General features: G+C 39.7%; 76 protein-coding genes, 2 tRNA genes, 1 pseudogene and 2 riboswitches. Of the genes and pseudogenes, 19 read left to right on the forward strand and 60 right to left on the reverse strand.

Going from position 1 to position 109,783, the window contains the following annotated elements; all coding sequences use genetic code 11:
* Positions 1 to 44: 44 nt before the first annotated feature.
* The 11 genes from BM146_RS09850 to asnA form a co-directional block, all read right to left on the reverse strand.
* Positions 45 to 284, reverse strand: a complete 240-nt coding sequence (locus BM146_RS09850) for a hypothetical protein (RefSeq protein WP_022774288.1) — start codon at positions 282 to 284, stop codon at positions 45 to 47.
* A 14-nt stretch (positions 285 to 298) separates the two neighbouring features.
* The gene (locus BM146_RS09855) at positions 299 to 1,282 is read right to left on the reverse strand and encodes a GDSL-type esterase/lipase family protein (protein ID WP_074888057.1); all 984 of its coding nucleotides are present in this window, start codon (positions 1,280 to 1,282) and stop codon (positions 299 to 301) included.
* Positions 1,283 to 1,291: 9 nt separating this feature from the next.
* Positions 1,292 to 2,644: an MBOAT family O-acyltransferase gene (locus BM146_RS09860; RefSeq protein ID WP_083413480.1), complete on the reverse strand. Its 1,353-nt coding sequence runs from the start codon at positions 2,642 to 2,644 to the stop codon at positions 1,292 to 1,294.
* 58 nt (positions 2,645 to 2,702) lie between these two features.
* On the reverse strand, positions 2,703 to 4,118 hold the full coding sequence (locus BM146_RS09865; RefSeq protein WP_074888060.1) for a tetratricopeptide repeat protein: 1,416 nt from the start codon (positions 4,116 to 4,118) through the stop codon (positions 2,703 to 2,705).
* A 3-nt stretch (positions 4,119 to 4,121) separates the two neighbouring features.
* On the reverse strand, positions 4,122 to 4,286 hold the full coding sequence (locus BM146_RS19465) for a hypothetical protein (protein ID WP_177201635.1): 165 nt from the start codon (positions 4,284 to 4,286) through the stop codon (positions 4,122 to 4,124).
* A 52-nt stretch (positions 4,287 to 4,338) separates the two neighbouring features.
* Positions 4,339 to 5,718 carry a bifunctional folylpolyglutamate synthase/dihydrofolate synthase gene (locus tag BM146_RS09870; RefSeq protein ID WP_074888064.1) on the reverse strand — a complete coding sequence of 460 codons (1,380 nt, stop codon included), beginning with the start codon at positions 5,716 to 5,718 and terminating at the stop codon, positions 4,339 to 4,341.
* A 35-nt stretch (positions 5,719 to 5,753) separates the two neighbouring features.
* Positions 5,754 to 8,426 carry a valine--tRNA ligase gene (locus BM146_RS09875; protein WP_074888067.1) on the reverse strand — a complete coding sequence of 891 codons (2,673 nt, stop codon included), beginning with the start codon at positions 8,424 to 8,426 and terminating at the stop codon, positions 5,754 to 5,756.
* A 32-nt stretch (positions 8,427 to 8,458) separates the two neighbouring features.
* Positions 8,459 to 10,087 (reverse strand): tetratricopeptide repeat-containing diguanylate cyclase, encoded by a 1,629-nt coding sequence (locus tag BM146_RS09880; RefSeq protein WP_074888070.1) that lies wholly within the window; start codon positions 10,085 to 10,087, stop codon positions 8,459 to 8,461.
* A 426-nt stretch (positions 10,088 to 10,513) separates the two neighbouring features.
* Positions 10,514 to 12,976, reverse strand: coding sequence for an ATP-dependent DNA helicase (locus BM146_RS09885; RefSeq protein WP_074888072.1), 2,463 nt, complete (start codon positions 12,974 to 12,976; stop codon positions 10,514 to 10,516).
* A gap of 144 nt (positions 12,977 to 13,120) precedes the next feature.
* Positions 13,121 to 13,360: an HPr family phosphocarrier protein gene (locus BM146_RS09890; RefSeq protein WP_242949380.1), complete on the reverse strand. Its 240-nt coding sequence runs from the start codon at positions 13,358 to 13,360 to the stop codon at positions 13,121 to 13,123.
* An 84-nt stretch (positions 13,361 to 13,444) separates the two neighbouring features.
* Positions 13,445 to 14,455, reverse strand: a complete 1,011-nt coding sequence (gene asnA / locus BM146_RS09895; protein ID WP_074888075.1) for an aspartate--ammonia ligase — start codon at positions 14,453 to 14,455, stop codon at positions 13,445 to 13,447.
* A gap of 109 nt (positions 14,456 to 14,564) precedes the next feature.
* Here asnA and hflX point away from each other — a divergent pair, with 109 nt between their 5' ends.
* Positions 14,565 to 15,896: a GTPase HflX gene (gene hflX / locus BM146_RS09900; RefSeq protein WP_074888078.1), complete on the forward strand. Its 1,332-nt coding sequence runs from the start codon at positions 14,565 to 14,567 to the stop codon at positions 15,894 to 15,896.
* Here hflX and thiT read toward each other — a convergent pair.
* The 4 genes from thiT to BM146_RS09920 form a co-directional block, all read right to left on the reverse strand.
* The gene (gene thiT / locus BM146_RS09905) at positions 15,886 to 16,578 is read right to left on the reverse strand and encodes an energy-coupled thiamine transporter ThiT (RefSeq protein WP_074888082.1); all 693 of its coding nucleotides are present in this window, start codon (positions 16,576 to 16,578) and stop codon (positions 15,886 to 15,888) included. The two genes, hflX and thiT, sit on opposite strands and share 11 nt — an antisense overlap.
* 72 nt (positions 16,579 to 16,650) lie before the next feature.
* A riboswitch (TPP riboswitch) is annotated at positions 16,651 to 16,753 on the reverse strand.
* 63 nt (positions 16,754 to 16,816) lie between these two features.
* Complete coding sequence (gene addA, locus BM146_RS09910; RefSeq protein WP_074888085.1) at positions 16,817 to 20,512, reverse strand: helicase-exonuclease AddAB subunit AddA; 3,696 nt, start codon at positions 20,510 to 20,512, stop codon at positions 16,817 to 16,819.
* 37 nt (positions 20,513 to 20,549) lie between these two features.
* The gene (locus BM146_RS09915; RefSeq protein ID WP_242949381.1) at positions 20,550 to 24,161 is read right to left on the reverse strand and encodes a PD-(D/E)XK nuclease family protein; all 3,612 of its coding nucleotides are present in this window, start codon (positions 24,159 to 24,161) and stop codon (positions 20,550 to 20,552) included.
* Positions 24,091 to 26,223 (reverse strand): GGDEF domain-containing phosphodiesterase, encoded by a 2,133-nt coding sequence (locus tag BM146_RS09920; RefSeq protein ID WP_074888087.1) that lies wholly within the window; start codon positions 26,221 to 26,223, stop codon positions 24,091 to 24,093. The genes BM146_RS09915 and BM146_RS09920 overlap by 71 nt, the downstream gene beginning before the upstream one ends.
* 178 nt (positions 26,224 to 26,401) lie before the next feature.
* On the opposite strand from BM146_RS09920, the gene BM146_RS09925 reads away from it, so the two are divergent.
* Positions 26,402 to 26,983: a TIGR01440 family protein gene (locus tag BM146_RS09925; protein WP_334292729.1), complete on the forward strand. Its 582-nt coding sequence runs from the start codon at positions 26,402 to 26,404 to the stop codon at positions 26,981 to 26,983.
* A 79-nt stretch (positions 26,984 to 27,062) separates the two neighbouring features.
* On the opposite strand, the gene BM146_RS09930 is transcribed toward BM146_RS09925, so the two are convergent.
* The 10 genes from BM146_RS09930 to BM146_RS09975 form a co-directional block, all read right to left on the reverse strand.
* Positions 27,063 to 28,241, reverse strand: a complete 1,179-nt coding sequence (locus BM146_RS09930) for a phosphoribosylaminoimidazolecarboxamide formyltransferase (RefSeq protein ID WP_026663877.1) — start codon at positions 28,239 to 28,241, stop codon at positions 27,063 to 27,065.
* 65 nt (positions 28,242 to 28,306) lie between these two features.
* The gene (locus BM146_RS09935) at positions 28,307 to 29,014 is read right to left on the reverse strand and encodes an IMP cyclohydrolase (RefSeq protein WP_074888094.1); all 708 of its coding nucleotides are present in this window, start codon (positions 29,012 to 29,014) and stop codon (positions 28,307 to 28,309) included.
* A gap of 72 nt (positions 29,015 to 29,086) precedes the next feature.
* Positions 29,087 to 29,170: riboswitch (ZMP/ZTP riboswitch) on the reverse strand.
* A gap of 213 nt (positions 29,171 to 29,383) precedes the next feature.
* Positions 29,384 to 31,168, reverse strand: a complete 1,785-nt coding sequence (locus BM146_RS09940) for an ABC transporter ATP-binding protein (RefSeq protein WP_074888097.1) — start codon at positions 31,166 to 31,168, stop codon at positions 29,384 to 29,386.
* Between the two features lie 45 nt (positions 31,169 to 31,213).
* The gene (locus BM146_RS09945; RefSeq protein WP_074888100.1) at positions 31,214 to 32,968 is read right to left on the reverse strand and encodes an ABC transporter ATP-binding protein; all 1,755 of its coding nucleotides are present in this window, start codon (positions 32,966 to 32,968) and stop codon (positions 31,214 to 31,216) included.
* A 349-nt stretch (positions 32,969 to 33,317) separates the two neighbouring features.
* Positions 33,318 to 34,406 carry an acyltransferase family protein gene (locus tag BM146_RS09950; protein ID WP_074888245.1) on the reverse strand — a complete coding sequence of 363 codons (1,089 nt, stop codon included), beginning with the start codon at positions 34,404 to 34,406 and terminating at the stop codon, positions 33,318 to 33,320.
* A gap of 81 nt (positions 34,407 to 34,487) precedes the next feature.
* Positions 34,488 to 37,067, reverse strand: a complete 2,580-nt coding sequence (locus BM146_RS09955) for an ABC transporter permease (RefSeq protein ID WP_074888103.1) — start codon at positions 37,065 to 37,067, stop codon at positions 34,488 to 34,490.
* Positions 37,064 to 37,759 carry an ABC transporter ATP-binding protein gene (locus tag BM146_RS09960; protein ID WP_074888106.1) on the reverse strand — a complete coding sequence of 232 codons (696 nt, stop codon included), beginning with the start codon at positions 37,757 to 37,759 and terminating at the stop codon, positions 37,064 to 37,066. Before BM146_RS09960 ends, BM146_RS09955 begins: the two co-directional genes overlap by 4 nt.
* Positions 37,760 to 37,863: 104 nt before the next feature.
* Entirely contained in the window at positions 37,864 to 38,898 is a 1,035-nt protein-coding gene (locus BM146_RS09965) for a sensor histidine kinase (RefSeq protein ID WP_242949382.1), read from the reverse strand.
* A gap of 15 nt (positions 38,899 to 38,913) precedes the next feature.
* On the reverse strand, positions 38,914 to 39,630 hold the full coding sequence (locus tag BM146_RS09970) for a response regulator transcription factor (protein ID WP_330391814.1): 717 nt from the start codon (positions 39,628 to 39,630) through the stop codon (positions 38,914 to 38,916).
* A 51-nt stretch (positions 39,631 to 39,681) separates the two neighbouring features.
* Positions 39,682 to 40,479 carry a DUF4097 family beta strand repeat-containing protein gene (locus tag BM146_RS09975; RefSeq protein ID WP_074888108.1) on the reverse strand — a complete coding sequence of 266 codons (798 nt, stop codon included), beginning with the start codon at positions 40,477 to 40,479 and terminating at the stop codon, positions 39,682 to 39,684.
* A 332-nt stretch (positions 40,480 to 40,811) separates the two neighbouring features.
* On the opposite strand from BM146_RS09975, the gene BM146_RS09980 reads away from it, so the two are divergent.
* The 5 genes from BM146_RS09980 (at position 40,812) to BM146_RS10000 (ending at position 46,147) form a co-directional block, all read left to right on the forward strand.
* Complete coding sequence (locus tag BM146_RS09980; RefSeq protein ID WP_074888111.1) at positions 40,812 to 41,306, forward strand: hypothetical protein; 495 nt, start codon at positions 40,812 to 40,814, stop codon at positions 41,304 to 41,306.
* Positions 41,306 to 42,313, forward strand: coding sequence for a DUF6765 family protein (locus BM146_RS09985; RefSeq protein WP_074888114.1), 1,008 nt, complete (start codon positions 41,306 to 41,308; stop codon positions 42,311 to 42,313). The genes BM146_RS09980 and BM146_RS09985 overlap by 1 nt, the downstream gene beginning before the upstream one ends.
* Positions 42,314 to 42,410: 97 nt before the next feature.
* A complete protein-coding gene (locus tag BM146_RS09990; protein WP_074888116.1) occupies positions 42,411 to 42,944 on the forward strand; it encodes a hypothetical protein in 534 nt (177 codons plus the stop codon).
* Between the two features lie 118 nt (positions 42,945 to 43,062).
* Positions 43,063 to 44,598 (forward strand): alpha-amylase family glycosyl hydrolase, encoded by a 1,536-nt coding sequence (locus tag BM146_RS09995; RefSeq protein ID WP_083413482.1) that lies wholly within the window; start codon positions 43,063 to 43,065, stop codon positions 44,596 to 44,598.
* A gap of 367 nt (positions 44,599 to 44,965) precedes the next feature.
* The gene (locus BM146_RS10000; protein WP_074888122.1) at positions 44,966 to 46,147 is read left to right on the forward strand and encodes an aldo/keto reductase; all 1,182 of its coding nucleotides are present in this window, start codon (positions 44,966 to 44,968) and stop codon (positions 46,145 to 46,147) included.
* A gap of 54 nt (positions 46,148 to 46,201) precedes the next feature.
* Here the strand turns inward: BM146_RS10000 and BM146_RS10005 are convergent, their stop codons facing one another.
* Complete coding sequence (locus BM146_RS10005; RefSeq protein ID WP_074888125.1) at positions 46,202 to 47,491, reverse strand: alpha-amylase family glycosyl hydrolase; 1,290 nt, start codon at positions 47,489 to 47,491, stop codon at positions 46,202 to 46,204.
* Between the two features lie 901 nt (positions 47,492 to 48,392).
* On the opposite strand from BM146_RS10005, the pseudogene BM146_RS10010 reads away from it, so the two are divergent.
* A pseudogene (locus tag BM146_RS10010) lies at positions 48,393 to 48,560 on the forward strand (transposase); the annotation flags it as partial.
* Between the two features lie 1,473 nt (positions 48,561 to 50,033).
* Here BM146_RS10010 and BM146_RS10015 read toward each other — a convergent pair.
* Both BM146_RS10015 and BM146_RS10020 read right to left on the reverse strand, forming a co-directional pair.
* On the reverse strand, positions 50,034 to 53,312 hold the full coding sequence (locus tag BM146_RS10015; protein WP_074888128.1) for a hypothetical protein: 3,279 nt from the start codon (positions 53,310 to 53,312) through the stop codon (positions 50,034 to 50,036).
* 180 nt (positions 53,313 to 53,492) lie between these two features.
* A complete protein-coding gene (locus tag BM146_RS10020) occupies positions 53,493 to 55,610 on the reverse strand; it encodes an efflux RND transporter permease subunit (protein ID WP_083413483.1) in 2,118 nt (705 codons plus the stop codon).
* Between the two features lie 252 nt (positions 55,611 to 55,862).
* Here BM146_RS10020 and BM146_RS10025 point away from each other — a divergent pair, with 252 nt between their 5' ends.
* Positions 55,863 to 56,468, forward strand: a complete 606-nt coding sequence (locus tag BM146_RS10025; protein ID WP_074888134.1) for a TetR/AcrR family transcriptional regulator — start codon at positions 55,863 to 55,865, stop codon at positions 56,466 to 56,468.
* A 223-nt stretch (positions 56,469 to 56,691) separates the two neighbouring features.
* On the opposite strand, the gene BM146_RS10030 is transcribed toward BM146_RS10025, so the two are convergent.
* From BM146_RS10030 to BM146_RS10045, 4 genes are read right to left on the reverse strand one after another with little or no spacing between them, the layout of a single operon-like run.
* On the reverse strand, positions 56,692 to 59,013 hold the full coding sequence (locus BM146_RS10030; RefSeq protein WP_074888137.1) for a glycoside hydrolase family 31 protein: 2,322 nt from the start codon (positions 59,011 to 59,013) through the stop codon (positions 56,692 to 56,694).
* 30 nt (positions 59,014 to 59,043) lie between these two features.
* Positions 59,044 to 60,642, reverse strand: a complete 1,599-nt coding sequence (locus tag BM146_RS10035) for a type 2 periplasmic-binding domain-containing protein (protein WP_074888140.1) — start codon at positions 60,640 to 60,642, stop codon at positions 59,044 to 59,046.
* 35 nt (positions 60,643 to 60,677) lie between these two features.
* A complete protein-coding gene (locus BM146_RS10040) occupies positions 60,678 to 61,565 on the reverse strand; it encodes a carbohydrate ABC transporter permease (RefSeq protein WP_074888141.1) in 888 nt (295 codons plus the stop codon).
* Positions 61,566 to 61,580: 15 nt separating this feature from the next.
* Positions 61,581 to 62,489: an ABC transporter permease gene (locus BM146_RS10045; protein WP_074888144.1), complete on the reverse strand. Its 909-nt coding sequence runs from the start codon at positions 62,487 to 62,489 to the stop codon at positions 61,581 to 61,583.
* A gap of 145 nt (positions 62,490 to 62,634) precedes the next feature.
* On the opposite strand from BM146_RS10045, the gene BM146_RS10050 reads away from it, so the two are divergent.
* Positions 62,635 to 64,326 carry a sensor histidine kinase gene (locus BM146_RS10050; protein ID WP_207649915.1) on the forward strand — a complete coding sequence of 564 codons (1,692 nt, stop codon included), beginning with the start codon at positions 62,635 to 62,637 and terminating at the stop codon, positions 64,324 to 64,326.
* A complete protein-coding gene (locus BM146_RS10055) occupies positions 64,327 to 65,061 on the forward strand; it encodes a response regulator transcription factor (protein WP_074888149.1) in 735 nt (244 codons plus the stop codon).
* 4 nt (positions 65,062 to 65,065) lie between these two features.
* Here the strand turns inward: BM146_RS10055 and feoB are convergent, their stop codons facing one another.
* The 3 genes from feoB to BM146_RS10070 all read right to left on the reverse strand — a co-directional run bounded on the left by feoB (position 65,066) and on the right by BM146_RS10070 (position 71,110).
* Positions 65,066 to 67,423, reverse strand: coding sequence for a ferrous iron transport protein B (gene feoB / locus BM146_RS10060; RefSeq protein ID WP_074888152.1), 2,358 nt, complete (start codon positions 67,421 to 67,423; stop codon positions 65,066 to 65,068).
* A gap of 71 nt (positions 67,424 to 67,494) precedes the next feature.
* On the reverse strand, positions 67,495 to 69,804 hold the full coding sequence (locus BM146_RS10065; RefSeq protein ID WP_177201636.1) for a glycogen/starch/alpha-glucan phosphorylase: 2,310 nt from the start codon (positions 69,802 to 69,804) through the stop codon (positions 67,495 to 67,497).
* 316 nt (positions 69,805 to 70,120) lie between these two features.
* Positions 70,121 to 71,110, reverse strand: coding sequence for a LacI family DNA-binding transcriptional regulator (locus BM146_RS10070; protein ID WP_074888156.1), 990 nt, complete (start codon positions 71,108 to 71,110; stop codon positions 70,121 to 70,123).
* Positions 71,111 to 72,126: 1,016 nt separating this feature from the next.
* Between BM146_RS10070 and BM146_RS10080 the strand changes: the two genes are divergently transcribed.
* A complete protein-coding gene (locus BM146_RS10080) occupies positions 72,127 to 72,921 on the forward strand; it encodes a hypothetical protein (protein WP_074888162.1) in 795 nt (264 codons plus the stop codon).
* Positions 72,922 to 73,115: 194 nt separating this feature from the next.
* Here the strand turns inward: BM146_RS10080 and BM146_RS10085 are convergent, their stop codons facing one another.
* From BM146_RS10085 to BM146_RS10105, 5 genes are all read right to left on the reverse strand, one after another.
* Positions 73,116 to 75,446: a hypothetical protein gene (locus BM146_RS10085; protein ID WP_177201637.1), complete on the reverse strand. Its 2,331-nt coding sequence runs from the start codon at positions 75,444 to 75,446 to the stop codon at positions 73,116 to 73,118.
* A gap of 246 nt (positions 75,447 to 75,692) precedes the next feature.
* Positions 75,693 to 77,036 carry an MATE family efflux transporter gene (locus BM146_RS10090; RefSeq protein WP_074888171.1) on the reverse strand — a complete coding sequence of 448 codons (1,344 nt, stop codon included), beginning with the start codon at positions 77,034 to 77,036 and terminating at the stop codon, positions 75,693 to 75,695.
* Positions 77,037 to 77,040: 4 nt separating this feature from the next.
* Entirely contained in the window at positions 77,041 to 77,949 is a 909-nt protein-coding gene (locus BM146_RS10095) for a S1 RNA-binding domain-containing protein (protein WP_074888174.1), read from the reverse strand.
* Positions 77,950 to 78,488: 539 nt separating this feature from the next.
* Complete coding sequence (locus BM146_RS10100) at positions 78,489 to 80,150, reverse strand: alpha-amylase family glycosyl hydrolase (RefSeq protein ID WP_074888177.1); 1,662 nt, start codon at positions 80,148 to 80,150, stop codon at positions 78,489 to 78,491.
* A gap of 42 nt (positions 80,151 to 80,192) precedes the next feature.
* On the reverse strand, positions 80,193 to 81,167 hold the full coding sequence (locus BM146_RS10105; protein ID WP_177201638.1) for a nucleoside/nucleotide kinase family protein: 975 nt from the start codon (positions 81,165 to 81,167) through the stop codon (positions 80,193 to 80,195).
* Positions 81,168 to 81,371: 204 nt separating this feature from the next.
* On the opposite strand from BM146_RS10105, the gene BM146_RS10110 reads away from it, so the two are divergent.
* The 4 genes from BM146_RS10110 (at position 81,372) to BM146_RS10125 (ending at position 86,172) form a co-directional block, all read left to right on the forward strand.
* A complete protein-coding gene (locus BM146_RS10110) occupies positions 81,372 to 82,382 on the forward strand; it encodes a LacI family DNA-binding transcriptional regulator (RefSeq protein WP_074888179.1) in 1,011 nt (336 codons plus the stop codon).
* A 437-nt stretch (positions 82,383 to 82,819) separates the two neighbouring features.
* Positions 82,820 to 84,169 carry an ABC transporter substrate-binding protein gene (locus BM146_RS10115; RefSeq protein WP_074888182.1) on the forward strand — a complete coding sequence of 450 codons (1,350 nt, stop codon included), beginning with the start codon at positions 82,820 to 82,822 and terminating at the stop codon, positions 84,167 to 84,169.
* Between the two features lie 84 nt (positions 84,170 to 84,253).
* Positions 84,254 to 85,303 (forward strand): carbohydrate ABC transporter permease, encoded by a 1,050-nt coding sequence (locus BM146_RS10120; protein WP_074888186.1) that lies wholly within the window; start codon positions 84,254 to 84,256, stop codon positions 85,301 to 85,303.
* Entirely contained in the window at positions 85,303 to 86,172 is an 870-nt protein-coding gene (locus BM146_RS10125; protein ID WP_074888190.1) for a carbohydrate ABC transporter permease, read from the forward strand. The genes BM146_RS10120 and BM146_RS10125 overlap by 1 nt, the downstream gene beginning before the upstream one ends.
* Positions 86,173 to 86,738: 566 nt before the next feature.
* Here the strand turns inward: BM146_RS10125 and BM146_RS10130 are convergent.
* From BM146_RS10130 to BM146_RS10185, 12 genes are all read right to left on the reverse strand, one after another.
* A complete protein-coding gene (locus BM146_RS10130) occupies positions 86,739 to 87,008 on the reverse strand; it encodes a DUF1858 domain-containing protein (protein WP_022773746.1) in 270 nt (89 codons plus the stop codon).
* 66 nt (positions 87,009 to 87,074) lie between these two features.
* A complete protein-coding gene (locus BM146_RS10135; protein WP_074888193.1) occupies positions 87,075 to 88,109 on the reverse strand; it encodes an aldo/keto reductase in 1,035 nt (344 codons plus the stop codon).
* 102 nt (positions 88,110 to 88,211) lie between these two features.
* A complete protein-coding gene (locus BM146_RS10140; RefSeq protein ID WP_074888197.1) occupies positions 88,212 to 90,584 on the reverse strand; it encodes an alpha-galactosidase in 2,373 nt (790 codons plus the stop codon).
* A complete protein-coding gene (locus tag BM146_RS10145) occupies positions 90,581 to 91,159 on the reverse strand; it encodes a TetR/AcrR family transcriptional regulator (RefSeq protein WP_083413486.1) in 579 nt (192 codons plus the stop codon). The genes BM146_RS10140 and BM146_RS10145 overlap by 4 nt, the downstream gene beginning before the upstream one ends.
* A 24-nt stretch (positions 91,160 to 91,183) precedes the next feature.
* Positions 91,184 to 92,623 (reverse strand): aminoacyl-histidine dipeptidase, encoded by a 1,440-nt coding sequence (locus BM146_RS10150; protein WP_074888200.1) that lies wholly within the window; start codon positions 92,621 to 92,623, stop codon positions 91,184 to 91,186.
* 139 nt (positions 92,624 to 92,762) lie between these two features.
* Positions 92,763 to 93,119, reverse strand: a complete 357-nt coding sequence (gene rplT / locus BM146_RS10155) for a 50S ribosomal protein L20 (RefSeq protein WP_074888203.1) — start codon at positions 93,117 to 93,119, stop codon at positions 92,763 to 92,765.
* Positions 93,120 to 93,268: 149 nt separating this feature from the next.
* The gene (gene rpmI / locus BM146_RS10160) at positions 93,269 to 93,469 is read right to left on the reverse strand and encodes a 50S ribosomal protein L35 (protein WP_013280183.1); all 201 of its coding nucleotides are present in this window, start codon (positions 93,467 to 93,469) and stop codon (positions 93,269 to 93,271) included.
* A 68-nt stretch (positions 93,470 to 93,537) separates the two neighbouring features.
* Positions 93,538 to 94,062 carry a translation initiation factor IF-3 gene (gene infC / locus BM146_RS10165; protein WP_022773738.1) on the reverse strand — a complete coding sequence of 175 codons (525 nt, stop codon included), beginning with the start codon at positions 94,060 to 94,062 and terminating at the stop codon, positions 93,538 to 93,540.
* 171 nt (positions 94,063 to 94,233) lie between these two features.
* A complete protein-coding gene (locus BM146_RS10170; protein WP_074888207.1) occupies positions 94,234 to 94,779 on the reverse strand; it encodes a VanZ family protein in 546 nt (181 codons plus the stop codon).
* The gene (locus BM146_RS10175; protein WP_074888210.1) at positions 94,776 to 95,408 is read right to left on the reverse strand and encodes a flavin reductase family protein; all 633 of its coding nucleotides are present in this window, start codon (positions 95,406 to 95,408) and stop codon (positions 94,776 to 94,778) included. The genes BM146_RS10170 and BM146_RS10175 overlap by 4 nt, the downstream gene beginning before the upstream one ends.
* A gap of 46 nt (positions 95,409 to 95,454) precedes the next feature.
* Entirely contained in the window at positions 95,455 to 97,251 is a 1,797-nt protein-coding gene (gene pepF / locus BM146_RS10180; protein WP_074888213.1) for an oligoendopeptidase F, read from the reverse strand.
* Between the two features lie 14 nt (positions 97,252 to 97,265).
* Positions 97,266 to 97,931, reverse strand: a complete 666-nt coding sequence (locus BM146_RS10185; RefSeq protein WP_074888216.1) for an HAD family hydrolase — start codon at positions 97,929 to 97,931, stop codon at positions 97,266 to 97,268.
* 129 nt (positions 97,932 to 98,060) lie between these two features.
* On the opposite strand from BM146_RS10185, the gene BM146_RS10190 reads away from it, so the two are divergent.
* Positions 98,061 to 98,132, forward strand: a tRNA-Trp gene (locus BM146_RS10190).
* An 807-nt stretch (positions 98,133 to 98,939) separates the two neighbouring features.
* Here the strand turns inward: BM146_RS10190 and BM146_RS10195 are convergent.
* Together BM146_RS10195 and BM146_RS19470 are read right to left on the reverse strand one after the other, a co-directional pair.
* On the reverse strand, positions 98,940 to 99,326 hold the full coding sequence (locus BM146_RS10195; protein ID WP_074888219.1) for a nucleotidyltransferase domain-containing protein: 387 nt from the start codon (positions 99,324 to 99,326) through the stop codon (positions 98,940 to 98,942).
* 162 nt (positions 99,327 to 99,488) lie between these two features.
* Positions 99,489 to 99,546, reverse strand: a tRNA-Arg gene (locus tag BM146_RS19470).
* Between the two features lie 327 nt (positions 99,547 to 99,873).
* Between BM146_RS19470 and BM146_RS10200 the strand changes: the two genes are divergently transcribed.
* Positions 99,874 to 100,719, forward strand: coding sequence for an Abi family protein (locus BM146_RS10200; protein ID WP_083413488.1), 846 nt, complete (start codon positions 99,874 to 99,876; stop codon positions 100,717 to 100,719).
* Between the two features lie 918 nt (positions 100,720 to 101,637).
* On the opposite strand, the gene BM146_RS10210 is transcribed toward BM146_RS10200, so the two are convergent.
* Positions 101,638 to 103,239 carry an alpha-amylase family glycosyl hydrolase gene (locus BM146_RS10210; protein WP_074888225.1) on the reverse strand — a complete coding sequence of 534 codons (1,602 nt, stop codon included), beginning with the start codon at positions 103,237 to 103,239 and terminating at the stop codon, positions 101,638 to 101,640.
* 146 nt (positions 103,240 to 103,385) lie between these two features.
* Between BM146_RS10210 and BM146_RS10215 the strand changes: the two genes are divergently transcribed.
* Positions 103,386 to 103,907, forward strand: a complete 522-nt coding sequence (locus tag BM146_RS10215; RefSeq protein WP_074888228.1) for a peptidylprolyl isomerase — start codon at positions 103,386 to 103,388, stop codon at positions 103,905 to 103,907.
* Between the two features lie 62 nt (positions 103,908 to 103,969).
* Here BM146_RS10215 and BM146_RS10220 read toward each other — a convergent pair whose 3' ends face one another.
* From BM146_RS10220 to BM146_RS19475, 5 genes are all read right to left on the reverse strand, one after another.
* Complete coding sequence (locus BM146_RS10220) at positions 103,970 to 104,581, reverse strand: GTP pyrophosphokinase (RefSeq protein WP_074888260.1); 612 nt, start codon at positions 104,579 to 104,581, stop codon at positions 103,970 to 103,972.
* 291 nt (positions 104,582 to 104,872) lie between these two features.
* A complete protein-coding gene (locus tag BM146_RS10225) occupies positions 104,873 to 106,108 on the reverse strand; it encodes a bacterial transcriptional activator domain-containing protein (RefSeq protein ID WP_083413490.1) in 1,236 nt (411 codons plus the stop codon).
* 9 nt (positions 106,109 to 106,117) lie between these two features.
* Positions 106,118 to 106,333 carry a hypothetical protein gene (locus tag BM146_RS10230; RefSeq protein WP_074888231.1) on the reverse strand — a complete coding sequence of 72 codons (216 nt, stop codon included), beginning with the start codon at positions 106,331 to 106,333 and terminating at the stop codon, positions 106,118 to 106,120.
* A gap of 206 nt (positions 106,334 to 106,539) precedes the next feature.
* Positions 106,540 to 107,577 (reverse strand): acyltransferase, encoded by a 1,038-nt coding sequence (locus BM146_RS10235; protein WP_074888234.1) that lies wholly within the window; start codon positions 107,575 to 107,577, stop codon positions 106,540 to 106,542.
* 117 nt (positions 107,578 to 107,694) lie between these two features.
* Positions 107,695 to 109,783, reverse strand: a 2,089-nt coding sequence (locus tag BM146_RS19475) for an MBG-2 domain-containing protein (RefSeq protein ID WP_177201639.1), incomplete at its 5' end; no start/stop codon positions are given.

A 109,783-nucleotide genomic window follows, 5' to 3' on the forward strand; every position in this document is an offset into this window, starting at 1 on the left:
CCAAGTGTTCACCCATGGCTCGCACTAAATTCGAAACTACCTCATTAAGTGCTCTGCTCAAAAACAGCAGTCACATAGAAGCCCCTGTCGTTCTCCTCAACCTTAGTCACAACTCCTTCCCTTTCAAGCATTCTCTCTCTGAACGGGAAATTACCTGACATAGCAAGTGATGGATCAATTGTGTAATAATAGTTACTTGGAAGAACGCCTTCCGTAACTGTCACATGATCTCCCTCTTTAAGAAGTCCGGGCCTTTCCATTTTAAAAGTCATTTCTCTAGCCATTTTAACACCTACCCTTATTCCTTAACAATAGCATTTGCAAGCAAATACTGATGCCATCTCTCATATGATGAAGCTTTAAGATGAACATCGTCAAAAGAAAGCTCTGATAAAAGATTTCCATTTTCGTCATCAACAGCTTCATTCATATCCAGATAAAAAATAGTTTTATTATCCGCAAGTTCGGATAATGCGCTGTTTCTGATATTTATATTCTCGTTGTTAAAGTAATCATCTGAACTACTCTTTTTCTCTGTTACATGCATAATACCCTGAATATAAATGATCGCATCAGGCTGAAGTTCACGAATTCTGTCAATTACCCCTTTGTACGCTGCGCAAAAAGTTTCAGGAGTACCTGTTCCAATCTCATTAAGACCAAGCATTATATAAATCTTGGAAAACTGATTTTCGGAAAGCGCCTGCTCAACAGTTATTTTGCCATTTTCAGTCTTAATAAATTCTGTGTTCATGGCATTATAAATAGTCAATGATATTTTGGAATAGAATGTTGCTCTGGAAGCCAATTCTTCACAGTACTCAGAAAGGCCAACTGTTCTTGAATCCCCTATAAAAAGAGCATCAGTAAAATAGTCATCATCAACCTGTGTAAATTCATAAACTTCTCCAGAATTACCCGAAATGTCATCTCCTGATACATCATTTCCAGATATTTCCTCAAGAGAAGCTGGATCATCACCAGTTGAAGCACCATCCTGCTGGTCTTCATAACCACTTCCATCCTCTATAGTCGGCTGATCATTCACGCTGTTTTCCACATTTTCTCCAAAATAATCAGATGAATCCACCGATTTTTTTGTCCATGGAAAAACTCCGTCAGCAGCAGCTTTAAAAAAGCATGCAAGGATAGGCGTATCAAAATCTCCAGAACTTCTGTACTCTCTGTACACACTGTCCTTTAATGCAAAAGACAATATCGATATTAAGATAGCTGTGATCGCAACCCCGATCAACAAGGGACAAGTCTTAATCAGTTTCATTTTCATTCCTTAAAATCTAAAATACATAAAAGGATTACCGGCAGCATTGGATAAACTATAAATACAAGCCCAAAAAAGAACAAATAATAACACTGAACAAACCGGACGTTTCCTCTTTACTTCGAAAAATTTATATAATCCCGGCAGCAAGAGAATAATTGACACTGCCAAAAATCCACCATAAATTCCAAGGTTCTTTATATAGTCACTTCCATTTACTGATATTCCCTGACCAAAGAAAGGAAACAGCCTTTTAAAATAATCCGCAAGTCCCTTAAAGTCAGAAATTGCAAAAATTACCCATGTCAACGGAATAAGTACAAGTACATTAAACCTTCCCAGTATTTTTCGTGCAATTTCCGGCATTTTACTAAACATAACAAATCGCTCAAATACAATGATTCCAAACAGAACCAATCCCCATAAAATAAAGTTTGGCGTTACTCCATGCCAAAATCCGGTAATAAGCCAGACAACGAAAAGATTTAAAACAATCCTTCCATCACTTACCCTGCTTCCTCCAAGAGGAATATAGATATAATCTCTAAACCAGGAACCCAGTGAAGCATGCCACCTTCTGTAAAACTCAGAAACACTTGCTGATTTGTATGGCTGATCAAAGTTGATCACAAATGGAAAACCAAGCATAACTCCTATACCCGCAGCCATCAGTGAATATCCCCAAAAATCATAATATAGTTCAAGACTATAAGTAACAGCACCAATCCAGGCGAGAGGTGTAGAAATACTCTCATAGCCTATAGTTCCAATATCATTCCACAACATTGATAAATGATCAGCCAAAAGAACCTTCATTCCAAGACCTACAACAAAGAATCTTAGTCCATCCTCTATCGCAGAAAGAATGTCCTCTTTTTCATGAAAATATGTCTTTTTCTGATAGTCTGAGAAACGCATGATAGGTCCGGAAACAACCTGGGGAAACATGCAAAAATAAGCCGCAACATCTATAAAGCGCGGCTCTTCATCTATTTTTCCCATGTAGAGATCTGCCTGATAAGAAATCAGCTTAAAGGTATAAAAGCTAATACCAATTGGCATAAGAGAATTATCCACAAACTGTGAGAGAAGCTTAAACTCAACAAGCATTAATGCATCCAGACAAAGAATAAAAGCAAGAAGAAACTTTTTCTTCTCCCCCCTGAGCGCTCTCCCAAATAAGTAGTTGACTATCACGGCTACGCACAGAACTGCAAGTCCCTTCATATCTCCCACCGCATAAAATGTTAAGCTACCCACAAGCAGGGTAACACTTCTATATGCTACAGGAGTCAGATAAAATGCAACTAAAAAAACAGGTAAAAACCTGAAAATAAAACCCAAGTCTGAAAAATTTATCATATCCCCACTATATTCCTTCAAAAATAAGGCGATATTTCTATCGCCTCAATCTGCTTTATCAGCCGTCAGAATTATTGATCTCTGCAAGCTTTGTCTTAGCTTCCTGAGCACTCTTTGTCTCAGGGAATCTGGTAATAACTTCATCATAGACCTCTTTGGCCTTTGCGATATCACCACTATTGTAATATGAATTACCAAGATAATACAATGTATTCACGTTGGTATTGTCATATTGATATGCCTTTGAAAGGTTACTGATAGCCGTTTCATAATCACTTTCTTTGTAGGCACTGTATCCGGTATTATAATATGATGTTGCAAGCTGTGGGCCAACAAGTACCATAAGATTATCGTAAAGATCTGTAAATTCGGATGTAACATCATCACCAATCACAGTAAGATCAACATCAGCAAGTGCCCCGGCGATTCCATCCACATCACTTGAATCCTTGATGTAAATTGATGCAGCCTTCATAAGAGAATTCATTGCTGCTGAAGTGGAAGTTGCACCTTCATATCCTGAAACCTGCCCCTCAAGTTCTTCTACCTGACTTTTAAGTGTAGCAATCTGCTGTTCATAGTCATTTATCTGTGCCGACTTTGCATCAGATTCTTCACTGATCTGAGTTATCTTTTCCTGATTATTGGAATTAATACCTGCGATTCTCTGAGGAAGAATAAGGAAACATGACGCTGCAATACCTAAAATCATTCCGAGAACTATCCCCCATATGGATCCGGTTCTTGTAATTGCAGTCTTTTTTACCGGCTGAATTATCATCTCATTGCCGCTGTTATATCTGATAACATCATCAGAATCTGTAGCTATATCAGAAACAAGCTTACCACTCTCACCCGGAAGCAGCATATCGTCAGCTTCCTTAAGGTATCGCTTAGCCATTATATTTCCTGTATCAAGTTTAAGTGCCTTACCGGCTTCTGCCTTGGCCCTGTCCCAGTTGCCACTTTTTAAGTATAAAAGGCACAACAAAAGATGTGCTTTAACAAAATTACTATTGAGTGAAAGCACCTTTTTAAGCTGTATGACAGCAAGATCCAAGCTGTCCTGTTTACAGTAATTCAAAGCGATATTAAATTTCTTTATCATCTGATTTATCTCATCAAGCTTAGCAGGGCTGTTTCTCACTGTATCCATGAAATAATCAGCAGTATTCTCACCGGTTTCAAGATTCTTACTGATAACCCATTCTGAAAGTGCAGCAACAACCTCCCCGGTCTCATAGTAGATAAGTCCAAGAAGGTTTCTGGCATCAATGTTATTCTTGTCAAGCTTAAGACTCTGCCTAAGGGAAACCACAGCTCCTGAAAGGTCTCTGACACTTGCCTTCTCAAGGCCTTCGTTATAAAGCCTGTTTGAAAGGCTGACCATTTTCTTATATGTTCTGACATTTCTTCCGCAACCCGGGCAAATGTCAGTGTTGTTCAATTCAGTGTTGCAATTAGCGCACCTCATCTGTCATCTTGTCCTTCTCTGGTTATCAGCTTCGCTTCTTGCCTCTTTTAAAAGCTTTACAAGTACATCCGACATATCATCAAGATCCTGATTGTAGATAATGTCTTCAGTATCCTCTATTTCAAGGCTTGGTTTGAATTTTTTAAGTTCTTCTTCAAAATTCAGCATAATTGTCCTCGTATCAAATATAAATTGCGAGCTAACTCAACAATTTTTATTTTCACATCATAGATTTGATCTCGCCTATAAGATATAAAGATCCTGCAGCAAAAACAATATCACCCGATTTTCTGTAAGTAATGATATCCGTTAAAGCATCCCTTACATTGGAATAGTACTTTATAGGAAGTCCAAAAATCCCAAACTCTTCCTTGCCATGTTCAAAAGCGCCCTTAAGTTCAGCCACTGAAACAGATCTTGAGGTCTCGAGAGTTGCTACATATATGGCATCAAACTGTTTTCTTAACAGTATCTTATCAACAATGCGTAAATACTGTTTATCGGAAACAACACCAAAAAGCAGTATTTTCTTACCCTGAGCCTCTATTCCTTCTACAGAATCAAGAAACGCCTCTATTCCGTCAATATTATGAGCTCCATCCACATATATTCCCGGACGGATTTCCTCCATTCTGCCTTCCCATTTAGCCGTAATAAGACCTTCTTGAATATCCTGTTTGGATATGTCAGCGCCCTTATCCTTAAGTATTTCTGCGGCTGTCACAGCTATTGCAGCATTCTCTGCCTGATATCTGGCCTGGGTCGACAATTTTAGGTCAACATATTTATCATAAAGGGAATTATACGAAAAAGCAATGAATTTGTTTCCGTTTTCATCGCATATTACCCTAACATTTTCAATGTCCTTTTTTTGAATTACAACAGCTCTGGAATCCAGCTCCAGTGCCTTTTTCTTTATTACTTCCGAGCTTTGTGGCTGCTTGTCAAAAAAGACTGTAGGAACTCCTTGCCTTATTATACCGGCTTTCTCTCCTGCTATCTCTTCAATGGTATTTCCAAGGTATTGCATATGGTCAAAACCAATTTCAGTAATGATGTTTATCTCTGGTACTCCAATTGAATTAGTGGCATCAAGTTTTCCACCAAGCCCTGTTTCAAGAATGAGGTAATCCACAGGATAAACATCATAAAGTATCATAGACATAAAGAATAAGTACTCAAAATATGTAGGAAAATAGCCAACCTTGCCATATTCCATAACTCTTTGAAGGGTTTCCACAAAAACTTCCACAAACAAAGAATCTGAGATCATCCTGCCATTCACAAGAAACCTCTCGTTAACTTTAATAAGGTGAGGCGAAACAAACGTCCCCACCTTGTATCCTGCTTTCATCAATATAGATGTAAGGTAGCTGCAAACCGAGCCTTTTCCGTTAGTCCCGGCAACATGGATGATCTTCATGTTTTTGTCAGGATTTCCTAAATATTCAAGGAACTCCTTTGTATCTTCGATCGTATGCTTATCTGTAAAGCCTGGAATCCGGTTAAGGAACTCTTCACATTCCCTAACCGAAACTCCATTTCCACTTGATGCAGATTCCAATATTCGATTTATACTATCATTTATCTCTTTTGTCATAACCTATCCAAGCTGCACAAACAGATAGTCTTATATTATTTGCTAAGTTGCTTAAGACGCTCTGTAATCTGGTCGTATGTCTGCTGATACTTCTGCTGTTTTTCTTTTTCTTCAGCAATTTTCTCTGCAGGAGCCTTTGAAAGGAACTTCTCATTGCTGAGCATGTTCTGTGATCTCTTAAGTTCTCCTTCAAGCTTTTTCTGTTCTTTTGTAAGTCTTTCAATCTCAGCTGAAATATCTACAAGGTCTGAGAAAGGAATATATACAGTTGCATCAGCAAGTACTACTGATACAGCATCATCAGCAATTCCTGTCTTATCTTTCTGGCATACTGACTCTGAGGCATATGCAAGAGACTCAAAGAAAAGCTTACCAGTTTTAAAGATATCAAGAACTTCACTGCTCTCACTTACAACAAATACCTTAGCCCTGCGGGATGGAGCAACATTCATCTGAGTTCTTACATTACGGATTCCACGAACAGCTTCCTTAATCGTCTCTATAGCCTTCTCGTCATCAGCAAAATTCCACTCATCTTTATATACAGGCCAGTCAGAAATCATGATTGATTCCTCTTCATCCTGCATTGTGCAGAATATTTCCTCTGTGATAAATGGCATATATGGGTGCAGAAGCTTAAGTGCTCCGATAAGTACTGTCTGAAGTGTCCAAAGAGCTGCTTCATGTGACTGTTTGTTGTCTGAATTGTAAAGGCGAGGCTTAACCATCTCAATGTACCAGTCGCAGAACTCATCCCAAATGAAGTCATAAACCTTCTGAACTGCGATTCCAAGTTCAAAATGATCCATGTTATCTGTTACTTCTTTTACAGTCTTATTAAACTTGGAAAGGATCCAGTGATCTACAGGCTCGAGACCTTCAGGAGCCGGCTGATGGATAGCGCTCTTTGCGTCTTCGCCCATATTCATCATGATAAATCTGGAAGCATTCCAAACCTTATTGGCAAAATTACGGCTATTTTCTACTCTCTCATTGTAGAAACGCATATCATTACCAGGAGCATTACCTGTGATAAGTGTAAGTCTCAGAGCATCAGCACCGTAATTATCAATGATATCCAAAGGATCGATACCATTTCCAAGTGACTTACTCATCTTTCTACCCTGAGAATCCCTTACAAGTCCGTGGAAAAGAACTGTCTTGAAAGGATATGTTCCCATATGCTCGTAGCTTGAGAAGATCATTCTGATTACCCAGAAGAAGATAATGTCATAACCTGTTACAAGCACATCTGTAGGGAAGAAGTACTTAAGTTCCTTAGTCTCATGAGGCCAGCCAAGTGTCTCAAATGGCCAAAGAGCTGAAGAGAACCATGTATCAAGTGTATCAGGATCCTGTGTAAAATGTGTTTTTCCACACTTAGGACATACTGTAGGAGCTGTCTTTGCAACAACTACTTCACCGCAGTCATCACAGTAGTAAGCAGGAATTCTGTGTCCCCACCAAAGCTGTCTTGAAATACACCAGTCACGGATATTGTCTGTCCAGTTAAAATATGTCTTATCCATTCTTGAAGGAATAAGCTTGATCTCTCCATCCTTTACGGCTTTAACTGCAGGTTTGATGAGCTCATCCATCTTTACAAACCACTGAGCCTTGATCATAGGCTCAACAGTAGTATGGCAACGATCATGAGTTCCAACGTTGTGAGTATAGTCCTCTATCTTAACAAGAAGTCCCATCTCATCAAGTTCTTTTACAATAGCCTCTCTTGCAGCATATCTGTCCATTCCTGCAAATTTGCCACCGTTTGAATTGATAGTTGCATCATCATTGAGGATGTTTATCTCCTCAAGACCGTGACGCTTTCCAACCTCGAAGTCGTTAGGGTCATGACCAGGAGTAATCTTAACTACACCTGTACCAAATTCCATATCAACATAAGAATCCTCAACGATAGGAAGCTCTCTGTTTACTATAGGTAAAAGAACTTTCTTACCCTTGAAACTCTTGTATCTGTCGTCATCAGGGTTTATAGCAACTGCTGTATCACCAAGCATAGTTTCAGGACGTGTTGTAGCAAACTCAATAAACTCAGTATCTGAAACCTTGCCATTTTCATCAATTACAGGATATTTAATGTGCCATAAATGGCCTGCCTGCTCTTCGTACTCAACTTCTGCATCAGAAATAGAAGTCTTACAAACAGGACACCAGTTAACGATTCGGCTGCCTTTATAGATATAGCCTTTCTCGTGCATCTTGCAAAAGACCTCAGTTACAGCTTCATTACAGCCTTCATCCATTGTGAAACGCTCTCTGTCCCAATCACATGATGAACCAAGCTTTTTAAGCTGCTGAATGATTGTTCCGCCGTATTCTTTTTTCCACTCCCATGCTCTCTCAAGGAATTTCTCTCTTCCAAGGTCTCTCTTATCAATTCCTTCCTTTTTGAGAGTATCGATGATCTTAACCTCTGTAGCAATAGAAGCATGGTCTGTTCCAGGCTGCCAAAGTGCATTATAACCCTGCATTCTCTTGTATCTGATGAGGATATCCTGCATAGTATTATCGAGTGCATGTCCCATGTGAAGCTTACCGGTAATATTTGGCGGTGGGATTACAATAGTAAAAGGTTTTTTGGTCTCATCTACTTCTGCGTGGAAATACTTTTTTTCTTCCCACTTTGAATAAAGACGAGCTTCGATACCCTTTGGATCATAGGTCTTAGCAAGTTCTTTTTTCATAATTATCTCCTTATAAAAGTTCTCTAATTTACTTAAAGGTGTGTCGCATCATCCAGTGACTTCTGTGAGATAACTGCCTTATGAAGCATTATTATCTCGCCTTTGGTATGCTCCTTTACCTGATAAAGAGCATTGTCCGCAGCGTACATATAGTCCCAGAGCTTAGTCGTCTCCTGAGGAACAGAGTTCCTGATTCCCTGAGAGATTGTCACGATTTTCTTATCGGAATAGCGGCTGGATAGCCCAAGATTGAGCACAGCCTGTCTAAGCATTGTAGCATATTCCATGACTTCTTTATCAGTCATGCTTTCATATATAATAACAAATTCATCACCGCCATATCTAAAGGCGTGAATGAGTTCATTTTCTCTGGCCATTTCGTTTATTATGGAGGCTACCTTAGTAAGACACTCATCGCCTGCCTGATGACCATAGGTATCGTTATACTGCTTGAAATTATCTATGTCAAGAAACTCTACCGCCAGCGATCTCTTAAGCTCAAAGGCTTTCTCAAATGCAGCATCCGCAAACTTATTAAGTCCATATCTGTTTCCAAGACCTGTCAGTGGATCTGTTGAAGCCTGCTTCTGAAGAATAACATTTTCTTTTTCAATAGCATGAAGTCTGTTTCTGATATCTGTGAAAAACTTATAGTTGGCAAGTCTTTCCTTTTCTTCATCATTAGATGCCTGAAAAAATTCATTCAGCGCTTCGTTCTTTTTCTTTTTATTGCCAAGACAAGCATATAACTCACATTTTAGCTTGGCAAAGTCTTTTTTCAGATGTGCAATATTAAAATCTGCAAGGGACCTTTCAGTATTATCAACTATACGAACAGCTTCGTCAATCCAGCCAATCTTAATAAAGAAACGACACATGATAAATATGTCTTCAATATTATCAAGCGGATGCTTATTGTTTTGTATTATTTTTAGAAGCATTAAAGCATATCTCTGGAATTTCACCATATCACCAAGGTAATGATAACCTCTGGTTCTTATGTCCGTGGCAGTGATACCATTTGTAAATTCCTTGCTGTCTTTATTCTTTTCTTCCAGCTTATCTATTCCAAGGAGACACTTTTTCACAGAATCCGGCTTTTCCAGTTCCATGTAACAATCTGCTTCAAAACAGTAACAGAACAAAACATTTCTGTAATATAAACTATCTTTTTTATTTTTTCTGATCTGTTTGTAGGCCGAACGAATATATGTCAAAGCCTGCTTCGGATCTCCGGCCGTATAATAAATCTGACCTATATTAAAATCTATAAAGCCTGTGACATTGCTATCAAGATCTTCACATTGTCTTTTTCCTGATAAAAAGAAATCAAGAGCCAGCTCGTAGTTTCCATGATTTAGCGCATCTATGCCCAAAAGATTATAGCATCTTGCCAAATACTCATTTTCACCACATGTCTGCAATATTTCAATTGCTTTCAACAGATTATGATTAAACTTTCTGTAATCTGTTGTTAAAAGATAATATGAATCTGCCAGATAATAATAGGCATAGCCCAAAAGATTTTGATCATCTGCTTCTTTGGCTTTTCTGATAAATCTGTTACAGGCACTAATATAACTACTGGACATACTCGTTCTGGTAGTAAGTACTTCATCATATAAAGCCTGTATTTCGGAATCAAAATTTTTAATATTCATCGTGCTACCTCAAGCCAGCATAAGAACCATAAAAAAACTAGAGTCAGTATACAACATCGTAAGTTTGCTAGCAACATGACACGTATGTCAAATGTGCATCATGGTTTACATATAGTCGTTGACCTTAACGGTCATAAGAGCATTTTTACACACAATCCCATGTGCATTTTACACACTATTCAAAATGCCTATTTTAGCGGCTTTTTTATATCTATTTTTCGACTAATCCCCAGTTTCCACAGAGTTATCCACATGATACACATGTCATTTATCGGTATCTTCTGTATCAGTTTTCTATCGAAGCGTTAAATTGAACATTCAATTGATACAATTTATACGGTACTTTGGATTACATAAATTTTCATATTTATATTTTATGTAAACTATCGTGCTTTCTTTATATTGTTTTCTCCAAAAATCAGAATACTAATTGCCGCTAAGTCCTGTCCAGAAGCGAGATACCGCGTTTTTGACTGTTCCGGTCGTTACAGTTTTATAATTTTTCCACTCTCTTGGGAAAAGAGATCTGTAGCTCCCCTGCATAAACCTATCATCCAAAAGTGCCGCAACGCCCGTATCTTCTTCAGTTCTGATCACTCTTCCTGAAGCCTGAAGGACCTTGTTCATCCCCGGAAATCTATAAGCATAGTCAAAACCATCAAGCCCCTTATCATCAAAATAGCCCCTTAATATCTCTCTTTCGTTACACACAAGAGGTATGCCTGTTCCAACCACAATTACGCCAATAAGGCTGTCATACTTAAGATCAATGCCCTCACTGAATATACCACCCATCACGCAAAATCCCAGTATATTTTTATCCTCAACAATATCGATATCCATGTGGATAACTTTTGAAAGATCAAGATTATTCCCTGCTGAGAACCTGTCCAGAAACATCTCTCTGGCGTCCTCGCTCATAAAGCTCTTTTGAACAAGTACTTCTGTTGTATCCTCATCCAAAAAGTTATCCACATAACAGGCAAGAACATCATCCAAAAACTGATGCGATGGAAAGAAAATCAGGTAATTTCCACTCCTTGCACTGACAATATTGTGGATATAACCTGCAATATTCATGTATTGTGAATCACTTCTTTGCGAATACCTGCTGGTAACATCACTCCCGATAAAAAGCCCTAGTCTGTTCGGATCAAAAACAGATTTAGCATACATTTCAAAATCTTCATCCGTTCCACCGAGAAGCTTCTTGTAATACTGAATAGGTAAAAGAGTTGCAGAAAAAAGTATTGCTGATCTGCCTCTCTCCATACATTCCGATAGATTTCTTGACGGATCAGCGCAGAAAAGTCTTACTAAAAAGCTTCCATCTTCAGAAAACTCACTATACATAACATAGTGATCATCCACCCTGTCATAAATTGTCAAAAACCGCGATATATCAAAGTAAAATTCCAGTATATCCTCTCTACATGGACCTTCAGAATGATTTTCCAAATACTCGGATATTATTCCCGCCAGCCTGTTTAGTGGATTAACCAGCTTTTCTATTGAAGTAAGCTTTGTACACCCATCACATTCTCTCTTCATATCCAGCATTACCTTGTTGCATTTATCCAAATGTCCCGCAATGCTTGGATGATATTCTTTTATTGTATTTTTAAGCTCCAGAAAGTTTTCTTTTCTAAGAACCGCGCTATACATGTCCCTTCCCCTATCCAGAAGGTTATGTGTTTCATCAACAAGAAAAATATAGTCACCCTTTACACCGTCAGCAAAGAATCTGCGAAGATAAACAAAAGGATCAAAAACGTAATTATAATCGCATATTACTGCATCTGCCCAAAGACTCATGTCCAGAGACATCTCAAAAGGACAAACCTCATGTTTTTTGGCATATTCAATGATAACTTCCCTGTTAAAAGAATCCTCGTGAGTCAGGCAGTCAAATATGGCATCGTTTATTCTGTCATAATGCCCTTTTGCATATGGACATACAACCGGATTGCAGTTTCTCTCGGCGTCTTCCAAAAAGCATATCTTATCCCTGGCAGTTATTGTAACCGTCTTAAGACTCATATTCTGTGTTTTTCTCAGGGTATTAAATGCCTCTTCCGGAACCGTCCTTGTTATAGACTTTGCTGTCAGGTAAAAGATCTTACTGGTTTTCCCCTCACCCATAGCCTTAACCGCAGGAAATACAGTGGTTATAGTCTTTCCTGTGCCGGTTGGAGCTTCCAAAAACAGCTTTTTCCCATGTATGATAGTTCTGTAAACACCTGCAGCCAGGTCTTTTTGCCCATCTCTGTAAGTAAAGGGAAAAGCAACCTTCTTAAGAGAAGCGGTTCTTTCTATACTCCAGTTATATTCAAAATCAGACCACTTTAAGTAGCTGCTTACAATATCGTCAAACCACCCTGTTATCTCTTTATAAGAAAACTTATAGTCAAAATACTTCATTTCCTCTGAGTCTATGTTGCAATAACTCATTCTGACCTTGATCTCGGGGCACTTTATCTGCCTTGAATAAATGGCAGCATAGCATTTAGCCTGAGACAAATGTACTAAAACAGGTTCTTTTAAGTGGTTTAGATCTCTGTAGGTGCCCTTAATCTCATCTATCAGGGGCATTGCTACACTCTTTTCGATAAATGACTCCTGAGCATCATATGCTCCGGGCTTCCCAAAAAATTTATCTAAAACGCCATCCGCTCTACCGGATATTACGAGCTCATATCCATTTGCCTCATAGACATACTCAAGAGGCACTTCTGCGTGATAATCCGGTCCCATGCTCTTTTGTATCATTCTGTGTATTCGGCTGCCTTCCTGCATGGCATCTGCTGGAGCCTGGTGTATTCTGTTATCTATGTCGCCGTTTCGAAGTATGAACTCAACAAGTGCGCGTACAGATATCTCTATCCTCATATACTCTCCGGAATCTATAGGTTCTTTTTTTCCAGAAAAACAAAAAACCTATACTTATTTAAATCAGGCTTTTCTTAGAAAAATAAAAAGCTCCATGATATTTTATACCATGAAGCCCTTTTAATCTACAATGAACACGTTTTATCAGCCTGCTACTGCAAGACTATCAAGATACTGTTCAAATTCTGCGTTATGTCCGCTGAACTCTACAGTAAGATTCTGAGTAAAATCAAGGCCAAGAACACCTAAAATTGATTTAGCATCTACTACATATCTGTTGTAATATATATCCACGTCAAAGTTGCACTTCGAAGCTGTTTCCACGAAGTTCTTAACCTGTGAAGGCTGTAAGCTTATGTTCTTTCTAATCATCTGTCTTAACATAAATAGTCACCCCTTTCTTTATGAGACTTTAAAAGTATAACGTTAAAGTGTGACTATTCTGTGAAGAAATTGCGAATAATCCGTTTAAAGAATCTGAATTCCGTTAGAAACTGCCTCTTTTACCATATCTTCTGGCCAAATTGAACACTGAACTTCTCCGATATGTGCCTTTCTTAAGAAAAACATGCAGATTCTGGACTGTCCAATTCCACCGCCGATAGTATATGGAAGCTCTTTATCCAGAATTGCCTTCTGGAATGGAAGCTTAGCTCTCTCCTCGCAGCCTGCTTTCTTAAGCTGTGACTTAAGAGAGTTTTCATCTACGCGGATACCCATGCTTGATAGTTCAAGTGCAATATCAAGAACCGGATAATATACGATAATATCAGCATTGAGTTCCCAGTCATCATAGTCAGGAGCTCTTCCGTCGTGTCTATCGCCTGAAGGTAAAAGATCACCAATCTTCATGATGCATACAGCGCCTTTAGCCTTGGCAATGTAGTACTCACGTTCCTTTGGGGTATATTCAGGGAACATCTCCTCGAGTTCCTGAGTAGTGATAAAGAAAATTTCCTCAGGAAGTATCTCTTCAATATAGTCATACTGAATTGACATAAACTTCTCAGTCTTGCGGAGCACCTTATATACGTTTCTTACTGTTTCCTTGAGGAATTCTTCGTTTCTATCCTCTTTAGTAATAACTTTTTCCCAATCCCACTGATCTACAAAAATGGAGTGAATATTATCAGGAATCTCATCACGTCTTACGGCGTTCATATCAGTATATAAGCCCTCGCCCACATTAAAGCCGTACTTCTTAAGCGCATATCTTTTCCATTTAGCAAGAGAATGTACTATCTCAGCATTGCGACCGTCCTGATGAAGGATATCAAAAGAAACAGGCCTCTCTACACCATTAAGATTGTCATTAAGACCTGACTCAGGTGTAACAAATAAAGGGGCTGTAACTCTCTGAAGATTGAGCCTGGTGGAAAGCATCCCCTGAAAGAAATCTTTAACTGTCTTGATGGCAACCTGTGTATCATGTAAATCAAGCGCAGATACATAGCCACTCGGAATCTTTAAATTTTCCATAATTCTCCTCCAATTTGTGATAGCATATATAAATAAATTAAATTACTTTTTTTATGTTTATGCAAGAAAAATTTCGGATAAATCCGTGAATATAGTAAGGGAATAGAATATGAAACCAGCATTTTATGAATCAAATACTGAAAAAGAATCAGTGCGCGCTATTTTGGTAGGTCTGAATCAGAAAGAAAGCGATTCAGACTTCTGTCGGTCAATGAATGAGTTAAAAGATCTGACAAAGGCCCTGGATATAGAGGTTGCCTGCACAGTGACACAGTCACTTCCAAATCCGGACAGAAGCACTTATATAGGCAGTGGAAAAGTCGAAGAAATACTCAGTTCTTTAGATATTTTTGACGCTGACATCATTATATTTAATGATACTCTCTCACCCATGCAGATAAGAAACCTCGAAAAGGCTCTGGATACAGAAGTTATTGACAGAACCGGCCTCATTCTGCAGATTTTTGCCAAAAGAGCCAGAACAAAAGAGGCAAGACAACAGGTAGAATATGCCCAGCTTCAGTATATGTTACCAAGACTTGCCCATATGAGAACTTCTCTTTCAAGGCAGGGCGGCGGAAGCGGAAGGCTCTCCAATAAAGGGTCAGGAGAAAAGCAGCTTGAGCTTGACAGAAGACGCATTGAGCACAGAATGGCAGAGCTTAGAAGAGACTTAAGTGCCATTGAAAAAGAGCGCGATACCCAGCGCGGTAGGCGTCTTAAATCAGGTCTTCCAAGGATTTCCCTTGTGGGCTATACCAATGCCGGCAAATCCACTATCATGAACAATCTCCTTAGAATGTACGGCGGTGAATCCTTTGATGAGAAACAGGTCCTTGAAAAAGACATGCTCTTCGCCACCCTTGACACCTCAGTAAGAAAGATTTCCGCTCCGGGACACAGACCTTTTCTTTTATCTGATACCGTAGGTTTTATCAGCGAGCTGCCCCACGCCCTTGTTAAAGCTTTCAGATCAACCCTTGAAGAAGCTAAATATGCTGACCTTTTGCTTCAGGTGATAGACTTTTCAGACCCCGAATATCGATATCATATGGATGTGACCAAGGACACTTTAGCAGAGATTGGCGCAGGAGACATTCCGGTAATCTACGTATTTAACAAGTCAGATGTTGTTCAGAATGAGCAGGAAATGGCCGGGCAGCTTGTAATGAATGTTCCAAAGGCTATGGATGACAGGATATATATATCCGCCAAGGCTGACGACAGCCTGAATACACTTATAGAATTAGTAGAGAAAAAACTAGGTGAAGCTGAAAATGAATGTGAGATGCTTATACCCTATTCTGAAGGCGGACTACTTAGTCTTTTAACCGGAAAAGGAGTAGTAAAATCTTCAGAATACCTTGAAGATGGAATAAAAATCGCCGCTACCTTAGGCAGCGACGATTATCAACGATATATTTCTTATATTATAGAGTAGCTTCTCTTCTGACTCCGATATCATTTGCTTCGCATTTGAGGCGGTTAAGTCCTGTCCTTACTACAGGAACCATGAGAATAATCATTGTAAGGATTGCTTCAATACTTAAATATGAAGCATTGTAAAGAAGTGAATAAACTACAGGTGACATTCCTTCAGGTGCATAATCTGCAAAAAATACAATTCCTGATAAAACAGCAAACAGATATCTTCCAAGAACACCTGCTATATATCCTTTGAACATTCCGTATTTGCTATTGTGGAAAAATCCTGCAATACCAAGTGCTGTAAAAGCAAGTACATAATCACAGACAAGCTGTGGAACGCTTACAATATAAGGATCAATCACCATCTGCAGAAGACCATATGAAAAAGCTGCCGCAAGACTTACTCTAGGACCATACATATAACCGATGTAAGTAATAAAGAACATGCTGAATGCTGTTACAGATCCGCCCATTGGCGCTTTAAAAATTTTAACATTTGACAAGACAAACGCCAGCGCGATGCAAAGAGCTGATGTTGTGAGCTGTCTGATGCTCATCCTGCCCTTTCCGTCTTTATTCACGAAATAGCTGACAACCAAAAGTGCAGCAACCATTAACCCAACGAACAAAATATACCCACCAGTTGTGAAACTGTATACTCCTTCACCACTGACGTCCTGTAAAAATAATTCCATAAAAAAATCCTCCCTTTGACAATACCGTATCAAGAGGAGGATTTATCATTATCCAATGCAAATGTAGACAATAATAAATATCTAATGCTTTCCTACGCCGGTATTATCCGGTTCAGGTAATAAGGGTCCGACGGAATCTCCGTTCAATCTCAGCAAAGCTCCCCTAGCGGTAGTATTTTGTTTTGCAATTCATATTTAACGCTTCATGCGTCGTTTTGTCAATAGCATCCTGCCTTTATCAAAGCCTGATTTCTTTTCCCATAGCAAAAGAATAAATAAATACTTCTTTTACCTTCAAATTAGTCGATGCCTCAATAGCTCTTTTATAATAATCAAGCTGCACTTTATATCTTGAAACAAGCTCAGTATCACTCTTGACGTGATCAGTCTTATAATCAAGCAGCACTATCTCACCATCTTCGATAAAGAAAGCATCAATGATTCCCTGAATAAGCACCATTTCCCCATCCGGGAACTTTGCATCAAGCTCTTTTGAAGGAATTCCCATCATAAATGGCTTTTCTCTCATAAGATTGCCATTTCTGAAAGCACCTCCCATTCTCTTTCCAATATCCGTCTTTAGAAAAGCGGCAATATCGCCGGGCTTGATCGTCTTTAAATACTCAGTTGGAATCACTGACAGCTTTTCTTTTTGCAATAGCCATTCTTTTACCTCATCCGCAATCTCATCCTTAGTTTTGGCAAAAAGACCTTCATCCCCATAGATAGGCTCATCTAAAAGCTCCATTACTCTATGGTATGCAGTGCCTCGTTCTGCACCTGAAAGCACGTCTGAAGAACCTTTAATTTCAGGCTTTTCTTCGTGATCTTCATAACTTATCTCTTTTGTGAACACCTCGCCTTCCTCATGAAGCTTTTTACTCTTTAATTCTGTTACTGTGGTTTTTGTGAAAAGACCTCTTAAATCTTCATGAGCATATTTGGCATTAAACTTGTTTTTTAGTTTCTCAGATAACTGCTCATCAAAGCAAGCTTCAATATCACCCTTTAAATTTTCAAGCCTCATAACCCCTTTTAAGTTTTCTTTTCCCAGGGCTTCTGAAAGCTCCGTATCATTCATGCTTTTAAACTCAAAGGCAATATCCGCAGCATCCTTATCCACAAATGGAATCAGATTTTCTTTTGCAATCCCCATTTTATCCAGCAATTTTTCAACACCGGGGTGTCGGATGGCAGATGGCAATATGAGATCAATATAACTATCAGCAGAAGTTCTCATGGAATACGGCAAAAGAACGTTACCTGCTATTACAGGTGCATTTCTTATCACAGCCTCTATCTTGTCATGCAGGCTCTTGGCAGTAGCCGTCATAATAAGTTTTTCCTTGGCTCTTGTAAGCGCTACATACAATACTCTAAGTTCTTCTCCCAGGCTGTCTTTTTCCATCTTGTCTGCGATAACTACACGTTTTAGAGTATCATATCGCACTCTGAGTTCAGTATTTATGCACTTAACGCCTATTCCAAGATCTATATCCGCAATCAGGTCACCCTTTGTATCCATCTTATTAAACTTTTTGGATAGCCCCGCAACAAAAACCACGGGAAATTCCAGTCCCTTACTTTTGTGGATACTCATGATTCTAACTACATCCGCATTTTCATCAATGATTCCGGCCTCACCATAATCCACCATAGCAATTTTGAGGTGCTCAATATATCTGATAAAGTGGAAAAGTCCTTTAAAGCTTGACTTTTCAAAGCTCAGCGCCCTTGAAAGAAGCTGATCAAGATTAGCCTTTCTCTGGCTTCCTGAAGGGAGCGCTGCCACATAAGTCTCATAACCTGTCTTTCTTATGATGTATTGAAGGAGCTCATGAACAGGCGTGTATACGGACATCTCTCTTAGTTCCTGCAGAAAATCCGTAAATCCTGAGAGCTTTTTATATTTTTCCCTGTCCTTATTTACAAGTCCAATAAGTCCATGATAAAAAGAGTCATCAAAAGAGCTGTTTTCATCTGCATCAATAGCTATTCTATACTCCGAAAGTTCTTCATCAGTAAAACCTCCTATAGGAGAGTGCATCACACCTACAAGTGGAATATCCTGAAGTGGATTATCGATTATAGTCAGAACATTCAGCATGGTACTGATTTCACCGGTCTCAAAATACCCGCTTTTAGATTCGATATAAGCAGGTATCCCCTGTTCTTCCAGTATATTCTTAAACACATCATCCCAACCGGCATTACTTCTTAAAAGAATAACTATATCCTTAAACTTTAGACTGGGATCAGCTTTCATAAGCTCTTTGATGCGGATTGAAATAGCAAGGGCCTCTTTTTCCTTAGGATCATATGATTCTATATCAACTTCAGGGTTGGTGGCATCTGCTGTGGGCTCCAGATCTATCATGATAAGTTCCGGAGACATATCAAAAGATGGCAAGTCATACTCCGCGCCGGTCACAAGTTCAGCGTCCTTGTCATATTCTACTCCTCCAAGATCATTTCCCATTATCTTTTTAAAGATATAGTTTGTGATCTCAAGAACTTCTTTTCTGCTTCTAAAGTTTTTGTGAAGGTCAATCCTTCGCTCAATTGAAGAAGGATCTTTAGAATAGGTTCCAAGCTTCTCCATAAAGATCTCAGGTCTGGCAAGTCTGAACTTGTAAATACTCTGCTTTACATCACCAACCATAAAGCGCTCTGATTTTGCAACATCATCACCTGAAATGGATTTCAATATGAGCTCTTGAACATTATTCGAATCCTGATACTCATCAATCAGAACTTCTCTGTAAAAATCTCTGTATTCAAGTGCTACAGCAGATGGCGTATCCCCCGGATGGTCAACTAAAATCTGCAGCGCAAAATGCTCCATATCAGAAAAGTCGATAAGCTGCTTTTCTCTCTTTATGTCATCAAAGCGCTTTTTAAACTCTTTCGTCAGCCTGCACAGTTCTCTGACTGCTCTGTCACAGAGCTTCATCTGCTCAACTATTACATCTGCAGTAAGAGCCAGATAATTCTCTGTCAGTTTCTTTATCTCATCCTTAACACCGTTTCTTAATTTCTGAACATACTCTTTTTTATCAGGAGACACGGAATCGTCCTTTTTCCCTGGAAGTCTGCCAAAAGAAATCCCGCGAACCCTGTCAAACAGCTCATTGTAGGTATCATACTGAAAAGCCGCATAAATACTGTCTTTTTCCTGTTCCAGCAGATCACCATACATATATGGTCCATCTGCCTCCTCACAGATTTTTATAGCTGTCAGGAGTTTGTCTGCTGACTCCTTTAATGAGCTTTTAATATATAAAACACAATCCCTGACCCATGGAAGCTCTTCAAAGTTTTCCCCTTCAATCGAATAATCTCCTGCTCTTTCATCAAGCCAGTCCTCAGGCCATGGCATACTCTCAGAAAATCGATAGAGTTGGTAGATATATTCTTCAACTTTTTTGTCATTGCTTCCTGTCCCGAAATAATTCATACAGTAAACAAAATCTTCGTTCTGCCCTTCCTTTGCCAGAGTATATTCTTCCTCTAAAAGCGTCTGCATGACATCTTCCATAAGGAGCTTTAGTTCTCCTTCGTCTCCTACTCTGAAAGAAGGATCAAGACCTATATGATTAAAATTGTTTCTGATAACATACTGACAAAAAGAATCAATGGTTGTTATCTGGGCATTATGAATAAGCGTCTCCTGTTTTTGGAGATGTTTATTATCCGGCTCTTCTTCCAGTTTCTTTTGAATAGCCAGTGTTATTTTTTCTTTCATTTGTGAAGCCGCAGCCTTAGTAAAAGTAACAACCAAAAGATGATCTATATCAACATCGCTGCTGATCATCTGTATGATTCTCTCTACCAGTACGGCAGTTTTTCCTGAACCTGCTGCAGCCGAGACCAAAATATTAGATTTTCTAGCTTCTATAACGGCCTGCTGTTCTTCTGTAAATGTGACTCCCATTTATCCAACCTTCTAATTTCAAATATTAAATCAACATTTAATTATTCTGATTTCTTATGAGTTCCATAGCCTCATCACTTTTTATATCAAGTTCTCTCATCGAATAGCCTGATATTTTCTCATCATATCCACAAATAGACCTGTAAGAGCAATAAGTACATGAAGTCCTGTCACCCATTTCATAAGGATTAACCTTAATCTCACCCTGAAGTATCCTGTTTCCAAACTCTTTTATCTTGGAATCCACAAATTTTGAAATAGCTTCATAGTCATTGAGTGTCACAGTTGTTGACCTTGCTGACACTGATCCATCCTTTTTAAGCTCAACAGGAATGACATCAGACTTACCGTTTAACCCTTCATCTAAAAGATTTATGACATCCATATTTTCATTGACCAGCCCAGTCGTTCTAAGCTTATCTTTTATGGCATTATTGATATCATCCGGTTGTAAATCTTCTTTTCCATCTGCCAATGGATCGTCAACGTGATAATACAGCACTGCTGCCGGAACTGTATCTTTTCCACCGTGTTTTTTCTTAACCGCTGCGGTTGCAACATTCATATACATCACAAGCTGAAGCTGAAGCCCGTAGTAAAGCGCTGCCACATTAAACTTGTGTCCACTTGATTTAAAATCTATAACCTTCACATACACATGGTCAGAGTCCTCACATAAATCGATTCGGTCAATACGTCCATGCAATTTCATGCTGGTAAGGATATTATTTTTTTCATCCTCAGAGAGAGTTACATTTATCTCATCAATATTACCGGCATCTCTAAAATCCATCTCTACATATGCAGGCTCAAAGTGCCCTTTAGAAATCTGATATTTCAAAGTGTCCACAGTTCTTGTAAGAATCCTCTTTATGCGTTCTGTCATGTACTGATTACGGGCACTGCTCATAAGTATTGTTTCACCATAACCGGTGATACATTCTGTTAAAATACGATTTAATAATTCATCAGACTCTTCTTTTGTGATGTCCTGCCATTTCTTTTGACCTTTCATGATCTCATGGGTGTATTTTTCCAACACTTCATGGAATACATTTCCAAGATCTGCCGCATTAAATTCATATTCTTTTCTCTCTTCAAGCCTAAGTCCATACTTAAGAAAATGTGCATAGCAACAACTTGCAAACTGTTCAAGTCGACTCACGGAATTTTCAAGATTGGCTCCATATAAAGACAAAGCAATCATTCTTGAAAGCGGCTTATCTTCATAGTGTTTGAAGGCAGCCTCTGTAATCCTGTTAAGAATCCTGCTGTTTTCCACATCTATCTGCCCCAGCGTCTTATAAAGAGTTATAAAGTTTTCTTTCTCTCTGTCTTCAAGAATTCCGAGTGCATACTTTCTCAACATTTCAGAAATCTTGTCCAAACTGTCATCCGCGGTCACAAGCTGATCCTCAAAGCTTCCATCCTCAGGCTTTTCCACAGTCATGCTTGGGAACATCTGAAGAAGTTTTGGCACCAGGTATGCGGGACGAAGTGACTTTCCGTCAGCACCAAGCTCCGCATATGATAAAAAGAGCCTGTCTGTCGGTTTGGTGAGGTTCATGTACAGATAAAGCCTCTGTATATACATCTGCTGCCTTGGAGTCGGTGCAAGTTCTACACCTGTATCAAGTTCAAGCAGATATTGCCTGTCGATGTCCGAGAGAATTCCTCCTGTACCTGCTCCTGACGGTATATATCCGTCATTAACTCCAAGTAAAAAGAGAACCTTAACCTCTCTAAGCCTTGTTCTTTCGATATCTCCAACAATTATTCTGTCGACATCCTGAGGGATGGTGCCAACTTCAATCTCAGAAAATCCGGCACTTAAGATGTCCCTATATTCAGAGATATCAATTTCATCATCGCCAAGAAGCTCATCGATCTGCTTTAGAAGATTTAGTATCTTGTCGTAGATCTGCTCATATTCTCTTGCTTTCTTTTCATTGCCAAGTGATCTGAACTTTTCCTTATAGTTATCGAGTTTTTCCTTGCAATTTTCAGTTTCTATTACTTGTATAAGAGCCCTGGTTATATCGGATACTTTACCTTTCTTATTCTCAAACAAAGGTTTAAGGCAAAGACTTATCTGCTCACGCATTCCTTCGAGCTTTTCAAGTAAGAGAAGCTCTTTCTCCGAGTCTTTGTCCTTGGAGGAAGACTTGAATTTCTTGGGCATATGCCTAAGGAACCTGTCTTCCCACTGTTTTCTTCCCTTGATTCCAAGTGCTCTGACATAATTTTCCAAAAGATCTGTATCTTCAGCAGAAAAAGATGTCATTCCACTCCTCATATAGTGGAATACATCCTCATACCTGTACCCTGAAATAACAATATTTATAGCACTGGTTATATATTCAATAAAAGGATTCAAAAGCAAGCTGCTATTCTTATCGATGTAAATTGGGATATTAAACTTTTCCGCTTCGGTCTCGAGAATATCACTATAATTATCAAGACCGCCGCAGACAAGTGCCATATCTCTGTAAGCATAGCCATTCTCTCTTATGAGGTCTGAGATTTTTATCAGAGTCTGTCTAACCTCCTCAAAAGGCGTACTTGCCTGATAAATTGATATAACATCCTGCTCTTCTTCATATTTTAGCTTGTTATATCTAAAGAGATTCTGCTCCAAAAACGCCAGTGGTTTGTTATTCTCAAGTCTCTTCACGGGGCTTTCCTTTATGAAAATATCCCCATTTTCACCTACAGACATTTCCTGGTTTCTAACATTTCTCCATGCATCAAAACTCATATTCCCCGGGTATTCAAGTTTTTCAAGGTCAAGTACTGTCTTTTTTGAGAGCATAAAGAGCTCCTGCTCCTCAAAAGTTCCTTCATAAGGGTCACTAAGAGGACTGATTGTAAGAGAAACCACAACTTCGCTTGCCACATCCATAAGTGTTTTGATAACCCTGTACTGTATTGGCGTAAATCCGGTAAAACCATCAAAGACTATAACGCTATTCTTCATAAGTCCGGATTTTGGAATCGCTCTGCACAAAACGTCAAGAGTCTCCTCGGCAGTAATATACTTACCATCGATGTATTTCAAAAACTCACTGTAGAGAAGCCTCAAATCCTTGATTTTGGAATTAAGTGCACCTTTAGAAGAGCTCTTTTCCTCAAGAAGAGAAAGAGCTTCATCTGAAATGCCATATTGCATAAACTCAGAGATAGTTGATTTTACCTCATCAATATAACCGGGCTTATGCATGTTTTTTCCTATAATCGGGAGTTTCGCTCCAAGAATATCTGCGACGCGCCGTAAAACAAGGCTTTTTCCCAGATCATCAAGCACAGAAAAAGAGCTTATGGAAAGCTCTTCAAATATCCTGTGTGAAAGCCTTCCAAAGCTCAGTACATCTATATTCATTATAGCGTGAGAAGGATGCATTTTTACTACATCCTTCTGTGTCTGCATCGTAAACTGATCAGGAACTATTATATAAAAAGATTTCCCCGGTTCCTTGATACTTCTTTTTATTACCTCGTTATATAATCCGGTACTTTTCCCCGAACCGGATGCCCCAAAGCAAAATCTAAGCATACCTATCCACTTTCGATTGGTGTATTTAGTTATATATCCTGTCATCGCTGACATCATCAGCATATCTGCAACAGGATATATACTTCCACCTATCATTATAGTAGAAAGGAAGTATCATGTACATCTGCATTCTTCCATTATCACCGGGAATTGCAGAATGGTAATAATCCACAAGATAATCTCTGTCAACCTTCTTTACTCTTTCAAGAACAGTTGTTATGTCATAAAACTTTCTAAATCTCTCTCTATCCTGTTCATACAGATACATATTTGAATACATCTGAACTGCTTTTACAGCATTTGGCTCTATATCTGCAACTGCAAGCTGATCTGAATTCAGGAATATATTCTCAACTGTTCCATCTTCATCATAAAGATCCACTCTAAAGTACTGATTAAATACATGTGCCATCGCAACCTGAATATTGTCAGATTTCTTGGCTTCGCCGTGCATTGTGATATTTCTTGAGACTATTGCAAAAGCAGCCTTACATCCATGCCTCGAAATGAACCTGATTTTAGTATTAATCACGCTCCCGTTAACAACCATGTCCATTTCAGCTCTCTTATCACTTGACATCTCGGCCTTTTTTGATATTTCCAAAAGTCTTTTTGTCTCGGTGAGATCAACACTCTGATTCCTTTTATTTGCCTCATTCACACTTGATATGCCAAGGCTGCTCAAAAAATTCCTATAAGCATCGTTGGCATAAATAATAATCGGCTTTTCATCAATAATTTCATATAATCCAATAGGAAGGTTATTAATAACCTGCATAGTTTTGGGACGAAGTGGTGTACTCCCAAGGAAATTTATTCCGCCTATATCGTCATAGTACTCATGATAATCAACATCTTCACAGATCTCCAAAGTGCTCTCCTTTGGCCTGTCAAAATCTGCCGCAGCTTTAGGTTTTCCAAAAAAATATCCCTGAATCTTTTCACAACCTATTCGCCTTAAGAACTCATACTGTTCCTGAGTCTCCACACCTTCGGCAAGGGTGTGAATCCCAAGCTCTTTTGCCATGTTTACAATCGTTGCAAGAATAACTCTTGATTTTTTATTTGTCTCAAATTCCCTTATAAAGCTCATGTCTATTTTGAGCATATCAAAATCATAGGATTTAAGGTTGCCGAATGATGAATATCCTGCCCCAAAATCATCCATCCAAACCTGATATCCGGCATCTCTGAATTTCTTTATTTCGCCTCCAAGAAAAGTTGAACCGCTGGCTATTGCACTTTCCGTAACTTCTATGTTAAGAAGCTTTTTGGGAATCCCATACTTTTCTCTGCACTTATCAATTTCTGCCATTATGTCGCACAGTTCAAAATCAAGTCTTGAAAGGTTAACTGAAACCGGCTCCACACAAAAACCACTGTTTATATCATCCCTTAGGTCTGCGCACACCATATCAATGATGTATATATCAAGCTTATGTACCAAATGCACGCTTTCAAGCACTTCCACAAAAATAGCAGGCGATATCATGCCATGCACAGGATCCATCCACCTTGCAAGCGCTTCATATCCGCAAACCTTTCCCGTAAGTGCCCTGACTTCTTTTTGGTAATATACAGTAAAATATCTCTTTTTGAATGCACTCTCAAAATTATCAATTACATACTGCCTTAGTTCATTCTTTTTATTTAGCTCGTCAGAATAGAAATTATTATCCTTGTCATAAACTCTTATAATGTCATCACAAGCAATCTTTGCCCTGTCTATGAACAAAACAGGGTATGCTTCATCGCCACGCACCTTATAAATGCCTGCTTTAATACGCATATTCAGGTTTCTTTCATATTTGCGCGCAGCATTTCTTAATTGATCAAGCTTTTCTATTATTTCATCTTCCTGAAGCTTTTTGGAAAGAATGATGAACTGATCTCCTGTCCTTGCAATAAGCGACTGATCAAAGATTCTCTCTATCTCTGTAGCTATTCCTTCGAGGAACTCATTTCCTCCCAGAAAACCATATCTTTGGTTAAAAGCCTTGAAATTCATTATATTGAGATAAATAACCACAGTAATACCTGATGCAGAATACTCTCCATTTCCTTGAAGGTGATCCAATACACCCGTAAGATTATGGAGCCCTGTCAGATTATCCATATGGCCATATTCATCTAACTTTCCCTGTTCAAATGAACTCATAAAGCACCCCGCATCATACCAAAAAGAGCCAATAATCCCAATTGGCATATATATAAATTGTAACACAGCTAATGTAAACAAAGTGTATTTATAACGTTATTTCAGATTTTTTTTATCATTTAGTTACAATTGCAATTCGCATATGATTGTGTGAAAATTATTAGGATCAAATATAAGTATGACAGGGGTAAAAAACATGAATTTTGAAGATATTACTGCACAAAGCCGTCAGGCCGTAACCGAGATACTTGAAAAAGCACGCCTTAAAGCAGGCGATGTCTTTGTGATAGGATGTTCCTCAAGTGAGATTCTTGGTGACCAGATAGGAACAGCCACAAATCTGGACTCAGCAAATGCAGTGTACGATGGCATTATGCCTGTTTTAAAAGAAAATGGCATATTTGCAGCTGTGCAGTGCTGTGAACACTTAAACAGAGCTCTTGTAATGGAAAGAGCCGCCATGGAAAAATACGGATTTGAACAGGTTAATGCTATCCCTCAGCCAAATCACGCAGGTGGCGCCATGGCAACAGTCAGCTACCAGAGATTTGAGGATCCTGTTCTTGTTGAATCAATATGTGGGAAAGCCGATGCCGGAATCGATATCGGTGGAACCATGATTGGAATGCACATGCATAGCGTTGTAGTTCCTATGAGAATATCGCTCAGAAAAATAGGTGAAGCACCCATCATCTGTGCACGCCACCGTCCTAAATATGTCGGCGGCCAGCGTGCTATCTATGATGAGAACTTAATGTAACATTTTGATATGTACTAAACAAACAGGCTTCTGCTTTTTTTAGCAGAAGCCTGTTTTAATATTATAAAGAATGAGTTTATCAATGATGGAATAAACGAAGACCTGTAAAGGCCATTACCATGTCATGGCTGTTTGCTGCTTCGATAACATTGTCATCACGAACAGATCCGCCAGGCTGAGCAACATATTTTACGCCGCTCTTATATGCTCTCTCGATGTTGTCACCGAATGGGAAGAAAGCATCTGATCCAAGAGCAACATCAGTGTTCTTATCAAGCCATGCTCTCTTTTCAGCCTCTGTAAATACAGGTGGCTTCTCCTTGAAAATGTGTTCCCACTTTCCATCAGCAAGAACATCCATGTAATCAGCACCGATGTAGAGGTCAATAGCATTGTCTCTGTCCGGGCGCTTGATAGTATCAAGGAAAGGCAGGTTAAGAACCTGTGGTGCCTGACGAAGGAACCAGTTATCAGCCTTGGAACCTGCAAGACGTGTGCAGTGAATTCTTGACTGCTGGCCTGCTCCGATACCGATTGCCTGACCACCCTTTACATAGCAAACTGAGTTTGACTGTGTATATTTAAGTGTAATAAGAGCGATAATAAGATCAATCTTAGCTGACTCAGGAAGCTCTTTGTTATCTGTAACAATGTTTTTGAGCATTTCTTCATTGATCTCGATGAAGTTATGTCCCTGCTCAAAAGTAACACCAAATACCTGCTTTTTCTCGATCTCTTCAGGTACATAGTTCTCATCAATCTTGATAACAGCGTAGTTGCCGTTCTTTTTTGCCTTAAGGATCTCAAGAGCTTCATCTGTATAGCCGGGAGCAATGATTCCATCTGATACTTCTCTTTTTACAAGTCTTGCCGTATCAGCATCACAAACATCAGAAAGTGAGATAAAATCTCCAAATGAAGACATTCTGTCAGCTCCGCGGGCTCTTGCATAAGCATTGGCAAGAGGGCTAAGCTCTCCAAGGTCTTCTACCCAGTAGATCTTCTTTTCAATATCTGTAAGTGGAGTTCCAACTGCAGCACCTGCAGGGGAAACATGCTTAAATGAAGTTGCTGCAGGAAGTCCTGTTGCTTTCTTAAGTTCCGATACAAGCTGCCATCCGTTGAGGGCATCAAGAAGGTTAATATATCCAGGCCTTCCGTTTAATACCTCGATAGGAAGGTCACTGCCGTTCTCCATATATACACGTGATGGCTTCTGATTTGGGTTACATCCATATTTAAGCTGAATTTCGTTCATGAGATTCTCCTTTTTATTAATTACATTTTCATTTATCAGCCACAGCTCATTCAAGCCTAGCAAAATCAGGCATTCTTATTGATAATGCGTGTCTCATACTTGCCTGTCGCAATTTCAATATATCTTGTGAAAAGAGATACCTTATTATCTGCATTAAGTGCATTCCATACATTATTTGTAAATGTATCAATATCTCCTGCGATATTTACTCTTGTTGGCTCTCCTTCAAAGCTTGGAAGAGGATTTCCATCCTGCATGTATGTGTGGATGAAGTATCCTTCGCCTGCCTTTGGGTTGTCATATGTATATGTGAATCTCAGGCACTGGCTTGGATCGCCGTTGTTGCTCTTTAAGATAGACATAGCAAAATCATATTTGCCGTTCTCAACATTCATAAGACCTGAAATTCTAGGTGTGTAGTTAGGAGCATCAGGCTCAAACTCTCTGGTTCTGAGTGACTCTTCAAAAGTCTTTCCTTCCTTCATAAGGTCATAAACTGTATCAGTCTGATCACCATTAGTCACAATAGTAGAATTTCCAAGAACACGAACAGGTGCGTAAATGATAAGGCTTGGATCTTCCATCTTTGATGGATCAAAAGCCTGTGTTCTGATGCCTTCTCCATCTTCTACAAATACACGGTTCCTTGAGTTTTCACTTCTTCCCATAATGAAATATGCGCATACTGCATACTTTCCATCCTCAGAAGTACCAATAACAATGCCTCTTCCAGGGTATGAAGTGCTTCCAATCTCTTTCTGTAAATCTATCATATTGTCTCCTCTCTAGGGGGAATTGCTCCGGATCCGGATGATACACAAAAGAAAAGCCTGAGCAATCCTTAACTTGATTGCCCAGGCGGTCGACTTAATAATATTATCCATACTCCCATGTGGTTACCCACTTATCCGCCAGTTGTATGGACAAGATAAACATACACTTTTTGAGTCCAAATTTCAAGATGGCATTTTGACTAAAAATGTGTTCTATTGTTACTGTTCAGACAGAAATGCGCACTAAGCTGCGCATTTCGTGAGAACTTGATACGGGAGTGAGCGCATTCCATCGACGAAGTCGATTTGGAATGAATGCGCGAAGTGGTTACTGGAGCGAGCTGTATGCGAGTGAACAGTAACGTTCTATTATGATGCACTCACAAACTGCGATGCATACAGGTTGTAATAGGCTCCTTTTTTTGCCATAAGGCTCTCATGATCACCCCACTCAAGAATTCCGCCATCATCGATAAAGAATATTCTGTCTGCATTCTTTATGGTTGAAAGCCTGTGAGCTACAACAAATGAGGTTCTCTTTTTCAAAAGTTCTTCAATTCCTCTCTGAACCAATATTTCCGTTTTGGTATCGATATTTGAGGTTGCCTCGTCAAGTATGAGAATCTTAGGATCTGTCAAAAGAGTTCTCGCAAAAGCAATAAGCTGCCTCTGTCCGTTTGACAATCCTCCGCCTCTTTCTGTAATCACAGTATCATAGCCATTTTCCATCTTTTCAATGAAATCATGGGCATGTACAGCCTTTGCTGCAGCGATCATCTCCTCGTCAGTAGCATCCGTTTTTCCGTACTTGATGTTATCCCTTATAGTACCTGAAAACAGATAATTATCCTGAGTCATGATACCAAGCTGACTTCTGAGGGACTGTATAGTAACCTTGCTGATGTCTTTCCCATCAACAAGTACCCGCCCGCTCTTGGTATTGTAGAATCTGCTGATAAGGCTCACTATCGTTGTCTTACCTGCACCGGTAGGGCCGACCAGTGCTATTGTCTCACCCTTTTTAGCCTTAAAGCTTACATCTTTTAATATGTCCACATCAGGCTCATCGGGATATGCAAAGGTAACATGGTCAAACTCCACATTTCCCTGAATTTCTGGCATATCCTCTGCCTCCTCACCATTTTTCACAAGAGGCTCCATATCCATGATCTCGTAAACACGCTCAGCTGATGCAATGTTTGTGATCAGCTTATTGTAATAGTTTGCAAGATTTCTTATAGGGTTAAAAAACATTCCAAGGTACAGAACGTACGCTGACAAAGTACCTATGGACTCTGCAGTAACTCCAAGTTTTGTCACTGCAAGATAGTAAAGAGTGGCTGTCCCAAGTCCACCTGCTATTTCAATAGTTGGACTGTACAGGTCTGCAATGACAACTGCCCTTCTGAAGGCATGTATCACCTCATCAACAATATCTCCAAACTCCCTGTTGGCTTCATCTTCAGCGTTAAAGCTCTGTATAACTGACACACCTTCGATTCCCTCATGGATAAAGGCTGTCATGTTAGAGTCCTTCTTCTTCCACATCTGCCATCTCTTATGAGCAAGAATCTCACAAAAATATAACCCGAAGAGAATGATCGGAACTGCTACTGCCGCTGACAGGGAAAGCACCGGGCTCTTTACGATCATTATCACAAGGATCACTATAAGGCTTACTGCTTCCGGAGCAAGAGTTGTTATAGTGCTTGAAAGAACCTCTTTTAGTGCATTGACATCACCTGTGACCCTTGCAAGGATCTTACCTGAGGGCCTCTGGTCAAAAAAGTCAACTCCAAGCTCCTGAATGTGGATATAGAGCTTTCTTCTGATGTTCAGGATCATATCATTTGAAATATCAGCCATGATCCGCCTCCATACCCTGGTTGCAAAATAGCTGATAATCGCAAGTCCTATCATGATACCAGCCATTATAAACAGGCCTCTCACATTCCCGTTTACTATCTCATCATCTATTATTTTTTCTATCAAAAGTGGATAAACCGTCGATATCGCTACTGTCAAAAGAATAAGCAGCGTAACTGCCACGATCTTTCCTCTGTACTGCAGGAGATTTGCAAAAAGCCTCTTAAGAACATCGACCTTTATGCTCTCCTTCAATTCTTCATCTTCTCTGGTGCTGTTTATAGCCATTTATAACACCTCCCTATGCCTATCCAATGTTGCCAGGTAAAAGAATTACTGCCCTGAAGCCATGGCTCTTCTATAGTCGCCGTATTGAGCTTCATATGTGCTGTAATAGAGGCCTTTTTGAGCCAAAAGCTCAGCGTGTGTGCCCCTCTCTTTTACCATTCCGTTTTCCAAAACAATGATCTCATCGGCATCTTTAACTGATGAAATTCTGTGACCGATGATGATCTTACTCATATCTCTATTATCTTTAAGCTCCTTCTGAATAGCTGCCTCCGTTTCCATATCAAGGGCAGATGTGGAATCATCAAGGATAAGAAGATCAGCTTTTTTAGCAAGAGCCCTCGCAATAGAAAGTCTCTGCTTTTGTCCGCCGGAAAGGCCAATTCCCCTCTCGCCGATAACTGCATCATAACCATCTGTGATCTTTTCCACAAATTCCTTGGCATGGGCGCTTTTTATGGCGCGCCTTACAGTCAGTTCATCCATTGTATCCTTGCTTCCGAGCCTCACATTTTCAGTAATAGTATCGGAGAAAAGAAATACATCCTGCGTAACCACTGATGAAAATGCTCTTATATCAGCCATTGTCATATCCTTTATGTCTTTTCCATTGATCCTGACAGCGCCTTTTGAAGTGTCATAGAACCTCTCGATAAGATTAACTATCGTGCTCTTTCCGGCTCCGGTAGCTCCCATGATTCCAAGAGTCTTTCCCTTCTTAATGGTAAAAGAAATATCTTTAAGGATTTTCTTTCCTTCCATCTCGAAACTCACATTGTCAAAAGCGATTTCTCCGGCTCTACTTGTGCTTTCCACGTCTGGCACGCTTTCCTCACCGCATGCATCCATTGGAGCGTCTGTTATTTCAGGCTTTGTAGACATAACCTTTTCAATCTTTTTGTATCCCGCAAGTCCCTGAGAAACAAGTGACAACATCCACCCAAGATTCTCTATTGGCCATACGATGCTGATAGAATATGATACAAAAGCCACAAGGGTACCATATGTGATGCTGCCCTTAATAGCCGCATATCCTCCAATTGCTACCACGAAGGTCTGCATGATCTTTGGAATCATTCCAAGAAGAGGATCCGTGTCCGCAAGATCTGTAGCAAACTTTTTGTTGGAATCTGCATATTCAAGATTCTTTTCATCAAACTTCTTAAGCTCACTGCTCTCAGCAGAGAAAGCCTTTACTGTTCTTACTCCCGATATATTCTCTTCAACCACCTTGGTAAGAGCAGCATTCTTTTCGCTGATATCGTCATAATCCTTGTTAAGCTGTTTTTCCAGATGAAGGGCTATGTAAGCAAGCGGCGGCATGAATACAAGCGGAACTATACTGAGCTTCCAGTTAAGTGACACCATGCAGATGATGACTCCAAAGAAATAAATGGTCGCCTCTGTCATGAGCATTCCAACAAAACCTGTAAGATCCCATACTGAGCCGGCATCATCCTTAACTCTTGCCATAAGTTCGCCGGTATTATTTTTGTCAAAATATCCCTTGTGAAGTGAAAAGATATGTTTCATCATATCCTTTCTAAGGCCTGATGCCACACGGCATCCCGACATGTCACACAAAAACTCTTTAACAAACTGGAAAGCTGCCCTTCCAAGACCTGCTGCCACATACAGGAGAATATCTCTCCTGAATATATCCATATTTCTTCCCACAATTACATCGTCCACCATGGAAAGTGTTATAAACGGTACGAGAATATCCACCAAAGTACTGCATACAAGGCATATGCCCCCAAGTGTATATCTCCACCAGTTTCTTAAAATATACTTTTTCATATAAATCACATCCTTTTGCGCTATGCGCTGTTGCAAAAACTAGTTGTCCAAAAAGAAAAACGATAGGAAATCCCATGGAGATCCTACCGTTTCTTACACCCAAGACTGGCGCCATTATCTTTGTGCATAAAAAAGCGCGATCTCCATTTGCGGAAACCGCGCTGATAATACATTCGAGTATACTTACATCAAGCAAACTCCAGCGAGGTAACCACACTATTCCTATTAACTAAATTATTAAGTCTAACTCTGATAATCATTATTGTGTTTACCTCCTTTCGTAATTTTATCGACTATAAATACATTATTATGATTGACCGAACTTGTCAATAAAAAAATATCGTAAACACTATTTCTTTTTAATTCCAAGTACTGCCCACCTGAAAAAGGGGATCCTTGAGATGATCTCATATAGTCCATAGCCAAATGCAAAACCAGCGACAAGGCTAAGCATATAACATGCTAATGGGGGCAATAACCTGTTCTTGGCAAATATAAATGCCATGGATGAAATTCCCAAATAATGGAAAACATAGAGGCCAAAACTCTTTTTACTCATCCAGGTCAAAAAGCTGTTTGTAAAATCTAAGTATCTCGCCATACCTGATAACACTGCCAATGAACCAAAGTACGCACAGGCTGCAAAAAGCGGCCCTCTGTTTATAGGGACATCAGCGTAATTTTTACCCTTTTGCACCAAAAAGTACAAAACCGAGAAACTTATGCACAAAAGAAATCCAAAGATCATAAATCCCCAGGTATATTTCTTAAGCTTCTCCATTACTTCATCGTTTGAAAAAACAAAGTAACCCAGCATGAAGAATGCAAAATAAAACCCGAATCTGTAAACCACAACAATAGGTGTATTAAGAATCTGTGCTGCTCCCCAAACAGGCAGGTATAGAAGGATCACCATCCAAATGGGAGTTTTAGCCCCAAGCTCAAGAAGCCTGTTTTTTTCGATCTTCCTCAATAGAATTAGTACCATGCTATATAACCAGAGAAGATGCATAAACCACAACACACCACTTCCTGATGCAACCATTATCAGGAAAATCACGGGCTTTGGCACTCCCATGGCAGGCAGATCCTGAAAAGCTGTCCCTAAGCTAATGTTTATGTATCCTTGAATGAACTGGAATGCAAAAAGTCCAATAGTCGAAGGCACCAGTAATTTCAGGGTTCTGGCGCTAATAAAGTCCTTGTCACTATGTTTATCAAGATATATCCTGCTGCTTATCCCTGCCACAATGAATAAAAGTGGCATAAACCAAGGATACACAAAATATTGAAAAATATCGTAATATTGTACATTTAGGTTCGTGATTTTTCCAACTCCGCCAACGATTCCTTCTGCGTTATACATATATAGAACATGATATAAAACAACGATCACTACAGTAATCCATCTGATATTATCAAGATAATGCCTGCGCATTTTTTTGCTCCTTTCATATCCTATTATCATAATACCGAATATAAAAGGAGCAGTAAATGTTTTCACTTATTTTATATTACTTTACACTGAATCCTCTTTTAGTGCTTCTATGATATTGTCATCCTTGATCTTATTAACGCTAAGAGCCATGCTGATTCCAAGTATTCCAAATACTGCAGCTATCACGATCATATACATAAGCCAGTCCAGATCAAATGTAAAAAGATTGCTCTCAAATACGTTATACATCAATAGGCTGAGCACGATAGATGCCGGGATTCCGAACATGAGTGCCTTTATGCCATAGAGCATTGTCTCAAGTCTTATCATCTTTTTAAAACCGCCACTTGAAAGGCCTACTGACTTGTACATAGCAAACTCCTTTCTCCTAAGGAGCACTCCCGTTGATATGGTGTTTACAATATTTGCTATGGCAATGAGCGTCAAAAGCGCAGTGAACCCATACATTGCAGTCTTAAGCATCAAAGTGACCGTATCCATTACCATGGCTGTATCGGTCAGGTCAGAACAATAGTAATTGTGATATCCCTCACCCTCAAACATTTGGTATATTCTGTCGTAAACTTCCCTGTGATCAGTCGTTTCAACTCCCAGATCTACAACCAGTTTTTCCTCAGGAAGCACCTCTTTTGCATTGGAAAAATACATTGATGCCGGTACATAGACAGCTATATTGGTCTTAGGAACCAGATCGTAAACCTTATTGTCGGCATCATATTTCACAAAAGCTTGTATTTCCACAGCCGGCGGATACCCCTGTGTCTTATCATAGTGTACGCTCTGTCCCAAAATTTCATCATTAAACACTTCGCTTGGTTTCTTTTCGTGGAAATAGTCATTGAGCAGCACGCCTTTCACAGTATCCTGATAATAGTCATCCCGCTCAAGTCCGTTGTCAGCAAGTATCTTATCAAATTCCTGATCATCAATTGCCAAGACAAACATTCCCACCAATTCAAGTTTTGAAAACTCAGGCAAAAGAAACTTCGGGTCAGCAATTTCTGTATTGGCAAGTTCTGTCTTAGAATCAGGGCCTTTTTTGAAAAGAAACTGAATCATACTGACACTGTACACATCTTCAACACCTTCCATATCTTTCAGGGCGCTTCTCAGTTTATCCGCCTCAGATAATGAACAAGACGCTACTATCTGATACGGAATCTGGAATTCAAATTTATTAGCTCTTTCAATTGATTTGCAAAAGAAATTAATAACCAGGAACAGGATAACCGACACTGCTATAGTTACAGTGATAACCTTCCCTTTTACGCCATTTCTTTTTATATTCTTGTAGGCAAGTTCTCCCTCATATCCAAAGATTCTCCTTATAAGAGGGTTTACCTTGAGCTTTCTTGCCTTAACTTTAATAACGTTGTTCTGCCTGAGCGCATCTATTGGCATGACTTTTGCAGCCCTTATCGCCGGGACAAAAGTTGAGATCATTATTGTTATCGCTGCAAAAAATACAATTGCTGCCAAAACACTGATGTCACAAACTATAGGTATTCCACCACTCATTCCCTTGGCAGCAAACAGCATATCCGACTCAATGATCTTTTCACCAAGAATATCAAGTGTTATTTTAGTTCCTATATATCCCAGCAAAAGCCCCAAAGGGATGCCTACAAATCCCAGGACTAGTCCCTCATAATAAATCGAAAATCTCTTTTGCCTTGCTGTAGCACCCACACTTGCAAGCATTCCCAGATAGCGCATTCTCTCTGTCAATGACATTCCGATAGAATTGAAGATAAGAATAACCGAAGTTGCAATTACAATTGCAAGTGCTATGCCCATCATTACAAAAAAAGATCTGTAAGTTCCGGCACTTCCTTCAAATGAAAAAACGCTCAGCAAATACTCTGTGTTCAGGTTGTATTTTTTAATTCCATAATCCGAAACAATGCTCTTAAGCTGCTTTATTGCAGTGGTGTTGCATTTTTTTAGCTGAATGAACACCTGCGCTTTTTCAGTATCAGGATAAAAATCACTGTCCAGGCCACGAAGTATATCCCAGTCTTTTGTTGGCATATTCCCATGAAGGATTGCTGTTACTGTACATGTCTCGGTTGAAAGCGTCTCAAACCTCTCATTTGAGCGATAATTCCCACCCAGATAAAGAAAACCTTCAAGTTCATCATTTATATATCTATAGCCCTGTTCAAAAGTAAGTGAATCCCCTATTTTCAAGTTTTCAAGGCCATTATCTATAAGGAACTGCTCCTCCACAGCTATTTCCGAAGAATTCTTTGGAAGAGTGCCCTCATAATCAGTTACAACCGCCATAGAGAGATAGTTTTCATCAGCATGCTGGATATTTCCCACTCTGAATCTGTACTCTTTATCATTTATGAGCCTTATTCCGCTCTGTTCTTTTTCCATCTCACAAACGCCTGCTATGGCAATTCTTTTATCCTGAGATAGAGAGGAAAACTGCTCGTAGCTTACCTCGTCAAACTCGGCATGTACATTTCCGTCAGAGCGAACGGCTATGGTTCCAAAAAACTTAAAAAAAGAGAACACTCCAAGGATTATAGCGCTGATAAGTGCTGTGGATGTAGCTATCCCAAGCACAGTTACAATAGTTCTTTTCCTGTTTCCAAGAAGGTGCTTCAAGGTGAGTTTTGATACAATATTCATGATGCCATCACCCCTTCTTTCTTGGAATCACGGATAATCTGACCATCTTCAATTGTTATAACTCTGTCTGCAGAAAGAGCTATCTTTTCATCATGAGTAATGATTATAACAGTCTGATTGTTCTCTTTATTGAATTTGCGCAAAAGAGATATGATTTCCCTGCTATTTTCTGAATCAAGGTTTCCTGTTGGCTCATCGGCAAGAAGCAGTGCCGGATGATTCATAAGTGCTCGTCCTATGGAAACTCTCTGCTGCTGTCCTCCTGAAAGCTGACCGGGAAGGTGCGATAATCTGTCCTTAAGTCCAAGCTTTTCCACAAGATCTTTTAAAAGCTTCTTATCAGGCTTTTTGCCATCAAGCAAAATTGGGAGCGTCATGTTTTCTTCCACATTCAGTATTGGAATAAGATTGTAAAACTGATATATAAGTCCTATGTTTCTCCTTCTGAAAATAGCAAGTTTTGTCTCATCTAGCTTTCCAATATCTGTTCCTGCTATGTTGACAACACCTGAGGATGGTACATCAACTCCTCCTAAAATATGCAAAAGCGTTGACTTGCCGGAGCCTGAAGGCCCTACAATCGCCACGAATTCCCCTTGCTCTATATCAAAAGAAACGTCTTTAAGGGCATCGACTCTCGTTTCTCCATTTCCATATACTTTGCAAAGGTTTCTGATTTCCAAAATATTCATTTTTCTTTTGTCTCCCTTCTCAAACAAACTCTATTTTTTATCTGAGAACAGATTAAAACTCCAGTATTACTGCCTTGTGACTATTTCATTACAAAATTGTCACATTAGATAATTGTCTTATAAAATCTCACATTGAACTTAGTTCCCTTGCCAGGGGTGCTAGCCACCAGAATATCACCATGTTGACTGTTTATGATGGTTCTCGAAAGTGCAAGTCCTATACCTACGCTGTCCTTGCAGGCATTTTTTCCTTTGTAGAAGCGCTCAAATATATGGGGCAGGTCTTCCTCTGCAATTCCACAGCCGGTATCTTCTATTACTATTTCAGTAAATATATTGGTCTCATTTGTAAAAGCCTGTAGTTTCCCACCATCTTCCATATGTTCGATACAGTTTTTTACTATGTTCTGTATAGCTTCTACAGTCCAGTTCTTATCGCATTTTAGCAAAACATTCGTTATATTCGTGCTATATCTGATATTCCTTAGATCCATCTGAATCCCGAAAGGTTTTATCGCTTCCCTCATCAAGTCATCTGCTCTGACCTCTTCCGTTTTCATCTCTATTGTTCCAGCATCAATCTTGGATAGCTTTAAAAGAGTCTGTATAAGCCAGTTCATCCTGTCAAGCTGATTGGACTGGGTCTGCAAAAACTCCATGCGCTTGTCTTTATCATCCTCTGTCTTTAAGAGATCGTTCATTACTATCATGGATGTTAGTGGTGTTTTAAGCTGGTGACTGATGTCTGCAATAGCATTTGCAAGTGCCATCTTATCTTTTGTTAAAAGATCTTTCTGATACTGCAATGTAGAGGTTGCCTTATAGATATTGGTCTTAAGAAGAGAAAGCTCACCCTCTTCCTGATCAAGGATATTGGGCGCTTCTAAGCCTGCAAGAACCTTTTCAAGATATGAACTAAGAGAAGAAATTGCTTCATATCTCTTTTTCGTGGTCATAATAAAGATCACCGTCAATGATCCGCCCAATAAAATTGACATAATAAATGCGGGTATACCGCATAGCGCATATCCGCATATAGAAATGGCCATAGTTATAACAATCGCTATACTAACCATCATTCTGAATTCTTTGTTTTTTAGCATACCAATCCCTCTGTCTTCAAGTCTTCTAAGCTGCATTGATCAGTTGTTTTGCTACTTAACTATCTTTCTACAATATATCCCATGCCCCTTATCGTTTTTGATCTGCGGGTTTGAAGGGTCCTTTTCTATTTTATCCCTGAGTCTTTTTATGTAAACCGTAAGAGTGTTGTCATTAACAAAGTCTCCGTTGACATCCCACATGTCTTCAAGGAGCTTTCCTCTCGTCATAACATTTCCTCTGTTATTATAAAAGGCAAGGAGCAGTCTATATTCCAAAGCCGTAAGTTCTACCATATTTTCTTTTCCTGTAGTTTCACTAACTATGCCAACCTTGGCTTCAGAAGTATGGATACGCACATCCTGTATTTCCAAAATACCATCATTGCTAGCAGATTCTGCGTCTCTGTTTCTGCCGCTTCGCCTGAGGACTGTCTTTATTCTGGCCATGAGTTCACTTATTCTAAAAGGTTTACACACATAGTCATCTGCTCCCATTTCGAGTCCCATGACAACATTGACCTCTGCATCAATTGCTGTAAGAAAAATTACGGGAACATCTTCTTTTTCCTTTATAAACCTGCAGACATCATATCCGTTTCCATCCGGAAGGTTAATGTCCAATATGCACAGGTCATAGGTACCGACTTCGAAAGACTGTATGGCCTGCATCTTATTTTTTACATAAACGACCTCATAACCCTCTTTTTCCAAAGAGTACTTAAGCCCCATTCCTATAGCAACATCATCTTCAAGTAATAATAATCTCATACAAACCTCGCAAAACTTCCTCATTTTTTCAGCTTAAACCTACATGTTCATTTAACGCGAATATGTCTCTCCATGTGATTGTCCATTCACAGAGACAACTCCCATTGTTGTATAGAGCTTACCCTTCCAGTTTTCTTCACAATTTACGTATATGTCACCCATTGAATTATTTATCCTTAAATTCTCAAAGTTTCCATCAATGGTTACATTACCCATAGAATTGTTCCATTTTACTTCATTTACTGATGAAGTACTGATATTTACGTTTCCCATTGCTGCGGCACCATCAACAAGCTTCGCAGTAACATAATCAAACTTCACATCTCCCATGGAGTTTTTGATACTTACCTTTTCAAATGTGCTGTCACTTACTGTAACATTGCCCATTAGGGCATCGACATTCAAATCCTTTCCGGTAATACCATCTATTTTAATATCCCCCATTCCACTATCTAATCTTACCATATTAAACCAAATATCATCAGGAACTGTGATAGTCAGAAAAGCTTCTCTACCATCTTCATTGGAAATACCCATTACTCTTTTTCCTCTCACTATCAAAGAGCTATCTTTAATTTCGTAATCCGGTACAAGTTTCTCAGGATAACAATACTTCAACTTAAATTTATCACCTTTTTCCAAATACACATCGCCGAAGGACACATCCAGATCAAGCCTGGAAAAACTCTCAAACTCTTTTTCATAGCACACTATCTGACCATACTTATCATCAGGAAAAGGTATTACCTTCTGGCTTTCTTTTGAGAACAAACTACTTACTGACCCACACCCTGTAAAGCTGACAGTAGCTAATGCCGCAATAATGATTACAGTTACAATTTTTTGCATACTATTATTTCCTCCTCAAATTAGTCCATAAACTCATGACACCTTAAAGCTGCCTTCTTAGCTATCATTAATCCATTCTATTTATCCCTTATACATTAGCGAAAAAAACAGACCCTAAACCATTTTCACTGATTTGGGTCTGTTTTACACTTATTCATTATTTAGTCTTACGCTTAGTCTTCTAAGTGTCAAAAGAGCTCCCAGATTCTCTGACGCTATTCTCTTTAATATGCCAACAACATGATATTATTTCTCATTTAATATTATTCTTTCGAAAAAAGGTATAGAATAATAATGACGAAATATTGATAATCACACGAAAGAATGATCCTATGAATGAAAATATAAAAGTTCAACTAAAAAAATATCGTACAAACATTGAAACTGGCGGCATCGTGCTGATAATGTCAGGATTATGGGGACTTCTTAAATTTCTGATGTCTCTTGCAGTCGGCGCACAAACGCTAATGTCCATACTCGATCTATCCAGGGAAGAATATGAACATCTAAGGTTTTTTATTCTCAGCTTCATTTTTATCTCATTTGGAGCCATCCTTTTTTTCCACTTTATCGTAGGTTTAAGTGCCATCAGATATGCCCATGGAAAAAGTTCGAAAACCCGTTTTTTAATCTGGACAATTTTACTGCTTGTTATCAACTTCGTTTGTTTACCTCTGTATTTTTATCCGACAGAAGATTCCGTAGAAGATTCAACAATCGTATCGTTTTTCGTTGATCTGACTTTATGTATATGTCTCTTTGACCTGAATGCTTCAACGATAAAGCTTAGAAAATTGTTAAAAAATATAGAAAGGTCCGGAAAATAATGCAGGAAGATTTTCATTACTATGCCACATATTGCGCAGCTTTCCTTGCAGGTTTCTCCCACGAAGAAAGCCTTGATATATGTTACAGTGCCCAACTGGTCGATCTGTGTTCCGCAACTTTTCTTGCCAGAATAGGTGCTCCTCAGATTGCTGCCACAACTCAGCTGCAGCTTGAAATGATGGAAGCAAGGACAGACCTTTTAGGTCTCCAGAACATCACAAGGATCTGGGCATCATTTCATTTTTTACCCAAAGATCTCTATGCACAAAAGGAAAAGCGCAATAAGCGCTACATGAATAAATACCGGCTAATATGCGGTCCTAACGGCGATTTAGTCGTAGATACTGTCAAGAATGCAAAAGATAATTCTCTTCAGCACATTGGTATTGCCATGCATGTTCTCGCAGACACCTGGGCTCATATGTACTTTGCAGGAACACCTTCTCAGGTCATAAACAATACTGACCGCGACTTCTTTGAAATACTCACTGAAAATGGCTCTGCTATAGAAAAAAGGATTACCTTCAGGCACAGCCCTTCTGCACCTGATGATCTTGAGAAATGCCTCTACACCAACACTCTCCATCAGGGCAATGAGAATTCTGTAATGAACCTCGGACACGGGCGCGCAGGGCATTTCCCCGATTATTCTTTTGCCAGATACAGGTATTACCCTTCCTGGAATGAATACAGGGACGTATACAAAGATAATCCGAAGGACTACATGAACGCATTTCTTCAGATGGTAACTGCAATGAAGTTCCTTGGCGGTAAGATCGATAATTTCGAAAAAGAAGTCTATGACTCCGAAGTCCATGAAAAGTATGGGGACAGGATCATGGAAATCCTTGAAAAAAGGCAGCTAAACGCATGTGAAGACTGGAAAAAATTTGGTGAAGAACTGTCCGGAGAAGAGATTCCCGCCTTCGACCTTGCAAAGTACCAGGGCGAATACATAAAGGCTGATAAAGATGCGAAAAATAACACATTCATAGACTTTTTATAAACGGTGCATTATCTCAAAAAACAATGGTCTCAAACAAGATCTATCAGTCAAAAAATATGCTTGCAGGCTTTTCACGTTTTGAAACGAGGAACAAGTTATGACCTATATGCAGAAATTCAGTGCTATACTTCGTGGGCTTATCACCCTCATCATTGCAGCAGTAATGCTGATCGTTGGGAGTGATTCCTACGTTTTTGTCTTATTGTTTTTAACCTTAAGTCTTTCTATCTCAGGTTTAAAAACTCTCATATACTACTTCACAATGGCAAAATACATGGTCGGTGGCAGACTTGTGCTATATAAGGGGGTCATCTTAGTTGACTTTGCCTTCCTCACGTTTTCTTTTGCCGATATTCCGAAAGTATATATTCTTATCTACCTCGCTTTGGTTCACGCTTTTCAGGGTTTTGTCGAGATTCTGCGAGCCCGGGAAGCCCACCTGTATGGCGAAGAAAGCTGGAGAAAAAATCTTGCCCATGGACTTGTCAGCATTACTTTGGCTGTCTGCTGCATCGTTTTCGTAAGAAATCAGAGCACTGCAGTCATCATTTACAGTCTTGGCCTTATGTACACTGCTATCACTTACATTGCCGCAGGATTTAAGAAGACCACTTTAGTATATATTCAGTAGTAATTATTTCTGCGCTCCAATTTACAAAGATATAGTGTTTATGTATAATGGAAACGTTACCGGAACTTTTTTAACACATCGCTTCCTACAGCGATAGCTTTATATGGAGGGTTACAAAATGCCAAACTGGTTAAAAGATGCTGTTTTTTATGAGATATATCCTCAGACTTTTAAGGATACCAACAACGATGGTATCGGAGACATTCAGGGTATAATTGAAAAACTTGACTATGTGAAAGACCTTGGATGCAATGCTCTTTGGATCAATCCCTGCTATGATTCACCATTTAAAGATGCAGGCTATGATGTAAGAGACTACAAAAAAGTTGCTCCCCGCTATGGCACTAACGAGGATCTGTACAGATTGTTTGAGGTAGCTCACAAGAAGGGAATTCATGTTCTGCTTGATCTCGTACCTGGTCACACATCTGAAGAACATGAATGGTTCAAAGAGAGCAAAAAAGCTACTGAAAACGAATATACAAATCGCTATGTCTGGACCCACCACTGGATCCAGGGAATAGCAGGTCACCCTTATATAGGCGGAGAAGCTGACAGAAATGGCTGCTATATGCTTAACTTTTTCAAGTGCCAGCCAGCTCTTAACTATGGCTTCCTCAACAGAACAGAGGATTGGCAACTTCCACCTGATCATCCCGACTGTATCGCCACAAGAGAAGCCATGAAAGACGTTATGCGTTTCTGGCTTGACCACGGCTGCGACGGCTTTAGAGTTGATATGGCCGATTCTCTGGTAAAAGATGATGATGAAAACAAATCCGCTACAGGCGCCGTTTGGAAAAATATAAGACAGATGCTTGATGAAGAATACCCTGAAGCTGCAATCATCTCAGAGTGGTCCAATCCACGTCAGGCTCTCAAATATGGCTTCCACGCTGACTTCTACCTTGATCATCACGGAAATGGATACAACACTCTTCTTCGCGATTATGAAACAGAAGGCGGTGACCACAGTTTTCTTAAAAAAGACGGAAACGGTGATATCATGCGCTTTTTGCAGGACTATCTTCCAAAATATGACAGTACTAAAGAAGATGGTTACATCAGCTTCATCACTTGCAATCACGACACACCGCGCCCACGCAGAACTCTTGATATGGACGAACTTAAGATTGCATATGCCATGTTCCTGACTCTTCCCGGCGTTCCTTTTATCTACTACGGTGATGAAATTGGAATGAGATACCTTGATGTACCAACCAAAGAAGGCGGATACACAAGAACCGGCACCAGAACTCCAATGCAGTGGGATAACAGCAAAAATCACGGTTTCTCAAATGCAGACACTTCAAGGCTTTACTTACCGGTTGATAACGCAGATGATGCTCCTACGGTCGCTGATCAGCTTAATGACAAAAATTCTCTCTTAAATACGGTAAAAGAGCTTACTTCTCTTCGCCACAAATATGAAGACCTTCAGGCTGACGGTGATTTTGAAGTAGTATACGCAGAGCCCGAGTCATTTCCATTTGTATATAAGCGAGGAAAATTACTGGTTGCAATAAATCCTTCTGATAAAAAGGCCTATGTAAAGCTCCCATCAAAAGGCGAGTGCATATACTCAATTGGCGAAGTTGCGCTTTCTGATTATGAACTTAAGATGGCCCCACAGTCGTTTGCAGTAATAGGTTAAGCTTCACTTATCTGATTCAACACCTACGTTGGAGATTAGATAGTGTGTCAGAGAAGAAAGAATATGTATACGTCATATCTTACATTTGAGATTAGTTACAGCACATATAATAGAATTGATTATAGTTACGAATGCTTACGCTCCCCGCGTAAGCATTCTTGAATTAATAAGTTAACACGCTCGACAATTTCAATGATATAGCCGTAGGTCTTAGCACCGTCCGCTCCTTGACGGAACCTGATGGAAACGCAGGTCTATCCTTGCTCCAACTAATCGTATTGAACATTGTACGATAATATGTTATATTTTACTAAATTTAATTGTTAACATTTATTCATTCAAACAATTAGTTATAGGGAGATTTCTTATGGAATACAGGCAAAATAAAAAGGGCGAACCAATTTCAATTTTAGGTTACGGCTGCATGCGTTTTACGAGCGGTCCCGGTGGAATAGACATAGCCAAGGCTGAAAAAGAGATAATAACAGCCTACAATGCCGGTGTCAATTATTATGATACCGCTTATATTTACCCCGGAAGCGAAGCAGCGCTTGGAGAAATACTTGAACGTAACCATATAAGAGAAAACGTAAATATTGCTACAAAGCTTCCACAATATCTTGTTGGAAGCAGAAATGCCATTGATAAATACTTTAATGAAGAACTGAAAAGACTTCGTACAGATTATATCGATTACTATCTCATGCACCACATGACTGCCAGCAATCAGTGGGACAAACTGGTCGGGCTTGGTATAAAAGAGTGGATTGAGGAAAAGAAAAGTAGCGGTCAGATAAGAAACATCGGTTTCTCATACCATGGAAACACAGAAGATTTCATAGAAATACTCGATGCTTACGATTGGGATTTTTGTCAAATTCAGTACAACTACATGGATGAACACTCACAGGCAGGATTAAAGGGACTAAAACATGCCGCTGAAAAGAACATTCCGGTAGTAATCATGGAACCTCTTCGTGGAGGAAAGCTTGTAAATCTCCTTCCCCCAAAGGCAAAAGTTCTTATTGCTTCAAGCCCGCGCGGATATACTCCGGCAGAATATGGGCTTCGCTGGCTTTGGAATCAGCCTGAGGTTACGTGTGTTTTATCAGGAATGAATTCAATCCAAATGGTTCAGGAGAACTGCCGAATTGCTTCAGATGCAAAAGCAGGATCTTTCTCCAAAGATGACTTTGAAATAATCGAAAAGGTCAAAGCTATCATCTCTGAATCAGAGCTTGTTGGTTGCACAGGTTGCAGGTACTGCATGCCATGTCCCAAAGGTGTTGATATTCCGGCATTATTCAGGGTTTATAATATGACTGCTTTAGAGAGTAAATCCGCTGCAAGATTTGAATACGCTCAGACTGTCGGGCTTAAAAAGGAGCCGGCTTTTGCGACTCAGTGCATCGGTTGTGGTAAGTGTGAGCAGCACTGCCCTCAGAGCATTCCTATCCGGGAAAAAATAAAGGAAGCAGACAAAGTACTTCGTCCACTCCCTTATAAAGTCGGCATCAACATTGCCAGAGCATTTATGCTAAGAAAATAATATTATATGGCAGTTTATACTGAAGAAAAACTAATCTTCCACATACAGAAATCATCAACTGACACGTATGATTACCGGATCTCCGGGAAGACTTACATAGCCGTGCATGACTTCTATCGTACTCCCATCAATCAGGTTTTTATATCGTCCATCAGCCACATTTATAGGAATTATCCCCGGCTCTCCCTTGAAGGAAAACATGCCAATCATCTTCTTACCATTGCGGCTGTGAATAGCCTTTATTACATTTTCATCATAGGTCTTTGTCCTGTATGTACTGTCTGCAAAAAGAGAATCCTGTTTAATCTCATATAGCTTCTTCATAAGGTGTGTCAGATCAATCTTTTCTACAGATTCCCATTCCACGGAGTCTTTGTTAAAAAGATCGGGAAGATGTGATATTCCATACTCCTGTCCGGCATAAATAAGTGTCATGCCCTTCTGAAAATACAAAAAGGCAGTAGCATTCCTTAATACTTTTTCATTTGGGAAAAGAAATCTTGCTCTGGGCTGGTCATGATTTTCTAAAAAACGCAGCTTTATGTAATTATCCGGATATATGTACTCCTGTCTGTTGATGGCATCTGAATAATCGTGAAGTGTTCTTGTCCCTGATGCATATCCTGTAAGCTGACCATATATATCGTAGTCATACAAAATATCAAAAGCATCATACATTTCGCAATCGGAATGAGCCACCAATCCAAGCTCTCTCATATTCATTATAAATTGAGGATCTACGGATTCGCTCAGCCATATAGCTCCCGGATGAACCTTTTCAACCTCAGTTCTGGCTTTTTTCCAGAAATCTATCGGAACCAGCGGCGCTACATCACATCTGAAACCGTCAACTATTTCTGCCCACATTTTAAGTGTCTCTATCTGGTAATCCCATAACCCTTTATTGGAATAATCAAGATCAATAATGTCCGACCAGTCTCCAACCCTGTTTCCAAAAGAGCCGTCACTTTTATGGAAAAACCACTCAGGGTGTTCCATAGAAAGGACGGAATCAGGAGAGGTATGATTGTAGACTACGTCTATCATGCACTTCATGCCTGCAGCATGTATTGCAGCTACTGTTTCCTTAAAGTCATCCATGGTCCCGTATTCAGGGTTTACTGCCCTATAATCACTGATGGCATAAGGCGACCCAAGTTTCCCTTTTCTGGCTTTCTTCCCTATAGGATGAATTGGAGCAAACCAAATAATATCAACCCCAAGGTCTTTTATTCTATTAAGGCTTGGAATGACAGCTCTAAATGTGCCTTCCTCACTGAAATTCCTTACATAAATCTGATACATCACCTGGTTTCTATGAGATTTAGATGTGCTTTTTGCCATAAGCCTGCTCCTTTTCATGATTATCAGCGGTGTACGACGCTATTTTTGTTAAGCGAAGGTTACATTTGCGACTATCGTATTTGTATGAAAAAGCCAAAAACAATTCCAATGTTTTGCATTGCTGTATGCAAAAAATATGTGACATTAGTTTAAGTACAACACCATCATATCACACTCTGAGGCGGAGTATATTCATTTGGGAACAAAATAATAAAAATGCATGCATTCTTGTAAACGGACGCAGATGATGCGGAAGTTTAGACATAGTTCTGTTCACTCCGGTATTTTTCAATGTGATAAATTGGACATAAAACGCCCACAAAAGACTTGTTTCATGCTTATTCAGAACACAAGTCTTTTGTGGGCTTATTTATATCCATTTATCATCATTTCAAAATAAATCGTTCACAGAACTATGTCTAAACTTCCAGATCATCTGTTGCTCTGCTATAAAAAGTATTATCTTAGCAGTAAATAGAAAAATCCATTTTTGCCCATAGCTTTGGATAGAGCGATTTAGTATGAGCAATAGAGACTGTTAATAAAAAATAAGAGCCTCATTTCCTGTTTTGAATAAGTATGAAAGGAAATGAGGCGGGACTTCCTGAGAAGGCAAAAAATCAATTAACCACACCCCATTTTAAGGGTGCAGTTGGCAAAAAAGCTTACAAATAGAAACATTAAGCGATTATCATGGCGCAATTGTGAGGGTTTGAAAAAATCTCTGTAAATTAGATAATAGCATAGTTATAAGGGTCTTCCATGATAAAATCAATTATCATAAGGAGGCCTTTTTATAATGGCAAACAAAAAGAAGGAAGTTTTCAGCCCCAAACCGATGACAGAAGGAAAGAAAGCAGTAATTCAAGGATTACTCGATGAGTATGATATACAGTCAGCTGAAGCTATTCAGGCTGCATTTCCTAATACAGAACATCAGCGTTGCATAGTACACATGGTTAGAAATACCCTCAAATATGTCGCTAATAAGGATATGAAAGCTTTTGCCAGAGACCTCAAGACGATTTATACTGCCGCTGATGAAAAAGCCGCTCTTAAGCGCTTGGTCATCTAGTGCGACAGCCCCTTTCTTTATATGAGCGTAAGTTCTTGATTTCGTATGTCTTGGTTCTTGATTGGTAAGTCTTTTGCTTCGTACGCTTTGATTCCTAATTGAGTTGCGATAAGGACAAATTAGTAATAATCTTAGGTGGCTGGAAGCTTTAAAAAGCGCTATATGCCCAAATCAATTTCTATTGGTTGGCGATTCAAATTGGATAAATGTGATATTAACTGAGATGTGGGATAAGATCAAAAAAAATGTGACGTTTATCCTATTATGTCCTAGCGATCCTGCTGTGATGTAGGATAAAAGCGAAAGAATTATAATACTTATCCTATTCTATCCAAGCCGACTTTCTGAGACGTGGGATAAAACCTGAAATTCTATTGAAGTTATCCTACTTTTTCAGCCTTTGAGCACTACGCTTGAATGAAAAGTAGGATAAGCGCGATAAAAACCACCGATTTATCCCACATATCAGCAGAATTGTTAACAAAAAAGATAAGAGTAGTGGGATAAAAAGAGTAAAATTCAAACACTTATCCTACGCATGAGCAAGATCCACTATCAGGATTGTTAAATTCGTAGGATAAAAAGCGCTAAAATCAAGCGTTTATCCTACATCGGTTCCTATCTCCAGATTGTCACAGTGAAATGGGTATATAGCTATACTTTTTAAGTTACGACACCCATCGGCAAAATTCTCGGGAAGTGAAAATGGGCATATACGAGAAAAAATGGATTTGCACATCCATTGGATGATGGATTCGAGGCATAAACCATCTATAAAAGGGTGTGTAAATTTCAAAAATGCCGTATATACCCAAAATCGCAAGTCAAAAGTGTTGGCGAGTGGTGTTGTAATCTTGGAAAACAGGAAATATACCCAAGTCTAGTTTTATTGCAGATGGTAGAGAAGTTTAAAGCAAGCTATATTCCAAGGCAATACTTTGACGCTTAGTATGAAACATTGAAAGCTGCGTCAATGTGCCTTTAAAGTAGCCACTCCTACTGTTTCTGAATTCGGAAGCCGAAGCACCTTAAATTATCCCCCTACTGTTCCTGGATTTAGAGCCTGAGGCACCTTAAACCAGCCACACCGAAGGTGTTTGCCCTTGACGGGAGGCTGATGGAAACGCTACAATGCTGAATCCGACGGTGAGATAAAATCTACTGTTCCCATCATCCTCACCGTCGGCGAGGGATAGACGGCGTTTCCAAAGGCTAAAGTCAAGGGTGGCGTACGGATCCAAGCAGCTTACGTTTATAGAACAAAGAGTCGCTTACGACGCTTACTCTTAGCGCATTTGCATTTATGTAACATTTTCATATCGCGCAAGTGCACTTCCTTAGCTAGGTGATTTTTTATATCAGATGAAACAATTTCCAATTAATATAAATAAAGAGAACTCTGGCGTAAGCATATTGCTTACACAAGAATCCTCTTTATAATCTTCAACTATTCTTAAATATCAATTATTAAAGTGACTTGATAGCATCTGTCTTGATAATGAATTTAACGCTGCTATCGATATCTTCACTTGCACCGCCGAACGATGTGTAATTCTCTCCGGCTTCTTTGATTGCAGTCATTCTATCTGCAAACTCTGTAAGATCTCCATCGAATGCTTCGTAAAGTTTCTTGATACCCTCTTCATCAAGCTTTATAACACCATCAAGGAGTTCCTGGACACCATCATCAAGCTGTATAACACCATCGTTTAACTCGCCTACGCCATCATTGAGCTTGATTGCGCCATCATTTAGTTTTCCGGCACCATCGTCAAGCTGTCTTGCGCCGTCATTAAGCTGGTATGCACCGTCTTTAAGCTGATATGCACCATCTTTAAGCTGTGCCGCTCCATCATTAAGCTGAGATGCTCCATCTACAAGTTTGCCATTGTTAGAAACAAGTTCCTTTGTTCCATCATGGAGCTGTGATGCGCCACTACTAAGCTGTCCAAGGCCATCATCAAGAGTTCCTGCTCCATCATAAAGCTGATTTATACCATTTGAAAGAGCTGCACTACCATCTGCAATCTGCTTAGCAGCTGCAACTGCTTCCTGAATTTTACCAAGTGATGAAACATCAAGTCCTGATGCCTGTACTTTTGCAAGTACCTGATCAATCGCTGTATATCCTGCCTTTGTAGCACCTACAAGCTGACCATATGATGTGAATACAGGTGCGTTCTTCATAACCTGTTCTTTTATTACCGGAGTCATTATAGGAGCAAGTGCTGCCTGTCCTTCCGGAGTACTCATGATAGAACCAAGTTTGGCAAGCATCTGAGGACTGCTGATAAGTGAAGCAATTTTGGAATCATCCATTGTAGACATTATAGATACAAGTGTATCTGCATCCATATTCGCAATGATTGCTCCAAGAGTTGTTGAATCAACGCCTGCCATAACTGTACCAAGTGTCTGAACCGGCATCTTACTGATAAGTGCGCCAAGTGTTGTAGTATCCATACATGTCATTACTTTTCCAAGCGTAACCGGATCTAATCCTCCAACTACTTCCTGCAGCTTTTCATCATCCATTGTCTTTATAACATCAGCAATTTCTTGAGCTTTAAGGTTAGAGATAATAGTTGCTTTATTCTCTTCCAAATACTGTTTTACAGACTGTTCTGTTGCCTGCTTTACAAGATTTTCGAAATAAGCTTTTCCTTCATCATTAGTCTTAATATATTTAATGATATCTTCATTTGTTACAACCTTGCTCTCCTCAAGCATAGCAGCAATTTCTTCATCTGTATAATACTGGCCTAGTGAATCATTTTGAAGCTCGTCTAAGCTAAGAGTAGTTGTTCCTGTAGTTAAAGTCTTCGATTCTACAAGCTGATCTTCTGTAATTGTATCTGCAGCTGTTGTATCAGCAGTCGTTGTATCTGTTGCTGCAGCTGTTGTGTCAGCAGTCGTTGTATCTGTTGCTGTTGTGTCTGAAGTCGTTGTATCTGTTGCTGCGTCTTCAGTTGTTGTATCTGTGATTATTGTGGCATTTGTTGCGTCTTGAGTTGATTTTTGAGTTTCCTCAACTTCTTCTGTTTCTTCTGTTTCTTCTGTCGCATCAATACCTTCTTCATCAATACCATTTTCAGGATTTGTTATTGTATCTGTTTCTACATCCTGCTCAAGATTATCACCATTTGCCTGCTGTGTAACTGATGTTGTTGAAGTAGCCTGAAGTGTAGATTTTCCAGCTTCTACCATCTGTGCAAGCTGTTCTTTACTTTCAATCTTTCCACCTGCAAGGGTATTTATGAAAGCGTAAAGCTCATCTGAACATTCTCCACCGGAAATCAGATAGTTATATGCTGCATGATACATTGCACTCTGAGTCTTAAGTCCTTCAAGCTGTGTTGATAACTCTTTTATCTTAGTCTCATCAAATCCACCAAGTTTTGCTGAAAGAAGATCACTGAACTGCTTTGAACCTGCTGCAAGAGTTGTAGCGCCTGTCTTAGCACTTGCAAGCCCATCTTTAAGCTTTGTTGAACCAGCTTTTGCTGATGAAGCTCCATCAGCAAGCTTTGCAGCACCATCATTGATTTTGCTTGCACCATCTGTATATGCAACTATGCCATCCTTAAGGCTGCCTGTTCCATCACAGAGCTTACCGGTTCCATCATATAATGAACCTGTTCCATCATAGAGCTTACTTGTACCATCATAGAGCTTTACTGTTCCGTCCTTAAGATCACTTGTGCCATTCTTGAGTTCTTTGGTTCCGTCGTAAAGCTCTGTAACACCATCGCGAAGCTCTGTTGTACCGTCTTTGAGTTCCTTACTGCCGTCAACAAGCTTTGTTGAACCATCGTTAAGCTCTCCCATGTCATCTTTGAGATCATCAAGCTTGTCTGAATCAGAAAGATCAGTTAAACCAAAGTCAGAAAGAATATCTGAACTTGCCATTGTGATTGTCATGCCAAGTTCGAAATCTGTTGTATCAGCAGTTACTTCAAAATGATTTGTGAGTTTTTCATCAAGCTCGCCGTCTTCGTTAAGCTCTTCCCACTTCTCATCATCAATATCAAGAGATTCTTTAAGACCGGGAACTGCAACACCCATTACTACGTAGTTGCCACCATCTGAAATAACCTTACCATTTGATATCTCTACGTTTGAGAACTTATCTGAATCAAGCATCATACCTGAAACCATTGCAAATGGTGTATAAACTTCAATCTCTTTTCCATTAACTTCTACAGTCTGTTTTTCTTTATTCTCATAATCGAAACGAATTGTAACTCTTCCGCTCTTACCAGCAAGTTCCTCAGGAGAAATCTCTTTTCCATCAAGTGTGTATGTGATCTTCATATTAACAGGAAGCTCTTTGTCTGTTGTTCCCTGATAGTAGATGTCTGCACCTGAAGCATTCCAGGTAAGTGTTCCGTCGCCGTTATCTGTGAAAGTTTCCGAACCCTTTACATTTACGATATCTTTAAGTTCTGTTGTATCTGACATCTCGCTTGATGCATCTGCATTCTTGAGCCACTCGCTAACGATGACATCGTTTACTGCACCATTGGCATCAGTCTTTACATATACTGTCTCAACCTTGCCGGCCTCGGACTCACTTGAAGCAACAGCTGAATTTGTTACCATGCTCTCTTCAATCTCTGACTCAGCCTGTGTCTCAACTGCTGCAGTCTCATCTGTAACTGTATTAGCGCCGCATGCTACTGACATCATAGCAAGCATTGCTGCCATTATAACTGAAAATGATTTCATTAAACTTTTTCTGATCATGACTAATTTCTCCTCTTTATTATTATTTTAAATCTCAGCTGATGAAGTTCTGCTCTCGGCTAAAGCCTCGAAAAGGCCTCTCAGCTAATGAAGTTCTGCTCTCGGCTAAAGCCTCGAAAAATCCTCTCAGCTAATGGGATTCTCACTAGGCTCGAAAAAACCTCGCCAAGTCCTCTCAGCTCATGCCACGTGATGGATAAAATCCCCAAAATGATGGTGCTCATGGTGAACTGCCTCAACCCCCTTCATGCCGAAGGTTGTCTTAACAATGAGCCAGTCAAAGAGCATGTACATCGCAGGCAGTACCAAAAGAACTGTGAACATACTGATGATTGCTCCTCTTGCCATCAGGTTACAGAGTGAACCGATCATATCAATACTTGAAATAAGTCCAACTCCGAATGTTGCTGCAAAGAATGAAAGAGCGCTGACAATTACTGATTTCATACTTGTTGAAAGAGCTATCAACGTTGCCTCTTTCTTGTCATGTCCGTTCTTTCTCTCATTGAGGTATCTTGTTGTCATAAGGATTGCATAGTCAACTGTTGCTCCCAGCTGAATGGTTCCGATTACGACTGATGAGATGAAAGGAATTGTTGTCTTTGTATAGAACGGAAGTCCCATGTTAACAAAGATAGCAAACTCAATTACCGCAACAAGTATAAATGGAAGTGATACAGACTTAAGAACGAAGGCTATGATCAGGAATACAAGTCCGATTGAAACTGTATTAACTACGTTGAAATCATGATTTGTAATATTGATCAGATCCTTTGTACAAGGCGCCTCACCAACTACCATAGCCTTTGGATCATAGCTCTTTACAATCTTGTCCACCTGAGTGATCTGAGCATTGATCTCGTCAGAAGCTATCTTGTAATCAGTTGTTAAAAGAACCATCTTCCATTCATCGCTTTCGAGCTTATCAAGTGCATCCTCAGGAATGAACTCCCTTGGAAGTGCAGGTCCTATAAGTGAATCTGTGCCGAGTACTGCAAGGATCCCGTCTGTATTCTTCAGCTCTTTTATCATCTGGTTCATGGATGCTGAATCCAGGTTCTTATCAACAAGAAGCATGTACGCTGAATTCATCTCAAACTTCTCATCAACTTCGTTGGCACCCTGAACGCTCTCAAGGCTGTCTGGCAAAGTCTGTGTCAGGTCATAATAAACACTTGTGTGATTATTTCCGTAAATTGCCGGATACAAAAGAACAAGAAATATAGCAAGGAAAGCAAGGTAATGCTTTGCAATAAACTTTGGAATTCTGTTAAACTCCGGCATCAAAGGCTTATGCTTTGTCTTTTGAATGAGGTTGTCAAAGACAAGGATCATACTTGGAAGGATTGTTACGCATCCGATAACACCAAATATAACGCCCTTAGCCATTACAATTCCCAGGTCAAGTCCAAGTGTAAAGCTCATGAACATAAGTGCTATAAAACCTGCAACTGTCGTTATTGAGCTTCCAAGAACTGATGTGAAGGTCGCTGAAATAGCGTTTGCCATTGCATCCTTTTTGTCATCATTTCTTTCAAGCTCTTCCTGGTAGCTGTGCCACAGGAATATTGAATAGTCAAGTGTAACTCCCAGCTGAAGTACTGCACTCAGTGACTGGGTGATAAAAGAAATCTCTCCTTTAAAGACGTTGGTACCCATGTTGTAAACGATTGCCATTCCAATACTTAAAAGGAAGAAAAGAGGTATCAGATAGGAATCCATTGTCAGTGAAAGAACTATCACTGCAAGAAGTACTGCGATTCCTACATATATAGGTGTCTCTTTTTCTGCCATGTTCTTGGTATCTGTTACGATGGCGCTCATGCCACTCATAAAGCACTGCTTGTCGGAAATCTTTCTGATGTCCTCAATGGCCTGCATTGTTCCGTCTGATGATGTTCCTTCATCAAATACAACGAACATCATTGTGGCGTCATCGCTATTAAAGGCATCGTAGACTTCTGTCGGAAGCATCTCCATTGGAACTGACAAGTCCATTACGGAGTCGTACCAGATCACATCTGCAACGTGGTCCACATTTTCGATTTTTGATTTAAGATTTGCAACATCTTTTTCCTCCATGCCCTCAGCTACATATAAGACAAAAGAGCCTGTTCCAAACTGATCAAGAAGAATATCCTGACCTTTCATGGTTTCTATATCCTTAGGTAAATAAGTAAGGATATCGTAGTTGACTCTTGTGTTAAAGTAACCGATTGCGGACGGAACAAGAAGTGCTATTGCCACTATCAGTATAACATATCTCAGCTTTACAATTAAATGTGAAAGCTTATTCATAACAAACTGCCTCCCTTTTCGTTTAATAATTTTTATTTCAAGCGGAACTATTATTTAAGAAATAGTTTATTGACCGCTAGTCATTTTTTATATATTATGGTATAACATGAATATGACCATCGGTCAATATTTTTTAGATAAAAATTTTATTAAGTATTCCATTGCCGTTTAAATGAGGCATTAATAGCCGAATTTATGCAGATTGCAGCGTGGAATGCCATATGTTAGAATTAGTGAAACGAGGATATAAAAATGGGAAAAGCAGCAGATAATAAGAAATTAAAAATGGAAAATCTTCTCAATACTTCCTTTGAACTTTTCACTTCACAGGGAATAAACAAGACTTCCATTTCAGATATCGTTAATAAGGCAGGAGTTGCCAAGGGAACCTTCTATCTATATTTTAAGGATAAATATGATATAAGGAACAGACTCATCGCCCACAAATCAAGTCAACTCTTTATGAAAGCCTATGAGGCTCTCGGAGATGCCGGAATTGAAGGCTTTGAAGACAGACTTATATTTATAATGGACTATGTTTTAGATGAGCTCGAAGCCAACAAGGGACTTCTTGCTTTCATATATAAAGACCTTTCATGGGCAGTATTCAAAAAAGCCCTCACTACACCTACAAACAGTGAGGACATTGATTTTGGAGAAGTATACAGGAAAATGATTGAAGAGTCCGAGCTTGAATTTCAAGACCCGGAAGTAATGCTCTTTCTTATAATAGAACTGGTTGGTTCAACCGGCTACAGCTCCATAATGTATAATGATCCTGTATCCCTTAATGACCTTAAGCCACATCTTGAAAAAACAGTTAGAAATATCATAGAAACTCATACCGTAAAACATTAAAAAAGGAAAGCCAGGGGGACGGTTAATTTGACTAATGATGACTTCTTGAACTAAATTTCAGAAATACGCATATACTGCGGATTTCGTGAGAATATGAGTGAAGAGTCAGCCAAGCCTCATCGACGAAGTCGATTTAAAATGGCTTGGTTGATGCATTCTTAAAATTTTAATTTAAGAATGCATAATAAGTCAAATTAACCGTCCCCGCTGACTTCCCTGAAGTTTATCCCAGTACTTCCAATATCGCATCCTTCATCTTTTCAGAAATATCAAGCATGCGTATGCTTTCCACAGATTGAAGCTCTCCTCTAAGATAAGCATCATATATTCTCTGTTTCTGGTCATAGCTGAATTTACATCTCTTAAGGAAATCAAACAGATCCTTTTGAGTGTCATTGCGGCCAGGAGTCACGTTTTCTATGACAAACTCTGCACCCTCAGATGTTTCAACACCATCAATTTCCACATAGACCTGCCCTGTTTTTTCGTCACGGTCATATCCTTCAACCGGATTTGCACCGCACAGAACAAGCTTATAGTTTCTCTTTTCAGGTAAAAGAGCTGTTTTGCCCGTTGCTGCATATATCCTTACCACAAGCCTTCCAGTTGCCTTATCATAGTGCTGGCTTATTTTAGTAAAGCCTCCGTTGTCGTTCATATACTCATTGGTATTACCATCATCTTCGTAAAGAGTGTACTCACCATCTGCACCAATTCCAAGATAAACTGTTAGTTTTGAAGGAAGATTATTCACATCCTCATCAATGTCTGTGGACATTGGAACGATGCCTCCGGCCTTTATAAGCACAGGCATCTGCTCGATCGGCCTGTAGAGCTTTCTCATCTTCTCGCCTTCGTAAACTCTTCCATTAAAGATATCAATCCATCTTCCCTTAGGAATAAAGCTCAAAACTTCTCCCATCATAAGCTCATCGTCAAGCTTTGAGGTAATAGGGAAAACAATAAGCTCACTTCCAAAATAGTAGCCGTTTCTTGAATGGTATGCCCCCTCTGAATCAGGACTGTTGTAGTAAAGAGGCTGCATGAGAGGCTCGTCGTTTCTGTACGCCTCATAATTTGCAGTGTACAGATAAGGTATCATTTTGTGCCTTAGTCTCATGAAATCATCCACTATGCTGCGCATAGGCTCCGGAAGGTTCCAGGGCTCTTTGAAAAAGAACGGATTGCATGAACTGTGAAGTCTCATGATCGGCGAAAATACGCCGAACTGCACCCATCTGCAGGTTCTCTCGCAGTCCTCTTCTCCGTGCATATGTCCACCTATGTCATGGCTCCACCAGCCATATCCGACATTTGATGCGGTTGAAGTAAAGAATGGCTGAATATCAAGGCTTATCCAGGTAGCACAGGTATCACCTGAAAAACCGATTGGATATCTATGGCTTCCTATTCCTGCAAAGCGGGAGAATATCATAGCTCTTTTCCCGCGGCGAAGCTGATCTAAGTAGTGATAGTGGTTGAGGATCCAGAGAGGATCTACACTTCCTGACTTTGCCTTAGTGCCCTGCTGCCAGTCTATCCACCAGAAGTCAACGCCATCCTCTTCATAAGGCTGCATTACCTCTTCGAAATAGGCATCTACAAAGTTCTTGTCCATGAGGTCAAAATCAACAGCTTTTTTGGTCGCAGGATCAATTCCCATTCGCCTTGCCACTTTGTCATACATAACCTCAAAAGCTCTGATGCCATCAGCCGGATGAAGATTTAATGTAACAGCTTTTCCTCTTTTATGAAGTTCTTTTAAAAATCTCCTGTAATCCGGAAAATACTCTTCATTCCATGTATAACCGGTCCAACCGCTTCCATACTCACTGCCTACGTCGGTCAAATGCCAGTCCATATCTATAACAGCAACCGTGATCGGAACATTTTCTTTTTCAAAGCGGTCCATCAGCTCAAGATAGCTTTTTTCTGTGTACTTTTCATACTTGCTCCACCAGTTGCCAAGTGCATACCTTGGGATCATTGGTGCTTTGCCGCACAAATAGTAAAAGTCCTTTAAAGCTTCTTTAAATCTCTTTCCATATCCCCAAAAATAAATATCTTTTTCTGGATTTTGTCTGTCAAAAATCTCCTCCCCAGAAAGTTCGCAGCTCTCTCCATCGTCGAACCATGCGTATCCCTCTCTTGAAAAAAGACCTTTCTCATAAAGAACTACTCCGTTGGTCTCATCAAGAGTTCTCACAGTTCCAAAAAGATTCCATCCATTTTCTCCATAGTTCCAGACAATTTCGTTATCCAAAAGCTTTATCTTAAGCCCTCTGGGAGAAAAAGCTCTTTTGTCATAACATACTTCAAGCCTTTTCGTCCTAAATAACAATTTGTCTTCTTCGTCGCAGATAATATCCACATCCACCTGTGGAAAATCCCTGTTTAAAACTACCTGTGTTGCATTGTCTGTAAAATGTCCGTTTTCCTCATATTCCAGACGGAGCAAGCTCTCCGTCAAAACACTGATACGAAAGCTTGCTCCCTGAATTATGTTTTCTTTCGGACAAATGGGTTTAAACTCATATGTCTTCACTAAAAACAACCTCTTATATCCTAAATTAAATTACTTGTTTGAATTGTATGTATTATAAGCATCCTGCTGGATCTTGATGAAATCGTTATATCCCATTGTCTCCAATGTTCCGATATAATTATCCCACTGCTCATTTATGCCGCCCTCTGTAACCCATGTTGCCTGATTTGATGCAACATATGCGTCAAGATCAGTGAAAAGAGTTGCAAGTGTGCTAAGCTGGTCATTTGTATAACTTACGTTAGGGAATGCTTCTTTTGCGAACTTGCTAAGTTCCTTATCAAGTGCAAGCTTGGAAGCATCACCGTTTTCAGCAGCGTACTTTACTTTGTCGTTAAATCCGTCAGCAACATACTTTGGTCCAAAGTCTCTAAGTGACTGGATCCATGCAAATGTATCAGCTGAGTTTCCATCCTGTGGCTCAAGTATTGTGTATGTGCCATCTGCTTCCTTTTCAACACCGATTCCAAAAGAACCATAGAAATTCTGGATTGATGCATCTTCTGTGTAGAACTTATCTACCCATGCAAGAAGTGGACCAGGGTTTTCGCAGGCAGAAGTTACAACGAACTCATATCTGCTGTAATTCCAGTGCTCAGGGTCTGATGAGATGTACTTTTCTCCATCAGGACCGGCAAGTGCAGGAAGTGCTACGTACTCTCCGGCATTTGCACCAAATGTTGCATCTGCTGTCCAGCCCGGAGCTACACCGATGATAGGTGTCTCATTCATAAGCTTTGCATCACGCATTGAAGTATCTTCTGTGAAAAGCTCAGGATCAATAAGTCCCTTTTCAAAGCACTCATGCATCCATTCAACGCCTTTTTTGTATCCTTCAGTCACAGGAAGATATACAGGCTCACCGTTCTGGATAGCCATCATGTATGTTCCATCTGCGCCGAGTGTTGTTCCAAATGGAAGGCAGAAGAACATAACTGAATCAGCATAGCCCTGTCCGAAAGGAATCTCATCGTTAGGATCCCCATTTCCGTTGGCATCGTTTTCCTTGAAGGCTACAAGAACCTTCTCAAACTCTTCATAAGTCTGTGGTACTTCAAGTCCCAGATTATCAAGCCATTTCTTGTTGATAAACATCTGGTTTGCTACAGTTGGTCTGCAAGGCTTTTTGGATGGAAGTCCATAGATATGTCCGTCTACAGAAGTAGCAAGAGCCTTCATTGTAGGATCACTTTCAATGATGCTCTTAAAGTTTGGCATATACTCATCAATATAATCGTCAAGAGCTATGAATGATCCTGTGTTTGTAAGGACATCTGATTCTGAGAAACAAATTGCCCCCATAAATGCGTCAGGAAGATCTCCTCCTGCTAAAAGAACTGCTTTTTTGTCACCCCAGTCTGAATTAAGGATAGTATCCCACTTTACAGATATTCCGGCTTCACCTGCTGCCTGATCAGGGAATCCTGTGTGGTAATCCTCTCCCCAATCAGCCCATCTTACTGTTGCTACCTCGTAAGAAGCTGCATTGGCACCTGCTCCCTGTTCTGCTACCGCAGCTGCTGTGGTAGTACTGTCAGATGTTGTTGCTGTTTCAGCCGCCTGGCCACAGCCCGCGAGCATAGTTGTCAGTGCCAGTGCTCCCGCTACCAAATTAAACTTTCTTCGCATTATTTTTCTCCTTCTCTAAAAATATTTTATACTATTTATCCCTTTACTGCTCCTATCATTACGCCCTGATTGAAGTACTTTTGCAGGAAAGGGTAAAGAGCCATGATTGGCAATGTTGAAACCACAATTGATGCGTATTTCATCATGTCTGAAAGCTGTCGCAGCTCCTGAGCCATAGTGCCTGTAGCCGCTCCAAGAAGTGACTCATTGGAAATAAGGATTCTCCTAAGTAAAAGCTGCAGTGGAATCAGATTCTCGTTTTGCAGATAAATAAGTGCATTGAACCAGGAATTCCAAAGGCCTACTGCTGTCCACAGACCTACGACCGCAATTACCGCTTTTGAAAGAGGAACTGCAAACTGCACGAAATACCTTATAGTGCTGCAGCCGTCTATCTGCGCTGCCTCCCAAAGTGATTCGGGAAGTGAATTCTGGAAAAAGGTCCTTGCCACGATTATGTTGTAAGTGGATACCGCAAATGGAACTACCATAACGAGGAAATTATCCAGGAGGCCAAACTGCTTAACTACCAAATATGTAGGGATCAGGCCACCGCCTACAAACATGGGTATCAGGTAAAAGACATTTATTATCTTTCTACCAGGCAGGTCTTTTCTTGACATGGCATAGCCGGCAGTAATATTAACCAGTAGAGCAACCAGTGTGCCGGAAATGGTATATATTATGGTGTTCCAATAGCTTTTCCAGATCTGCTTCTGTTCAAAAAGCTTTTGGTATCCCCTTACATCTACAGTCTTTGGCCACAGCCACACCTTGCCGTTTGCCACATCCGCAGGATTGCTAAAAGAGGCAATGATGACAAACCAAAGCGGATAAATAACAGCAATTATCATGAGCACTGCTATCAGATGAAATATGATATTTACTAAAACGTCCTGTGAAAACTTTTTCTTTTTTACCATTTCTACCTCCCAATATCAGAACAGGCTGCTGTCCGTAAGCTTTTTGGCCATCAGATTTACCAGCACTAACACGATCACATTAACTACCGTATTGAAAAGACCTATTGCAGTAGACAGACTGTACTGCATACTCTGCATACCCATTTTGTAAACATAGGTTGAAATGATCTCACTGCTCATGATGTTCTGAACATTTTGGAGCAGGAATACCTTTTCAAAGCCTATTCCCAGTATGCTTCCGGCCCTCATGATAAGAAGTACCATTGCTGTTGGCATGATCATGGGAATATCTATGTACTTTATCTTCTGAAGTGTGCTGGCCCCATCCACTGTTGCCGCCTCATAATACGTGGGATCAATTCCCGCGAGTGCTGCAAGGTAAATGATGCTGTCCCAACCAAGGTGCTGCCATATGTCGCTCCATACGTACACATGCTTAAATCCTGCAGCACTTGACATTACATTTGGAAATTCATGTCCCAGGAGTTTAAAGAGATTTGCAAAAAGTCCGCTGCTTGGTGAAAGGAAGATCAGAATAAGTCCGCACATTACCATGGTTGAGATAAAATGTGGCAGATAGGTTATAACCTGGAATACTTTCTTAAAGCACTTCGTCTTCATCTGATTACACATAAGTGCAAGAAGTATTGGAAGCGGAAATCCTACAAGTATACTGTACAAACTCAAAACCAGCGTATTTTTAATGGTCACTGCAAATTGATATGATCTGAAATACTGCATGAAATTTTTCATTCCCACAAAGGGACTTTTCAGAATTCCAAGAGCAGGTGAATAGTTTTGAAATGCTATCACTATTCCGACCATCGGAAGATATGCAAAACAAAATAGCAGTACTGCTGATGGTAAAAGAAGTAAATACAACTGATAGTATTTTTTTATGTTCCCCAAAATTTTATTCTTCATTTTTTGTTCTCCTTGATTTCATGTTCTAAATCTTAAAGATTTTAAAAAACAAAAAATAGCACTATTCAGTTTTATGGATAGCACTTTTCCGAACAGGAAACTAAAAACTGTGGCAGCCCTGAAACCTTTTAATTATAATGATCTTATGAAAAACCAAGGAAGAAACAGAGCATATCCTGTTGTACAGATACTTCGAAAAACACTACTTATTTCCGTGCCAGTTGTTATCATTTTTGTGATAGTAAGTGTCTTTTCATTTTTGGAAATAAGAAAGCAGAATAATCTTGCAGTAGAGAATGCCGTATCAATATATCAAACAGAATTAACCGAAAGACTTAATGCCATAGAACACTTCGTTCAATGGACTGTTTTCCATGATCCTATCCTGGACAGTTTTTCCACTGAAGGTCACATGGGGGATTACAGGAAAGCCAGTACTGATCTGAGGCTCCGGGTAAGCGACATGCAGTATTCAACAGGTTCAGAATATATGTATTTCTTTTACTGGGATGAAGGAAATCTGTTCATTAATGCCTCTGACATGGCAGTTACCTATGACAGGTACAAGACCATCAGGAAAAGGATAATATCTGACGTTTCGCAGGGGCTTACATCAGGCGGTCTATCCTGGATACCTACTGTTATAGGTGGCAAAACCTACCTGTACTACGCAATTACCTATAGCCATAGAACTTTTGTGTCACTGGTCCCGATAGAAGATCTACTCTCTCCACTGGGCAGTCTGAACCTTGGAAACCACGGCAATATTAAGTTTCAGAACCTCAAAGGTGACACCTATTATCAAACTGCAGCCAGCCCCAGCGGATTTTTGGACTACTATTACAACGAGATTGTTTTCCGCGGTGAAGACGCAGGTCTTCCTTTCACTTTAGTTGTTAACTCAGATATGCTCGGTAACTATGGAAAGATCTTTTTCCTTCAGTTCCTGGTATTTCTAACAGCCCTTACCCTTTCCTTTATCATGGGCGGCTACATTCTTTTGACATATAAAAAAGTCATCCTGCCTATCAGGATCTTTTCCGAAAACCTGTCAAAAATGGACTCACTGTCAGGTGTTGAAGTCACAACCCTTGATCTTACTGACGGCAAATTGCAAGAGCTAAATCAAATAAATGACCAGTTCAAAAATCTGATTCATGAAATAACAAGGCTCCGCATCAACATTTACGAAGCAGAGCTTGACCAGAACAAGTTCAGGATTCACTTTTTGCAGCAGCAGATAAAACCGCACTTTTACTTAAACTGCCTCACTACGATAGACAGCATGTTGAGCCTTGGAGACGTTAGCGCAGCTCAGAAAATGCTCAGCTTTACCTCCAAGTATTTCAGATATCTTTTTCAGGCAGATAAGGATTTTGTAACACTTAGCAATGAGATTTCTCACGCGGAAGATTATCTTGATATTCAGATGATGCGCCTATCGGAGGACATTGACTACGACTGCGATATCGATGATTCAAACATGGATGTTCTTATACCGCCTCTTTTACTTATAACTTTTATCGAAAACATCATCAAACATGCGGATTCCAAGGGGAATGTGTTAAAGATAACAGTCTCCAGCAAAGACCTTGAAAGGGAAGGCAGCCCTTTTGTTGCCATCTCAATTGCAGACAACGGTCAGGGTTTTCCTGATGAGATCATAGAAAAAATAAAGAACAAGGAAGATCTCACAGAAGATGGCAGCCACATCGGAATAACCAACTGCATCAGAAGACTGTCACTTCTATATGACGGGAACTTTGATCTATCTATAGAAAATAGCGTTACGGGCGGCGCCGTAGTTACTCTGGTGCTCCCAAAGAGGTATCAATAAATGAATGTTTTACTTGTGGACGATGACCGCTTTGTTATTGCAGCGCTCCAAAAAGGAATCGCCTGGGAAAGTCTCGGATTTACTGAAGTTTTCACAGCAGGCGAGATCAATTCGGCAAAAGAAATAATTAATTCAAATAGAATAGACCTGCTCCTTAGCGACATCGATATGCCGCATGGTACAGGCCTGGATCTTCTGAGCTTTTTGCGCGAGCAGGGAAACAAGGTCCCAACTATCTTTTTAACTAACTATGCAGATTTTTCTTACGCCCAAAAGGCAATTGAGCTCAAGAGTTTTCACTATTTTTTAAAGCCAATTGACTATGCAGAGCTGACCCGTATCATCAAAAAAGCAATAAAGGAAGCCTATGATAATGAGCCTTCCGAAAGCTCATTTTACAAGCTTGATACATCTGATACAGAATCGGCGCAGAAGGCTCTTTTAGCATATGTTGACGAGCATTTTAAAGAAGAAATAAGCAGAGAGCAGCTTTCTGAAATGTTCTTTTTTGATCCGGATTACATCACTAAAATATTCAAAAAAGAGACAGGCTTTAGCTACAAAAATTACGTCTTGCAAAAGCGCCTGTCCCTTGCAAAAAAACTTTTAACTGAAACAGATTATTCAATTCACGATATCGCACTCCACGTCGGGTACGATAATTACTCATATTTTACCAGACTCTTTAAAAAGAGCTTTGGAATGACGCCGGTGGAATTCAGAAACCTTAAATAAGATGTCAAATCCCCATCAGCATTCCTATGTAATAGACTATAAATGCTGCGATCCACGCAACTACACACTGCCACAGAACAACGATAGCAGCCCATCGTCTTCCCATCTCCCTGCCAATTGCAGCAACAGCCGCAACGCATGGAGTATAAACAAGTGAAAAGACAAGAAGGCTTACTGCAGACAAAGTGCTTATAGCAGCAGAAACGCCGCCTGCTTCGTCAAACAATACTTCCAAAACTGATACCACACTCTCTTTTGCCATGAAACCGCTTATGAGAGATGTGCATATTCTGAAATCCCCAAGGCCAATTGGTTTGAAGATAGGAACCAGAATTCCGGCAATTGATGCAAGCATGCTATCCTTGGTGCTGTCCACAAGTTCCAGATGGAAATCAAAGCTCTTGAAGAACCACACAACTATTGAAGCCAGCATAATAACTGAAAATGCCCTCTGAATGAAATCTTTTGACTTTTCCCACATCAGCTGCATTACACTTCTGGCACTGGGCATGCGGTAATTTGGAAGTTCCATAACAAATGGGACTGCTTCGCCCTTAAACAAAGTCTTTTTATATATCAAAGAAACTATAATTCCCAGCATGATTCCCAGAAAATACAGCGCCGTTATTACAAGCCATCCCTTATCAGGGAAAAATGCTGCCACAAAGAACGCATAAATAGGTAGTTTTGCTGTACAACTCATGAAAGGAGTAAGAAGGATCGTCATTTTCCTGTCTCTGTCACTTGGAAGGGTTCTCGTCGACATTACCGCCGGAACCGTACATCCAAAGCCGATCAAAAGCGGAACGATACTTCTTCCGGAAAGTCCTATTCTCCTAAGGAGCTGGTCCATAAAGAATGCAACTCTTGCGATATATCCACTGTCTTCAAGAAGTGATAAGAACAAGAATATTGTAACGATTATAGGCAAAAAGCTAAGGACACTTCCCACACCTTCAAAAATACCATCAACCACAAGACTGTGAATTGCTGCATTAACTCCTGCCTGCGTCATGGCATTGTCTACAAGGCCTGTCAATGCACTAACTCCCGTTTCGATAAGTCCCTGTAAAAAAGCTCCGATCACATTAAAGGTCAAAAAGAAAATAGATGCCATAACAAGAATAAACACCGGAATAGCAGTAAATCTGCCGGTAAGGACTTTGTCTATTTTCTGGCTTCTTATCTGCTCCTTGCTCTGATGAGGTTTTACAAGGCATTCATCGCATATCCTGCGGATAAAAGAAAATCTCATATCCGCGATGGCTGCTGCCCTGTCAAGGCCTCTTTCTGCCTCCATCTGCCTTGTGATATGTTCAAGCGTCTCTTTTTCATTATTATCGAGACTTAGCTTATCAATTATGAGCTGATCTCCCTCTATTGCCTTATTGGCCGCAAATCTCAAAGGAAGCTCCGCTGTTTTAGCATGATCCTGTATGAGATGCATAACTGCATGGATACATCTGTGAACAGCGCCGCCATTATCATTTTCATCACAAAAATCCTGACGGCCCGGTCTCTCCTGATAGTGGGCTATGTGCATGGCATGGCGTACCAGCTCATCAATTCCTTCATTCTTGGCTGCAGAAATAGGAACAACAGGAACTCCAAGCATACTCTCCATAAGGTTGATATCAACCGTTCCACCATTGCCCCTAAGTTCATCCATCATGTTAAGGGCAATTACGACAGGGATGTCCATTTCAAGAAGCTGCATAGTCAGATATAGATTTCTCTCCATGTTTGTGGCATCCACAATGTTGATGATTGCCTCAGGCTCTTCCTCAAGCACAAAGTTCCTGCTGACAAGCTCTTCACTGGAATATGGAGACATGGAATATATTCCGGGAAGGTCCGTTATCATTGTATTTTTTTGTCCGAGTATTGAACCGTCCTTACGGTCCACAGTTACTCCAGGGAAATTACCAACGTGCTGATTAGCACCTGTCAGTTGATTGAAAAGAGTCGTCTTTCCACAGTTCTGGTTACCTACAAGAGCAAATGTCAAAAGAGCTGTATCCGGCAAAGGATTGCCGCTTCCCTTGGGATGATACTTACCTTCCTCACCAAGCCCCGGGTGATCGATCTTTTTTGAATTCTTTTTTGACTGTCCTGCTTTACCAAGCTCTTTTTCCTCTGAAAGCTTAGTCACCTGAATTTTCTCAGCGTCAGCAAGACGAAGCGTGAGCTCATACCCATGGATCCTAAGTTCCATAGGATCACCTAAAGGCGCAAGTTTAACAAGTGTAACTTCCGCCCCGGGTATAACTCCCATATCCAGAAAATGTTGGCGAAGAGCTCCCTCTCCGCCAACAACATCAATTCGTGCACTTTCACCAATAAGTAAATCTTTTATTGTCACTTCAATTTCTCTCTTTCATTAAGGAAACATGGGTGTTTTATGTTAAGTGCAAGCCTTTTATTTTAGTAATATCAGCCAAGATGCCAGATGTCTCTGTTGTATTCAGCGATTGTTCTGTCTGATGAGAAGTATCCGGCCTTAGCTATATTGGTAAGCATCATCTTTTTCCACTTATCGCGGTTCTCGTAATCAGCGAAAATCTCGTCTTTCTTGGCAATATAGCTCTCAAGGTCAATAAGTGTCATGAACCAGTCCTTGTTAAGAAGCTCGTTGTAAAGTCTCTCAAGATTCTCTTTATGTCCAACCTTAAGGCACTCTTTACTTACGATGAAATCTACAGCTTCCTTTATAACAGGGCTCTTCTTATAGTAATCCTTTGAAACGTAATCAGCCTTCTTGTAATGCTTAATAACTTCGTCAGCACTGATACCAAAGATATAGATATTGTCGTCACCAACAAGCTCATGGATCTCAACATTGGCACCGTCATCAGTTCCAAGAGTAACTGCTCCGTTAAGCATGAACTTCATGTTACTTGTTCCTGAAGCCTCTTTTGATGCAAGAGAAATCTGCTCTGAAACATCACAGGCAGGAATAAGCTTTTCAGCGTAGCTTACGTTGTAGTTTTCTACCATAACAACCTTCATATACTTATTTACATCAGGATCATTGTTGATGATTTCCTGAAGCACAAGTATAAGGTGAATAATGTCTTTTGCAATAACATATGCAGGTGCAGCCTTAGCGCCAAATATGAATGTAAGCGGTCTTACAGGCTTCTTGCCACCCTTTATTTCGAGATATTTATGGATGATATAAAGAGCATTCATCTGCTGTCTCTTGTACTCATGGAGTCTCTTTACCTGAATATCAAAGATTGAATCAGGGTCAACTTCAACATTCTCATGATCCTTGAGATAAGAAGCAAGCTCTTTCTTTTTGTCCATCTTAATCTCTTCAAGTTTATCAAGAACTTCCGGATTGTCAATGTGCTCTAAGAGCTTTTCAAGTTTATTTGCATCCTTCTTAAAGCCATCTCCGATTGTCTCTGAAAGGAAATCAGCAAGTGGATGGTTACATGAAAGAAGCCATCTACGGAATGTGATACCGTTTGTCTTATTGTTGAACTTCTCAGGATAGATCTTGTAGAAGTCGTTGAGTTCGCTGTCCTTAAGAATATCGGTATGGATAGCAGCAACACCATTTATTGAGAAGCCATAGTGGATATCGATAAATGCCATGTGAACCTTTTTATCTTTGTCGATGATCTGAACCTTAGGGTTCTTGTACTTAGCCTTGATTCTCTTATCAAGCTCTTTAATATAAGGAACAAGCTGTGGAACTACCTTCTCAAGATACTTAAGCGGCCATGTCTCAAGAGCCTCTGCAAGGATAGTGTGGTTTGTATATGCACATGTCTTGCTGACTACATTTATAGCTTCATCGATATTAAATGCCTTTTCCTCAACAAGAATTCTGATAAGTTCAGGAATGATCATTGTTGGGTGAGTATCATTGATCTGAATTACTGCATGTTTGTGAAGCTCATGAAGATCGTACTGACGCTCTTTCTGCTCACGAAGGATAAGCTGTGCAGCGTTTGATACAAGGAAATACTCCTGATAAATTCTAAGAAGATTTCCTGCCTCATCAGAGTCATCGGGATAAAGGAAAAGAGTGAGGTTCTTGTCAATCTTAGTCTTATCGAAATCAATTCCTTTTTTTACAAGGCTCTCATCTACTGATTCTATATCAAAGAGGCGAAGCTTGTTTACTCCTGTGTCGTAGCCAACAACGTTCATATTGTAAAGACGAGAAACAACTTTTTTATCACCAAAAGCTACTTCAAAAGTAGTATCTGTCTTTTCAAGCCATGAATTCTCCTCGATCCAATCGTTCTTTTCAGCGCACTGAAGATGATCCTTAAATACCTGTTTGAAAAGTCCAAAGTGATAGTTAAGACCAATTCCCTCTCCTGCAAGACCTAATGTTGCAATAGAATCAAGGAAGCAGGCAGCAAGTCTTCCAAGTCCGCCATTTCCAAGTGATGGCTCTGGCTCGCACTCTTCAACTTTAGAAAGGTCCTTGCCATTCTTTTCAAGAATAGCCTTAACTCTGTCATAAACTCTGAGGTTAATAAGATTGTTGGAGAGAAGCTTACCGATAAGGAACTCCATAGAGATGTAGTAAACTTTCTTTTCTCCGTTGTAAACTTCAGCCACATCCATAAGGCGTGAAGACATCTCTAAAAGTATGTAGTAAGTCTCCTGATCTGTACATTCTTTAATTGTCTTGCCGAATTTCTCATCAGCAATTCCCTCAAGCTGCTCCTCGAGGTTGAGTACAAGTACGTCGCGTTGCATGTTTGTGTGCTTGGACATTTTTCTTTCTCCTCTCGTTAATAAACCGTGTTTACGGAAAACGTTTTCTTTATCTTTTATGTGTTAAGATTATCATAGGAAAACGTTTTCTGCAAGTATTTTTTCCCGATAATTAAATAAAATATTTAAAGCACCGCTAATGGTGCGGGTTTCTGAAATTTAGTTCAAAAAGTCATACATTCTTGAATCAACAATTCAAGAATGCATCAACCAAGCCAATTTAAATCGACTTTGTCGATGAGGCTTGGTTGACTCTTCACTCATATTCTCACGAAATCCGCAGTATATGCGGATTTCTGGAATTTAGTTCAAGATGTCATACAATAATATCTTCGTACTTTATACGTACAAGTTCATGCTTTATTGTAACTTTTCGTCCATTCTCGCCTGACATCAATCTATTGAGCTCACATATAGCCTTTTCAGATATCTTTGTAAAGTCCTGTTTTACTGTATTCATCTGCTTTCCCACATATCCCATAAGGATGATCCCGTCAAATCCACAAACCGGTCTGAATATATCCATATCAATAAGGGCCTTCATTGCCCCGATTGCCATCATATCCGAAGCACACACTACGCAGTCAGCATTTTTAGCAAAGCGCATTGTGAGTTCTCTTGCCCTGAGTTCTGAAAACTGTCCATTCCTTACGGTGAGTTTCAGATTCTTTTCCTCGCACAGTTTCTTAATTCCCAAAAGCCTGTCCTTAGTGACATAGCCAGTGTCTTCCCCTGCGAGGTATAATACCTTTTTACACTTGTTCTCGATAATAGTCTTTTTGGCAACGTCATACTGAGCCTTTACATGATCAACGCTAACTGAAGAAGTTGAATCATTTACCATCGGCGCATCAACTACGACCATTTTGAAATGTCCACTATCTATGAGCTTGTGAATAACTTTGTCTTTTGTAGTCATGCCATATACAATGATTCCTCTTATTCCCTGGGATTCGAAGTAACTTGTGACCTCTTCTACAGTCATGTCCTCTATCATTGAAGCAAACACAGTAATAACATCCAACTGCAGCTCTTTTGCCTTATGAACTGCCCCGGAAATATACCGCATATTTATCTCATCACTTGCCTGCGTACTTAAACTGAGTTTTATCAAAAGTGCAACTCTTCCTGTCTTTTTGGAAGATAATGACACAGCCACTGCATTAGGTACAAATCCCAACCTGTCTACGACTTCATTGACCTTATTTTTGGTCTTCTCACTTACATTGGGATAATTGTTTAAAACCTTTGAAACTGTTGAAATAGCCACTCCGGCTTCTTTTGCAACATCTTTTATCGATACCATTTTTCCCCGCCTGAAATGTAATGTTTATTCTTCTTATTCATTGATACCACAATATATCACGCACCTAGGAAATCGTTTTCCATGCCAATTAATCATATCTTCTTAGGCATAATTTGTCCATTAAAAAAGCATAAAAAAACTAATACAAATTCCGATGCTATTATCATTTATACGGGAAATAAGGATTCGGAAATACATAGTGTCAGATTTGACTACTTAGGTTTTTTGCTGTATATTGAACAACGATTTCTGGTTTACATCATAATTTTTGATGATCATTAATTCGAAATATTGGCAATGTAGTTTAATATCTTTTTCATTGCTGATGATTCCCAATAAAACATCCAAACAGAGCATTATAGTAACTATTTTGTTTCTATCTATCATAGCTATTATATTATTGCTCTACCAATATTGCAGAAATTGATAATTGAAGAGGTGTTACCTTGATTATTGCAATGTAAGCTTGTAAGCACTGCTGAGGCATAGTTATCTTCAAACAGCCTATTTTTCTCTTTGAGCATTTTTCAACAGAGCACAGCTAGCGAGTTTTTTGCTTTAAGCCAGCGAAATACTTATTTTGTTTTTCAGACCATTTAATAGATGATCATAAAGTGCAGAAGTAAAATGCTTGGTTTCTAGGATTCAAATGAGATTTTTATAAATTTAGCCGAAGAAAGGAACTTGGCTTTTAGGATTCAAATGAGATTTTTATATATTTAGCCGAAGAAAGGAACTTGATTTTTAGGATTCAAATGAAAAATTGACAAAAAGCGCCGAAATTAAAGGCAAGTTTTTTCGTATTAGAATTGAGATTATTAAAATATGATCCGTAAAGTAATGCTAAAAAATATGGCTTCAAACAGATAAATTGCTAGAAAAGGCCGAAAGCAAGGAGTAAATTCTACGGATTATAAATGATAAAAAGATAAATGAAGCCGTGAAAGAATTATTCTGCCATTTAAGACAAATTAGAACAGAAATCAAAAATGATAATGAATAAAAGGAGTTAATAAATGATTGGATTAAAGAAGCAATTGTTAGATGAAATGACAAAACTTGAGAGAATAAAGCATATACTTGACGAAAGACTTCAAGATGTTCCAGAGGGGAGATTGCGAATATCATCGACAGGAAAGTATACTCAGTATTATCTTTGTACTAGTAATAATTCTAGAAATGGCAATTATATGCCAAAAGAAAAGCAGTCGGATATTCGTGCGTTAGCCCAAAAAGCGTATGATAAAAAGCTTAAAAAGCTTATAGACAAAAGAGTGAAACAATTTCAACAAATAGCCAATGATTATGCGGATGACGAAATAGATGCTATTTATGCGCATCTTACTCCGAGGCGTAAGGAGCTGGTCGTACCTATTCAAGCCACCTATGAACAGCTAGTTAAGAAGTGGAAATCTATTCCATATGAGGGAAAAGCTTTTAAGGAAGGTATGGTTGAGATATATACTAAAAAGGGAGAAAGGGTTAGATCTAAATCAGAGAAAATTTTAGCAGATATGTTCTATGACAGAGGAATTGAATATAAATACGAATGTCCTCTTTATCTAAAAGGTTATGGTGTTGTGTATCCAGATTTTACCTTTCTAAGCAAGAAAACAAATGAGGAATTATATTGGGAACATGAAGGAAGAATGGACGATCCTGCGTATGTTGATAAAGCAATCCGGAAGATTGACGTGTATGCAAAAAATGGTATATTATCCGGAGAACGTTTGATTTTAACTTATGAATCATCAAAGTATTCTCTCAATTTATCAATTGTAGAAAAGTTGATAAATACTTATCTGCTGTAAATATTTAAATATCTTTAATGATGCACTTAAAGCATAAAATGGAAAAAATCCGCCTTCTTACGAGGTTTCCAGATTATGTAAAGAGACTATCAGAACTACGTAAATTAGAATTTCGACTGGTAATATTTAGGGGAACCCCCTAAATATTACAGCCGAATAAATTATAATCATAAACTTTCTACAAAATGTGTTTCTTACTTGGCAACTGCTTTTCCACCCTTGTGACGTGTCATACAAGCCGATCCTGCTGCTTTTATAGTTTCCTTAACAAACGCATTCATGATATCAGCATATATTGTCTTTCCATCTTTGGCAAAAGCATTTTCTAATGCATCAAACTCATTTCCCTCATAGACAATTGACATTGCACTTCCATCAGACATCTTAATAACCATTGTGGTCATGTCTGCGGCTTTATATGTGAAGTATTCAAAATCTTCGGAAGTCAGGAACTCTTCTATATCCTCTACCGCCCCTTCCATAGCATCTGCAGCTGCTGACATATCCATTTCGGCAGGTACCTGATTGCCTTCATCTGAAACATCGATGCCTACAGTCATCATATCAGCTGCAGTATCTGAGTCCATCATTTCTTCAATAACTGGCTCCTCAAGTGCCAGTTCAGCCAGCGACTCATCCATTGCTACTTCCTCCACCGGCATCTCTGCTGCGGCAGGAGCCTCCGCTGGTGCTCCTTCCATTGCTGCCATCATTGCCATCATATCTGTATCCGGTGCTACTTCTGCTGTCGGTGTTTCTGCTGTTGGTATATCTACCGGCACTTCTGCTACTAGTGCTTCTGCCGCTGGCATTTCAACCGGCATCTCTGGAGCCGGAGCTTCTGATGCTGGCATTTCTGGCACTGGTATTTCTGGCGCCGGTGCTTCCGCTACCGGTGTATCTACCGGCACTTCCGCTACTGGGGCTTCCGCTATCGGTGTATCTACTGGCATTGCCATATCTGCGGCTGGGGCTTCTGCCTGTGCTCCTTCCATTGCTGCCATCATTGCCATCATATCTGTATCCGGTGCTACTTCTGCAGCAGGTGTTTCTGCTACTGGTATTTCTACCGGCACTTCCGCTGCTGGTGCTTCTGCCGCTGGCATTTCTGGCACTGGTATCTCTGGAGCCGGAGCTTCAGCTATCGGTGTATCTACTGGCATTACTGCTTCTGGCATTGCCATATCTGGCGCTTGAGCTTCAGCTATCGGTGCATCTACTGGCATTGTCATATCTGCGGCTGGGGCTTCTGCCTGTGCTCCTTCCATTGCTGCCATCATTGCCATCATATCTGTATCCGGTGCTACTTCTGCTGCCGGTGTTTCTGCTACTGGTATTTCTACCGGCACTTCCGCTGCTGGTGCTTCTGCTGCTGGCATTTCTACCGGCATCTCTGGAGCCGGAGCTTCTGCTGTTGGCATTTCTGGCACTGGTATCTCTGGAGCCGGAGCTTCTGCTATCGGTGTATCTACTGGCATTGCTGCTTCTGGCATTGCCATCTCTGGCGCTTGAGCTTCAGCTATCGGTGCATCTACTGGCATTGCTGCTTCTGGCATTGTCATATCTGCGGCTGGGGCTTCTGCCTGTGCTCCTTCCATTGCTGCCATCATTGCCATCATATCTGTATCCGGTGCTACTTCTGCTGCCGGTGTTTCTGCTACTGGTATTTCTACCGGCACTTCCGCTGCTGGTGCTTCTGCTGCTGGCATTTCTACCGGCATCTCTGGAGCCGGAGCTTCTGCTGTTGGCATTTCTGGCACTGGTATCTCTGGAGCCGGAGCTTCTGCTATCGGTGTATCTACTGGCATTGCTGCTTCTGGCATTGCCATCTCTGGCGCTTGAGCTTCAGCTATCGGTGCATCTACTGGCATTGCTGCTTCTGGCATTGTCATATCTGCGGCTGGGGCTTCTGCCTGTGCTCCTTCCATTGCTGCCATCATTGCCATCATATCTGTATCCGGTGCTACTTCTGCTGCCGGTGTTTCTGCTACTGGTATTTCTACCGGCACTTCTGCTGCCGGTGCTTCTGCTGCTGGCATTTCTGGCACTGGCATCTCTGGCGCCGGGGCTTCCGCTACCGGTGTATCTACTGGCATTGCCATCTCTGGCGCTGGGGCCTCCGCTACCGGTGCATCTACTGGCATTGCCTTCTCTGGCGCTGGGGCCTCCGCTACCGGTGCATCTAGCGGCATTTCTGGCATTGGCGTCTCTACCGACATCTCCGCTGCCGACTCAGCTTTATTAGCCGCAAGCATAGCATCGAAATCCGGTAAATCCGTAACAGGCTCCTGGTCAACTTTCTTTCCCGTAGCAACAGGCATTGACAACTCTTCAGCCACGGAACTCGTCGCCGCAGCTGCACCTTCCTCTGCCTTCATTGCTGCTATAAGATCGTCAACATTAGCTGTGGATAAATCCTGTCCACCAAGCATATCCTGGGTATTCATGCCTTCCATGCCAAATCTCCTTTCAATATGGAATATAACATCAAACATTCCAACGCTTATCGTGATTACGTTTACCAAAAGTGACAATTAAACAGTCTATATATATTATCGTATATTTTTATTGTATTTTACAGTAAATTTTCTATAAATTTCAAACTTTCCTCAAAATAATCTAACACTATGATTTTTCGAGCAAACCAGACTAGTGTGGCTGTTTTTCCTTTTATATCATAGGAAGCAATTTCCTATGATATAAAAAGAGCAATGACTTTTTGCACAAAAAGCCATCGCCCAATATACATAATTCTGATCAGTATTACGTTACTATACTACTTTCTTATCAAAAACATCTTTCCATAAAAAGATTCTGAACAAACCAAAAGCTACAACAGTTGTTACTATATCAGATATAAACTGTGCCCTTATAACGCCATCAAATCCCATAGCAGCAGATAATATGAATATTACAGGCAAAAAAACTATCCCTTGCCTGCAAGCTGATAGAACAAATGCGCCGGTAGCTTTACCTGTTGACTGAAAGGAAACAATTGCTATAAGACAGATTCCAATAAGCGGTGCTCCAAGAAGCTGCCACCTGAGCATTGAAACTCCGGTTCTTATCATTTCAGGATCACTCAAGAACTTTGAGAGTATTCCATAAGCAAAAAATGATAACACAGCCAAAAATACAAGCCCTGTGCCACCTGTTACCGCCATTCCAAATCCAATAATCTTTCTAAGTCTCTTTTTTAGCTGTGCGCCATAATTATAACCAATAAGTGGCTGACCACCAAAAGCAAGTCCGACAATAACGAGAAGTGCAATATTGACTATTTTTAACACAATTCCCATTATAGCAATGCTATCATCCCCATATGGCTGCAGAAATCTATTGGTCAATGTAATACCAATTGTCTGCATCAGGTTTGTAATACTTGATGGAAGTCCAATTGCCAAAACACTGGAAAAAGTCGCTGCATCAATTCTAAGTATCTTTATATCTACTGACAGTACTTTACTCTTTTTTCTGATAACATGAACAAAAAAAGCACAAGTCACTATATACCCAATCACTGTCGCAATTGCTGCTCCTGCTGCTCCAAGCCCCAAAGCAAAAATAAAAACAGGATCAAGTATAATATTCACAACAGTACCGATCACAGAGCCTATCATCGATTCCAAAGACATACCTTCAGCTCGTAAAAGATTCGATGGCACGAGCGAAAAAATAACAAAAACCGATCCCAATATCAACCATGAGTAATACTGGGCAGCATAACTGTAAGTCTGACTTGTCGCTCCCAAAATCATGAGCACCTGCTTTTTCAAAGCAAGCATAACTACTGTAAAAATAAAACCTGTTATTATTGAAACATAAAAACAAAAAGTACTCTTTTTCCTGGCATCATCAACATTGTGAGTGCCAAGAATCCTTGATATTACTGAGCTTCCTCCTATGCCAAAAATGTCACCTATTGCCAAAAGAAGTGTGAATAGCGGTGCACAAATTGAAATACCTGCTATAAGATCAGTATTACCGGTAAGCGCGATGAAATATGTATCAACAAGATTATAGACAAGTGTGACTATCATACCCATCACAACAGGGAGCGCCATTTTCATATATGCTTTATGGATTGGCGCTCTCTCGAATAACTCATTTTCCATTAAATCAAAATCCTGCTTTCTTTAAGAGATCTCCAAGTGAAGTTGTAGCATCTCCATCACTTTCAAACTCTATTTTTTCTTCTGTAATTTCAGTTGCTGCTATCTCTTCCAAAGCTTTCATGCTAAGGCTGAGTTTACCGTCTTTTATAGCTATAACTTTTACTTTAACTTTTTGCCCAACTTTAAGAACTGAAGACGGGTGAGCAATTCTCTGATTACATATCTGAGAAATATGAACAAGTCCGGTCATTCCATTTCCGAGATTTACAAACGCACCATAATTCTGCAGACTTTCAACAACGCCTTCAGTTACCAAGCCAACCTCTATGTTAGAAATCATCTCAGCTCTTCTTGCATCTGCCTGTTCTTTTAAGTACTCTCTTGCAGAAAGAACCAGCTTATTTGCGTCCTTGTCGGCAGTAATCACTTTTACTTTGAGAACCTTTCCAACATATTCAGGAAGTTTATCCTCTTCTACAAACTGAAGATCCAGCTTTGATGCAGGAATAAATCCTCTGATACCTTCAAGAAATGCTACACATCCACTTTTTACCGCTTCTGAAACTTTCACATCTACATATGCATCCGTATCAGCAATTTCTTTTATCTTGTCCCAGGCTATTAACTGATTGGCTTCCTTTTTTGATAAAAGAATATTTCCATTTCCATCATCAGTGCTGATCACAGTTGCAGAGATTTCATCGCCGATCTTCACATCTCTGTGAATAGAAAACTTGGGATCATCACTCATATCAGAAACTTTAATCACGCCCTGAGTATAATACTTAAGGTCAAGTGTAATCTCAGTCTCAGAGATATCTATTACTGTTCCCTCAAGAATGTCTCCCTCTTTAACCTTTCTAAAGGATCTTTCAATCTCATCTTGAAAATCATTCATTGTTTCTTCTGCCATTTACTTGTCCTCCAAAAACTTTTCTTTTTTATATTCCACAGCAACAGCGTTGATTATAACTATATCATTATTATTTGTTATTACAAAAAAAATCTCAATGCATTTTTGTATTTCATAAGACTAATACTTCCAAGTTATTTGTTCTATATCGATAATCCGTTAAATATACAAGAGAAAAGACATGCTCGTTTCCATTATCATTCAGAAAAAGATGACTGACATAGAAATCAGCACAGAGAACGCGCAAAAAAACTTTCCACCAAAGAGTTTTGCACAAGCAAAAATATAGGACTCTCTTGTATATTTAACGTATGTGAGAATTGGATGATACCGGATTTAAAGTATTAACTACAGTGAATTAGACACACTGCTTGTATCACCCTTGCCCCAAACGGGGCAGAATTTTATGTCGTTTGATAAAATATCATAAGACTTTTGTTCTGTAAATAGTTTCATACGAATTTATTTTTGAACATTTTGTGAAAAACAAAAAAATGACCACAATCCGGTTTTAACACCGAACTGTGGTCTTTATTTTCTTAGTTCTCAGAAATCTTGTAGCTATAATCAGAAAAATCAGCTTCAAGAGCGGCTTTATGACCATTATTCTCCCAAACAAATTTCATAAGACTGCCATCAACTGTCACATCCAGTTTTGCGTCAAATCCAAACGCAGGACATGTGTTGCGGAATCTCAGAAGATCAAGCTGTTTTTTTACAACATCTTTTTCCATTGCCTCGTTTATCTGGTTAAGAGTAAGGTTAGTTCTGTTAATTTCTTTATGCCCGCCTGCCCCGGCACGCTTTACAGCTTCGTGGTCGTTCTTGCCTGCAAACAGATCAAGATACCAAACCTGAGGTTTACCCGGCATAAACATCTGTATTGCCCTTGCAAAAAGCATCTTCTTATCATCGTCTCCAAGAGCACTGTAATACGTAGCATTAACCTGATAATACATATTCTTGGCGCCATGAAGATCCTTTACAAATCCTCCTCTGCCAACAATTGTATCGATCATATTCTGAATATCTTCTTCAGGAAGGATTCCCTTAAGATCAAGAAGCGGAATTCCATCGTGACATCCAAGCATGTTAACCACGCGTATTTTCTTTTCCTGAATCTCATCAGCCCACTTCTTTAGAAGTTCACCTGACTTTGACTCAATTGCATAAATGAGAAGCCCGGGAAGGAAGAAGTCATAAGTCATATAGCCCTTATCAGCTACAACTTCATAGATCTTTTCACTGTAACTTGCATGAATCTCAGGTAAAAGAGATACCTTAAACTCATCAGCAAGTTTCTTAACTTTTTCAAGTACATCCCATGTATCAGGTTCATTGAGGAAATTCTTCTTGCCAGGCTCCTTGGGAGCATAAGCAAAGGCATCAAGACGTACAATGCTTGCTCCATAGCCTGCAAGACTCTTAAGAGTATTTCTGTAATGTTCCCAAACAAGATCAGACTTAATGTTAAGATCCATCTGTCCAAGATATCTTCTTCCAGACTCTAAATAATCAACAACTGCATCCTTATATTTTTCAAAACCTGTGTAATCAATTTCAGCAGGCTTCTTTCCCTCATCAAGTCCCTCGCAGACTTTCACCGCTAATCTCTGTGCAGAAAGATACTGAATATCCATCTTTTCCATAAGATCCTGAGCATCAGGCCTTTTGTACTGCACTTCCTGATAGAATGTATTCCAATAAGGAACATCCTTGCCATCAGGCATACGTACCATAAGGATTGGAAGTCCAGGTTTTCTGAAAAACATGTCTTTTATGTATTTCTGATCAGGCTGAATATAGCCTTCATCAGTCATCTCGCCATAGCCATCCCAGAATTTATTCCAGTTTATAAAGAAATCGGCATATTTAGACTTCTCACCATTCTTAATAAGATCCTGGAACTGTGGAGAAAGAACTGATGCATGATTAAGAATAAAATCAAGCTTCAGATTGATATCAAGCGCCTTTAAAGCCTCAATATCTTCTTTGCTGCCAAGCTGTTCATTGATTCCATAATCTATTACAGAGAATCCTCTGTCTAAATCTGTATTGAAGATACTTGGAAGAATGTAAAATGACTGAAAAACATCCTTGAACGCATCTTTTGACAATACCGATACAATATCCCCCAGTGTTCCTCCCATGCTATCAGGATAGGCATTCAACATAGGGCCATTGTCCACAAATTTACTCATATTATTTCCTTTCAAAACATGTCAAAATGTTAATCAATCAAATTACTGCATTAGCTTTTTGAACTCATCATAGCTAATGATCTCACCTGCTTTGGTGATGATTATCTTAGCCTTATGAGCCTGTTTAACAAGCTTATTCTGTTCAAGCTCAAGTACCATCATAGTAAATGGGCTGTCAAGCTTTCCATCTCTGTTTCTGGATCTTCTATGTTCAAGTGTCTCCTGCGGAGTACTGTTCAAAAGAACCGGAATATCAACCTGAGTCATATAATCACTGTTGCCATGGGTCCACTCAACAATAAGAACCTGCTTTGCAGACATGTCAACTTCATCATACCAAAGAGACGCTTCATCTCTTCCCATTCTCTTGAGCCAGAGCTTGTCCGCTCCATCCTTAAATGCCTTCATTATCTGATCAACTTCTTCAAAGTCAGTTTCGTTTGGAGTTCCAAGATAATTATCAAGTCCCTTTTCACCGGCTTCTATATATGCCTTGAACCAACTGTCAGTTTCAACGTGAGCCTTATTAGCATCATCTTCTGCAATCTGCCATTCCTTAACCTTAGCAAAATTTTCAGGGTTCATGACACCACTGTCAACCATCCCCCTGATTCCACTTTCTCTAAACACGTGAAGTCTTTCAGCATCATTATACATAGGTATTCTGTGTGGATAATTATCTCCGGACATTGTGTAGCTTCCGATTCCAGCCTGCTCAAGCAAATATGAGAGAAGCGAAGCAATCTCAGATTTTCCTACTCCTGATCCTCCGCAAACCGCTACAACAGAACGATTATATGGATTAGCACCCATTTTCTCTTTTAATTCTTTAATAAGAACAGGAAAGATTGTTTTTGCTTTTTCGATATGACTTTCGCCAATCTCAATTTTATCTCCGGGCATATCTCCGTGAGGTATATCCTCAGGTATTTTTAAACCAGTCAAAATGTTATTTGCATTATCAAGTTTTTCCAGGACATCTTTTGCAGATGATACTCTGTTATATTGTGTATTCATAATTCTCCTTTTACTCCTCAATTTGAAACAAACACACAAATACATAACACCGCCAGAATCACGTATTTATGCAGTTTTCGCACGGCTCGTATGATTCAAAAAATAAATTGCGTACACTTTTCTTTTTGACAATACATACTCTACCATGTTATTTTGAACACAAGATACAATAACTTTTTTTCTTTGTAAAGACCAAAATAAAAAATGATAACTATTAAAGAGATTGCAAAACAACTAAATATGAGCACCACAACGGTTTCAAATGTTATTCATGGAAAAACCAGTGAAGTGTCAGACGATACAAAAAAAATTGTTCAGGATTTTCTGGAAAAGGTTGATTACGTTCCTAACATCAGCGCAAGAAATCTTGCACAGAATGAATCAAAAATAATAGGTCTTGCCTTAAAGGCACGTGCCGATAAGTATGAGAACCTGATAATGGATCCGTTTGTATCAGAACTGATCGGTGGTGTCGAAGAGACCATAAGAAATGCCGGTTATTTCATGATGCTCTATATCTCAAGTGATACCAATGAAATAATGCGCCACGTTTCCACCTGGAACGTTGATGGACTGATTCTTTTTGGAATGCTGAACGATGATGGAATACGTGTCAGTGAAAAATACAAGAAACCAATCGTATGTATTGATACTTACAGCATCGAAGGACTTAAGCACTTCACCAACGTCGGCCTGGATGATGAACAGGGTACCTACGACATGGTCAATTACCTGATATCACAGGGACACAAAAAGATAGCATTCCTTTCTGATAACACCAACGGCGTTGACCTTGCCAGATTAAACGGATACAAAAAAGCTTTAAAAGATGCAAAGATAAAATACAGTCCTTCAAACTTCCTAAAGATCAGGCCTCACACTAAAGATCTTCCTGAAAGTTTGGAAGAAATATGTGAACGTTCAAAAGAATTCACTGCTATTATGTGTGTATCTGACCTATACGCCGTTACTCTAATGGCAGCCTTTGCTGACAGAGGAATATCAGTGCCGGATGACATTTCGGTCGCAGGATTTGATGACAATATGCTTGGGCAGCTTCACAGACCTGCACTTACTACTGTTCATCAGAATGTCAAGCAAAAAGGAACTGTGGCAGCTGACACTTTGCTGAAACAGTTGAAGAAAATAAAAACACCTAATCAGATAGTACTCCCGACCAACCTGGTAATCCGTGATACTGTAAAAAAAATATAATCACCGTAATAATGCACCAGAGTCCGCTATAATAGCGGGCTCTGGTTATTTATTGGTCAATAATACTTATATCAAAATGATATTACAAACACTTTTCTTTGGATTTTTTACAATCAAATCTTAAAACATCGATCTTTTCTTGTAACATTTCACAACACACCTTATGCGCATAAGCAGTTAATTTTACGCTAATTTATAATTTATTAATACGTTTTATTATAATTTCACATTTTTCTTCTCCGCACGCAACCCCGCTAACCACGGGTTTTTATGCACTTTTTGTACGCGTGGTCAATAATAATTTTAGTAATTCTCCTTGAATTTCTAGTGTTTTTATGCTAATTTGAATATAGCGTACAACTTATGCGCAAAAGTAACCGCCAAAAAGTAAATATGTTATGGCAATTTGCACAAAGCAACAAAAAGGAGGAAACAAAATGAAAAAGAAACTCATGTCAGTTCTTCTTGCAGGCTCAATGGTTCTTTCACTTGCAGCTTGCGGAGAAACAGCAGCTGACACAACAACATCATCTGACAACGCTGAAGCTCAGACAGAGACTCAGACAGAGACTCAGTCAGCTGATACTACTGAGACTGCAGCAGCTACAAGCGAAGTAGCAGGAACTCAGGAAGCTGTTCGTCTTCTCAATGGTAAGCCAGAGATCAACGATCAGATGCAGGCTCTTGCTGCTAAGTATCTTGAAGAAACAGGCAATGTACTTACAGTTGAGACAATCGGTGGCGACACAAACGCTTCTGACGAACTTAAGAAAATGTACCAGGCTGACAACATGCCAGATATCTTCGTTATCGAAGCTAACCAGGCTGCTAACTGGGACGGAATGCTCGCCGATCTTTCAGGTGAGGAATGGACAAATAAGACTGGATTCGAACTCGTTGATTCTACAATGGGCACAATCGGATTCCCTTACACTGTAGAGGCTACAGCTCTTGGTTACAACGCTGATATCCTTGCAAAGGCAGGAATTGATCCTTCTACACTTACAAGCCCTGATGCTTGGAAGGCTGCTTGTGAGACACTTGATTCCAAGAAGGATGAACTTGGCATCACAGCAGTATTTGGCTGGTGTGCAGAGCCTACAAACCTTGGATGGTCTTCAGGTACTCACGTATTTGGTCAGTATCTTGATGCTGGTCTTAAGGCTGACGACACAACATACATCGATCTTCTTAACGATGGTGGAAAGATTGATGAAGCAAGAATGAAGAATTTCGCTGAGTTCATCGGCATGATGAACCAGTATTCAGATCCAGCTCTTCTTGTAGACGGAACATATGACAATCAGGTTGCCGGATTCAAGGAAGGCAAATATGTATTCATCACACAGGGTAACTGGTGCATAACATCTCCTGCAGATGTTAATTTCGAATGTGGATTTGCTCCATATGCATTTGAAGATGGAATCAACACAATTATTGCTGGACCACCTTCATATTGGGTAGCATATTCAAATGGTAACGTAGAAGGTGCAAAGGCATTCTTCAACTGGTGTGCTGGTGATTCAGCTCAGAATATTCTTGTAAACGATGCTGGTCTTGTATCTCCTTTCGATGATTGCCAGTATGAAGCAGTTAACCCATTCTACAAGAGCATGAACAGCTACATCACAGCTGGTAACTACTCAGGATGGCACACAATGCTTAAGAAAGACGGTCTCCAGAACGAGACATGTAACGTATTCGCAGATTATGCAAAGGGCAAACTTGATGCTGATGGATTCGTATCAACAATGGCTCAGGTAATTTCTGCTTACTACGCTCAGTAATAAGAAGTAGTTTGGGCAGGGCACACGTGTCCTGCCCTTTTATCAATCAAGAGAACTTTTGCCTCACGGAAAGGGGGATCACTTATGAGTACATTTTCTATAGGGAGAAAGGCATCATCATTTATATGCCTTATAGCAGGAATTGTGCTTACAATAGTTGGTTTGGGTCTGTCGATTGCCGGCACCGGAAATGTGTATAGGGGAGCCATGTTCGTATGCGGAATCCTTCTATTCTTCATAGGATTGTACTTGTTTCCAACTCTTAAGCACCACCGTTCAATTATCAATTTCATATTCTTGTTTCCACTTTTGTTTGCCTTCCTGGTAACAGTTATCATTCCACTGTTCCTTGGTATCGGATATTCTTTTACCGATTGGGATGGCATCAGACTTAAAAACTTTGTTGGTTTTTCCAACTACGCAAGAATGTTCAAACAGCCAGCCTTTTTATGGTCAACGCTTTTAACATTTTTATTTGTAGTATTTAATATGATCCTTGTTAACCTTGTAGCTTTCCTTTTAGCACTTCTTTGCACATCCAAGATCAAGGGACTCGGATTCTTCAGAGCAGCTTACTTTCTTCCAAACCTTATTGGCGGAATCGTACTTGGTTATATCTGGCAATTCATTTTCAGTAATGTAGTAACTAAGTTCTCAGGAACTTACTCAATGCTTTCGGATACTAATACAGCGTTTATCGCTATTATCATCGTATACATCTGGCAGTATGCAGGTTACATAATGCTCATCTACATCACAGGTCTTAATACAATCCCCGGAGATGTACTTGAAGCATCTGCCATAGATGGTGCAAATAAAATTCAGACCCTATTCAATATCAAACTCCCAATGATTGCACCAACTATTACAATATGTACTTTCCTTACACTTACATCCGCATTCAAACAGTTCGATGTAAACCTTGCTCTTACTAATGGTAAAGGATCAGTACAATTCCTTGGCAACTATATTGCAAACGGAACAGAGATGTTAGCACTTAATATCTACACTACAGCAGTTATCAATAATGATTATGCACTCGGACAGGCAAAGGCCGTTCTCTTCTTCATCATACTGGCTGCTGTCTCAATCATTCAGGTTCGTATATCCAATAAGAAGGAGGTGGAATTATAATGCATACAAAAGAAAAAACATCCAGCATAGTAATCAGACTTATAATAGCAGTCATCGTTGCAATTTATGTATTATTCCCATTTTTCCTGCTTCTTATTAACTCAGGAAAAGTTACCGCAGATATTACATCTAATCCTGTAAGCCTTGCAGGTGCAAGCTTTTCACAGCTCCTTGAGAACATAAAGGCTGTAATTAACGATCCTAACTTCTTATTCTGGAGCTCATTTGGATCATCAGCAATAATCACAGTTATTTCGCTTGTTCTCTTATCACTTTTTGGAGCCATGGCAGCATGGGTAATCTGCCGTAACAAAACAGTTTGGTCAACAGTTATTTACTTTACTTTCATCGCATCAATGATCATTCCTTTCCAGGTAGTAATGCTTCCACTTATTTCTACCTTCAGAGATGTCGGAAAGTTCATTGGAATTCCAATGCTTCAGTCAATTCCCGGTATCGTATTTGCTTACCTTGGATTTGGCGGTGCCATGACAGTATTCATCTTAACCGGATTTATCAAGGGTGTGCCTTTTGATCTTGAAGAAGCCGCTTCAATCGACGGATGTTCTCCAGAGCAGACATTCTTCCAGATCATCTTCCCTCTTTTAACTCCTGTTATTACAACAGTAACAATCCTTAATGGTATGTGGATCTGGAACGACTATCTTCTTCCATCAATGATGCTTGGACAGAATGGTAAAGTAATGACAATTCCTATCGCCATTCAGAAATTCGTTGGATCATACGTAAAGAGCTGGGACAGAATTCTTCCTGCAGCTCTTCTTGCAATCATTCCAATGATCATCATCTTCCTCATCGCTCAGAAGCAGATCATGGAAGGCATGATCGAAGGCGCCGTAAAGGGCTGATACCACTACTTTTTGACATAAATACGTTGCGATAAAAGAGAAAATACTTTTTCACTCGGTATCTTTCGCCAGGATTCGTGACGAATAAAAATATAGGGATTTGCTTGTTTCATACTTATTCAGAGCACAAGCAAATCCCTCTTTTTTTATTCTACTCATCCAAGGCTTAAGATAAATCGTTCAAAAGTGTTTTCTCTTCTATCTCCACTCACACATACAAAAGTGGTAGTAATCATTTTCGAAATGTTTTTCGGTAATCTATTACTTCCATAGCTTCACTTATCGCTCGGAGTATTTGCAAAGAAACAGTAAATACATAATAATTCAATTACTATTTTGCGTAGAACAGCATGAATAGAGATGATTAAAATAATGATTTTTGAACGATTTATCTTGAGCTGATGATGTATGGCAATTAGAAAAAGAGCTTTGACTTGTGTTCTGAATAAGCATGAAACAAGTCAAAGCTCTTTTAATAATTGTCTAATACATCACAGCAAAAGATCCGAGTGAGAAAATCGTTATTTTAAACATATCTATCATGCGTTCGTTTGCTAGACGTATTTTTATGCGTTATGCTCTGCGAGGTAGTCGTTGAGGGCGTCGACGATTTCTTCGCCGTCGATTCCGTGAACTGCGCAAGCCTCGGCAAGTGACTCCATCTGTGATGCAGGGCAATGAATACATCCCATTCCACATTCCATAAGGAACTGTGCAGCAAGAGGATGCTTTGTGATGATATCACCAACAAGCATTTCTGTTGTGACTAAGTTCTCGTTTTCCATTTCTGTTCTCTCTCCTTCTTCATTTCCGAAAAGTAGGTCCTTTAATCCCATGTAACGACCTCCTTAGATTTTAAATAAGAATGTTTTACTATGTAAATTAAATTGTGTAAAATGATTTTACCGCACACTCACTTTACCTGCAAGTACATTTTTGTAATCTTCATAATTCTTTTTAAGAAGTTCAGGTGTACTAAGCTCATATGGGCATTTCTTTGTGCAGGCTCTGCAGTTTATGCAGTCATCAATCTTAGCCATTTCTTTTTGCCAATGTTCGTTAAGCCAGTTTTCAGACGGAGCTCTTCTAAGCATGAGTGACATTCTGGCACAGTTATTTATCTGTATCCCCTTTGGGCAAGGCATGCAATAACCACATCCTCTACAGAAATCACCGGACAATTCCTCTTTTTCTCCGGCAATAAAGTCCTTAGTGGAATCTGTTAATGCAGGTGATTCATCCATATATGAAAGCCATTCATCAAGCTCTTTTTCTCTCTGAACGCCCCAAATTGGCATAACATTATCAAACTGGCTCATAAAGGCAAATGCAGCATCTGACCTGTTTATAAGTCCGCCCGCAAGGCCTTTCATAGCTATAAAGCCCATGTTGTGCTCTTTGCACTTATGAACAAGCTCTATTTCTTTATCAGTAGAAAGATAGCTAAATGGATACTGCAAGGTCTCATAAAGTCCGCTCTCAATGATCTCTTCAGCAACCATGAGCTTGTGAGTTGTGATTCCGATATGCTTTATAAGTCCTTTTTCTTTGGCCTCCACCATGCACTCATACATACCCGTGCCATCTCCGGGTTTGTAGCACTGCGAAACCATATGGAACTGATAAATATCTACATGATCAGTCTGAAGAAGTTTAAGAGAAGTCTCTAAATCCTTCCAGAAATTCTCCGGATCCTTGGCCGCAGTCTTAGTTGCGATATAGATATTATCTCTTACTCCATATTCCATAAGGCCTCTGCCAAGCTTTTCCTCAGAATCGCTGTAAGCTCTGGCAGTGTCAAAAAACCTCATGCCACCATCGTAAGCCTTTCTTAAAATATGGATTGTAGTCTCCATATCATCTCGCTGAATGGGAAGTGCTCCAAAACCATTTTGAGGTGCAGTAATGCCGGTACTGCCCAAAGTAATATTCTTCATATTAAATCCTCCTACCAGAAAACAACCTATTCACACTTCAATGCATTCTATTTGCCAAATCACCTGTTGCAAGCATGAGTACCATATGTCTAGTCAGTTGTTTTAAGCCTGTGTAAACACATAAAGCCTTGTGTCGCCGGTACGCATTATACGTGTTCCATCATTGTTGCCTGTGCCACAAAAAGCGGAATTAAGTGCTACTCCGTGTCCATTAAATGCAGCACCAAGAGCAGTTGCCTTCTGCTCCTCACCATTAATGTCCATGAACTTATCGATTATGCCATGAACAATTCCGTCCTGCTTTACATGAACAGGTGTGAACATATTTATAAGACTTCCAAATTCCTTAATGCTATGTGGAACTACTCTTCCGACCATGTTATAGATTTTTTCATCATCAAGGCCGATTGTCTTAAGGCACTTGTAGTCATTATTTGGTCTTGCATCCTTCTGAACAACAAAAGCAACTGCTTTAGTCTTATCTTTACTTACTATAATATATCCGTCCTCAGGAAGTCTATAATAATCTCCAAACTGGAACAATTCTCTGTTCTTCTTATAGAATTCTACCTGGTTTGCGATAGCTTTTTTGTCTGCATCAGACATATCGCAAAGATTGAGCTCGTATCCAAAACAGCCTGCCGCTGCAACTTCAAATCTTGTCTCAAGAGGCACAGTATTGAGTGTCTGATGGTTAGGGCATGCGGAAACATGGGCACCAACTGTACTTGCCGGATAGCCATAGCTGTATCCTCTCTGAATATCAATCCTGCACATTGCATCAGTATCGTCACTTCCCCAGATCTGCGGGAAATAGCTAAGAATTCCAAGGTCAAATCTGTTACCACCTGCAGAGCAGCCCTCAAACAGTATTTCAGGGAACGCCTCAGTAAGTTCTTTCATGATTCTGTACAGTCCAAGATAATATCTGTGCTGGAACTCGCCCTGTCTCTCAGCAGGAAGGCTCTTTGAATATCTGTCAGAGAATGTCCTGTTCATATCCCACTTTACATATGAGATCTTTCCGGATGAAAAGATCTTTTTCATGGAATCAATTATGTAGTCCTGAACTTCACTTCTTGTAAGGTCAAGGTTCATCTGATTTCTACAGGTTGAGTGATGATGCCCCGGAACAGTAACAGCCCAGTCCGGATGAGCTCTGTAAAGATCACTGTTCTCATTGACCATCTCGGGTTCAACCCAGATTCCAAACATCATTCCAAGCGCATCGAGCTTTTCAGAAAACTCTTTTAAGCCTCCCGGAAGTTTCTTTTTATTTTCATACCAGTCACCAAGTGAGCAGTTGTCATCATTTCTTACACCGAACCAGCCATCATCCATCACAAAAAGCTCTATTCCGCACTTCTTAGCCTCTTTTGCAAGAGAAAGAAGTGAACTCTGAGTAAAGTTAAAGTATGCTGCCTCCCAACTGTTGATAAGGATTGGTCTCTCTTTCTTTTTCCAGGTTCCTCTCACTACATGCTCTCTTACAAAATCGTGCATGTTGATGCTCATGGCATTCATTCCCTTTGAAGAGAATGTCATGACTGCTTCCGGAGTCTCAAAGCTTTCACCGGGAGTCAAAAGCCATGTAAATCCTGTTGGCTGGATACCGCTCACAAATCTGCTCATGCTATAGCCATTTGAAGAAAGAGATTCATAATGGTTACCACTGTAAATAAGATTAAATCCGTAGCAATCGCCATGATCATCATCAGCATCCACGCTGCTTACGATTACAAAAGGATTGGATCTTGATCCGGATTCTCCGGCTGCAAGCTCCTCGCATACTACCTTACCACCATTGCAGATGCTCTCATATTTGCCCATCTCATCTGCCCATCTTCCATGGAAAGATGTCATCTTATAGGATGAAGAGTTAAAGTCTACTGCAGTACTGAGGATTCTTTCCACTTTTATATCCTTATCAGAATCATTGTAGAGAACTGCACTTCTGGTAATAACGTCACACTCAGGAAATACTGAATAGATAAGCTCAAGGCGTGAGCCATATCCTTTGTCTTTCAAGGTAACTACAAGCTGCTCAACCTTACCATCAGAAGTTTCAACAGACTCTGCATAAGACGAAGGAAGAGACGTAAGCGCCGCCTTGCCTTCTTTTATCTCATATTTGTCAAAAAGAAAATCCACAGTATTGGATCCATCGGCATAGGTAAGCTCCACAAAAGGATCTCTGATATCTCCTTTTCCAAAGCTGCTCATTTCAAGACAGAGCTGTTCAAGAAGAATCTTATTGTGCTCATCTGAATATACAATTGTATTTCCGGCTCCGTTGAAATGCTTGGGTGCAATGGTCTCTGCAATACTATCAAGCATGCTTACCCCAGTCTCTTTATTTGAAAAAATCCTGTTCCCATAATGCAGGTGCTCCAAGTGGCCACTAGCAAGCTTTCTAAACATATATGATGTGTTTTTTGTCTGTAATAAAAATACCTTCTCGTTTGTTAAGATCATTTATCTTCTCCTTGTGGAAGTATAAGTCCATTCATTACTATATTGATCATCTCATTAAGAGACTCCTCATAGCTGTATCCTGTGTTTGAAAGTTCTTTTGAACTAAGGAATTTCTCGATAGCACCCTCTATTATCAGCTTTATGAAGGCAATTGGCATTCTCTTTATAAGTCCCTCATCCATAGCCTGTTCAAGGAGCCTTTCGGTCTCACCCCAATCACTTTCAACTCTTTCAGCTATCTTTTTATATACATCAGGAAACTTTTCTCTTAACTGATAAACCCTTCGGAAATCAATATTTTTGTAATTATCAGGAAGGCAAACAATAAGCTTCTCAATCTTTTCCAAAAGCTCCAAAGAGTCATCCGCAACAATCTCCGCCTCTTTTTCTTTGATAGCAGAAAAGCCATAATCTACAGTCGCAAAAAAGAGCTCGTCCTTATCGTTAAACTCCTTATATATAGTCTTTTTGCTGATGTGAAGTTCCTTGGAAATATCATCCATGGTAAACTTCATACCTTTAATATTGAACTGGCTTATAACCGCATCCATGATTTTCTTTTTTATCTCATTCAAATGTATCCCCTCCTACATTGATCATTACTTTAAAACTGCCTTAAGATATTCCCAAACATTTCCTGCTGATTTAACAGAAAGCTTCTCTTTTGTTGAGTGAATATCCTGCATATCAGGGCCAATCGAAATGCAATCAAGACCTTTGATTTTCTCGCTCAGAAGGCCACACTCAAGACCAGCATGAATAGCCATAAGTCTCGGACTCTTTCCATACATTTCTTCATAAACTTTAACCATGTGATCACGGAGCTCAGAATGCTGTCTGTATTTCCAGCCCGGATACTGTCCGGATACAGAATATGTTCCGCCAAAAGTAGTAACGATTGTTGCAACCTTTTTTATAAGCATATTCTTTGATGACTCAACGCTACTTCTAACTGAATGTTCAAGTGTGACAGATGAGTCTTCTGTCTTAATGATTCCAAGGTTCAATGAAGTCTCAACAAGTCCCTCAACAGCTGCGCTCATAGCCTGAACTCCGTCAGGTAAAGAAATAATAGCGCTGACGATCATTCTTCCGTCTTCAAATCTAGCACATGAGTAGTTGTCCTCAGCTCCTGCCTCAGTGCATGTGATATTTACGTTAGGATCCTTAACTTCAAGCTCACCCTTAACTTCCTCAAGAGTCTGCTCTACGCTCTCCTTAAAATCAACTACGTTTTCAGCAGGAACTACAACCTTAGCTACAGCTCCTGAAGGTATAGCGTTATCAGCAACTCCGCCTTCTATAGATACAAGTGAAATCTCAGCAGCATCCATAGCATTCAAAAGAGTTCTCGCTAAAATATGGTTAGCATTTCCTCTTCCGCACTTTATCATTTCACCTGAATGACCGCCAAGTAATCCATCTACCTTTACTTCATATAAAACGCCGGTCTTATTCTCTTTTTCAAAAGAAAAATCCGAGTAAACTCTGGCACCACCTGCACAGCTTGTAATGAAGGCACCTTCCTCTTCATTGTCGATATTGATCATCTTCTTTCCCTTTAAAGAAGAAAGGTCTATCGCTGAAGCACCAAACATTCCTGTTTCTTCATTGGTTGTGATAACAACCTCAAGTGGTGGATGCGGAATTTCTTTTGAATCAAGAAGTGCAAGGCAATAAGCAACCGCAATTCCATCATCTCCGCCAAGGCTTGTTCCCTCAGCCCAAACATATTCTCCATCTGTCTTGCATCGAAGTCCCTCTGTGAGCATGTCGATGTCACAAGAATCTTCCTTAACTGCTACCATGTCCATATGTCCCTGCAGGATCACAGGCTCTTTATCCTCATATCCCCTGCTGCCCGGAGCTTTAATAATTACATTAAGTTCACTGTCCTGAATAACTTCAAGGTTTCTATCCTTGGCAAAAGAAACAAGATAATCGCTTATTTTCTGTAAATTCCCGGAACCATGTGGAATATTGCAAAGTTCCTCAAAAAAATGAAATACTTCCTTAGGCTGTAAATTCTCGTATGCCATATCTATATCCTCCGCTTTATTACTATCAGTTTCCTTCAATGCTACATTTTTTCTGTATTAAAAAAAGGAGCATCACAAAGTGATACTCCTTCATTCTATATCAAAAAAACTATATTTTCAACGAAAGTTTCCAATTGAATTATGCAATCTTTGTCTTTGCAAGTTCAGCAAGTGTCTTGAATCCTTCTGGATCATTTACTGCTAGCTCAGCAAGCATCTTTCTGTTCATGTCAACGCCTGCAAGCTTAAGACCATGCATAAGGTTGCTGTATGAAAGTCCGTTGATTCTGGCAGCTGCGTTGATACGTGTGATCCAAAGAGATCTCATATCTCTCTTCTTCTGCTTACGACCAGCAAATGCAGAAGTAAGTGCTCTCATAACTGACTGCTTTGCTACTCTATACTGTTTTGATCTTGCTCCTCTGTAACCTTTTGCAAGCTTTAATACTCTATTGTGCTTCTTCTTGGCATTCAATGCGCCTTTAACTCTTGCCATCTTAATATCCTCCTAATTTCTAAATCTTTACTGAACCAAATCTCAACTCAAATGAACTTATGGGATGCTGCACTAAACTCGATGAAACCTCGTTAAGTGCCCACCCATGGCTCGCACTAGATTCGATAATACCTCATCAAGTGCTCTGCTCATGCATAAGGAAGAATGCTCTTCATTGCCTTAACATTTGTAGCGTCAACAAGTCCAGCATGTCTAAGATTTCTCTTTCTCTTTGTAGACTTCTTTGTTAAGATGTGGCGCTTATACGCTTTGTTTCTCATGAGCTTTCCTGTGCCAGTAACTTTGAATCTCTTGGCAGCAGCTCTCTTTGTTTTCATCTTTTGCTGCATAACTTAAATCCTCCTGTGAATCTCAGTAATTTTGTGGAACTTTATTTTTAACCAATACTTGGCAAAAATCAATTTTTCTTTTCAGCAAGGAACATTGTCATACTACGTCCTTCAACCTTAGGCTGTTTCTCAACAACGGCTACATCGCTGAGTGCCTGAGCGAAATCTGTAAGGATGTGCACGCTTGCTCCCATATGAGCCATCTCACGGCCACGGAAACGAAGAGTGATCTTAACTCTGTTTCCTTTCTCAAGGAACTTCTTAGCTGCATTCACTTTAGTATTGAGATCGTTTGTATCAATATTAGGTGAAAGCCTGATCTCCTTAATTTCAACAGTTTTCTGTTTCTTCTTAGCTTCTTTCTCTTTGCGAAGCTGCTCATACTTAAATTTCCCGTAATCAACAACCCTGCAAACAGGTGGTTTAGCTGTTGGCGCGATCATAACAAGATCAACACCCTCATCGTCAGCAATCTTTCTGGCATCTGCAATAGCCATAACCCCAAGCTGCTCACCATCAATACCAATTACACGAACTTCCTTAGCTCTGATCTGTTCATTAATAAATAACTCGCTAATGGTTTTATCCTCCATACTATGAAAAAAGGTGAATACGCAATGTATCCACCTGTAATCTCAATTCAAGCAAACATAACCTGTTTGTTTCGAAGATATTAACGCCTGAAGCCATTGCCGCAGGGTGAGAGTGGATACTCTGCTTTATTTTCAAATACTCATATACGATATCACACTACATATATGCTGTCAATACCCTTTTTGTTTTTTCTTGTTAGCAAGTGGTCTGAATATCGTCATTCGTCCAGTCCAGCCAACAATTCTGGTAAGGATTATCCCCGGCAAAACTCCCATGCAGTCGATAATAACATCTCTCTTTGATGGGCTTCTGCCGGAAACAAAGGACTGGTGATACTCGTCAAGACAGGCAAATCCCGCGCAGAACGCTCCGGCAAAAAGAACCAGCAGCGGTCCTCTAAGTCCATATACATATAGAGGAAAAGCAACAGATACTGCCAGCAAAAAGTATTCTGTGAAATGAGCCGTTTTTCTTACATAGAACTGGGATGCTTCGGACAAATCTTCAATCTGATCCTTTGACCAGCCTCTGTCAAGCTTCTCATTGGCGTAACTAAAAACCTTGATTCCAACCTGGTAGCTGAGCTGACTGCTCGCATCACCTTCCTGTCCGGAAAACATAAATATCACGCACATCATTATGATTGCGGGTACAAACGAAAGTGGCTTAAGCACAAACCGCAATGTTTGTTTAATATACATTAAAAAATACTTCATTTCTTCTTTACCTTAGCTGTTTTGCTCCTGCCTTTATTCGGCTTTGGACTGTCCTTCTTCGTCAGAGTTTTTTTGGCCACGCTATAGCCAAACTTTCCAACCTTTTCTCCGAGCATGAAATACTCGCCATGGGAATAAGCCACAAGTTTAGCCTTTCCAAGATCGAGCTTTCCCTTTTCATCAAGTAGCTTGTCATCTACTGTAACACACATGACCTCTGCGATAAAGATAGTATGGCTTCCCAGATCAATTGACTGTTTTACCTTGCACTCAATATTAACAGGGCTTTCTGCTATTCCCGGAGCTGATATTTTCTGGGATTCAAGCGGTGTTAAGTTCATTTCTTTAAACTTATCATAGTCACGTCCTGAACGCACGCCGCACCAATCTGCTGCCCTTGTAAGCTTTTTACTTGTGAGATTGACTACAAATTCCCCTGTTTCCATGAGAATATCATAGGAATATCTCGCTTTACGCACAGATATTGATAGCATGGCCGGGTCGCTGCAGATAGTCCCAGCCCATGCAACAGTTATTATATTTGGCTTTTCTCCCTCACGCTTGCAGCTTACCATAACTGCAGGTGTGGGATAAAGCATATTACCTGGTCGCCATATTTCTTTTGCCATATAAGCACCGCCTTATATCCAGGCAGAAAAAACTTTCTGCCACAACTTACTTCATGATTTCTTCCATCTCATCGATGGCTTCACCAAATACCTTAAGCGCCGCATCAATAGGAGCCTTTGTTGTAAGATCAACTCCAGCGATCTTGAGGAGGCTTACAGGATCCTGTGTGCAGCCGCTTGAAAGGAACTTCTTGTACTGCTCAACTGCAGGAGCACCCTCTTTAAGGATTCTGTCTGCAATCGCAACAGCTGCTGCAAAGCTTGTAGCATACTGATAAACATAGAAGTTGTAATAGAAGTGTGGAATTCTGCACCACTCCCAACCAATAAGTTCATCAGAGATCATATCCTCGCCAAAGTACTCCTTATTGAGGTTATAGTATACATTATAGAGAGACTCTGCTGTAAGAGGCTCACCATCTTCAGCCATCTTGCATGTCTTTCTCTCAAATTCCTCAAACATAGTCTGACGGAACATTGTGCTCTTAAAGCTCTCAAGGAAGTGATTTACGATAAACGCCTTTTCTTCCTTGCTCTTAGCATGATCTTTAAGATAATGATACAAAAGAACTTCATTAGTAGTAGACGCTACTTCTGCAACGAAGATCTTGTAACCTGCATCAAGAATGTGCTGTGCCTTGCTTGAATACCAAGAATGCATTGAATGTCCCATCTCATGAACAAGTGTAAAGACATCATTCAAAGTATCATTGTAGTTAAGAAGCATATATGGATGTGTTCCGTATACATTTGAGGAATACGCACCACTTCTCTTTCCTTCATTCTCAACCACATCGATCCATCTGTTCTCATATGCCTCTTTTACGACTGCCAGATAATCTTCGTCAAGAGGAGCAAGGGCCTTAAGAGAGATCTCTTTTGCCTCATCATATGTGACATTCATGTCAAAATCAGGGATCATTGAAACATAGACATCATACATGTGAAGTTCGTCTACTCCAAGGAGCTTTTTCCTGAGTGACACGTATCTGTGCATCTTGTCCATGTTGCCATGAATGGACTCAAACAGTGAATCGCAAACTAAAGGTGATACGTCGTTGCCATCAACTGCCGCCTCAAAGCATGAATCATATTTTCTAGCCTTTGCCTCGAAGATCCTTGCCTTAACTTCACCGTCATACATAGCAGTCCATGTATTTTTGAACTCTGCAAATCTTGTATAGAAAGCCTCAAAACTTGCCTTTCTTAAATCTCTGTCATGAGACATCTGTGTTGGAACAAATCTTCCCTGTGAAAGCTGAACTTCTTCTCCCTTTGAATCTTTTACTGAAGGGAACTTAAGGTCAGCGTTTGCAAGCATTCCGAAAGCTTTCTGAGGAGCGCCCTCAAGCTCACTTGCTGATGCCAAAAGAGCTTCCATGTTGCTGTCAAGCATGTGAGCCTTTAATCTTCTGACATTCTTTATTGCTCTCTTGTATCTGTCAAGCTCAGGAATCTGCTCATAGAGCTTTTCAAGGTCCTCATCAGAAATATCAACAATCTCAGAGTTCATGAAGGCTGTTTTTTCCTCGACTGCAGCATATGCAGACATGGCCCTTGCGTTCATACCCTGGTATTTGGAATTGGATGTATCCTGATCAAATCTCTTATGAGAATAGCCAACAACCCTGTCAGCTAAAAGCTCAAGCTCCTCTGTAAGCTTAAGAGCTTCAAGAAGACACTTCCCATCAGAAAGCTTCCCCTGAAGAGCTGCAATCTTATCAGCTACTTCACTTATCTTTTTAAGCTCCTCTTCCCACTTTTCTTCATTTTCGAAAATATCCTCAAGTCGCCATGTAAGTTCCTTTGCGACCTCATCTCTTTTTGGTAATCTGTCCTGCATCCCCATTCTCCTTTTCATATTATTTTAGAGAAATCTCCATCCTGTACGAAGATGTAATCTACGCCATTTGCCTTGGCTACTCCACCATCGCTAAAAACCTCATTCCCTATCATAACGCATTCAGTAGGGTTTAATCCATGCTTTTTTAACAGTTTTTCCATGAATTCTTTCTGAGGCTTTTTGACACCATTATCAGACGATATGAAAATGTCATCAAAGTACTTTGCAATATCCACCTCCTCAAGCTCTTTCCTGGTAAAAAAGAGCTGGGCATTAGACAAAAGAAATACCTTTTCTCCCGCACTTTTTAATTCAGATAAAAGTCTGTCCGTATCCGGGTATTTGCATAGCTTATCACGTGAAGCTTCTCTGAAGAAAATGCAAAGTGCTTCTAAGCTGCAGGGATCCACTGCATATTCATTTCCAATGAGTTTAGCCCATACATTTTCTATTTTTATCTCCGGATACTCCGCGTGAGTTTTCTCTGTAAGGGCCTCTGTTTCCTCTTTGCATGCCAAAAGATATTTCTCACGAAGGTCTGCTCCTGTGTAATCTGCGCCATATTCTTCGGACAGCTTTTTTGCCATTCTCACCCAAAGCTCAGGCTGTTCCTCATCTGTGTGGATATCCACTAAAGTTCCATATAGATCAAAAATGTAGTTCTTATACTTATAAGGCATATATTTTTCGTGCTCCTTTAATATAATTAAAATAATAATAATTTAAAAAATATTACTTTACAACGCCTATTGTCTATGCTAGAATAACATTCGTTGGTGCAAAAGAAATAACCTTTTGCAAATTCATATAGGGGAATCATACAATGGCTAGTATGCCGGTCTCCAAAACCGCTCATGCGGGTTCGAATCCTGCTTCCCCTGCTTGTTTTAAAAAGGCTGGAGTCCAGATAATTACTGGTGCTTCAGTCTTTTTTGTTACTAAAAATCTTTTATTCTTAATGTATGTTTTGGTTCAAAAAAGTACGTTTTGGAACACTTAAATTAGGGTAATTTTAGGGTACAAATCTGCGTACTAATCATGTATAATGTGGGAAAACAGCTATTGATCACGTTTCTTTATAAGAGTTTTATTTGACTGAACATAACAGTTGTAGTAATATGATTATGCGGAAACGCAATAAAATGCGATTATATATTCTATGACAAAGCGAAACCCTCGATGTGGCGACATCGAGGGTTTCTTGCTCGTTAGAGTGAGCTGTTCTCAGGCTAGTACCGTGTTACTCATCCCTGTCTAACCATTTGCAAATATAGTAGGCGACTATACCTGCCAATACAGAGATAATGAATGCGATTATATACTCCATGAGCTGCCTCACCTCCTTTCTGCTGGAGGGACACGGCTTAAATACATTATCATATTATTTTTGTAAACACAATATGACTACAAATGTGGCTACAAAAATCATCCAATCTATGTAATACCGATGTTTTCAAGCTTTATAGGATGTGGTTTATCCAACTCCAAAACCGCTCATGCGGGTTCGAATCCTGCTTCCCCTGTTAAATGTAAAAAGACTGGAATCCAGATATTCTCTGAGGCTTCAGTCTTTTTTGTTACTATAATTCTTTTATTGTAAATGTCTGTTTTGGTTCAAGAAAGTACGTTTTGGAACATTTAATTTAGGGTGATTTTAGGGTGGTAAATCGCTTGTCAATCGTAAAAACTTACTTGAACTTATTCTTAAAAATAATCTTTCCTTTCGTTAATATATCTCTGGCTACAAACTCTTTACTCTTGTCAAGTGCAGCTTGAGAATTAAAAGTCAAGATATCATAATCCTGATCTTCGTTTATCTTATAGAGCTTTGTCTTGAAGTCATCATAGGACTTTGACCTAAACAACCTTGACCTTGTTACGTTACTCACTATGGCTAGATCGATGTCTGACCGTTTAGTACATCTCTTTTCCAGAGATGAACCAAACAGATAAATAGTATCAATCAGCTTACATTCTGCTGCAATCTTAATTATTCCTTCAATAATATCTTTCTTTATGTCTGCAACTCCAAAAGAGTCACCAACATTATTCTTCATTGTTACAATATTGCACATGATAACTCCTTTCATCACAAATAATAGCCCAAAAGGGTCCAAAATAAGGCATTGATTTTTATGATATCGAATGTATCTAATGATGTCTTGGTACAATTATAATAGCAAAAATAGGATGGTATTTCTACCATCCCATCATTGTCACAACTATCTATTTTCCACTAAGGGGCTCGAACCCACGACTCATGGTTTAGGAAACCATTACTCTCCCAGCTGAGTTACAATTCCTACAAAGAGGGTCAATAGTCTGTTGACCCTCTATTCAATATTCAGTTATCAAATGTTGAGGTTACTGTACTGTAACGACTTAAGCGCTAGGAATTTGGCATCATATTGCATTTATTGACAATAAGGTTCTTAACATATAAAATGATTATAGTGACTAAGTTCCAGATACTCGTGAGGACTGGGACCGCGGGAGGACCTGAGGGCCCTCCTTTAATTTTTTTCTTGAGGAGTTTTTCTAATATACCTAAGCCATATCTTCCGTATGGTAAACAAATCCAGAAACTTATAAATAATAAAGGATATAAGTTTAGCTGAGAGGATGCTAACCGATATCAGCTATTTCTCTCTAATTGGTGGATATAAGAATCTGTTTATCAATCCTATGACAAGGAAATATGTAGGTGGTACTACCTTTGAAGATGTGCTTGCCTTATATCACTTTGATGAAGAATTGAGAGCCCTTACTTTTAATTATTTAATCAAGGTAGAGCAAAAGATACGTCAATTAATATCAGATAGTTTCTGCGCATCATTTGGTGAGAATCAATCTCAGTATCTTTCATCAGTAAATTATAACCAAAGTCCTAAATTATCCCATGATGTTACCAAGCTTATTAGTATTTTGGATTATCACGCAAACAAGAACACTGAGAAACCCTATCTTGTACACCAGAGAAAAGTATATGGTAACGTTCCGTTATGGGTTACAACTAAAATCCTTACTTTCGGTCAGTTATCTAAATTCTATGGCTTATTACAGCATAGACAGCAGAGTATGATAAGCAAGGCATACACAAATGTGTCCGAGAAGGCGCTTGGTCAATATCTAGGATGTCTGACACTTTTTAGGAATGTATGTGCCCATAATGAGAGATTATTCAGTCATAACCTTGTACAAAGAGAATTTCCGGACACTACTATTCATAAGAAAATGAATCTCCCTATGACTGGATCCATGTATTCTATTGGTAAGAGGGATTACTTTGGATTAGTAATCGCTTTTAGATATTTACTAAGAAGAGATGAGTTTTTACAATATAAGCATAGTCTTAAGAAACTTATAGATCAATACTGCAAGAAGAGTCAGAGACTAACCAAGTCTGATCTGCTAGATCAGATGGGATTGCCTTCTGATTGGGAGAATATAACCAAGTATAAGATATAAACTGGTTAAGAAATGGTTAAACTCAAACCAAGGAAGATGCTCGATGCTTTCTTTATAGTTTTGGACAGGGTAGCATGCGCGGGTTCGAATCCTGCTTCCCCTGCTTGTTTTAAAAAGACTGGAGTCCAGATAATTACTGGTGCTTCAGTCTTTTTTGTTACTAAAAATCTTTTATTCTTAATGTATGTTTTGGTTCAAAAAAGTACGTATTGGAACATTTAAATTAGGGAAATTTTAGGATACAAATCTGCGTACTAATCATGTAAAGCAATCAATCATAGCTACAACTCAGGTGATCATTTACGAAAAAATAAAGCCTTGTCATCCTTATTACGATTTGGATTTACAAGGCTTAATTTATTGCTATAATGATACTATTGGTGCTACCTAAACGGTTGCGGTTAGTCCTCTATCAGGGAGTGCAAGCCCTGTTAATATAGAAACTCAAAAGAGAATAACTATAGGAGGAACCTGCCCTATGATAACCATGGAAGGCTTGATTGCAGTACTTGCGCTTTGTGCAACGTTCTTTGGTCTTGGCTATTCCATCGGTAGGAATAGCAAGCATTAAAATAACCGCCCAGCCTGAACAACTAGCGGTTATTTTAATCACTATGTAATTTCGGACTAACCGTTGCTGTACGGGTAGCACCTTTTTATGCTTTCATTATAGCAAATTAATCTTAATAATCAACACAGTTACTCTAAAATTATTAGAACTTTTGAGGTGCAAACGCTGTGACACGCTCGTACCCTAAACAGATAATAAGAATAAACACTATATAGTAAACGGTGCTCAATCCGTTACTACCTGACTAATTACTGCTCAACAAAGAAATACCCCGTTAATATTAATTACAACTCCAAAAGGGCTGATATCAGCCCTCATATTATTAATTTATTTACTGTACTGCAACTTTAGTTCCCGGCTGCTAAAACTGCTATTCCATAGGCAGGTATTACCACTTTCCCACCATTATATTCACATTTTTCCTCAGAAGTACAAAGGTTATACACAATATTCCCATAATCTTTCGACATATCATCTGTGGAAATATCCACTTCTTTTGACTCATCTGAGGTATTTATCAGTATAAGAAGTCTCTCCACATCTGTCTCATATGTGCTTTCCTCTTTTTTCTCCCTGACAAAGGCTGAAATATCACCGTCTGAAAGTGAGTCCACAACTACAGTCTTCCCTCTTGCGATCACAGGGAACATATTTCTGAGTTTTATAGCTGCCTTGTAATAGTTAAAAATTGAGTACTCATCTGCCGCCTGCTCATCAAGAGCCGGATACTTCATGTCAAACTTATCCATGTCGGCAGGGCCATTGCACATGCCTGTCAGGTCAGTAGAACTCCACTGCATCGGAGCTCTTTTATTCTCATCCTTGCCTGAGCCCTTCATGCCAAGCTCCTCACCGTAGTAAATAAACGCATTTCCGTTCATAAGAAGGTTAAGTGCTCCGGCAAGCTTCACCTTGTCCTGACTGCCCTTACCGGTAAAATAGCCAGCCGAACGGGCCATATCATGATTGGTATAAAAAGGTGCATCAATGGCTGTGTCGCTAATTTCAGCAAGCTGACTCTCTATTTTTTCAAGAGCTTTTCCGTAATTTGCTGCAGCGCTCGTTCCTCTTGCCACGCCTGCAATAGTGCCTTCACTTCCTGCAAAATCAAAGTCAAAAAAGCTGTCAACACCGCTTTTATAGTACTTTAGATAAGTACTTGAATTTGTCCAGCACTCACCAACAATATAAGCATCTTCTTTTTGGGCTTTAACAGTGTCATTGAGCCATGTCAAAAACTCAATGTTTTTTGAGTCATCACCTGTATAATAGTAAGACACCGCATCCAGCCTGAATCCGTCAACTCCATGATCTATCCAAAACTGCGTAATATCTTTTATCTCATCCCTAACTGCCTCATTATCCAGATTAAGATCAGGCATTCCAGACCAGAATCTCGCCTCATAATACAGATCTGATCCGGCAAGCGCCTCATAGCCGTCCTGAGGTTCAGTGGAAAAATTGTAGTAATCATTGTAAGGAGCTTCTGCTGAAGCCTTAAACCACGGATGTTCTACAGATGTATGATTGAGTACCAGGTCAAGAATGACATTGATACCTCTTTTATGACATTCATCCACAAGCTCATCGAAATCCTCAATTGTTCCGTACTGCGGATCAATATCCTTGTAATCAGTCACATCATATTTGTGATATGTCGGTGATGGTGAAATCGGCATAAGCCATATTTCATTACAGCCAAGATCAGTATCTGTGGTATCATCCCCATCATTTATGTAGTCGAGCTTCTTGGTAACTCCCTTGAGATCTCCTATTCCATCTCCATCACTGTCGTAAAAAGAATAAACGAAAATCTCATAGGTAGTTCTATACTTATCATCAATAACATTTAGCTCTGATGCGGCTTTATCTGCTTTTCCGCACCCAGGCAAAAGAAGCGTCGCAGCAAGGAAAGCTGCAGTAGCCTTATACCAACAATTCTTTTTCATAATTTTTCATCTCCTAACAAAGCATATGATAGCACATCTTTGAGCATATTTACCAATTGCAAATTCTATCGTATATGCCATTCATAACATCAATAAATCTGCTATAATAGCCTAAGATACTATCATACAGAAAAGAGGACGAACTTATGGCACAGAATCCTATTGTTACAATTACAATGGAAAACGGTGATGTTATCAAGGCTGAGCTCTATCCTGAGATTGCACCTAACACAGTCAATAACTTCATTTCACTTATTAACAAAAAATTCTACGATGGACTTATTTTCCACAGAGTTATCCGCGGTTTCATGCTTCAGGGCGGAGATCCTGAAGGAACAGGAATGGGCGGCCCCGGATACGGTATCAAGGGTGAGTTCTCATCCAACGGATTCAAGAATGATCTTAAGCACACTGAAGGAGTTCTTTCAATGGCAAGATCAATGATGCCCAATTCAGCAGGCTCACAGTTTTTCATCATGCACAAAACTTCTCCACACCTTGATGGAGACTATGCTGCATTCGGTAAGGTTACAGAAGGAATGGACGTTGTAAATAAGATTGCTGAAACAGACACAGACTGGAACGACAGACCTGTAAGCGACCAGATTATGAAAACAGTTACTGTAGAAACTTTCGGCGTATCTTATCCAGAACCTGAAAAGGCCTGAATCTTATAGCGGCAAAAGAAAAAACAAAGACCTGAAGGCACTTGGCTTCCAGGTCTTTGTTACTATTCTTCTTCGTCAATTTTTTCTCTTATCTGCTGCATTCTAAGATCCAGCTGATTGATAAGATCTGCACTAAACTTAAGATCGTCTGAAATAACATCCTGATGCTGAATATTCTTTTTATACTTCATCTTGTGCTCAAGACTTGCCCAGAAATCCATTGCTATGGTTCTGAACTGAACTTCCACCTTCATGTACTCTTTTTCCGTAGTAAGGAAAATAGGCACCTCAATAATAAGGTGGAGGCTTCTGTAGCCACTGGCTTTGGGATTCTCAATATAATCCTTTCTCTGGATGACAGTAATATCATCCTGTTTGGCCAGACAATCTGCAAGCATATAAATGTCATCAATAAAAGAACATATAACCCTTATTCCGGCTATATCTGAAAGATTCTTGCTTATATTCTCAACATTAAAATCCACGCCCTTGCTGTTTAACTTGTTATAGATACTAATCGGCGTCTTAATTCTCATCTTGATTGATTCAAAAGGATTTCTATTATTGATTAATGAAAGCTCCTTATTAAGAACATCCAGCTTGGTTCTAACCTCTGATAAAGCACAATCATACTTCATCATAAGAATCTGGAAATCCTTAACCTGATCCTTCATCTTAAGTAGATTCTCAATATCTATCTGATTGCCCTCTTCAGTGTGACTTTTTTCAGATCTTCCCGTAAGCTTAGTAAAATCTATCTTCGAATAGTCTAACCTCTTGACTGCCATAGACTTCACTCCCTTTCGCTTAATATCTCATGTACAGTATATCAGTATACCTTAAACGTTCTGTGAACTAAATATTAAATTTTAAATAAACAAAAACCCAAAATTCCGCGAAAGTGATAAACACTCTCGCGGAATCCTCATAAAAAAACCACAATCCCCACTAATAACTTATAATAATCATTTTGCCTCTGACAAACTCTGAGGAAGCTCAGCAAGTGAAACTACACTGTATTCAAGCTCCGCTCTTGGTCCGGCCAAAACTTTATATTTGTTCAATACTCTCCTGTAAACTATTTTACAACTTTCTTTGTTTGTTCCCAAAAGAAGAAGTAAAAACTGAGATGCCGAATACTTACAATATGTGTCACCCTGTCTCAATGTCAGAGCAATAGCCTTCTGCAATAATTTAGCCCTTGCCTCAAGTTTATTCTGATTAGTAATCTGTTTTCCCTCATAATCAACCAATGTGAAAAGCATCATGTATACTGACTGCCCGCTTCTCTCCATGTTACGACTTAAAATATGATAAGCATCGATAAAGCTAGGATATGAGCAATCATATGCTCTTCCATCTTCTACTCTGGCGCTGTCTCTTCTCTCTATGATATCGTCTCTTATCTTAAGTATTTTCCCTGGTGTATTAGTAATCTGCCTACTCATCCTTTCGTAGCACTCCATCAGATCATTACTCGGAGTGATTCCTAATTCATCAGTATAATACCTGACTGTTTCGTCATAAACAGCATACGCTTCGTCGTAAGACTCCATGCCGATAAGAGCATTGATCTCGCCTACCTGCCACTCATCATCCGGATATAACTGAGACGCTTTTTTGTATGTGCGATACATTGCATTGTAATCTTTTTTCTTTTCATAGTAATTACCGAGGGCAACTACACACTCTGCATACATCTTCTGGAGTTGAACACTCTTGATAATAACCCACTCCTGCGTTGCAAGTTCCGGAAGAAGCTCCGCTTTATAGAGTTCTACAGCCTGTTTGTAAAAAAGGATTCCCTCTGTAGTGTCACCGCAAAGTCTTGCGTTGCGCACTGCGGATTCGAAACTTCCCGCATCAGTAACAACTTCAACATTCTCATCGCAATAGAAAATGCCATCCTTATTAACTATATACTCATAATCAGGAAGAGTTGAACCCTTAAGCTGTTTATGCATCTGATAGATCAGATTATTAAAGCTGTTATTAAGATTAGACTGTTCTTCTCTATCATAAAGCGTGTTTATGAGCTGCTCTTTTGTAATGCCATTATCACCGGCAAGCCAAACAAGTTCAAGAAGCTGAATATACTTCGCGCCTTTGTTTTTTCCGACTGATACATTTCTTCCCTCATAAGAAATCGCAAGTCCGCCAAACATTTGAACATCTAATCTGATCCTAAGCCCCTCGTTCATATATTCACCTCAACTGCTGATTGCCGTTTTAATATTTCCCTCGTAATTGCAGACACTTAAATTTTCAACTTCAGAATTTGTACCTTCAAGCCTGAAATTAGACCACTTGCAGCACCAACACTCCCTCATGGGTACCAACGCACCATCGTCTGGTTCCCAGTGTTCGCAGCAGTAATCTTCCCGAACCACTCTTAACCCCTCATCATTGTAAATAGGATCACTCATATGTTCTCTCCTATACAATCACACTTTTATTTCTCTGATTGTAGATTAACATGAAATAAAATTGCATTTATAAAGTTTGTCGTAACTTGTATTTTTTTTGTCGTCTAATGTTCATATTATGATATAGAAAAAGAGCTCATGATTTTCTGCGAAAAACATGGGCTCTCACTAACATTTTATATTATGGCTTTTTCCCTTTAATCGTATTATGGAACTATGCGCCTTACTACAGGAATTTTCCTCATGCACGCCGCAACTGCAATTATCATGGGAACGATAACAAATGGCGCCCCAAGGCGATACAAAAGTGACCTCGTATCCACAAAAGGAAGAAGGGGTATCGTCTTAATGAAAATAAATTGCATCAGATAAACCGGATAAGTGTATCCACCAAGAAACAGCACGAAATCTCTGCCCCTGCTATCCATTACCTTTTTTCCAATATCTTTTAACAGGACAAAAGCTCCGGCAGAGTAAAGAACACTTGGAACGTTTTCATATCCCTTAAATGTCCCATCTATCATTCCGATTCGCATAGACAGCACGTACGTACCAATTATATGAAGCAAAAGACCTGCAATCGCAAGTCCATATATAGTAAACTTCTGAGTTTTACTAAGCTCTGTATCATGGAGCAGCCATCCTATCGGCACCCAGATAAGTACGCCCATTACACTTGTAACAGCATAAGGTGTATTTATATCAAGCTGAAAAACGCCGGTAATAAAAGGCGCCAGGCTATTCAGGGCAAAGCCCGCTCCAACAAGGTAAGTAAAGACAAGCCTTCTCTTTTCTTTTTCCACTGCTGCATACAAAGGCATGCTAAGATACAGAACAAAAAGCGAAGAAAAGAACCAGTAATAATCCACAATGGTCGTTCCGGTGACACTCTGATAAATAAAGTGCGGACTCAGCTGCTCTCTTGGTATCTTGTGACTCAACACCTTGCCAAGCATAATGATAAGACTCCAGGCAATAAATGGCACAACTGCCTTATGCCATCTTTTAATAAAGAACTCTTTTAGCGAATATCTCTCATAGAAATCCATAAGAGTTATCCCGCTTATCATAAAAAAGAGGGGCACTCCTGGATAAAAAATACACTCAATAATGTTCGCCGAGACCCAATACTTCTCCGTCGCGCTAAACTCCCAAAAGCATTTGTTAGTATGAAGCACCAACACAGAAAATGCCGCAATCACGCTAACAAATACAATGTAATCAATTTTCTTTTTCTCCTTCACAACACAACTTCCTCCCCGTTTGCTTTTTTAAGCATATCATAAAACAGATTATTGGAAAATAAAAAGAGCTACCGGCCTTACGACCGATAGCTCTTTTTTGGATTTCTTAGAGTTTAATTACTCTTCTTCTTTTTTCTTTCTTGTAACGAAAAGTGAAATTGCTACTGCAGCTGCGATGACAATTGCAAATGCTCTTGATGTGTCATCTGTCTGGTCATCAGTTCCTGCGCGTCTTGCACCAAGAACTGCTGCACCATTTGTATTTGCTGCATCTTCTCTTCTAGCTCCAAGTACTGCTGCGGCAGGAGCTGGTGCCGGTCCTGCTGCTACAGGTGCAGGTGTAACCGGTGTAGGATCATCTCCGCCTGCTGGTGTAGGATCTGGAGTTGGAGTAGGTGCCGGTGCAGGTGCTGCTGTGATAGTGAATGTATTATTCACATAATCAACCTTGAAGTTACCCTGATATACATCACCTGTTACTGTTATAGCGTAATCTCCTGCTGTTTCGCCAGTTGCACGAGCTACTGCATACTGAACAGTATTCTGTGCCTCTGTCAAAAGAGCTGAGTTAGTAGTTGAAACTGCAGCTGTAAGCGTAGGATCTGTTGTGCCTTCTACCTTAGAAGCACTGTCTGCTGTAACTTTTGCATCTGCGTATCCAATCTGGAGTTCACCAAGTTCATAGCTGATCTTAAATTCATCAGTTACAGGAACTTCTTCTCCATCAATTATCATTGTGACTACTTCTTTTCCAGTAGCAACGAACTTGTAATTTCCTACATTTTTTCCGCTTGCTGAAACTGTTACACCTGAAAGTGTATATGTTGTTCCATCCATATCAAATGGCACACCGGTTGTTGCACTGCTCTTAAGTGTGAAGAGATTCTTAAGAGCATCCCAGATCATAGCTGCGATATTTACATCCTCTGTATCAGAAGATACACCATAACCTGTTGTGTATGTCTGAACCTTGCCATTATATGTTACCGGAACGTTGTCAGCATGTACTGTTACTTGATACTCATCACCAGTGTCTTTTCTGCTGGCAATCTTCATTGCATCTTCAACGTATTCAATTGAATAGTTATCAGTAACATCTTCCTTAAATATAAGGATTCCGTCTGTAATCTTTACTGAGCCCTCTTTGATATTGAACTTATAGTTACCAACAGTTGTCTGAGTGTTGTTCTCAAGCTCAGCTTCAAGTTTCTGTCCATCTATAAGTCCTCCAGCCTCTGTTTCTTTTGTCCAGTCATATCCTGATGCTGTATGTGGCTTACCATCAAACATGAATGACTGTTCAGTCCCGTTTCCGGCCATTACAATAATAGGTCTCTTTGAAATTGTTACTGTTGCTGAAGCCGTAGCCTCTTCATAGTTCTTATTCTCTGTCTTTACCTGGACAGTCTGGCCTTCAACAACATTTTTAAACTGAGGTGCATCTTTACTCCAATCATTTCCATTTGTTCTGTACCAGATTGTTGTAGACTGCTCAAGTTCAGGATTCATAACTACATCTACTGTATGATCCTTAGCATCATATACTCCCTGATATCCTTCAACACTAAGTTCAAGAGCCTGACCGGATGCTTTCTTAATCTCGAAGTTACCGGGTACAAATGTGATATTGTAGTTACCATTAGCATAATGAGGTCCACTCGCTTCTGCACTTGCGCTATCACTTGTTTCTTTTGCTATAAGAACCTTCTCATATGTTCCGGCATCAACATCCTTGTCAGCGTTCTTTCTGGTAATAGTGTAACTAATTACATCATCACCAAGAACTTTTTCAAGTTCTCCATCCTCAAGTTTAAATTCAGGATCTGTTTCACCATAAGTCTTCTTAGCGTCTGCAACTTTAAGTTCGATTGCTCTCTTTTTGATTCTGATCTTTACTTTCTTCTCAGCATTGTTGTAGTTTGCATTCTCTGCCTTTACAGTTACTTCGGTCTCATCTATTACATCTGTGTACTCTGGTGCTTCTGTTTTCCACTCACCATTTCCTACCTTGTAAGAGATTGTTGTTCCCTCTGTTACTGTTGTGCTTGCTGTTACCTTATGTGACTCTGCATCATATGTTACATCAAAGCCTTTTGCATCAAGTCCAAGAGCATCTCCATCTGCCTTTTTGATTGTAAGGGTTCCTGGCTTATATGTGATAGCATAGTTTCCTGTCACATCTGTGTTTCCATCCTTAACTACACCA

The organism is Butyrivibrio proteoclasticus (assembly GCF_900115735.1).
GTDB lineage: Bacteria > Bacillota > Clostridia > Lachnospirales > Lachnospiraceae > Butyrivibrio > Butyrivibrio proteoclasticus_B.

Excerpts from the sequence above, each read along its gene's own strand:
- BM146_RS09850 (WP_022774288.1), bottom strand. The coding sequence starts at position 284 with ATGGCTAGAGAAATGACTTTTAAAATGGAAAGGCCCGGACTTCTTAAA.
- BM146_RS09855 (WP_074888057.1), bottom strand. The coding sequence starts at position 1,282 with ATGAAACTGATTAAGACTTGTCCCTTGTTGATCGGGGTTGCGATCACA.
- BM146_RS09860 (WP_083413480.1), bottom strand. The coding sequence starts at position 2,644 with ATGATAAATTTTTCAGACTTGGGTTTTATTTTCAGGTTTTTACCTGTT.
- BM146_RS09865 (WP_074888060.1), bottom strand. The coding sequence starts at position 4,118 with ATGAGGTGCGCTAATTGCAACACTGAATTGAACAACACTGACATTTGC.
- BM146_RS19465 (WP_177201635.1), bottom strand. The coding sequence starts at position 4,286 with ATGCTGAATTTTGAAGAAGAACTTAAAAAATTCAAACCAAGCCTTGAA.
- BM146_RS09870 (WP_074888064.1), bottom strand. The coding sequence starts at position 5,718 with ATGACAAAAGAGATAAATGATAGTATAAATCGAATATTGGAATCTGCA.
- BM146_RS09875 (WP_074888067.1), bottom strand. The coding sequence starts at position 8,426 with ATGAAAAAAGAACTTGCTAAGACCTATGATCCAAAGGGTATCGAAGCT.
- BM146_RS09880 (WP_074888070.1), bottom strand. The coding sequence starts at position 10,087 with ATGAATATTAAAAATTTTGATTCCGAAATACAGGCTTTATATGATGAA.
- BM146_RS09885 (WP_074888072.1), bottom strand. The coding sequence starts at position 12,976 with ATGAGGATAGAGATATCTGTACGCGCACTTGTTGAGTTCATACTTCGA.
- BM146_RS09890 (WP_242949380.1), bottom strand. The coding sequence starts at position 13,360 with ATGTTAAGACAGATGATTAGAAAGAACATAAGCTTACAGCCTTCACAG.
- asnA (WP_074888075.1), bottom strand. The coding sequence starts at position 14,455 with ATGGAAAATTTAAAGATTCCGAGTGGCTATGTATCTGCGCTTGATTTA.
- hflX (WP_074888078.1), top strand. The coding sequence starts at position 14,565 with ATGAAACCAGCATTTTATGAATCAAATACTGAAAAAGAATCAGTGCGC.
- thiT (WP_074888082.1), bottom strand. The coding sequence starts at position 16,578 with ATGGAATTATTTTTACAGGACGTCAGTGGTGAAGGAGTATACAGTTTC.
- addA (WP_074888085.1), bottom strand. The coding sequence starts at position 20,512 with ATGGGAGTCACATTTACAGAAGAACAGCAGGCCGTTATAGAAGCTAGA.
- BM146_RS09915 (WP_242949381.1), bottom strand. The coding sequence starts at position 24,161 with ATGATAGGTGGAAGTATATATCCTGTTGCAGATATGCTGATGATGTCA.
- BM146_RS09920 (WP_074888087.1), bottom strand. The coding sequence starts at position 26,223 with ATGAGTTCATTTGAACAGGGAAAGTTAGATGAATATGGCCATATGGAT.
- BM146_RS09925 (WP_334292729.1), top strand. The coding sequence starts at position 26,402 with ATGACAGGGGTAAAAAACATGAATTTTGAAGATATTACTGCACAAAGC.
- BM146_RS09930 (WP_026663877.1), bottom strand. The coding sequence starts at position 28,241 with ATGAACGAAATTCAGCTTAAATATGGATGTAACCCAAATCAGAAGCCA.
- BM146_RS09935 (WP_074888094.1), bottom strand. The coding sequence starts at position 29,014 with ATGATAGATTTACAGAAAGAGATTGGAAGCACTTCATACCCTGGAAGA.
- BM146_RS09940 (WP_074888097.1), bottom strand. The coding sequence starts at position 31,168 with ATGGCTATAAACAGCACCAGAGAAGATGAAGAATTGAAGGAGAGCATA.
- BM146_RS09945 (WP_074888100.1), bottom strand. The coding sequence starts at position 32,968 with ATGAAAAAGTATATTTTAAGAAACTGGTGGAGATATACACTTGGGGGC.
- BM146_RS09950 (WP_074888245.1), bottom strand. The coding sequence starts at position 34,406 with ATGCGCAGGCATTATCTTGATAATATCAGATGGATTACTGTAGTGATC.
- BM146_RS09955 (WP_074888103.1), bottom strand. The coding sequence starts at position 37,067 with ATGAATATTGTATCAAAACTCACCTTGAAGCACCTTCTTGGAAACAGG.
- BM146_RS09960 (WP_074888106.1), bottom strand. The coding sequence starts at position 37,759 with ATGAATATTTTGGAAATCAGAAACCTTTGCAAAGTATATGGAAATGGA.
- BM146_RS09965 (WP_242949382.1), bottom strand. The coding sequence starts at position 38,898 with ATGCAGCTTAGAAGACTTGAAGACAGAGGGATTGGTATGCTAAAAAAC.
- BM146_RS09970 (WP_330391814.1), bottom strand. The coding sequence starts at position 39,630 with ATGAGATTATTATTACTTGAAGATGATGTTGCTATAGGAATGGGGCTT.
- BM146_RS09975 (WP_074888108.1), bottom strand. The coding sequence starts at position 40,479 with ATGCAAAAAATTGTAACTGTAATCATTATTGCGGCATTAGCTACTGTC.
- BM146_RS09980 (WP_074888111.1), top strand. The coding sequence starts at position 40,812 with ATGAATGAAAATATAAAAGTTCAACTAAAAAAATATCGTACAAACATT.
- BM146_RS09985 (WP_074888114.1), top strand. The coding sequence starts at position 41,306 with ATGCAGGAAGATTTTCATTACTATGCCACATATTGCGCAGCTTTCCTT.
- BM146_RS09990 (WP_074888116.1), top strand. The coding sequence starts at position 42,411 with ATGACCTATATGCAGAAATTCAGTGCTATACTTCGTGGGCTTATCACC.
- BM146_RS09995 (WP_083413482.1), top strand. The coding sequence starts at position 43,063 with ATGCCAAACTGGTTAAAAGATGCTGTTTTTTATGAGATATATCCTCAG.
- BM146_RS10000 (WP_074888122.1), top strand. The coding sequence starts at position 44,966 with ATGGAATACAGGCAAAATAAAAAGGGCGAACCAATTTCAATTTTAGGT.
- BM146_RS10005 (WP_074888125.1), bottom strand. The coding sequence starts at position 47,491 with ATGGCAAAAAGCACATCTAAATCTCATAGAAACCAGGTGATGTATCAG.
- BM146_RS10015 (WP_074888128.1), bottom strand. The coding sequence starts at position 53,312 with ATGATCAGAAAAAGTTTAATGAAATCATTTTCAGTTATAATGGCAGCA.
- BM146_RS10020 (WP_083413483.1), bottom strand. The coding sequence starts at position 55,610 with ATGAATAAGCTTTCACATTTAATTGTAAAGCTGAGATATGTTATACTG.
- BM146_RS10025 (WP_074888134.1), top strand. The coding sequence starts at position 55,863 with ATGGGAAAAGCAGCAGATAATAAGAAATTAAAAATGGAAAATCTTCTC.
- BM146_RS10035 (WP_074888140.1), bottom strand. The coding sequence starts at position 60,642 with ATGCGAAGAAAGTTTAATTTGGTAGCGGGAGCACTGGCACTGACAACT.
- BM146_RS10040 (WP_074888141.1), bottom strand. The coding sequence starts at position 61,565 with ATGGTAAAAAAGAAAAAGTTTTCACAGGACGTTTTAGTAAATATCATA.
- BM146_RS10045 (WP_074888144.1), bottom strand. The coding sequence starts at position 62,489 with ATGAAGAATAAAATTTTGGGGAACATAAAAAAATACTATCAGTTGTAT.
- BM146_RS10050 (WP_207649915.1), top strand. The coding sequence starts at position 62,635 with ATGAAAAACCAAGGAAGAAACAGAGCATATCCTGTTGTACAGATACTT.
- BM146_RS10055 (WP_074888149.1), top strand. The coding sequence starts at position 64,327 with ATGAATGTTTTACTTGTGGACGATGACCGCTTTGTTATTGCAGCGCTC.
- BM146_RS10065 (WP_177201636.1), bottom strand. The coding sequence starts at position 69,804 with ATGTCCAAGCACACAAACATGCAACGCGACGTACTTGTACTCAACCTC.
- BM146_RS10070 (WP_074888156.1), bottom strand. The coding sequence starts at position 71,110 with ATGGTATCGATAAAAGATGTTGCAAAAGAAGCCGGAGTGGCTATTTCA.
- BM146_RS10080 (WP_074888162.1), top strand. The coding sequence starts at position 72,127 with ATGATTGGATTAAAGAAGCAATTGTTAGATGAAATGACAAAACTTGAG.
- BM146_RS10090 (WP_074888171.1), bottom strand. The coding sequence starts at position 77,036 with ATGGAAAATGAGTTATTCGAGAGAGCGCCAATCCATAAAGCATATATG.
- BM146_RS10095 (WP_074888174.1), bottom strand. The coding sequence starts at position 77,949 with ATGGCAGAAGAAACAATGAATGATTTTCAAGATGAGATTGAAAGATCC.
- BM146_RS10100 (WP_074888177.1), bottom strand. The coding sequence starts at position 80,150 with ATGAGTAAATTTGTGGACAATGGCCCTATGTTGAATGCCTATCCTGAT.
- BM146_RS10105 (WP_177201638.1), bottom strand. The coding sequence starts at position 81,167 with ATGAATACACAATATAACAGAGTATCATCTGCAAAAGATGTCCTGGAA.
- BM146_RS10110 (WP_074888179.1), top strand. The coding sequence starts at position 81,372 with ATGATAACTATTAAAGAGATTGCAAAACAACTAAATATGAGCACCACA.
- BM146_RS10115 (WP_074888182.1), top strand. The coding sequence starts at position 82,820 with ATGAAAAAGAAACTCATGTCAGTTCTTCTTGCAGGCTCAATGGTTCTT.
- BM146_RS10120 (WP_074888186.1), top strand. The coding sequence starts at position 84,254 with ATGAGTACATTTTCTATAGGGAGAAAGGCATCATCATTTATATGCCTT.
- BM146_RS10125 (WP_074888190.1), top strand. The coding sequence starts at position 85,303 with ATGCATACAAAAGAAAAAACATCCAGCATAGTAATCAGACTTATAATA.
- BM146_RS10130 (WP_022773746.1), bottom strand. The coding sequence starts at position 87,008 with ATGGGATTAAAGGACCTACTTTTCGGAAATGAAGAAGGAGAGAGAACA.
- BM146_RS10135 (WP_074888193.1), bottom strand. The coding sequence starts at position 88,109 with ATGAAGAATATTACTTTGGGCAGTACCGGCATTACTGCACCTCAAAAT.
- BM146_RS10140 (WP_074888197.1), bottom strand. The coding sequence starts at position 90,584 with ATGATCTTAACAAACGAGAAGGTATTTTTATTACAGACAAAAAACACA.
- BM146_RS10150 (WP_074888200.1), bottom strand. The coding sequence starts at position 92,623 with ATGGCATACGAGAATTTACAGCCTAAGGAAGTATTTCATTTTTTTGAG.
- rplT (WP_074888203.1), bottom strand. The coding sequence starts at position 93,119 with ATGGCAAGAGTTAAAGGCGCATTGAATGCCAAGAAGAAGCACAATAGA.
- rpmI (WP_013280183.1), bottom strand. The coding sequence starts at position 93,469 with ATGCAGCAAAAGATGAAAACAAAGAGAGCTGCTGCCAAGAGATTCAAA.
- infC (WP_022773738.1), bottom strand. The coding sequence starts at position 94,062 with ATGGAGGATAAAACCATTAGCGAGTTATTTATTAATGAACAGATCAGA.
- BM146_RS10170 (WP_074888207.1), bottom strand. The coding sequence starts at position 94,779 with ATGAAGTATTTTTTAATGTATATTAAACAAACATTGCGGTTTGTGCTT.
- BM146_RS10175 (WP_074888210.1), bottom strand. The coding sequence starts at position 95,408 with ATGGCAAAAGAAATATGGCGACCAGGTAATATGCTTTATCCCACACCT.
- pepF (WP_074888213.1), bottom strand. The coding sequence starts at position 97,251 with ATGCAGGACAGATTACCAAAAAGAGATGAGGTCGCAAAGGAACTTACA.
- BM146_RS10185 (WP_074888216.1), bottom strand. The coding sequence starts at position 97,931 with ATGCCTTATAAGTATAAGAACTACATTTTTGATCTATATGGAACTTTA.
- BM146_RS10195 (WP_074888219.1), bottom strand. The coding sequence starts at position 99,326 with ATGTGCAATATTGTAACAATGAAGAATAATGTTGGTGACTCTTTTGGA.
- BM146_RS10200 (WP_083413488.1), top strand. The coding sequence starts at position 99,874 with ATGCTAACCGATATCAGCTATTTCTCTCTAATTGGTGGATATAAGAAT.
- BM146_RS10210 (WP_074888225.1), bottom strand. The coding sequence starts at position 103,239 with ATGAAAAAGAATTGTTGGTATAAGGCTACTGCAGCTTTCCTTGCTGCG.
- BM146_RS10215 (WP_074888228.1), top strand. The coding sequence starts at position 103,386 with ATGGCACAGAATCCTATTGTTACAATTACAATGGAAAACGGTGATGTT.
- BM146_RS10220 (WP_074888260.1), bottom strand. The coding sequence starts at position 104,581 with ATGAAGGATCAGGTTAAGGATTTCCAGATTCTTATGATGAAGTATGAT.
- BM146_RS10225 (WP_083413490.1), bottom strand. The coding sequence starts at position 106,108 with ATGAACGAGGGGCTTAGGATCAGATTAGATGTTCAAATGTTTGGCGGA.
- BM146_RS10230 (WP_074888231.1), bottom strand. The coding sequence starts at position 106,333 with ATGAGTGATCCTATTTACAATGATGAGGGGTTAAGAGTGGTTCGGGAA.